Source organism: Sinomonas atrocyanea (assembly GCF_030811715.1).
GTDB classification, from domain to species: Bacteria; Actinomycetota; Actinomycetes; order Actinomycetales; family Micrococcaceae; genus Sinomonas; species Sinomonas atrocyanea_A.
Genome location: NZ_JAUSRH010000010.1, coordinates 1 through 115343, shown reverse-complemented (window position 1 = coordinate 115343; position 115343 = coordinate 1). Strand labels below are relative to the sequence as shown.

91 protein-coding genes and 1 tRNA gene (1 of these 92 running past the window's edge) are annotated in these 115343 nt (G+C 71.9%); 28 read left to right on the top strand and 64 right to left on the bottom strand.

The window, feature by feature from the left end; genetic code table 11:
* Together J2W21_RS14935 and rfbB are read right to left on the bottom strand one after the other, a co-directional pair.
* Nucleotides 1-979 carry the 5' portion of a bifunctional dTDP-4-dehydrorhamnose 3,5-epimerase family protein/NAD(P)-dependent oxidoreductase gene (locus J2W21_RS14935; protein WP_307115298.1) on the bottom strand. It extends 470 nt beyond the left edge of the window, so only the first 979 of its 1449 coding nucleotides appear in the window; its start codon is at nt 977-979; the stop codon falls past the left edge of the window.
* Nucleotides 976-1971, bottom strand: a complete 996-nt coding sequence (gene rfbB, locus J2W21_RS14930) for a dTDP-glucose 4,6-dehydratase (RefSeq protein ID WP_307115297.1) — start codon at nt 1969-1971, stop codon at nt 976-978. Before rfbB ends, J2W21_RS14935 begins: the two co-directional genes overlap by 4 nt.
* Before the next feature lie 52 nt (nt 1972-2023).
* Between rfbB and rfbA the strand changes: the two genes are divergently transcribed.
* The 4 genes from rfbA (at nt 2024) to J2W21_RS14910 (ending at nt 7822) form a co-directional block, all read left to right on the top strand.
* Complete coding sequence (rfbA, locus tag J2W21_RS14925) at nt 2024-2887, top strand: glucose-1-phosphate thymidylyltransferase RfbA (protein ID WP_307115296.1); 864 nt, start codon at nt 2024-2026, stop codon at nt 2885-2887.
* 160 nt (nt 2888-3047) lie between these two features.
* On the top strand, nt 3048-5321 hold the full coding sequence (locus J2W21_RS14920) for a GH25 family lysozyme (protein WP_307115295.1): 2274 nt from the start codon (nt 3048-3050) through the stop codon (nt 5319-5321).
* 69 nt (nt 5322-5390) lie between these two features.
* Nucleotides 5391-6401 (top strand): glycosyltransferase family 2 protein, encoded by a 1011-nt coding sequence (locus J2W21_RS14915; protein ID WP_307115294.1) that lies wholly within the window; start codon nt 5391-5393, stop codon nt 6399-6401.
* Nucleotides 6398-7822, top strand: coding sequence for a lipopolysaccharide biosynthesis protein (locus tag J2W21_RS14910; protein ID WP_307115293.1), 1425 nt, complete (start codon nt 6398-6400; stop codon nt 7820-7822). The genes J2W21_RS14915 and J2W21_RS14910 overlap by 4 nt, the downstream gene beginning before the upstream one ends.
* A gap of 177 nt (nt 7823-7999) precedes the next feature.
* Here J2W21_RS14910 and J2W21_RS14905 read toward each other — a convergent pair whose 3' ends face one another.
* From J2W21_RS14905 to J2W21_RS14895, 3 genes are read right to left on the bottom strand one after another with little or no spacing between them, the layout of a single operon-like run.
* Nucleotides 8000-8896 (bottom strand): glycosyltransferase family 2 protein, encoded by an 897-nt coding sequence (locus tag J2W21_RS14905; RefSeq protein ID WP_307115292.1) that lies wholly within the window; start codon nt 8894-8896, stop codon nt 8000-8002.
* On the bottom strand, nt 8886-9317 hold the full coding sequence (locus J2W21_RS14900; RefSeq protein ID WP_307115291.1) for a DUF2304 domain-containing protein: 432 nt from the start codon (nt 9315-9317) through the stop codon (nt 8886-8888). The genes J2W21_RS14905 and J2W21_RS14900 overlap by 11 nt, the downstream gene beginning before the upstream one ends.
* Nucleotides 9314-10093 carry a glycosyltransferase family 2 protein gene (locus J2W21_RS14895; protein WP_307115290.1) on the bottom strand — a complete coding sequence of 260 codons (780 nt, stop codon included), beginning with the start codon at nt 10091-10093 and terminating at the stop codon, nt 9314-9316. Before J2W21_RS14895 ends, J2W21_RS14900 begins: the two co-directional genes overlap by 4 nt.
* Before the next feature lie 102 nt (nt 10094-10195).
* On the opposite strand from J2W21_RS14895, the gene J2W21_RS14890 reads away from it, so the two are divergent.
* Nucleotides 10196-12232 carry a DUF6541 family protein gene (locus J2W21_RS14890; RefSeq protein WP_307115289.1) on the top strand — a complete coding sequence of 679 codons (2037 nt, stop codon included), beginning with the start codon at nt 10196-10198 and terminating at the stop codon, nt 12230-12232.
* Here the strand turns inward: J2W21_RS14890 and J2W21_RS14885 are convergent.
* The 10 genes from J2W21_RS14885 to glf all read right to left on the bottom strand — a co-directional run bounded on the left by J2W21_RS14885 (nt 12219) and on the right by glf (nt 25005).
* The gene (locus J2W21_RS14885) at nt 12219-12674 is read right to left on the bottom strand and encodes a GtrA family protein (protein ID WP_307115288.1); all 456 of its coding nucleotides are present in this window, start codon (nt 12672-12674) and stop codon (nt 12219-12221) included. The two genes, J2W21_RS14890 and J2W21_RS14885, sit on opposite strands and share 14 nt — an antisense overlap.
* Nucleotides 12671-13690 carry a glycosyltransferase family 2 protein gene (locus tag J2W21_RS14880; RefSeq protein WP_307115287.1) on the bottom strand — a complete coding sequence of 340 codons (1020 nt, stop codon included), beginning with the start codon at nt 13688-13690 and terminating at the stop codon, nt 12671-12673. Before J2W21_RS14880 ends, J2W21_RS14885 begins: the two co-directional genes overlap by 4 nt.
* 10 nt (nt 13691-13700) lie before the next feature.
* Entirely contained in the window at nt 13701-15326 is a 1626-nt protein-coding gene (locus J2W21_RS14875) for a glycosyltransferase family 39 protein (RefSeq protein WP_307115286.1), read from the bottom strand.
* Nucleotides 15307-17460 (bottom strand): acyltransferase family protein, encoded by a 2154-nt coding sequence (locus J2W21_RS14870; RefSeq protein ID WP_307115285.1) that lies wholly within the window; start codon nt 17458-17460, stop codon nt 15307-15309. Before J2W21_RS14870 ends, J2W21_RS14875 begins: the two co-directional genes overlap by 20 nt.
* Before the next feature lie 7 nt (nt 17461-17467).
* The gene (locus tag J2W21_RS14865) at nt 17468-18487 is read right to left on the bottom strand and encodes an ABC transporter substrate-binding protein (RefSeq protein WP_307115284.1); all 1020 of its coding nucleotides are present in this window, start codon (nt 18485-18487) and stop codon (nt 17468-17470) included.
* 129 nt (nt 18488-18616) lie between these two features.
* The gene (locus J2W21_RS14860) at nt 18617-20122 is read right to left on the bottom strand and encodes a glycosyltransferase family 39 protein (RefSeq protein ID WP_307115283.1); all 1506 of its coding nucleotides are present in this window, start codon (nt 20120-20122) and stop codon (nt 18617-18619) included.
* Nucleotides 20119-20874 carry an ABC transporter ATP-binding protein gene (locus J2W21_RS14855; RefSeq protein WP_307115340.1) on the bottom strand — a complete coding sequence of 252 codons (756 nt, stop codon included), beginning with the start codon at nt 20872-20874 and terminating at the stop codon, nt 20119-20121. The genes J2W21_RS14860 and J2W21_RS14855 overlap by 4 nt, the downstream gene beginning before the upstream one ends.
* Nucleotides 20875-20895: 21 nt before the next feature.
* A complete protein-coding gene (locus J2W21_RS14850) occupies nt 20896-21792 on the bottom strand; it encodes an ABC transporter permease (protein WP_373423115.1) in 897 nt (298 codons plus the stop codon).
* Entirely contained in the window at nt 21764-23821 is a 2058-nt protein-coding gene (locus J2W21_RS14845; RefSeq protein WP_307115281.1) for a glycosyltransferase, read from the bottom strand. The genes J2W21_RS14850 and J2W21_RS14845 overlap by 29 nt, the downstream gene beginning before the upstream one ends.
* Nucleotides 23818-25005, bottom strand: coding sequence for a UDP-galactopyranose mutase (gene glf / locus J2W21_RS14840; RefSeq protein ID WP_307115280.1), 1188 nt, complete (start codon nt 25003-25005; stop codon nt 23818-23820). The genes J2W21_RS14845 and glf overlap by 4 nt, the downstream gene beginning before the upstream one ends.
* Nucleotides 25006-25204: 199 nt before the next feature.
* Here glf and J2W21_RS14835 point away from each other — a divergent pair, with 199 nt between their 5' ends.
* Entirely contained in the window at nt 25205-29359 is a 4155-nt protein-coding gene (locus J2W21_RS14835; protein ID WP_307115279.1) for an FtsK/SpoIIIE domain-containing protein, read from the top strand.
* 30 nt (nt 29360-29389) lie between these two features.
* On the opposite strand, the gene J2W21_RS14830 is transcribed toward J2W21_RS14835, so the two are convergent.
* Nucleotides 29390-29908, bottom strand: a complete 519-nt coding sequence (locus J2W21_RS14830; protein WP_307115278.1) for a hypothetical protein — start codon at nt 29906-29908, stop codon at nt 29390-29392.
* Nucleotides 29909-30171: 263 nt separating this feature from the next.
* On the opposite strand from J2W21_RS14830, the gene J2W21_RS14825 reads away from it, so the two are divergent.
* Entirely contained in the window at nt 30172-30420 is a 249-nt protein-coding gene (locus J2W21_RS14825; protein WP_066498767.1) for a WhiB family transcriptional regulator, read from the top strand.
* Between the two features lie 166 nt (nt 30421-30586).
* Here the strand turns inward: J2W21_RS14825 and J2W21_RS14820 are convergent, their stop codons facing one another.
* The 4 genes from J2W21_RS14820 to J2W21_RS14805 form a co-directional block, all read right to left on the bottom strand.
* Nucleotides 30587-32059, bottom strand: a complete 1473-nt coding sequence (locus J2W21_RS14820; protein ID WP_307115277.1) for a sensor histidine kinase — start codon at nt 32057-32059, stop codon at nt 30587-30589.
* 121 nt (nt 32060-32180) lie between these two features.
* Complete coding sequence (locus tag J2W21_RS14815; protein ID WP_307115276.1) at nt 32181-37088, bottom strand: NAD-glutamate dehydrogenase; 4908 nt, start codon at nt 37086-37088, stop codon at nt 32181-32183.
* Nucleotides 37089-37142: 54 nt separating this feature from the next.
* Nucleotides 37143-38453 carry an AAA family ATPase gene (locus J2W21_RS14810; RefSeq protein WP_307115275.1) on the bottom strand — a complete coding sequence of 437 codons (1311 nt, stop codon included), beginning with the start codon at nt 38451-38453 and terminating at the stop codon, nt 37143-37145.
* Nucleotides 38450-39091, bottom strand: a complete 642-nt coding sequence (locus J2W21_RS14805) for a hypothetical protein (protein WP_307115274.1) — start codon at nt 39089-39091, stop codon at nt 38450-38452. The genes J2W21_RS14810 and J2W21_RS14805 overlap by 4 nt, the downstream gene beginning before the upstream one ends.
* Before the next feature lie 160 nt (nt 39092-39251).
* Between J2W21_RS14805 and J2W21_RS14800 the strand changes: the two genes are divergently transcribed.
* Entirely contained in the window at nt 39252-39476 is a 225-nt protein-coding gene (locus J2W21_RS14800; protein ID WP_307115273.1) for a helix-turn-helix domain-containing protein, read from the top strand.
* 30 nt (nt 39477-39506) lie between these two features.
* Here J2W21_RS14800 and J2W21_RS14795 read toward each other — a convergent pair whose 3' ends face one another.
* Nucleotides 39507-40058 carry a hypothetical protein gene (locus J2W21_RS14795; protein ID WP_307115272.1) on the bottom strand — a complete coding sequence of 184 codons (552 nt, stop codon included), beginning with the start codon at nt 40056-40058 and terminating at the stop codon, nt 39507-39509.
* A gap of 149 nt (nt 40059-40207) precedes the next feature.
* Here J2W21_RS14795 and J2W21_RS14790 point away from each other — a divergent pair, with 149 nt between their 5' ends.
* Nucleotides 40208-41080, top strand: a complete 873-nt coding sequence (locus J2W21_RS14790) for a LysM peptidoglycan-binding domain-containing protein (protein WP_307115271.1) — start codon at nt 40208-40210, stop codon at nt 41078-41080.
* Between the two features lie 115 nt (nt 41081-41195).
* A complete protein-coding gene (locus J2W21_RS14785; RefSeq protein ID WP_307115270.1) occupies nt 41196-41729 on the top strand; it encodes an Rv3235 family protein in 534 nt (177 codons plus the stop codon).
* Nucleotides 41730-41811: 82 nt separating this feature from the next.
* Here the strand turns inward: J2W21_RS14785 and secA are convergent, their stop codons facing one another.
* From secA to mtrA, 7 genes are all read right to left on the bottom strand, one after another.
* Entirely contained in the window at nt 41812-44511 is a 2700-nt protein-coding gene (gene secA / locus J2W21_RS14780; RefSeq protein ID WP_307115269.1) for a preprotein translocase subunit SecA, read from the bottom strand.
* A 59-nt stretch (nt 44512-44570) separates the two neighbouring features.
* Complete coding sequence (locus J2W21_RS14775; protein ID WP_307115268.1) at nt 44571-45830, bottom strand: winged helix-turn-helix domain-containing protein; 1260 nt, start codon at nt 45828-45830, stop codon at nt 44571-44573.
* 108 nt (nt 45831-45938) lie between these two features.
* Nucleotides 45939-46664: a ribosome hibernation-promoting factor, HPF/YfiA family gene (gene hpf, locus J2W21_RS14770; RefSeq protein ID WP_307115267.1), complete on the bottom strand. Its 726-nt coding sequence runs from the start codon at nt 46662-46664 to the stop codon at nt 45939-45941.
* Between the two features lie 149 nt (nt 46665-46813).
* Nucleotides 46814-47827, bottom strand: a complete 1014-nt coding sequence (locus J2W21_RS14765; RefSeq protein ID WP_307115266.1) for a ComF family protein — start codon at nt 47825-47827, stop codon at nt 46814-46816.
* Nucleotides 47828-47930: 103 nt separating this feature from the next.
* The gene (locus J2W21_RS14760; RefSeq protein ID WP_307115265.1) at nt 47931-49646 is read right to left on the bottom strand and encodes an LpqB family beta-propeller domain-containing protein; all 1716 of its coding nucleotides are present in this window, start codon (nt 49644-49646) and stop codon (nt 47931-47933) included.
* Nucleotides 49646-51736: an MtrAB system histidine kinase MtrB gene (mtrB, locus tag J2W21_RS14755; RefSeq protein WP_307115264.1), complete on the bottom strand. Its 2091-nt coding sequence runs from the start codon at nt 51734-51736 to the stop codon at nt 49646-49648. Before mtrB ends, J2W21_RS14760 begins: the two co-directional genes overlap by 1 nt.
* Nucleotides 51737-51772: 36 nt before the next feature.
* Nucleotides 51773-52447: an MtrAB system response regulator MtrA gene (mtrA, locus tag J2W21_RS14750; RefSeq protein WP_066498799.1), complete on the bottom strand. Its 675-nt coding sequence runs from the start codon at nt 52445-52447 to the stop codon at nt 51773-51775.
* 166 nt (nt 52448-52613) lie between these two features.
* On the opposite strand from mtrA, the gene J2W21_RS14745 reads away from it, so the two are divergent.
* Nucleotides 52614-53501: a cytochrome c oxidase assembly protein gene (locus tag J2W21_RS14745; RefSeq protein WP_307115263.1), complete on the top strand. Its 888-nt coding sequence runs from the start codon at nt 52614-52616 to the stop codon at nt 53499-53501.
* A 31-nt stretch (nt 53502-53532) separates the two neighbouring features.
* Here the strand turns inward: J2W21_RS14745 and J2W21_RS14740 are convergent, their stop codons facing one another.
* The 8 genes from J2W21_RS14740 to mnmA form a co-directional block, all read right to left on the bottom strand.
* Nucleotides 53533-54549, bottom strand: coding sequence for a hypothetical protein (locus J2W21_RS14740; protein ID WP_307115262.1), 1017 nt, complete (start codon nt 54547-54549; stop codon nt 53533-53535).
* Nucleotides 54546-54962 carry a chorismate mutase gene (locus J2W21_RS14735; RefSeq protein ID WP_307115261.1) on the bottom strand — a complete coding sequence of 139 codons (417 nt, stop codon included), beginning with the start codon at nt 54960-54962 and terminating at the stop codon, nt 54546-54548. Before J2W21_RS14735 ends, J2W21_RS14740 begins: the two co-directional genes overlap by 4 nt.
* A gap of 113 nt (nt 54963-55075) precedes the next feature.
* A complete protein-coding gene (locus J2W21_RS14730) occupies nt 55076-56782 on the bottom strand; it encodes a dipeptide ABC transporter ATP-binding protein (protein WP_307115260.1) in 1707 nt (568 codons plus the stop codon).
* Nucleotides 56779-57810, bottom strand: a complete 1032-nt coding sequence (locus J2W21_RS14725; protein ID WP_307115259.1) for an ABC transporter permease — start codon at nt 57808-57810, stop codon at nt 56779-56781. The genes J2W21_RS14730 and J2W21_RS14725 overlap by 4 nt, the downstream gene beginning before the upstream one ends.
* Nucleotides 57810-58898 carry an ABC transporter permease gene (locus tag J2W21_RS14720; RefSeq protein WP_307115258.1) on the bottom strand — a complete coding sequence of 363 codons (1089 nt, stop codon included), beginning with the start codon at nt 58896-58898 and terminating at the stop codon, nt 57810-57812. The genes J2W21_RS14725 and J2W21_RS14720 overlap by 1 nt, the downstream gene beginning before the upstream one ends.
* A gap of 83 nt (nt 58899-58981) precedes the next feature.
* The gene (locus tag J2W21_RS14715; RefSeq protein ID WP_307115257.1) at nt 58982-60613 is read right to left on the bottom strand and encodes an ABC transporter substrate-binding protein; all 1632 of its coding nucleotides are present in this window, start codon (nt 60611-60613) and stop codon (nt 58982-58984) included.
* A gap of 231 nt (nt 60614-60844) precedes the next feature.
* Nucleotides 60845-61972 carry a metallophosphoesterase family protein gene (locus J2W21_RS14710; protein WP_307115256.1) on the bottom strand — a complete coding sequence of 376 codons (1128 nt, stop codon included), beginning with the start codon at nt 61970-61972 and terminating at the stop codon, nt 60845-60847.
* Nucleotides 61973-62123: 151 nt separating this feature from the next.
* On the bottom strand, nt 62124-63284 hold the full coding sequence (mnmA, locus tag J2W21_RS14705) for a tRNA 2-thiouridine(34) synthase MnmA (RefSeq protein ID WP_307115255.1): 1161 nt from the start codon (nt 63282-63284) through the stop codon (nt 62124-62126).
* 61 nt (nt 63285-63345) lie between these two features.
* On the opposite strand from mnmA, the gene J2W21_RS14700 reads away from it, so the two are divergent.
* Nucleotides 63346-64596: an NAD(P)/FAD-dependent oxidoreductase gene (locus J2W21_RS14700; RefSeq protein WP_307115254.1), complete on the top strand. Its 1251-nt coding sequence runs from the start codon at nt 63346-63348 to the stop codon at nt 64594-64596.
* A 253-nt stretch (nt 64597-64849) separates the two neighbouring features.
* Here J2W21_RS14700 and J2W21_RS14695 read toward each other — a convergent pair whose 3' ends face one another.
* Nucleotides 64850-66091, bottom strand: coding sequence for a cysteine desulfurase family protein (locus J2W21_RS14695; protein WP_307115253.1), 1242 nt, complete (start codon nt 66089-66091; stop codon nt 64850-64852).
* A 49-nt stretch (nt 66092-66140) separates the two neighbouring features.
* Entirely contained in the window at nt 66141-66818 is a 678-nt protein-coding gene (locus J2W21_RS14690) for a helix-turn-helix transcriptional regulator (RefSeq protein WP_307115252.1), read from the bottom strand.
* Between the two features lie 93 nt (nt 66819-66911).
* On the opposite strand from J2W21_RS14690, the gene J2W21_RS14685 reads away from it, so the two are divergent.
* Nucleotides 66912-67346, top strand: a complete 435-nt coding sequence (locus J2W21_RS14685) for a hypothetical protein (protein ID WP_307115251.1) — start codon at nt 66912-66914, stop codon at nt 67344-67346.
* Here J2W21_RS14685 and J2W21_RS14680 read toward each other — a convergent pair.
* Entirely contained in the window at nt 67321-68274 is a 954-nt protein-coding gene (locus J2W21_RS14680) for a diacylglycerol/lipid kinase family protein (RefSeq protein WP_307115250.1), read from the bottom strand. The genes J2W21_RS14685 and J2W21_RS14680 overlap by 26 nt on opposite strands.
* Before the next feature lie 72 nt (nt 68275-68346).
* Between J2W21_RS14680 and J2W21_RS14675 the strand changes: the two genes are divergently transcribed.
* Complete coding sequence (locus J2W21_RS14675; RefSeq protein WP_307115249.1) at nt 68347-69300, top strand: J domain-containing protein; 954 nt, start codon at nt 68347-68349, stop codon at nt 69298-69300.
* A 76-nt stretch (nt 69301-69376) separates the two neighbouring features.
* The gene (locus J2W21_RS14670; protein WP_307115248.1) at nt 69377-69844 is read left to right on the top strand and encodes a tRNA (cytidine(34)-2'-O)-methyltransferase; all 468 of its coding nucleotides are present in this window, start codon (nt 69377-69379) and stop codon (nt 69842-69844) included.
* Nucleotides 69845-69847: 3 nt separating this feature from the next.
* Here J2W21_RS14670 and J2W21_RS14665 read toward each other — a convergent pair whose 3' ends face one another.
* From J2W21_RS14665 to J2W21_RS14650, 4 genes are all read right to left on the bottom strand, one after another.
* On the bottom strand, nt 69848-70651 hold the full coding sequence (locus tag J2W21_RS14665; RefSeq protein ID WP_307115247.1) for a PIG-L deacetylase family protein: 804 nt from the start codon (nt 70649-70651) through the stop codon (nt 69848-69850).
* Nucleotides 70651-71628 (bottom strand): electron transfer flavoprotein subunit alpha/FixB family protein, encoded by a 978-nt coding sequence (locus J2W21_RS14660; RefSeq protein ID WP_307115246.1) that lies wholly within the window; start codon nt 71626-71628, stop codon nt 70651-70653. Before J2W21_RS14660 ends, J2W21_RS14665 begins: the two co-directional genes overlap by 1 nt.
* An 11-nt stretch (nt 71629-71639) precedes the next feature.
* Nucleotides 71640-72440, bottom strand: coding sequence for an electron transfer flavoprotein subunit beta/FixA family protein (locus J2W21_RS14655; RefSeq protein ID WP_307115245.1), 801 nt, complete (start codon nt 72438-72440; stop codon nt 71640-71642).
* Between the two features lie 284 nt (nt 72441-72724).
* Entirely contained in the window at nt 72725-74413 is a 1689-nt protein-coding gene (locus tag J2W21_RS14650) for a S1C family serine protease (protein ID WP_307115244.1), read from the bottom strand.
* 253 nt (nt 74414-74666) lie between these two features.
* Between J2W21_RS14650 and J2W21_RS14645 the strand changes: the two genes are divergently transcribed.
* Together J2W21_RS14645 and J2W21_RS14640 are read left to right on the top strand one after the other, a co-directional pair.
* Nucleotides 74667-76691 carry a TPM domain-containing protein gene (locus J2W21_RS14645; protein WP_307115243.1) on the top strand — a complete coding sequence of 675 codons (2025 nt, stop codon included), beginning with the start codon at nt 74667-74669 and terminating at the stop codon, nt 76689-76691.
* 64 nt (nt 76692-76755) lie between these two features.
* Nucleotides 76756-77547 (top strand): PspA/IM30 family protein, encoded by a 792-nt coding sequence (locus J2W21_RS14640; RefSeq protein WP_307115242.1) that lies wholly within the window; start codon nt 76756-76758, stop codon nt 77545-77547.
* Between the two features lie 85 nt (nt 77548-77632).
* Here J2W21_RS14640 and J2W21_RS14635 read toward each other — a convergent pair.
* From J2W21_RS14635 to J2W21_RS14625, 3 genes are all read right to left on the bottom strand, one after another.
* Nucleotides 77633-77706, bottom strand: a tRNA-Met gene (locus tag J2W21_RS14635).
* Between the two features lie 70 nt (nt 77707-77776).
* Nucleotides 77777-80827: a UPF0182 family membrane protein gene (locus J2W21_RS14630; RefSeq protein ID WP_373423116.1), complete on the bottom strand. Its 3051-nt coding sequence runs from the start codon at nt 80825-80827 to the stop codon at nt 77777-77779.
* Nucleotides 80828-80939: 112 nt separating this feature from the next.
* Nucleotides 80940-82079, bottom strand: a complete 1140-nt coding sequence (locus J2W21_RS14625; RefSeq protein ID WP_307115240.1) for a YlbL family protein — start codon at nt 82077-82079, stop codon at nt 80940-80942.
* Nucleotides 82080-82308: 229 nt separating this feature from the next.
* On the opposite strand from J2W21_RS14625, the gene J2W21_RS14620 reads away from it, so the two are divergent.
* Nucleotides 82309-83772 carry a zinc-dependent metalloprotease gene (locus J2W21_RS14620; RefSeq protein WP_307115239.1) on the top strand — a complete coding sequence of 488 codons (1464 nt, stop codon included), beginning with the start codon at nt 82309-82311 and terminating at the stop codon, nt 83770-83772.
* Between the two features lie 89 nt (nt 83773-83861).
* Here the strand turns inward: J2W21_RS14620 and J2W21_RS14615 are convergent, their stop codons facing one another.
* The 4 genes from J2W21_RS14615 to nudC are packed head-to-tail and all read right to left on the bottom strand — an operon-like array spanning nt 83862 to nt 87881.
* Nucleotides 83862-84062, bottom strand: coding sequence for a hypothetical protein (locus J2W21_RS14615; RefSeq protein ID WP_307115238.1), 201 nt, complete (start codon nt 84060-84062; stop codon nt 83862-83864).
* Between the two features lie 9 nt (nt 84063-84071).
* Nucleotides 84072-84635, bottom strand: a complete 564-nt coding sequence (locus J2W21_RS14610) for a M48 metallopeptidase family protein (protein ID WP_307115339.1) — start codon at nt 84633-84635, stop codon at nt 84072-84074.
* A gap of 46 nt (nt 84636-84681) precedes the next feature.
* Nucleotides 84682-86805: an ATP-dependent DNA helicase UvrD2 gene (locus J2W21_RS14605; RefSeq protein ID WP_307115237.1), complete on the bottom strand. Its 2124-nt coding sequence runs from the start codon at nt 86803-86805 to the stop codon at nt 84682-84684.
* Entirely contained in the window at nt 86802-87881 is a 1080-nt protein-coding gene (gene nudC, locus J2W21_RS14600) for an NAD(+) diphosphatase (protein ID WP_307115236.1), read from the bottom strand. The genes J2W21_RS14605 and nudC overlap by 4 nt, the downstream gene beginning before the upstream one ends.
* A 103-nt stretch (nt 87882-87984) precedes the next feature.
* Here nudC and J2W21_RS14595 point away from each other — a divergent pair, with 103 nt between their 5' ends.
* The gene (locus J2W21_RS14595) at nt 87985-89067 is read left to right on the top strand and encodes a phosphotransferase (protein ID WP_307115235.1); all 1083 of its coding nucleotides are present in this window, start codon (nt 87985-87987) and stop codon (nt 89065-89067) included.
* Nucleotides 89068-89115: 48 nt separating this feature from the next.
* Here J2W21_RS14595 and J2W21_RS14590 read toward each other — a convergent pair whose 3' ends face one another.
* The 3 genes from J2W21_RS14590 to J2W21_RS14580 are packed head-to-tail and all read right to left on the bottom strand — an operon-like array spanning nt 89116 to nt 96175.
* A complete protein-coding gene (locus J2W21_RS14590; protein ID WP_307115234.1) occupies nt 89116-92508 on the bottom strand; it encodes an ATP-dependent helicase in 3393 nt (1130 codons plus the stop codon).
* The gene (locus tag J2W21_RS14585; protein ID WP_307115233.1) at nt 92505-95759 is read right to left on the bottom strand and encodes an ATP-dependent helicase; all 3255 of its coding nucleotides are present in this window, start codon (nt 95757-95759) and stop codon (nt 92505-92507) included. Before J2W21_RS14585 ends, J2W21_RS14590 begins: the two co-directional genes overlap by 4 nt.
* Nucleotides 95756-96175, bottom strand: a complete 420-nt coding sequence (locus J2W21_RS14580; RefSeq protein ID WP_307115232.1) for an MGMT family protein — start codon at nt 96173-96175, stop codon at nt 95756-95758. The genes J2W21_RS14585 and J2W21_RS14580 overlap by 4 nt, the downstream gene beginning before the upstream one ends.
* Nucleotides 96176-96279: 104 nt before the next feature.
* Here J2W21_RS14580 and J2W21_RS14575 point away from each other — a divergent pair, with 104 nt between their 5' ends.
* From J2W21_RS14575 to J2W21_RS14560, 4 genes are all read left to right on the top strand, one after another.
* A complete protein-coding gene (locus J2W21_RS14575) occupies nt 96280-96987 on the top strand; it encodes a 3'-5' exonuclease (RefSeq protein WP_307115231.1) in 708 nt (235 codons plus the stop codon).
* Nucleotides 96988-97265: 278 nt separating this feature from the next.
* Complete coding sequence (locus J2W21_RS14570; RefSeq protein ID WP_307115230.1) at nt 97266-98219, top strand: substrate-binding periplasmic protein; 954 nt, start codon at nt 97266-97268, stop codon at nt 98217-98219.
* Between the two features lie 28 nt (nt 98220-98247).
* The gene (locus tag J2W21_RS14565; RefSeq protein WP_307115229.1) at nt 98248-99024 is read left to right on the top strand and encodes an amino acid ABC transporter permease; all 777 of its coding nucleotides are present in this window, start codon (nt 98248-98250) and stop codon (nt 99022-99024) included.
* A complete protein-coding gene (locus J2W21_RS14560; protein WP_307115228.1) occupies nt 99021-99758 on the top strand; it encodes an amino acid ABC transporter ATP-binding protein in 738 nt (245 codons plus the stop codon). Before J2W21_RS14565 ends, J2W21_RS14560 begins: the two co-directional genes overlap by 4 nt.
* Before the next feature lie 99 nt (nt 99759-99857).
* Here the strand turns inward: J2W21_RS14560 and J2W21_RS14555 are convergent, their stop codons facing one another.
* Nucleotides 99858-100313, bottom strand: coding sequence for an Lrp/AsnC family transcriptional regulator (locus J2W21_RS14555; RefSeq protein ID WP_307003995.1), 456 nt, complete (start codon nt 100311-100313; stop codon nt 99858-99860).
* Between the two features lie 81 nt (nt 100314-100394).
* Here J2W21_RS14555 and J2W21_RS14550 point away from each other — a divergent pair, with 81 nt between their 5' ends.
* The gene (locus J2W21_RS14550; protein ID WP_307115227.1) at nt 100395-101075 is read left to right on the top strand and encodes a LysE family translocator; all 681 of its coding nucleotides are present in this window, start codon (nt 100395-100397) and stop codon (nt 101073-101075) included.
* 22 nt (nt 101076-101097) lie between these two features.
* Here J2W21_RS14550 and hemL read toward each other — a convergent pair whose 3' ends face one another.
* The 9 genes from hemL to hemE all read right to left on the bottom strand — a co-directional run bounded on the left by hemL (nt 101098) and on the right by hemE (nt 111131).
* Complete coding sequence (gene hemL / locus J2W21_RS14545; protein ID WP_307115226.1) at nt 101098-102411, bottom strand: glutamate-1-semialdehyde 2,1-aminomutase; 1314 nt, start codon at nt 102409-102411, stop codon at nt 101098-101100.
* Nucleotides 102412-102482: 71 nt separating this feature from the next.
* Nucleotides 102483-103532, bottom strand: a complete 1050-nt coding sequence (locus J2W21_RS14540) for an LLM class flavin-dependent oxidoreductase (protein ID WP_307115225.1) — start codon at nt 103530-103532, stop codon at nt 102483-102485.
* A 39-nt stretch (nt 103533-103571) separates the two neighbouring features.
* Entirely contained in the window at nt 103572-104552 is a 981-nt protein-coding gene (hemB, locus tag J2W21_RS14535) for a porphobilinogen synthase (protein ID WP_307115224.1), read from the bottom strand.
* 18 nt (nt 104553-104570) lie between these two features.
* Nucleotides 104571-105476, bottom strand: coding sequence for a uroporphyrinogen-III synthase (locus J2W21_RS14530; protein ID WP_307115223.1), 906 nt, complete (start codon nt 105474-105476; stop codon nt 104571-104573).
* Entirely contained in the window at nt 105476-106462 is a 987-nt protein-coding gene (gene hemC / locus J2W21_RS14525; RefSeq protein ID WP_307115222.1) for a hydroxymethylbilane synthase, read from the bottom strand. Before hemC ends, J2W21_RS14530 begins: the two co-directional genes overlap by 1 nt.
* A gap of 2 nt (nt 106463-106464) precedes the next feature.
* The gene (locus J2W21_RS14520) at nt 106465-107736 is read right to left on the bottom strand and encodes a ferrochelatase (RefSeq protein WP_307115338.1); all 1272 of its coding nucleotides are present in this window, start codon (nt 107734-107736) and stop codon (nt 106465-106467) included.
* Nucleotides 107737-107765: 29 nt separating this feature from the next.
* Nucleotides 107766-108482 carry a hydrogen peroxide-dependent heme synthase gene (gene hemQ, locus J2W21_RS14515; RefSeq protein ID WP_307115221.1) on the bottom strand — a complete coding sequence of 239 codons (717 nt, stop codon included), beginning with the start codon at nt 108480-108482 and terminating at the stop codon, nt 107766-107768.
* 88 nt (nt 108483-108570) lie between these two features.
* Nucleotides 108571-110070 carry a protoporphyrinogen oxidase gene (hemG, locus tag J2W21_RS14510; RefSeq protein ID WP_307115220.1) on the bottom strand — a complete coding sequence of 500 codons (1500 nt, stop codon included), beginning with the start codon at nt 110068-110070 and terminating at the stop codon, nt 108571-108573.
* On the bottom strand, nt 110070-111131 hold the full coding sequence (gene hemE / locus J2W21_RS14505; protein WP_307115219.1) for a uroporphyrinogen decarboxylase: 1062 nt from the start codon (nt 111129-111131) through the stop codon (nt 110070-110072). Before hemE ends, hemG begins: the two co-directional genes overlap by 1 nt.
* A 108-nt stretch (nt 111132-111239) precedes the next feature.
* Between hemE and J2W21_RS14500 the strand changes: the two genes are divergently transcribed.
* Entirely contained in the window at nt 111240-112586 is a 1347-nt protein-coding gene (locus tag J2W21_RS14500) for a glutamyl-tRNA reductase (RefSeq protein ID WP_307115218.1), read from the top strand.
* Nucleotides 112587-112623: 37 nt separating this feature from the next.
* Here J2W21_RS14500 and moeB read toward each other — a convergent pair whose 3' ends face one another.
* Nucleotides 112624-113808 (bottom strand): molybdopterin-synthase adenylyltransferase MoeB, encoded by a 1185-nt coding sequence (gene moeB / locus J2W21_RS14495; protein WP_307115217.1) that lies wholly within the window; start codon nt 113806-113808, stop codon nt 112624-112626.
* A gap of 196 nt (nt 113809-114004) precedes the next feature.
* Between moeB and J2W21_RS14490 the strand changes: the two genes are divergently transcribed.
* The 3 genes from J2W21_RS14490 (at nt 114005) to J2W21_RS14480 (ending at nt 115206) form a co-directional block, all read left to right on the top strand.
* Nucleotides 114005-114586: a TetR/AcrR family transcriptional regulator gene (locus J2W21_RS14490; RefSeq protein ID WP_307115337.1), complete on the top strand. Its 582-nt coding sequence runs from the start codon at nt 114005-114007 to the stop codon at nt 114584-114586.
* Between the two features lie 76 nt (nt 114587-114662).
* Nucleotides 114663-114887, top strand: coding sequence for a DUF3107 domain-containing protein (locus tag J2W21_RS14485; protein WP_307115216.1), 225 nt, complete (start codon nt 114663-114665; stop codon nt 114885-114887).
* A gap of 4 nt (nt 114888-114891) precedes the next feature.
* A complete protein-coding gene (locus J2W21_RS14480) occupies nt 114892-115206 on the top strand; it encodes a hypothetical protein (RefSeq protein ID WP_307115215.1) in 315 nt (104 codons plus the stop codon).
* The last annotated feature ends 137 nt before the right edge of the window (nt 115207-115343 follow it).

The window sequence follows — 115343 nt, the reverse complement described above, 5'->3', positions numbered from 1 at the left end:
CGTCGCCGGCGGCCTTGGTCTGGCCGTAGACGCCGAGCGGGGAGAACGGCTCCTCCTCGGTGTGGACGGCTTCGGCGCCGTCGAAGACGTAGTCGCTGGAGACGTGGACGAGCGTGAGCCTGTGCTCGACCGCGATCCGGGCGAGCTGCGCGACAGCGGCGACGTTGACGGCCCACGCCGCGCGGCGCCCCTCGGGGGTCTCGGCGGCGTCGACCGCGGTGTAGGCGGCGGCGTTGATGACCGCCGCGTAGCCCTTCCAGTTGCGTGCGTCGAAGGAGGCAGGGTCGGCGAGGTCGAACTCGCGGCGGGAGGCGAACTCGACGTGCGCGGCGCCGTCGTACGCCGCGCGCAGCGCCCGTCCGAGCTGTCCGTCGGCGCCCAGGACGAGGATCTTCCGCGGCCGCATCGGGGTGACGTCGGCCAGGCGCGGATGTCCGCGGTCCTTCTCCGACAGCTCGGCCTGCTCCAGCGGGATCGGCCACGGGACCGCGGCGGTCTCGTCGGCGAGGTTGAGGAAGGTGTACTCCCCCTGCGCCGCGGCGGACCAGTGGTCGTTGACGAGGTAGGTGTACGCCGTGGAGTCCTCGAGCGTCTGGAAGGCGTTGCCGACCCCGCGCGGGATGAAGATCGCCGTGGACGGGTCGAGCTCGGCGGTGAAGACGGTCCCGAAGGAGGGCCCCTCGCGCAGGTCCACCCACGCGCCGAAGACCCGCCCGGCGGCCACCGAGACGAACTTGTCCCACGGCTCGGCGTGGATCCCGCGGGTGGTGCCGGCCTTGGCGTTGAAGGAGATGTTGTTCTGGACCGGGCCGAAGTCGGGAAGCCCGAGCGCCGCCATCTTCTCGCGCTGCCAGTTCTCCTTGAACCATCCGCGGTTGTCTCCGTGGACGGGGAGGTCGATGAGCAGGACCCCGGGGATGGGCGTCTCCCGGGCGGCGAGCGGACGGGAGAACTGGATACTGTGCTGGGCGTCGCTCACTGTCCCTGCTCCTGGTACCCGGCCTCGGTGGCCGCCTTCTGCGGCCGCCACCAGGCCTCGTGGTCGCGGTACCACTGGATCGTGGCCGCCAGGCCCGTCTCGAAGTCGCCGAAACGGGGCCTCCAGCCCAGCTCGGTGCGCAGCTTCGTCGAGTCGATGGCATAGCGCAGGTCGTGCCCGGGACGGTCGAGGACCTGGTCGTAGGCGTCCGGGGAGTGCCCCATCTCCTTCAGGATCAGCTCCACCACGCTCCTGTTGTCCTTCTCCCCGTCTGCCCCGATGAGGTAGGTCTGGCCGATCCGGCCCTTCTCGAGGATGGCCAGGACCGCGGAGGAGTGGTCGTCGGCGTGGATCCAGTCCCGCACGTTCCGGCCCTCGCCGTAGAGCTTGGGCCGCACGCCGTCGAGGACGTTGGTGATCTGGCGCGGGATGAACTTCTCGACATGCTGGTACGGGCCGTAGTTGTTCGAGCAGTTGCTGATCGTCGCCTGCAGCCCGAAGGAGCGCACCCACGCGCGCACGAGCAGGTCCGAGCTGGCCTTCGTGGAGGAGTACGGGCTCGAGGGGTTGTAGGGCGTCTGCTCGGTGAACCGCTCCGGATCGTCCAGCTCGAGGTCGCCGTACACCTCGTCAGTGGAGATGTGGTGGAACCGCGTGCCATGCCGCCGCGCCGCCTCGATCAGCGTATAGGTGCCGACGATGTTCGTCTCCAGGAACGGCCTGGGGTCGTGGAGCGAATTGTCATTGTGGCTCTCCGCCGCGTAATGGACGACGGCGTCGGCCGACTCGACGAGCCCGTCCACCAGGCGCGCATCCGCGATGTCGCCCTTGACGAAGCGGAACCGTGCACTCGGCAGGCCCCTGATGGAATCCAGGTTCCCCGCATACGTGAGCTTGTCCAACACCATCACGTCATGATCTGTGTGCTGCAGAACGTAGTGGACGAAGTTCGAGCCGATAAAACCGGCCCCCCCAGTGACGAGCAATCGCATGAAATGAATCTAACGGCTGGGAAACTTTCGCGGGAACCGACATGATGGCCAAATGAAGGGAATCATCCTGGCCGGGGGAACAGGGTCCAGACTCCACCCCATCACGCTCGGCGTCAGCAAGCAGCTTGTCCCCGTCTACGACAAGCCCATGGTCTACTACCCGCTCTCCACCCTCCTGCTGGCGGGGATCCGGGACATCCTCGTCATCACCACCCCGGACGACGCCGCGCACTTCCGCCGCCTCCTCGGCGACGGGGCCGACTTCGGGATCTCGATCAGCTACGTCCAGCAGCCCTCCCCCGACGGCCTCGCCCAGGCCTTCCTGCTCGGCGAGGACCACATCGGCAACGACACGGTCGCCCTCGTGCTCGGCGACAACATCTTCTACGGCCCCGGCATGGGCACCCAGCTGCGCCGCCACCAGGACATCGACGGCGCCGCGGTCTTCGGCTACTGGGTGAAGGACCCGGGCGCCTACGGCGTCGTGGAGTTCGACGAGGCCGGGCGCGCCGTCTCCCTCGAGGAGAAGCCGGCCAACCCCAAGAGCAACTATGCCGTGCCGGGACTGTACTTCTATGACAACGACGTCGTCGCCATCGCCAAGTCCCTCAAGCCCTCCGCCCGCGGCGAGCTCGAGATCACCGATGTGAACCGCACCTACCTCGAAGCCGGAACCCTGCAGGTCGAGGTCCTGCCCCGCGGTACCGCGTGGCTGGACACCGGGACGTTCGCCGACCTCAACGACGCCTCCAACTTCATCCGCACCATCGAGAACCGGCAGGGCCTCAAGATCGGCGCCCCCGAGGAGATCGCCTGGCGCCAGGGCTTCCTCACCGACGACGAACTCCGCGCCCGCGCCTCCAAGCTCGCGAAGAGCGGCTACGGCGCCTACCTCCTCGGCCTCCTGGACGGCTGACGCCGGACTGGAGCCGAGGCGACCGGGACCGGCCCACGAGCGCAGAATTATCTGCACTATCATTATTCACACTGGTCACGCAATTCACTTCAACCACATGTGTGTTAGGCTCGCCGAGCGCCCCGGAGTCTTGGGCTCCTGAAGCTCTTGGAGATACGTCATGCTGCACACGTTCTGGACCACCCGCCGGAACCGGGTCCTTCCCGCCACGGCCATCAGCGCAGTTCTCGCCGTCGGGTTCCTCCTCGGCCCGCTCCAGGCGGCCGGCGCCGACAACGCGCAGCCGACCTCGCCTGCCGCCCCCGGCCCGACGTCCACTGCGCCGGCCCCGGGTGCCAAGGCCCCGAGCGCGCCGACGCCCGGGCCGGCCGTGAACCCCTCGGCGCCGCCGTCGGTCATCCCCAGCCCGGCGTCGTCGTCCGCGCCGCCCACCAAGCCCGGTACCCGCGATCCCCACGATGCGGGCGAGGATCCCTCAGCCAGGGCCGCCATGCGCAGCCTTATCGGCCCCGGGGCCAAGATGGGCCAGGCGAACCCCCAGTCGAAGAACAAGGGCGGGAACGACGCCCGCGGCATGGCCGTCCCGGGCCTCCTCCCCGGAGCGTGGCAGCCCTCATGGGGCATCTCCGGCGTCGACGTGAGCGCCTACCAGACGAGCCTCGACTGGGGCAGCATGTACAGCCAGGGCGTCCGGTTCGCCTACGTGAAGGCGTCGGAGGGCAACTACTACACCAACAGCCTGTTCTCCTCGCAGTACTTCGGTTCCCAGAGCGCCGGCATGATCCGCGGCGCCTACCACTTCGCCATCCCGAACTGGTCCTCCGGCGCCGACCAGGCCAGGTACTTCGTCAGCAACGGCGGCGGGTGGACCCCGGACGGCATCACGCTGCCGCCGGTGCTCGACATCGAGTACAACCCCTACGCGGGGCAGACCATCAACGGCGTCTACATGGGCAACACGTGCTACAGCATGAGCCCCGCCCAGATGGTCGGATGGATCAACGACTTCTCGAACACCGTGCTCAGCCTCACCGGCCGCCGGCCCATGGTCTACTCCACGAGCGACTGGTGGGGCTCGTGCACGGGCAACTCAGGGGCGTTCTCGAACAACCCGCTCTGGATCGCGGCCTACAACACTTCCGGCCCGGGCGTGCTGCCCGCGAGCTGGGGCAACTTCAGCGTCTGGCAGTACAGCTCGGGCGGCCCGTTCCCGGGAGACTCCAACGTCTGGAACGGCGACTACTCGGGGCTCAAGCGGTTCGCGACCTACGGCGACGCGGATCCGAGCGCGTCGATGGGCGCGGCGGCCAGCGTCTACACGGGCCTGGGCGGCCAGACGTCCGGGATCGCGTGCGGGCTGAAGAACGGCGGCTGCTACCAGTTCTTCCAGAACGGGGCGCTCAACTGGAGCTCCGCCACCGGAGCACGCCCCACGTACTACGGAGCAATCCGCACGGCCTGGGCCAACAGCGGTTACGAGAACGGCGCCCTCGGCTATCCCACCACTGACCAGACCTGCGGGCAGCTCAACGGCGGCTGCTACCAGATGTTCCAGGGCGGAGCCGTCAGCTATAGTCCCGCCACCGGCGCCCAGCTGAGCCTCTATGGCCCGATCCGCGATGCCTGGGGGGCGAACGGGTTCGAGCGGGGCATCCTCGGATACCCCACCACCGGCAAGGTCTGCGGCCAGGTCAACGGCGGCTGCTACCAGATGTTCCAAGGCGGCGGCATCAACTGGACGTCCGCAACCGGGGCGCAGCTGAGTATCTACGGCCCGATCCGCGACGCCTGGGGCGCCAGCGGCTTCGAGAACGGAGCGCTCGGCTATCCCACCAGCGGCAAGATCTGCGGCCAGGTCAACGGCGGCTGCTACCAGATGTTCCAGGGCGGCGGCATCAACTACAGCCCCGCCACCGGAGCCCAGCTGAGCCTCTACGGCCCGATCCGCAATGCCTGGGGAGCCAACGGCTTCGAGAACGGCGTGCTCGGCTACCCCACGACCGGCAAGATCTGCGGCCAGGTCAACGGCGGCTGCTACCAGATGTTCCAGGGCGGCGGCATCAACTACAGCCCCGCCACCGGAGCCCAGCTGAGCACGTGGGGTGCGATCCGGAACGCGTGGGCCGCGAACGGCTTCCAGGACGGCCGCATGGGCTACCCCACCTCGAGCGGCGACACGTGCGGCCTCGTCAGGGGCGGCTGCTACCAGATGTTCCAGGGCGGCGGCATCGTCTGGAGCCCCGCCACCGGCGCCCAGTTGAGCACGTGGGGCGCGATCCGGAACGCGTGGGCGAACCTCGGCTTCGAGAACAGCCGGCTGGGGTACCCCACGACCTCCGAGATCTGCTCGTCGTCGAGCTCGTGCTACCAGAAGTACCAGGGCGGGACGATCACGTGGACGGCGACCGGAGGGACCGTCGTCGCGTACTCCTGAGCGGGTAGGCTGGTCGGTGCGCCGTTCGCGCACCGACCAGCCGATGTCCGTTCCGATCATGGGAGCACCGTGACCAGCCCAGCGCCCACGCCCCGAGTGAGCCTCGTCATCCCGCTGTACAACGGCGCCGCCGTGATCGGCCGGGCCCTCGACAGCGTCCGTGCGCAGACCTTCGGCGGCTGGGAGGCCGTGGTCGTCGACGACTGCTCCACGGACGACGGCGCACAGGCCGCCCGGGACTACATCGAGGCCACCGGCGATGCGCGCATCCGACTGATCTCGCTCGAGGCCAACTCGGGCCCGAGTGCGGCGCGCAACGCCGGTGTCGCGGCATCGTCGGGCGACTTCGTGGGCTTCCTCGACAGCGACGACGAATTGCTCCCGGTCGCCTTGGACCACCTTCTCGCGCTCGCCGCGGACTCCGAGGTCGACGTCGCCGCCGGAGCCCACGTGGCCAAGCTCGCCAGCGGGCGCGAGAGCGTGCGCCCCGACCGCGTGACCGGCACCCTCACCGGCCTCGAGGCGGTCGAGTCGCTCCTCCAGGAGCGCATCTGGAACTACAACCACGGCAAGATCTACCGCCGGCGCCTGTTCGATGCCGTGCAGCACCGCGAGGACATCCGGCGCTACGAGGACATCATCTTCAACGCGGCCGCCTACTCCTACAGCACCAAGGTCAGATTCAGTGCCACCCCGGTGTACGCCTACTACGTCGACGCGGCCTCGACCACGTGGTCGCAGAAGCTCACGGCGGACTTCGTCACTGACACCGAGACGTTCCTGCGCGAGGGCCTGAACCCGGAGGTCGCTCCCCTCGTCTCGCAGCGGTCCTGGCGCACCATGCGGACCACGCTCGCCGTGGTCGTGCTCTCCGGGGCCCTCGCCGGCGGGGCCGATGAGCAGACCGTCGCGGCGCTCTCCTCCGTGCTGCGGGACAAGGTCCGGCTGCGCGACCTGCCGGACGTGTTCGTCTGCGCGCCGGTCATCGCCGTCTCAGCCGTCGCCGCGCGGATCGCGCCGGCCCTCTACGCCTCGGCGTACCGGACCTACATCCGGCGGCAGTACGAGCTCGGGGCATGAGCCGAGAGTCCGGGGAGGCGGTGGCAGTCACGGCCGCGCCGGCCAGCCACCGGTTCCTGTACCTCCTGGCCGCCGTCGCCCAGGGCGCCGGCCCCCTGATCACCCAGCCGTTCGTGCAGCGGACCCTCGACCCGGAACAGTGGGGGCGGGTCTCGTTCTCGATCTCCCTCGTCTCCGTCGCCCTGATCGTCATCCTCGTGGGCCTGCCGCTCATCATCACCCGCGCCTACTTCGACGGACCCGACGGCCCGCGCAAGGCCGCGTCCCTCTCTGCCTTCGGCATCCTGCAGAGCGCTGGGCTCGGGCTCCTCGGAGTCGGCGCGGCCGTCGCGTTGGCCGCAGCCGCGGGGAGGCTCGCCGACGACCTCTCCACGGTGATCGCGCTCGCGGTGGTCGGGCTGCTGGGCGGAATCCAGATGTGCCTCTCCGTCCTGAGGGCCCAGCACCGGGCCCTGGCCTTCGTCGGCATCACCATCGGCGCCCAGACGCTCGGCCACCTCGCGGGCCTCGCCGCCGTCCTGCTCGTCTCGCGCACGGCGGCCGCGTACATGGGGGCCTTCGCGGTCGTCGTCGCCCTGACCTCGGCGGCCAGCCTCGTCGCCTCGAGGCCGGGCCGGCCGTTCGCCTTCCCCGGACTGGTGGGCTCGGCCCTGCGGACCTCGGCGCCGATGCTCCCCCACAGCGTCGCACTCGTGCTCATGCTCCAGGGCGAATCGTTCATCCTCACGGCCCTGCACGGGCCCGCCTTCTACGGCAGGTACGGTGCCATGCTGCCCATGGCCCTGGGCCCCCTCGCCGTGATCATGGCCCTCGCCAATGTGTGGGAGACGGCGATCCTCGCGCACCGCGGCGACGACGCGAAGGGCGCGGTGCGCCGCATCATGGTCGAGGGTGTCGCTGTCGGGGTGGCCCTCGCGGTCGCCGCGAGTGCGTCCGCCGTCCTCGCCGCGAACATCCTGGCCCACGACCCGACCATCGAACAGCTCCAGCTCGCCCGGATCATGCCTGCCATGGCCATGGGGTACATCGTCTTCCTGCTCGGCACCACCCAGCTCGTGGCCATCGGGCGCACGCGCCTCATGGCGCTCGTCACCCCGGTCGTCGCCGTCCTCGATCTGGGGGTCATGCTGATCCCGGCCTCCACGGGCAGCCTGTTCTGGGTGGGTGCCACGAAGGTGCTGGCCTTCGTGCTGCTGGGCGTGGCGTACATGGCGGCGGCACGGCGCCATGGCCGCCATCTGATGGACGCGAAGATCATGGTCGTCGGCCTGGTCGCAAGCGTCGCCGTCTGCGCCCTCATGCTCCTGCTGCCCACCGACTTCTGGTTCGGGGTCGGGACCTTCGCCGCCGCCCTGCTCGCCTTCGCTGCCGCCGCCCTCTGGCTGTGGCGGTCCGGGCGCCTGAAGGCCGTTATCGGCTGACGCGGAGGGTTCGGCTGCACCCGCAGCACAGACGCCGGCGGGGGGGGGGGGGCCGGGGGGGGGGGGGGGTGGGGGTTGGGGGGGGGGGGGGGGGGGGCGGGGCCCCCCCCCCCCCCCCCCGCGGGGGGGGCCCCCCGGGGGGCCCCGCCCCCGCCGGCGTCTGTCGCGCTGCGCGCGCTACGGGCGCAGCGCGTGGGCGGTGAGCTTCTTGAGCCCAGGCCACATGCGCTTCTGGACGACCTTGGGGGTCAGCGAGACGGCATTGAGCCGGGAGGTCAGGTGGACGCGCGCCGCGCGGGCCGCCCTCGTCCACCCCAGGCGGGCGAAGTCGGCGGCGCACTCGTCGAAGAAGGCCCGCTCCTCCGCGAAGCGGCGGCCGTCGAGGGCACGCACGGAGGAGTCCGACTCGCGGTGGCGCCGGTACTGGAAGCACACGGTGTCGGTGACGAGCATCTTCCCGCCATCCATGATGATGTCCATCGCGAGGGCGAGGTCCTGGACCACGTTGTACTGCTCGCGGAAGTCGTGCTTGAGGATCGCCTCGGCGCGCCAGGCCACGGACGGGAAGTAGAGCCAGTCGCCGGTGATGAGGCTCTCCGCGATCGCCTCGCCTTCGATGATGGCCTCCGACGAACCGCCGACGGCCAGACGCCGCAGGAAGCCCTTGACGCGGTCGCCGAGGGGCTCGTAGACGCTGCCGTTCTCGTCGATCACCTCGACGCCGGGCTGGACGATGGCCACATCCGGGTTCTGGAAGGCCTTGCGGACCGTGCCGATGTAGTTCGGCAGCATGATGTCGTCCGCGCCCATGACCACGACGACGTCGTGCTCGACGAGGGACAGGCACTTCTTGTAGTTGCCGTTGGCGCCGAGGTTCTTCTCGTTGCGGAAGTAGCGCACCCGCGGGTCGCCTTCGACGAGGTTGGCGAAGTACTCCGGGAGCGTCTCGTCCGGGAAGCCGTCGTCGACGATAGTCAGACGGAAGTCCTCGTCCTCCTGGCTGAGCACGGAGGCCACGGCGGCCTTCATCATGGCAACGTCCCCGTAGTAGGGGAACATCACGTCAATGGTCACTGTCAACCTCTTCTGATGCGATCGGGCGTGCAGGATGGTGCACTGCGGTCGGGTCTTGGGGGGCCTCGCCCGGCGCCGCGGCGGCCTTGCGGAGCACGTCGACGGACTGGCGCAGGATGGCCACCTCTTCGGCGAGGATCCGGGTCTCCTCTTCGAGGACCGTGAGCTCGCGCGAGACGTGGAGGCCCACGCCGACGAGGAGGACGATCGAGAGGGCGAAGAGGAGGTTGGCCGGCACCTTGATGCCGACGAGGGAGGCCGCCCAGTCCAGCAGGCTCGGGAAGATCCCGAGGATGATGGTCAGGCCGCCGACGACGAGCCACAGGACGGCGTACTTCTCGCGCAGCTTGCCGGAGCGGAGCATGGCCAGCACGGCCAGCACCATGCAGACCGCGATGACGAGGGAGAAGGCGACGCTCACGCGGAGGCCCCCGTCTCCCCTGCGATGTCGCCGGCAGCGGGTGCCGTGATCTCGGTGGGCATCTTGGTGCGGGGGCGTGCGAGCGCGAAGCAGAGCACAAGACCTGATCTGGCCAAGTAGATGGTTGCCTTCCAGGGGCTGTGGCTCGGCGTGCCGGCCTGCCGGGCCTTCATTTCGACGGGGACCTGGATGACCTTGCATCCGGACTTCACGGCCACGACGAGGGAGTCGATCGTGTCTCCCAGGTACTCGGCCGGGAAGTGCTCCATGTACTGGTGCAGCGCCTTGAGGTTCGCGGCCCGGAAGCCGGAGGTCACGTCGGTGAGGCGCGTTCCGGCGACCGCGGAGATCACCTTGGCGAGGACGACCATCGCCCAGCGGCGGGGCCCCTTGGCGTCGTAGGACCCGCGGCCCGCGAAGCGGGCTCCGATCGAGATGTCCGCGGTCTCGAGCCCTGCGAGCACCCGGTCGATGTCGTGGGGGTCGTGCTGACCGTCCGAGTCGACTTGGATGGCGCGGGTGTAGCCGTTCCGGAGGGCGTACTTGAATCCTGCCCGCATGGCCCCGCCGACGCCGAGGTTGAACGGCAGCTTCAGCACCGCGGCTCCGGCCTCGGCCGCAATGCGCGCCGTCGCGTCCTTCGAGCCGTCGTCCACAACCAGGATGTCGTGGTGCGGGACGATGGCCCTCACGTTCTGGATGGTGCCGCCGATGGCTTCCGCCTCGTTCCAGGCGGGCATGATGATGAGCGCGCCTGATCGCCTCGGTGTACCCATGATTGGCAACTATACCAAGAGCCATCGGCCCTTTCCCTGCACGTCGGACCCAGTACGACAGGGCATACTTAGGGGGTTGACCGACGCGAGGAGCCTCACCAGATGACCTGGATCCAGACCATCCCGACCTTCGCGGCAGCATTGGTGGTGATGTTCGGGCCCGGTCTGGCGGTGCTCGCGGCAGCCGGTGTCAGGCGGCTGAACCTCGCCGCGCTGGCCGCTCCGGTCTCCGCTTCCGTCGCCGGCTGCACGGCAGTGGTGGCCCCCTTCGTGCGGCTCCCGTTCAACCCGGTGGTCTACTTCGTGGTCTCGGCCGTCCTGACGCTTGCAGTGCTCGCGGTGCGCGTCCTCTGGCGCCGCCGCTCCCCTCGCGCCGGCGGCCGGGTGCTGGCCTCCAATGGTCCTCTCACGCACCTGGACCTCGGCCGGTGGATCGTCTGGGCCGGAGTGCCGCTCTCGGTGGCGTTCGCTGCCCTCATCATCGGCCGCCGGTACATCCTCGGCTTCGGCGCACCCGAGGACTTCTCGCAGACGTTCGACAACATCTACCACCTCAACGCGATCCGCTACATCGAGGACCACGCGAACGGCTCGTCGCTGACGCTGGGCAACCTCACGGATTCGTCCCACTCGTTCTACCCGGCCGCGATGCACGACTCCATGGCGCTCATCCTCCAACTGGCTGGCGGCCCCGTGCCGGTCGTCGTCAACGTCGCGACGATCGTCATCGGCGCCCTGGTCTGGCCCCTCTCGTGCCTGTTCCTCATCAGCCGCATCGTCGGGTACCGCCCGGTTCCGCTCATGGCCGCCGGCGCCCTCTCTGCGGGCTTCAGCGCCTTCCCCTACCTCATGGTGGCGTTCGGCGTCCTCTACCCCAACCACGCCGCGATCGCGCTCATGCCTGCGGTGCTCGGGCTCGCGATCGAGGCCCTCGGCATGGCGCGCAGCCAGCCGTCGTCGCCCCTTCCTCCGATCCTCGCCCTCGTGGGGACGTTCCCGGGACTCGCCCTGACCCACCCGTCGACGGCGATCGGCCTCCTCGGCTTCGCGCTTCCCGTGGTCTGGGCGCGCTTCTTCGTCACGTGGGGTGCGTGGCGGAAGCGGACGACGTCGCGCCGGGCCCTGCGTCTCTGGCTCGCCTTCGCGCTGGTCTACTCGGTCGGCGTGGCCGGCATCTGGTACCTCCTCCGGCCGAGCCTGAGCGCCGCCCCCTGGGCCCCCTTCCAGTCCAACGCCCGCGCCATCGGCGAGGTCCTCGCCAACGCCCCGATGGGCACGACGGTCGCCTGGATCCTCACCCCCTTGACCTTCATCGGCCTGTACGTGCTGGCCCGGCAGCTCCGGCGCCTCTGGTGGGTCCTGGCGATGTACGCGATCGGCGGGGCCCTCTACGTCGTCGTCTCGAGCTGGAACCCGGGTTCGCTGCGCACCTTCCTCACGGGAGTCTGGTACAACGACAGCTTCAGGCTCGCGGCCATCCTGCCCGTGGTGGCCCTCCCGGTCGCCATCCTCGGAGCAGAGTGGCTCCTCTGGCGCATGCGTGCCGGGCTGGAACTGGCGCGGGAGTGGGCAGCGGGCACTACGCGCCTGAGCAGGCTCGCGGACTCCGCGGCGCCGCGGTGGCAGGGCATCACGGCCATCGTGGTGTCCCTCGTGATCCTGGCGATGGGCGTCGGCTCGCAGGGAGGCACGCTCTCGAGCGTCCAGGACCGCATCCACCAGGTCTTCACCCTCGACAGCAACTCGATGCTCGTCGACTCCGACGAGCGCGCACTGCTCGACCAGGTCCCCGGCATCGTGCCCGCCGGCGACACGATCGTGGCCAACCCGCTCATGGGAGGCTCGCTCGTGTACGCCCTCGAGGACCGGCGCACGGTCGCGCCCCACGTGTTCGGCGATCGGAACCCCACCGAGGCGATGGTCCTCAACCATTGGGACGAGGCAGCCTACAACTCGCGCGTATGCCCGGCAGTGAAGGAACTGCGCGCCTACTGGGCGCTGGACTTCGGCGACAAGACCGTCATCCCGTCCGACGACCCGTTCGTCGGGCTCAACGATCTGGCGACCGACTCCGCACCGGGCGTCAAGCTCGTCGCCGAGGTCGGCCACGCGCGGCTCTTCAGGGTCAGTTGCCCCTAGCGGCTTCCTCGGCGGCTGCCGCACCGCGCCGCTCCCGTGCTGCTGGTGGGAAGACCCAGAGGCGCATGAGGGTGAACGTGCACACCGCCACGACCGCCGTGGCGGCGAGCTGGGCCGGGATCTGCGGCCAGCCGCAGCCCTCGACGAGCCAGTTGAGCAGGCCATAGTTGACCGTGTACCCCACGGCATTGGCGCCGAGGAATCTCAGGATGGTGGGCCAGAGCGGCCCTTCGTGCCCGAAGGTCCAGGCGCGGTTGCCCCAGAAGCTGACCGCCATCCCGACCGCATAGCTCACGGTCATCGCCTCGGTGTGCCCCACCCCGGCGAGGGACTGCACGACGAAGAGACCGTAGCCGACGGCGTTGTTCACGAGGCCGACCACCACGAAGCGGAAGGCCCTGGCGAGCGCCGCGGGGCGCGGGCGCCGGAGGTCCGCCGTCACGCGTCGCCGACGCGCGAGGCGCCGTTCGGGGCAGCCGCGGGCGGGCGCTCCTCCCCGTGCCGGTACACCGAGCGCACGGTGTACAGCGGCCGGGCCTGCACCTCGCGGTAGATGCGGCCGATGTACTGCCCGAGGATCCCGAGCATGCTGATCTGGATCCCGCCTACGAACAGCACGCTCATGACGATGAAGGTCCATCCCTCGACGACGTTCTGCGGCGCGAAGAGCTTCATCGCGAGCGCGTACAACGCACCGAGGACGGCAAGGCCCGAAGCGAGGAAGCCGATCCTGGAGATGACGGTGAGGGGGAACGTGGAGAAGCCGAGGATCCCGTCCGCGGCGAGCTTGAGCATCTTGGCCATCGGGTAGCCCGTCTCGCCGTGCAGCCGCTCGTCGCGGTCGAACGGCACCGCAACCTGCGTGAACCCGACGTGGCTCACCATCCCCCGCAGGTACCGGTCCACCTCGCGGTACTTCTTGAGCTCGTCGACGACCCGGCGGTCGATGAGCCGGAAGTCGCCGGTGTTGGCGGGGATGTCGATGTCGGAGAGCCTGCGCAGGAGGCGGTAGTACGCGGAGGCCGTGGTGCGCTTGAACCAGGAGTCCTTGCGGGTGCGCCGCTGCGCGTACGCGACGTCGGCGCCGCCCTGCCAGGCGGCCACGAGGTCGAACACGACCTCCGGCGGGTCCTGCAGGTCGGTGTCCATGATGACCACGGCGTCGCCCCGGGCCTCGTCGAGCCCCGCCGTCACGGCGATCTGGTGGCCGAAGTTCCGCGAGAAGTCGATCACGACCACGCGGGGATCCCGGCGCGCAAGGCCGCGGAGCACCGCAAGGGACTCATCTCTGCTGCCGTCGTTGACGTAGATGAACTCGGCGTCGTGGCCCAGCTGATCCACGATGGCGGCAAGGCGTCCGTGCAGAGGATGCACGTTGGCCGCCTCGTTGTGGACAGGGAGGACGAAACTCAACAGTCCGGCGGACGGTCGGTCGGCGTCCCCCATGTTCTCAAGCACGCTCATGATTCTACGAGACCGCGGCGGGGCCCGGGCCGCCCGGGCCGGGCGCAGGGCGCGCCTGCCGGCGACGGCGCACGAACGCGGCGCGGCCGTCCGCGACCGCCGCAGAGACGAGGACCGCGACCACCGGGACGTAGAGGTAGATGTAGCGGGCCCTGTTCTCGAAGAGGGCCAGGAAGACCAGCAGTGCCAGGAAGGCGAGCCGCGACGCAGTGCCGGCCCAGGCGTCCCTGCCGCCGCCCCTGACGAGTGCAGAGAGGGCCAGGACCGCGAGCACGGCGAACCACGCAGCCTGCCAGGCGCTGCGCAGGAGAGGCGCCCCGTCGCCGTCGAACGTGTAGAAGCGGCGGATCTGCTCGCTCAGCGGGTCGTGGGCGGGGAAGCTGTGGTTCTCCCGCGTGACCCCCTCGGCCCACGCGTAGAACGATCCGTCGCCGAGCGACCACCCCAGCTTGTCCAGGAGGAAGCCGGGATAGCCCGTGGGCCCCATGGCCTCGACCCGGCCGAGGTAGCCGTTCAGGCCGTTGGCGAACCGGTCTGCCGGCGGCGTGCTCAGGGTGTCCCGGATGTCGTCGGCGTTGAAGCCGCCCCTGCCCGTGGCGCCCATCTTGAGGAAGTGCGTGAACGGCACGGCCTGCGTGTTGGTGTCGAGGTTGAACTGGACCACGTGGGCGGCCTTGACGGCGGCGCTGCTGCCGAGGAACGCCGCGCCCGCGAAGGAGAGGGCCACGGCCGCCGCCACGGCGGTCCTGCCCCACTCCCGGGCTCCCCGCGAGGCGAGCATCGCCGTGAGGCCGACGGCCGCGAACGCGAAGACCACCGTCGGCTTGATCTGCATCCCGACCGCAGTGAGGACCCCGACCGCAGCCCAGAGGCCGAGCGAGCGCCAGCGGGGTGCCGTGCGCGCGATGTCCGCGAGCAGCAGGATGGCGACCGGGAACGGCATCGAGAGCGTGTCCGAGTAGGGCACGCCGCTCCACGGCCCGAGCGCCACGAAGGGGACTGTGACGAGCAGGGTGCCCACGCCGGCCGCGGGCCCCGCCACGCGCCGGGCGAGGCGGACGGCGAGGAGCGAGCTCACGGCCATGAAGACGGCGTGCAGCCAGATCGCCGCGGCCAGGGTATCGGTCACCCCGAACGCGCCGACGACCTTGAAGTAGCAGCCGAGGGCGAACGCGAGGAAGAGGTTGTTCGGGTACCAGGCGAAGTACTGCTCCGCGAAGTCGTAGTGCGTCCCCTGGGCGAAGGCGGTCGCAGTGTCGAGGACCGCGCCGGCGTCCCAGCCCGGCGGTACGCGGACGGCCAGTCCGATGACCGCGGGGACGAGCGTGAGGACCAGGAGTGCGGCGGCCGCGAGCGCCCACCGGCCGGGACGGGGCACCCGCTCGAGGACGCCGGCGGACCAGGCCGCGGCCCGGTGCAGCAGCGGGGCGAGGGCGACGAGCCCGGCGGCGGCGGCCACGACGAGCGCCGTGCTGTACGGCACGAGGGTCGGCGGCGGGTCCGCCACGACGTCGACGAGGACGAGCAGGACCAGCGTGGACAGGACCGCGGCCACGACGACGGCACCGCGGGGCCTGCGCTCGCCTTCCCGGGCGGTCGCCTCCTGCGGCTCAGCCGTGGACGGCAGCATCGAATCGCCGGCTGACGAGGGGCAGGAGGGACTTGGTGTAGGTGCGCGAGACGTGGTCGCGGTCGAAGTAGACGTGCGCGCCGCCGATGACCGCGTAGCACGTCGCCCCCGGGCAGAACTGGTCGGAGAGGTCCAGGACACCGAGCCGGCTGTCGTGGAGCGCCCTGACGCCCTCGGCCAGCGGGTCCGGCGGAAGCGCCGCCGACCGCGGGTTCGAGCACCTCTGCGGATCGTCCGGGTTCTGCGCGACGCAGTCCGGCGTCGAGCGGTCAAGCGTGAGCGGGGTGTCGCGGATCACGAGCACGCGGGACCCTGCGGCCGCCCAGGGAAGGAAGCGGCGACTCACTGCGGCGCGGTACTGGTCCAGCTGCGACCGGCCCGTGCCGTCGTCGATCGTCTCGCCGCTGGCGAAGGTGGACGCGATGACCAGATTGGGCCGTTCGGCGGTGATCCGCGCGGCGAGGTCGCGGCTCCAGGTCAGGCACTTCTGCTGCAGCGCCGGATTGTCCGAGGGGACGCCCATGAACGCCACGCGCTTGGCATCGACGAGGGGGCACCCTCCGACGAGGCTCTCGTAGAGGACCCAGTGCCGCTGCCTGGCGAGTTCGTGGATCGCGGCCTTCCACTGTTCGGCGTGGGAGTCCCCGACGAGCCAGACGGTCTCGGAGGCGGGCTTGCCCTGGGTGAAGTCACAGCGCAGGAGGGCCCTCTGCGGGCCAGCCATGACGGGGTTGGGGGCCGGGCTGCATTCCGGGGCGTTGAACCAGGGCGCCTCGTTCTCCCCCACGTTCGCGACCTCGGCGGGGCCGAAGGGATCGGTGCATCCCTTCGGGTCGGCAAGGCTCGCCGCACCGAAGCACGCCCCGCTCGCGAGCAGCGCAGCCCGATGCTCCTGGGTCGCCTGCTCGGCAGCGGCCGCACCGATGAGGGACAGCCCGGCGACCGCCACGGCACTCATCGCCGCAACGGTCGCGAGGAAGACCTTCCGCGGGGCGGAGCCGCGCAGCAGCCTGGTCCGGCCCGGGTCCTCGACGAAGCGCTTGGTGACGGCCGCGAGCACGAGCGAGAGGACGACGACCCCGATGCGGTCGGCCGTGCCGAGGTCCCTGGCGAGGGCCGACGGGGCGAGGATGATGAGCGGCCAGTGCCAGAGGTAGAGGGAGTAGGAGATGTCCCCCACGTACTGGACCGGCCTGTTCTCGAGGACCCGTACGGGCGACCATCCGGGGCGCTCCGGCCCGGCGGCGATGATGAGCGCCGTCCCTGCCACCGGCACGGCCGCGAGGTAGCCGGGGAAGGGCGTGGTCTCGTTGAACGCGAGCGCCGAGACGACGAGGAGGCCGAGGCCCACTGTCTGGAGGATCCCCCTGACGGGTCTGGGCAGCGACCGGGCGCCCCGTTCGCGGAGGCGGTGCCCTACGACCGCGATGAGGCCGCCGGCCGCGAACTCCCACGCGCGCCCCGGGGTCACGAAGTACGCGGGGCTGCGGTCCGCCACCGTGTACCAGATGCAGAAGGCGAAGGACGCGGCCCCCACGAGGGAGAACGCGAGGGTGACGCTGCGGTGGTGGCGGAAGCGGAACCTCGTGGCCACGGCCCACGCTGCGAGGAGGAGGAGCGGCCACAGGAGGTAGAACTGCTCCTCCACCGACAGCGACCAGTAGTGCTGGACGGTCGAGGCGCCTTCGCTGTGGGCCGAGTAGTCCACCGACTTGGCCGCCAGCACCCAGTTCTCGGCATAGAAGGCCGCCGCGATGGTCTCCTGGGCAATGACCGCCCAGCGGTTGAACGGCAGCCAGACGTATGCAGCTGCCAGGGCCACGAGGCCGACCAGGAGCGCGGCGGGGAGGAGCCTCTTGGCGCGCCGGGCGTAGAAGGACCCCAGCCGGACGGTCCCCGTCCGGCGGACCTCCGACAGGAGGTGGTTGCTGATGAGGTAGCCGGAGATGACGAAGAAGATGTCGACGCCGACGTAGCCCCCGGGGAGGTGCCGCGGCCACACGTGATTCACGACGACGGCGGCCACCGCGAGGGCGCGGAGGGCCTGGATGTCCTTGCGGACCGTCCGTGGCGCGGCGGGGGCCACGGCGTCCGGCTCCGTGGAGCGCATCTCCCCTGGCTCGGTCTGCGTCACGGCGGAGCTACTTGGCGGTGCGCGCGAGGTACGCGCAGCGGGCGAGTCCGGGCATGACCGTCTGGATGGCCCACTTGATGGAGGTGGGCGAGGCGGCGACGAGCGCGAGGAAGTCCTGGTCCGTGTTCAGCAGGAGGGTCGAGCCGCGCCGCTGGGCGGGGATGCCGGACAGCACCTTCCCCTCGGCGATGTCCTTGTGCTCGTCAGGGCGGACGCCGACGACGACGACGTCGGCCACGAGCTCGGCGGCCCGGTTGGCGTCGAGGTAGACGGTTTTGGGCCCGACGGTCTGCCCGTTCGGCTGGCCATCGGCGACGATCTTCGCGAGGGCGGGCGCGGGCTTGAGGCCGAAGTCGGCGAGCACGCGCATGGCATTGGAGTCCTGGGTATGGACCTCGAAGGAGGCCCCCGGCACGGAGCGCGCTTCCAGGCACAGCACGGTGGCCCCGGCGAGGTCCTTGTAGGCGGCCGCCGCATCACGGATGGCGCCCTCGGTGGAGGTCACGAGGGCCTTGCCGGCATCCTTGCGGCCCAGCGCCTGGGCGACCATCGTCGTCGTCGTCCGCCAGTCGGTGTCCTTCTGGCGGCCCGGCCACGCGACGGTGGGCGCGATCTTGGTCAGCTGGGTGTAGACGTCGGTCGTCTCCGCGGCGTCCTTCCCGAAGGCGGCGTTGACCGCGAGGATGAGATCGGGCTTGATGTCCTGCAGGTCGCCCCAGGGCACGCCTGCGTCGTCGTGGTAGTTGCGGGGCAGGAGGGCATCGAGCTGGCTCACGGCCTTCGAGAACCAGGGCGGCGTCCCGTAGCCGCGCAGCGCCTCCACCGGGTAGCCGGCCGGCAGCACGCCGAGTTCGACGCACACGTCCGCGCTCGACCACCCGAGGGTGGCGATGATGCGCGGCTCCTTGTCGATCGTGGTGGACCCGAGGGCGTGCCGGATGGTCGTGGGGAACGAGTTGTCCTCGACGGCGGTCCGGTCGGCGCTCTTTTTATCGAGGCACCCGGTCAGGAGGAAGGGCAGCGACACGCCGCCCGCCAAGAACGCCCGTCGGCTCCAAGAGCTGGTCGACGTCGTCGGGGGCTTCGGCATCCGCTTCCTCATCCTTCATTCCTCGAGCGCCGGAAGAGCCGGCGCACACCCAGTCAATGGTACCGGTCAGTACTTGACGAACTTGACGATCACGTGACCGGGGCCGCTCCAGCGCCCCTGCTCCGCGAAGCCGCGGCTGCGGAGGAACTCCTCCTCCTGGGGCTTCTCCACCGGCCGGATCGCGAAGACGACCTTCTGCCGGTCCACGAGCGCCGATCGGCTCTCGAGCGGGAACCTCTGATCGAAGATCAGGCCCCACTGTGCGGCGCTGATGCCGCGCGTGAGGTCCACGAGCCCCTCGAAGGGCCGGGGGTAGGCGGCGAGGAAGAGGTCCTCGCCGGCCGCGACCGCGAAGGATTCCCCCGGGCGGGCGTGGTCCCGGATCGTGTCCGCAACGAAGCGGAAGTCGTCGGATGGGCTTCGGGCGAACTGGGTCCGCTGCCCGGCGATGGCCAAGACTGCCCCGCCGGCGAGGGTGAGCGCGGCGGCCCCGGCAACCCAGCGGAAAGCCGAGCGCCGCGTCAGGGAGACGGCGCCGTTGGCGGCGAGCAGGCACAGCCCCGGCGCCGTGAACGTCAGGTAGCGCGGAAGATAGTACGAGCTGCCCATCAGGGCCGATCCCACCAGGAGAACGGCGAGCGGGACGACGATGAGCGCGAGGCCGAGCACCGTCGAGAACGAGCGCGGGCGGCGGACCGCGCCCCAGACCGCCAGCGCCAGCACGGCGACCGCGGTCATCACCATGCCGACGACGAGCGGGGCCGAGGCGGCAGGGACGATGCCGGCGTCCGTCCACATCGACGCGTGCGAGAAGTACTGCAGGAGAAGGATCTCGGGGGCCACATGCCAGTCCAGCGGCGGGATCCACGCGACTTGGAACGTCTGGCGTGAGGCGGCGGCGGCGACCCAGGCCGCCACGCCCGCGGCCGGGACGCTCGCGAGCGCCACCTTCCACCACTGCCGACGGAGGCGGCCGTCGGCGAGGACCGCGAGCACTGCGACCGGGGCGAGCAGGATGCAGTAGAACGAGAGCCCGGTGGACACCATGAGCGCGGCGCCGAACCCGAGGACGCCGCGCCACCGCCAGCTCTCCCTCAGGCCTGCCAGGGCGGCGATGCACAGGGAGCTGCCGAGGAGCGTGAGGGCGTAGGACCGCGCGTCCGTTGCCGCGAACTGGAACCGCGGCAGGAGGATGAGCACGACGGCGGCCGCGAGTCCGGCCCGCGGGCCGCCGAGCCGCCGCCCCGCCACCGCGAGGACCGCGGCCGCCGCGGCACCCGCGACGATGCTCGGTGCCCGCAGGCTCAGCTCGCTCACGCCCACCACGTCAGTCAGCGACTTCACGAGCATGTAGTAGAGGCCGTGGACGACGTCGACCTTGCCCAGCATGAAGAACAGCTCGGGCCACGAGCGGCGTACCGCGCTCGCGGTCGCCGCCTCGTCCGTCCACAGGCTCGGCACCCAGCAGGCCGGCACGAGGGTGACGAGCGCGAACGCGGCGGCCGCGAGGGGCAGAACCAGGCGCCCCCGCAGGGAGACAGGCACCTCCTGCACGGCGCCGACGTGGCTCACGCCTCCGTGCCCGCGGATTCCGCGCTGCGCCGGCGGAGCTCCTTCACCACCTCGTGCACCTCACCGTCCATGATCACCTTGCCGTGCTCGAGCAGGACCCCGCGCTCGCAGATGGTCGAGACGAGGTCGAGGTCGTGGCTGACCACGAACAGCGTCTTCCCCGCCGCGGCGAGCTCCTTGATCTTGGAGATGCACTTGCGCTGGAACGGCTCGTCGCCCACAGCCAGGATCTCGTCGATGAGGAAGACCTCGGGATCCGTGTGGACCGCGATGCTGAAGGCGAGGCGCAGGTACATGCCGGAGGAGTAGAACTTGACCTCGGTGTCGATGAATTCGCCGATCTCGGAGAACTCGACGATGGAGTCGAACATCGCGTCGATCTGCTGCTCCGACATGCCCAGGATCGCGCCGTTGAGGTAGACGTTGTCGCGCCCGCTGAGGTCGTGGTGGAACCCGGCGCCCACCTCGATGAGCCCGGCGACGCGGCCGCGGGTGCGCACCGACCCGGCGTCCGGCTGCAGCACCCCGGAGATGAGCTTCAGGAGGGTGGACTTGCCCGATCCGTTCAGGCCCATCAGGGCGACGGTCTCGCCCTCCTCCACGTGGAGGGAGACGTCCTTGAGCGCGTCGAACTTCTTGGAGATGTCCCCGCGGCGCCCGCGGAGGATCCACATGACCGCTTCCTTGAGGGAGCGGGTGTGCCGGAGCACGAACTCCTTGCGGACGCCCTGGACCGTGATGGCGGTCTGCATCGTGATGGTGTGGTCAGCCATTCACAGCTCCTGCGCGAACTTGACCGACAGGCGCGAGAACGTGAACTGCCCCACGAGGAGGATGGCCACGGTCACGACGCCCGCGAGGGGGAACCACAGCTCGAACAGCCCAGGCACGGTGGCCGCCGACGGCGCGGCGAGCTGCGCGTCGTCGAGGGTCGGGCGCCAGAACGCCCAGTGGAACACCTCGACGGCCACGGTCATGGGATTGAGCTGGTAGAGCGGGAAGAACGGCCCGAGCACCCGCTCGACCTGGCTCCACAGGTAGAGGACGGGCGAGGCCCACGTGACCATCATGATCAGCAGGTCCACGAGGTTCTCGGAATCGCGGAAGTAGACGTTGATCGCGCCGAAGAACAGCCCGAGGCCGATCGCGAGCACGGCCAGCATCACGAAGGCCGCGATCAGGGCGAGCACCGACCACAGGGTCGGGAGCCAGCCGAAGAACAGGCACACGACCAGGAGGATGAGGACCTGGGGCAGGAAGTGCGCCGCGGACACCCAGACGCTCGCGACCGGGAATAGCTCGCGGGGCAGGTAGATCTTGCGGATGAGGTCGCGGTTGTTCACGATCGACCGCGTTGCATTGCCCAGGGCCTCGGTGAAGAAGTTCACGAGGACGATGCCGGCGAAGAGGTAGATCGGGTAGTTCGGCGTCGATCCCTGGGCATTGAGGAAGAGCCCCAGGGCGATGTAGAACACCAGGAACTGCATGCCGGGCCGCATGTACGACCACACGATGCCGAGGACCGATCCGCGGTAGCGGACCTTGATCTCCTTGCGCACCAGGAGCTTGAGCAGGAAGCGGTTCCGGTAGACGTCCTTGAGGCCGCCGCTGCGCCCCGGCTGGGTCAGGCCCGCTTCGACGTCAGTGCTTGCCACGGTCCCTTCCTCCATCGCTGCGGGTGTGCTCGGCGAACGTGGCGCGCCAGGCGTCGAGGCTCGTCACGCGCGCCGCTGCCTCACGGTAGCGGGCGGCGAGGGCGTCCCAGTCGCGCCACAGGCCGGCATGCACCGCAGCCGACTTCGCGATCCTGGGCTTGAGCAGCTCGGGTCGCCGGCGGTACCAGGACGACGCCGTGCCCTCCGCGTTGGTGATCACGACGGAGTCGTAGTTCGCCAGACGCCACCACTTGTTGTCCTTGTGGGCCAGGTGAGCCTGCGGGTGCTCCGCTGCCTCGGGTGCCACCGCGCGGGTGAGCTGCCGGGCGAAGGCCTTCGCGGCCCACGGGATCAGCTCCTTCTTGGTGGGCGAACCCGCCGCATCGATGCCCCGGGGCGCCTCCGCGCTGTTCGGCACGGGGAACTCGTCGACGTCGTCGCGGAACTGCGCCTCGCTGTACTGGGAGCGGAGGGCGACGGCGTCCGGCAGCTTCACGGGCAGGTCGTCGTGGAGGACCTCGGGTCCGCGCTGGACGTCCGCGAGGGCGACGGACCTCAGCGCCTCCGCGTAGTACTGCATCGAGAAGAGGTGCTTGACGTCGACCTGGAACGACTCGCGCAGGACGCGGCCCCCGTGGGCAAAGGGGCTGTGCAGCAGCGCGGCGACGAGGCGGTTGCGGGCGTAGAAGTAGGCCTGCCAGCCGATGTCGTCCTGCTTGTCCTCCCATGAGACGTGCCATAGGCCCGCGCCGGGGAGGGAGACCGTGGGGAACCCGGCCTTCTTGGCCCGCAGGCCGTACTCGATGTCGTCCCACTTGATGAACAGCGGCAGCGAGAGGCCGACCTCGCGGATCACGGCGGTCGGGATGAGGCACATCCACCAGCCGTTGTAGTCCGCGTCCGCCCGCCGATGCAGCCACGGCGTCTGGCGGAGGTTCGAGTCGACGAAGTCGTGCCGCAGGCGCATGTCGATCCGGGGGATCTCCGGGGTGATGCGGTACGGGTCCACGACCTCGGCGTAGGCGTGCAGGATGGTGCGTGCGTGCAGGTCGAACATGTGCCCGCCGACCAGCGTGGGCTTCTTGCAGTGGTCGGCGAACGTCACGAGCCGCACGATGCTCTCGGGCTCCACGACCACGTCGTCGTCCAGCAGGAGGACATAGTCGTAGCCGCCCTCGACGGCCTCGAACATCCCGCGGGCGAACCCGCCGGAGCCTCCGAGGTTGGACTGTTCGATCACCCGCAGGCGGCCGCCGAGTGCCGCCTCGACGGCGGCGAACTCGGGGTGGTTGCGTACGTTGTCGGTGCCCTGGTCGACGATGAGGATCTCGCTGATCCGCTCGAGCACCTCGGGGTGCGCGGCGAACTGCTTCGCGTTCTCGATGCAGTAGCCGGGCTTGTTCAGGGTCGTGATCTCGACCATGACCGATCCGCGGCGTGCGGGTGTTCCGGTGTGGGCCTGCCCGGGACGCGCGTCCCAGTGCGCGCGGACGAGCTCGATCCCGTCGCGGCTCGCGTTCAGGTCGAACCAGTACCAGCCGCCGTCGCCGAACGGGGAGAGGTCAAGCTCGAATTCCGCCCGCTGGCGGCCGTCGACGGCGCGGGAGGCCACCCGCTGCAGGTGGCCCCTGGCGTTGGAGCGGTAGACGACGACGGTGCCGCGCCCCTCGGTCTCGACCACAAGCCGCACGCTGCGGACCGCAGTCCACCTGCGCCAGTAGCTCGCCGGGAACGCGTTGAAGTAGGTGCCGAAGGACACGTGCTGGCCGGGCCGCACCGCCATCGACTCCCGCGAGAGGAAGTCCTCGTAGTGCGCCTCGATGGGCTGGGACGAGACGAGGTTGAGCTTCTCGTCCGGCTTCCGCGGCTTCCGGTAGAGGGTGTCGTCCTCCACGAGCCGGACGCCGTGCGACGAGCCGGCGTCCACGTACAGGGGAACCACGTCCTCCTGCCCGGTGGCGGGCAGCACCACCCGCTGGATCTCCTGCCAGTCGGAAGCGGCGTCCGGCGAGCCGGCGGCGACAGCAGTCTCCGCCGTCGTCACTCGTCCACTCCCCCGCTCACGAGGGCCTGGCCGCCCTCGAAGTGCGGCTTGATCCTGTTCTCGTACATCGACAGCGCCGAGCCGATGGCCATGTGCATGTCAAGGTACTTGTAGGTCCCGAGCCGGCCGCCGAAGAGGACGTCCTTCTCGGCCTTGGCCAGGTCGCGGTAGGCGAGCAGCTTCGCGCGGTCGGCCTCGGTGTTGATCGGGTAGTAGGGCTCGTCGCCCTTCTCGGCGAAGCGGGAGAACTCGCGCATGATGACCGTCTTCTCGGTCTGGTAGTTGCGCTCGGGGTGGAAGTGGCGCGGCTCGATGATCCGGGTGTACGGCACGTCGGCGTCGTTGTAGTTCACCACGGACGTCCCCTGGAAGTCGCCGGTGGGGAGGACTTCCTCCTCGAAGTCGATCGTGCGCCAGGAGAGGTCGCCCTCGGCGTAGTCGAAGTAGCGGTCCACGGGGCCCGTGTAGACGACCGGGACCTTGCCGACCACATTGCCCTTGCTGATGGGCTGCGACTCGTCGAAGAAGTCCGTGCTGAGCCGGACGTCGATGTTGGGGTGGTCAGCCATCCGCTCGATCCACGCGGTGTAGCCCTGGGTCGGGAGCCCCTCGTAGGTGTCGTTGAAGTAGCGGTTGTCGTACGTGTAGCGCACGGGCAGGCGGGAGATGATCCCGGCGGGCAGGTCCTTCGGATCGGTCTGCCACTGCTTGCCGGTGTAGTGCTTGATGAAGGCCTCGTACAGCGGGCGGCCGATGAGCTGGATGCCCTTGTCGTTGAGGTTCTGCGGGTCGGTGCCCGCAAGCTCGCCGGCCTGCTCGGCGATGAGCGCGCGTGCCTCGGCCGGGGTGTAGTTGGCCCGGAAGAACTGGTTGATGGTGCCGAGGTTGATCGGCAGCGGGAAGACCTCGCCCTTGTGGACGCCGTACACGCGGTGCACGTAATTGGTGAAGGTCGTGAAGCGGTTGACGTACTCCCAGACCTTCTCGTTGGAGGTGTGGAAGAGGTGGGCGCCGTAGCGGTGCACCTCGATCCCGGTCTGCTCCTCGGTCTCGCTGTAGGCGTTGCCGCCGATGTGGTGGCGCCGGTCGATCACGGTGACCTTGAGGCCCAGCTCGCTGGCTGCCCTCTCGGCCACGGTGAGCCCGAAGAATCCGGATCCGACAACGACGAGGTCTGCAGTCAAGGTGTCTCCCTGTGAGAAAAGCCGAGCGCCGCCGCGCGTGGGGCAGCGACCCGAGATGTCCGGGGTTCAGATTACCCGAGCGGCTCCGGCTTCCCGGAATCGCCGGAGTCCGGGTTATCCACAACGGCCGGTTCGCCCGTGGCGGCGCGGGCACCGTGCTGCCTAGCGTGGTGGACAGCACAGGTGGTGGACAGCACAGGTGGACGGCACAGCCCGCGCCGACGGGGGAACCATGGAACTGCACTGCGCGCTCATCTCGCCGGGCGCCGGCAGCGCGCTGGCGGGCGCCATGCGCCGGGAACTGGTGGTCCACGCCGCCGAGGGCTCACCGGGCGCCGAGGTCGCCGCGGCCCTGCAGCGCGCCTACGGGACCGGGGACTGCACCGTCGATGGCCTTCCCCTCGCCGGCCTCGCGGTGGGCCGACCGCCGCTCGTCAGCGGCGCGGTCCTCCTCGGTCCCGGCGCCGGCCGCGGCGCCGACCGAGCAGTTCCTCCCCCGCTCTCGCTCGTGGTGCACACAGGCCCCGCGGCGGGCACCGTCGTGCCGGTCGGCCGGGGAACCCTCAGGCTCGGCCGCGCCCCGGGCGGTCGAGGCCGAGCCCTGACGCTGCCCGATCCCGAGCTCTCGCGCGAGCACGCCCTCATCGAGGTGACCGACACCGCAATTACCGTCAGCGACCTCGACAGCGCCAACGGCGTCTGGGTCGCCGGGCGGAAGGTCCAGCGCGCCGAGCTCTGCGCCAGCCAGGCCTTCCGGCTGGGGTCGTCCACGTGCACGTTCGTGTTCGAGGCCGAGGAGGTCATGCTCGACGCCTGCGCCGGATCCGGCCCGGGGGCTCCCCTGCGGGTGGTCCGCCACGCCCCGCCGTCCCGCCGGGCGGCGATGATCACGATGGCCGTGCTCCCGCTGGGCGTCGGGGTGGCGCTGGCGCTCGCCACCGGCATGTGGATGTTCCTGGCGTTCACGGCCGTCTCCGCGGTCTCGGTCGTCATCCCGCTCATCGAGGGGAGGTCGGCGCGCCGGGACTTCGGGCGGCGGCTCGCGGCTGCGGCCGACGACGACAGCGCCCGGCGGCGGGCGAGGGCACCCGACGTCGGGCTTCTCGCGAGGGCCTCCGGCGTCGCGCCGCGGCACACGGGCGGCGACGGGCCGCCCGGGGACGGCACTGGCAGGGGCGGCCCCGGCGGGAAGGGCGCTGGCGGGGAGGGCACTGCCGGGGACGCGGCAGTCCACGTGCGTCTGGGGACAGCGGACCAGCCCGCGGACGTCGTGGTGGAACCGGAAGGTTCCGGTGCAGAGCCGCCCCGGCTCGCTGCCGCCCCGCTGACGGTCCCGCTCCGAGGAGTCCTCGGGCTCGACGGCGGGGCCGACCACGTCCAGGGGCTCATGAGGTCGCTCCTCCTCCAGCTCGCCCTCCTGCCCGCCGCGGCCGACGTGGGCATCGCCGTGGTCGGGGGCCCGAGCGGGCTGCGGCTGCCGGCCCGGTTCCTCCCCCGGCTGAAGTTCCTTCCGGCGGGCACGACGAGCGCCTGCCCCGACGCAGTCCTGGCGACCCGCCCGCGCGGGCTCCTCGTGGTCCTCCCGGGCACGGAGTCGTGCGCCGCGGCCGTCCACGCGGCGCTCGCGCGCGGCTGGCCGGTGGTCGCGCCGGTCGGCTGCCTGCCCGTCTCCCCCGACGCGCTGGTCCGGCTCGGCGGCGGACATTCGGCCCTCGTCCGGGAGGGGACGACAACGCGCTTCGCCCCGGACCTCGTGCCGGCGGGTGCGTTCGAGGTCGCTGCGCGGCGGGCAGCGCGCTCGGAGACCGCGGCGGCGGCGCACGTCGGGGTCCCGCGCCGGTGCGGGCTCGACGAGATCGTGCCGCTCGATCCCGCGGGGATCGCAGCAGCATGGGCCAGGACCGGGCAGGAGTCCGGTGTCAGGATCCCCCTCGGACTCTCCGAAGCCGGCCCGGTCGTGCTCGACCTCGTGGCCCATGGGCCGCACCTGCTGGTGGCGGGGACCACGGGGTCGGGCAAATCGGAGTTCCTGCGCACCCTCGTCGCTGCCGCCGCCGCAACCCACTCTCCAGCCCGCCTCACCTTCCTCCTCGTGGACTTCAAGGGCGGCTCGGGCCTCGCGCCGCTCGCCGGGCTCCCCCACTGCGTGGGACTCGTCACCGATCTGACCGAGGGCGGCATCGACCGCACGCTCGCCTCGCTCCATGCCGAGCTCAAACGGCGCGAGCGCCTGCTGGGCGGCGCGCGCGCAGCGGACGTGGCCGACTACGCGCGCGTCGCCGGCGGCCTGCCCAGGCTGGTGCTGGTCGTGGACGAGTTCAGGATGCTCGTCGAGGAGGCGCCGGCCGCCCTGGCCGAGCTCATGCGCATCGCGACCGTGGGCCGTTCCCTCGGCATGCACCTCGTCATGGCCACGCAGCGGCCCCAGGGAGCCCTCTCGGCGGACATCCGGGCGAATGTGTCCACGAGCATCGCCCTGAGGATGCAGCACGACGCCGAGTCCTCGGATGTCCTGGGCTCCCCGCTCGCGGCCCGGATCCCCATCGCCAGCCCGGGCCGGGCCTACCTTGCCATCGGGGGTGAGGAACCCCTGGCCTTCCAGTCGGCCGCTCTCGGTCTTTCCACGGCGCGTCCCACCGCCGTGCGGATCGCTGATGCCAGCGGCTGGCCGGACGACGGACGCGGCGCCGACCGCGAGGCCCCGTCGACTCCGGCCGAGGCTGCGGGGCCCCTCGTGGAGGCGGCGGCCAGTGTCTGGGCCGCGGCCGGCGGCGCGCAGGTCAGGAAGCCGGTCGCGCCGCCTCTGCCTGCGGAGCTCTCCGTGGCCGAGGCCGCCGCCAGCTCCGCGCGCCTCTCGCCGGCCGGCCCGGACGCGGCGGCGCCGACGGACTGTGGGGGCCGTGCATCCCCGAACCTCGTCCACCTCGGCCTCGTCGATGTACCGCATGAGCAACGGGTCCTCCCCCTGACTTGGGAACCGGCACCCGGCGGCCATCTCGCGCTCGTCGGGCCACCGGCGGCGGGGGTCTCTGATGCCCTCCAAGCGGTCGTCGCGCAGCTCGCCGACGAAGGCGACGCCCGCCACCTGTATCTCCTCGACGGGGACGGATCGCTCGGCCGTTGGCGGGACCATCCCCGGGTGGGCGCACACGTGGGCCCCGGCGAGCTGCGGCGGGCAGCGCGCGTCATCGCGAGGCTGGACGAGGAGTGCGCGCAGCGTCTCCCAGCGCGTCCCGGCTCGCCGGCACCGATCCCGCTCGTCGTCGTCGTCTCCGCGTGGGGCGCCTGGGTCTCAGCCCTGCGGCAGAGTCCTCAGGCCTGGGCGGAAGACGGGCTCGGCGACCTCGTCAGGAACGGCCCCGCCGCCGGACTGACCGTCGTCGTGGCCGGTGAGCGTGAGCTCGTGGGGTCGCGGATCTTCGGCGGCCTGGCCGCGAGGCTGTTCTTTCCGAAGGGCGCCACCGACGAGGCGCGCCTGTCATGGCCGCGTCTTCCCCCCATGCCCGCGCTCGTCGGCCGGGCCGCAGCCGCCGGCACCCTCGTGGCCGGGAACGCCCCCTTGGCAGTGCAGTGCTGCACTGCCGGCACTGTACCGCCGGCCGCCGAGGGCGCCGGCAGCCGCGGAGGGAGGGGACCGCGCAGCGGCGGCGAGCCGGCCCCCTTCCGCGTCGATCCGCTGCCGGCATTCGCTCCCGCGGCCTTGGTCGCCGAGCTCGCTCGCACCGCCGCCGGCCCTGGCCCTGGGGCGGACGCCGCGGCGCCTGGGCGGCTGCGGCTCGTCGTGGGATTGGCCGGGGACGAGCCGGCGCCGTTGTCCCTCCGCCTCGCGGCCGGCGAGGTGCTCCTCGTGCTCGGCGCGCCGGAGTCCGGCAAGAGCACGCTCCTCTCGGCCCTGCCGACGATGAATCCCGCGGTGGACTTCGTCGACGCGGACCCGCAGTCCCGGGCCCGCGCCTGGCAGGCCGCCCTCGACCGACATGCGGGGACCGGCCGACGCACGGGAACAGCGCCACGCGTCGCCGACGCGGTATTGCTCGTCGACGACGCCGACCAGCTCGATCCGGCCGAGAACCAGCTGCTCTCGCGCCTGCTCGAGGCCGGGGCGCGGATCGTGGCCACGGCGGGCTACAGCGCGAACCTCTACGTCAGGTGCCCGCTGGCACTCACGGTGCGCTCATCGGGGACAGGCATCCTCATCGCACCGCGGACCTCGGCCGACGGCGACATCCTCGGGGTGCGGGTCGACGTCCCGGGACGTGTCCCGCCCGGACGCGGCGTGGCCCTCCTCAACGGCCGCCAGGCGGACGTGCAGCTCGGGGTGCACGACCGGCACTCGGACACCCGCCCGCCGTAGCCCGCGCGGCCGGATCCCCAGTCGCCCTTCTCAGTCTCTCTTCGTGCCGTCGCCGTCTGTGCCGTCGCCGTCCGTGCCGCCGGCGTCGGGCGTGTCGGCGCCCGGCCCGTCGGCGCCACCGGCCCGGCCCTCCCGGTCCCGGCTGCGGGTGCTCCCCTGCGTGGCGGCGAGGACGCGCTTCTCGAAGAGGAGGAAGAGGGCAACGAGGGCCGGCAGCACGATGGCAAACCCGAGGACGACGACGCCTCCGGTGAGCGTCGGCACACCGATGACGAGAGCGAACAGCTGCGCCACCAAGGCGGCCGACCGGGGCCAGCGGCGCCCCCGCCACAGGAATGCCCCGGCCGAGGCCAGCCAGGCGCCGAAGGCTGCAAGGAGCACCAGGGTGAACGCCGCTCCTCCAGGGGACGTCTCGGCGTTGCCGGCCAGGAGCTCCACGGCGTAGAAGACCGCGAAGCCGACCAGGACCGCCGCCTCGAGCAGCACGATGGCCACGAGGACGGCGAGGGTCCAAGGGCGCGGGGACGGCGGGAGGTCTGGCGTAGGCACATCCGCACGATACCCGACGGCACGCCCCGCGGGCTGAGCCGTATCGGCGGCGTTCCCCGGCGCCGGTCCGTGCCGTTCCTGGGTGTGACGCATCCCTCTCGTCCGGGGCCCGAATCCTGCCCCCGACCCCTTGTTTACACCCAGTTAACGTGACAACCTTAATGAAGTTGATCGCGGGGCCCCACAGGCCCCTTTGCTTTGGACGGCCTCGTGAATGTTTTCACAAGCCGCTCGTCCCCCAAGAACGGAGTTGCTCTACCACCATGGATTGGCGTGATCGCGCTGCCTGCCTCGACAAGGATCCGGAACTCTTCTTTCCTGTCGGGAACACCGGGCCGGCCCTCCTGCAGATCGAAGAAGCCAAGAGCGTCTGCCGCCGCTGCCCCGTCGTGGACACCTGCCTGCAGTGGGCCCTCGAGTCCGGTCAGGATGCCGGGGTCTGGGGCGGCATGAGCGAGGACGAGCGCCGGGCGCTCAAGCGCCGCGCGGCGCGCGCCCGCCGGGCCTCCTGAGAGAGCGCAGCCCCGGAGCTCGCACAGCCGCTTCCGCCGCCCGCCGCCGTCCTTCCCGAGAAGACAGCGGCGGGCGGCTTCTCTATGCCCTCCCGCGATCCGGGCACCGCCTCCGGTCGCCGCGGCCCTGAGCACGTGGGGCCCAAGCGGCTCGGCCCTGGCGGGTTCAGGCCTGGTCGAGTCTGAGGACGATCTTGACGACGGTTCCGCCGCCCTCGCGCTCGTGCCAGGCGATGGTCCCCGCGAGCTCGCTCGTGACGAGGGTCCGCACGATCTGCAGGCCGAGCCCCTCATGCCGGGCGTGGCCGGGCGGAAGCCCCACACCGTCGTCCTCCACCGTGACCTCGAGCTCCTCGGCCCCGGCCTCGTCCCGGCGGCGGTCGGCGGTGAGCCACACGGTGCCAGAACGGTCGGCGAGGCCGTGTTCCACCGCATTGGTCACGAGCTCGTTGATCACGAGGGCCAGCGGCGTCGCGAAGTCGCTCGGGAGATCGCCGAAATCGCCCTTCCGCTCCGTGGCCACGTGCTGTCCTTCGGTGGCGACCTCGGCGGAGAGGCGGAACTGGCGGCCGATCAGCTCATCGAAGTCGACGGTCTGGGTCAGCCCCTGCGACAGGGTCTCATGGACGAGCGCGATGGTCGCGACGCGCCGCATGGCCTGCTCCAGCCCCTGCTTGGCCTCCTCGCTCTTCATCCGGCGGGACTGCATGCGCAGGAGGGCCGCGACGGTCTGCAGATTGTTCTTCACCCGGTGGTGGATCTCGCGGATCGTGGCGTCCTTGGTCACGAGCTCCATCTCGCGGCGGCGCAGCTCCGAGACGTCGCGGCACAGGACGAGCGCCCCGAACCGCTCGTGCTCGTCGCGCAGCGGGATGGCGCGCAGGGACAGGCTCACGCCGCGCGACTCGATCTCGCTGCGCCAGGGCATGCGCCCGGTGACGACCAGCGGGAGCGTCTCGTCGACGAGCCGGCGGTCCTTGAGCAGCCCCGTGGTGACCTCGGCGAGGGAGCGCCCCTCAAGCGACTCGATGCCCCCGAGGCGCCTGAACGCGGAGACTCCGTTGGGGCTCGCGTACTGGACGATCCCGTCGGCGTCGAGGCGGATGAGGCCGTCACCCACCCGCGGGGCGCCGCGCCTCGACCCGGTCGGGGAGGCGAAGTCCGGCCAGAGTCCGAGGGTTCCCATGCGCAGCAGGTCGTAGGCGCACTGGCGGTACGTGAGCTCGAGCCGGCTCGGCATCCGCGAGCTCGAGAGGTCGAGGTGTGAGGTGACGACGGCGAGGGTGCGGCCGTTGCGCACGAACGGCACCGCCTCGACCCGCAGGGCCATCTCGGAGTTGAAGCTCGTCTCGTGGTGGCGCTCGATCGTCTGGCTGTTCCACGCCCGGTCGACCAGCGGCTTGAGGTCGGAGCGGATGCGCTCCCCCACGAAGTCGCTGTGGAAGACCGTGTGCGTGGTCGAGGGCCGCACATGGGCCAGGGCGATGTAGCCGTCCTCGGGATGGGGGAACCACAGGGCGAGGTCGGCGAAGGCGAGGTCGGCCACGAGCTGCCAGTCCCCGACCAGCAGGTGCAGCCACTCGGCGTCCCCCGGACCGAGGTCGGCGTGCTCCCTGATCGGATCCGTGAAGATGGCCACCTGCACTGCCTCGTTTCCCGCTTTCGTCAGCGCCCGGGACGCCCGCCTGCCGGGCTCCCGCTGGCCGCGGGGACGCGAGGGCCGCGAGGGCTGAGCCCTCGCGGCCTCCGGCGTCCGCGCCCTAGGAGCGCACGATCGACCGCAGCAGCCTCAATGCTACCGAGAGCGAGGCGATGTCGTCGCGCTCGAGGGAGTTGACCTCGGCGAACATCGCCGCGGCCCGGTTGAGCTGCTCGCGGTTCTCCCCCTCCCATACCGACAGCCGCTCCTCCGGCCCGAGCGTGTCCGGCGCGGCGTCCATGATCGAACGGGTGAAGTCTGCCACCGTGCTGTAGAGGTCGTCGCGCAGCGCGGCCCGGGCGAGCGCCTCCCAGCGGTCCCGGCGCGGCAGCGCCGTGATGCGCTCGAGCAGCCCGTCGACCTGGAAACGGTCGAAGACCGTGTAGTACACCCCGGCGACCTGCTCGATCGAGGCGCCGCTGGTCTGGGCGATGCGGGCCACATCGAGCAGGGCGTAGCTCTCGAACAGCTCCGCCCACCGGTGGGCGAGCCCTTCGGGCAGCCCCCACGAGCGGGCCCGGTCCAGCCATGCGGCGACGCGCTCGGCGTCCTGCCCACGCAGGTAGTCCAGCAGCCGCGCGCGCAGGGTCGCGAGGGGCGTGCCGTAGTCCTCGACGACCTGCGCGATGGGTGCCCCGGTGGCCCCCTGGTGGATCAGCCAGCGGACCGCGCGGTCCAGGAGCCGGCGGATGTCCAGGTGGATGGCCGTCCAGTGCTCAGTCGGGAACGAGGCCGGGAGCGCGTTGAGCGCCTCGGTCATCTCGTCGAGCCGGTACACCTCGCGCAGGGCGACGAACGCCTTGGCGACTGCCGCCGGCGTCGCGCTCGTCTCCTCGATGGTGCGGAACGCGAACGTGATGCCGCCGAGGTTGATCATGTCGTTCGCGACGACCGTCGCGATGATCTCGCGCCGCAGCGGGTGGCTGTCGAGGTCCGTGTCGAAGCGTTCGGCCAGCTCGACCGGGAAGTACTCGCGCAGCGTGCTGCGGAACCACGGGTCGTCGGCGAGGTCGCTGTCGCGCAGCGCCTCGGTCAGCTCGATCTTCGCGTAGGCCACGAGGACCGACAGCTCGGGGGCGGTGAGCCCCTGTCCCTGCTCGAGCCGCTTGTGCAGCTGCGCGGTGGTCGGCAGCGATTCGAGCGAACGGTTGAGGTCGGCCTCCTCCTCGAGCCAGTCCATGAGGCGCTCGAAGCTCGGGCTCCACTCGACGACGCGCGCGCGGTCGTTGACGAGCAGGATGTTCTGGTCGATGTTGTCGGCGAGGACGAGGCGCGCCACCTCGTCCGTCATCGTGGCGAGGAACGCCGCACGCTCCTCGGCGGCCAGCTTCCCGGCGGCGACCATGCGGTCGACGAAGATCTTGATGTTGACCTCGTGGTCGGACGTGTCGACGCCTGCCGAGTTGTCGATCGCGTCGGTGTTGATGATGACGCCCTGCAGCGCAGCCTCGATCCTGCCCTGCTGCGTGAAGCCCAGGTTGCCGCCCTCGCCGACCACCTTCACCCGGAGGTCGCGTCCGTCCACCCGGATCGCGTCGTTGGCCTTGTCGCCCACCTCGGCGTTCGTCTCGGCGCTGGACTTGACGTAGGTGCCGATCCCGCCGTTGTAGAAGAGGTCCACCGGGGCGAGCAGCACCGCGCGGAGCATCTCGGGGACGCTGAGCTGCGTGGTCCCCTCAGGCAGGCCGAGCGCCCGGCGCACCTCCTCGGAGACCGGGATCCACTTGGCGCTGCGGGGGTAGACCCCGCCGCCGGCGCTGATCAGCTCGCGGTCGTAGTCGTCCCAGGACGAGCGCGGAAGCTCGAAGAGGCGCCGCCGCTCCGCGAAGGAGGCCGCGGCGTCGGGCGTCGGGTCGAGGAAGATGTGCCGGTGGTCGAAGGCTGCCACGAGCCGGATGTGCTCGGAGAGGAGCATGCCGTTGCCGAAGACGTCGCCGGACATGTCGCCGACGCCGACCACGGTGAAGTCCTCCGCCTGGGTGTCGACGTCGATCTCGCTGAAGTGCCGCTTGACCGACTCCCACGCGCCCCTGGCCGTGATGCCCATGGCCTTGTGGTCGTAGCCCACGGAGCCACCGGAGGCGAAGGCGTCGCCGAGCCAGAAGCCGTACTCCTGGGAGAGGCCGTTGGCGATGTCGGAGAAGCTCGCGGTGCCCTTGTCCGCCGCCACGACCAGGTAGGAGTCGTCGTCGTCGTGGCGCACGACGCCGGCCGGCGGCACGACCTTCTCGGTCACCGCCGCTCCGTCCCCGGCCGCGCTCGGGGCCGCCTCGCTGACCCGGTTGTCGGTGATGTCGAGGAGGCCTCGGATGAAGGTCTTGTAGCTCTCCACGCCCTCGGCGAGCCACGCCGCCCTGTCCTGCGCCGGGTCCGGGAGCCGCTTCGCGTAGAAGCCGCCCTTGGCGCCCGTCGGCACGATCACGGCGTTCTTCACGACCTGGGCCTTGACGAGTCCCAGGATCTCCGTGCGGAAGTCCTCGCGCCGGTCCGACCAGCGCAGGCCCCCGCGGGCCACCTTGCCGAAGCGGAGGTGGACGCCCTCGACCCGCGGGGAGTACACCCAGATCTCGTAGGCGGGCTTGGGCGAGGGCAGCCCCTCGATCAGGCCCGGGCTGAACTTGAAGCTCAGGTACGGCCGGTTCAGGTAGTAGTTGGTGCGCAGCGTGGACTCGATGAGGTTGATGAACGCGCGCAGGAGGCGGTCGGCGTCCAGCGTCGGGACCTGCTCGAGGGCGGCCGCGAGCTCCTCCTTCACCTGCGCACTGCGTCGCGCGCGCTCCTCGTCAGCGAGCTCGGGGTCGAAGCGGGCCTCGAAGAGCCCCACGAGGCGCCGGGTGACCTCGGCGTTGCCCAGCAGCGTGTCCGCGATGAAGCCGAACGAGTTCGAGTTGCCGATCTGGCGCATGTACTTCGCGTAGGCGCGCAGCATCTGCGTCTGCCGGGAGCGGAGGCCCTCCCTCAGCACGAGGCGGTCGAGGCTGTCCGACTCGGTCTCGCCCGCGAGTGCCGGGCCGAACGACTCGGCCAGGAGGTCGCCGGTGGAGACCGGGTCGATCCCGGCGGGGTACTTCAGCCCGAGGTCGTAGAGGAAGAACTCCCTGCTGTCGCCGGTCTCGATCTCGAACGGGCGCTCGTCGAGGACCTCGAGGCCGAGGTTGTGGAAGTAGGGCAGGATCTGGCTGAGGCTCCTGGGCTCGAAGAGGTAGAGCTTGACCCGGGCATCCTCCTCGAGGGCCTCGCCGTTGCCCTGCGGAAGGTAGACGTGGACCGCCGGCCGCTCGCCCGTGCCGGCCTCGGCCGCAGCTTCCGCGGCGCCGGCGGCGCGGCCCGCGGCATAGTCCTCGAAGCGGGTGATGTCCTCGAGCGCGTCCTCGATGGTGAAGTCCACCCGGTAGGAGGCCGGGAACGCCTCGCCCCAGACCGCCGCGAGGTGCTCAGCCGCCTCGAGGGGCCGGTTCTCGTGCAGGACCTGGGCGATGCCCTCGCTCCAGGACCGCGTCGCAGTGACGAGGCGCTGCTCGAGCGCGTCCCGGTCGACCGCGCGCAGATCCGCCCCGCTGGCCTCCTTCGGCAGGCGGATGCGGAAGTACAGCCGCGCGAGCGCCGAGTCGCTCATGTGCGAGTCGTAGTCGATCGAGTCGGAGTGGAACTCTCTCCCGAGCTCCTGCTCGATGCGGCGGCGCACCGCCGTGTTGTACCGGTCCTTGGGCAGGTACACGACGGCGTTCATGAACCGTCCGTAGATGTCCGGGCGGAGGAACAGCCGGGTCTTGCGGCGCTCCTGCAGCCGGTGGATCCTCGTGACGGTGTCCAGCAGGGTCTGCGTGTCGATCTGCATGAGCTCGTCGCGCGGGTAGGTCTCGAGGATGGCGAGGAGGTCCTTGCCCGAGTGGGAGTCGGCGGGGAAGCCCGAGCTCCGCATGACCTTCTCGATCTTGTCCTTCACGATCGGGACGGTCCGCGCAGACTGGGTGTACGCGCTCGAGGCGAAGAGCCCGATGAACCGGCGCTCCCCGTCGACCTTGCCGGCCGTATCGAAGCGCTTGATGCCGATGTAGTCCAGGTACGCGCGACGGTGCACAGTGCTGCGGGAGTTGGCCTTGGTGATCACGAGGGCCCTGCGCTCGCGGGCGTGCTCCTGCCCCTCGGCCGTGAGGTGCTGGAGCGCGTGCCCGGCGTCGCCGCGGAGCAGGCCGAGCCCGCTGCCCTCGACCAGCTCGAGCACGTCCTCGCCGTCGACCGTCTTGAGGTCGTATTCGCGGTAGCCGAGGAAGGTGAAGTTCCCGGCGTCGAGCCAGCGCAGGAGCTCCTGGGTGGGGACCAGGTCGGGGATGTCCTCGGCACCGGCGACCGAGCCGAGTCCCTCGGCGATCTCGAGCGCCTTGGAGCGCATGGCCTGCCAGTCCTCGACTGCGGCACGGACGTCGCCGAGGACGCGGCGGACCCCGTCGACGAGCTCGGTCTTGGACGCGGCGGAGGCCCTGTTCGTCTCGATGGCGATCCACGACTCGATGTGGGTCGCGTTGTCGCCGTCGGCCACGAGAGCGCTCAGGAGGGGCATCGTGGCCGTGTCGCCGCTCGTCATGCCCCACTGCGCTGGCACGCGCTGGACGGCGACGAGGCCCCCGTCGCTCTTGCGTCGGGTCACCACGAACATCGGGTGCACGACGAGGTGGATGGGTGCGCCCTGACGCACGAGCTCCGCGCTGACGGAGTCGACCAGGAAGGGCATGTCGTCCGTGACGATGTAGACGACGCTGCGGCCACCCTCGTCGACGACGGCGATGTTCGCGGTGCCCGTCTCACGGCCCTCGGCAACCGCCCAGTGCTCGCGGGCCCGGTCCGCGAGGGCTTCGCCCGGGTAGGCCTGCCGGTCTTCCTCGGCCAGGTGCTCGTAGTATTCCGCGAGGAACTTCGTTTCCTGGTCCGCTGATGGGAACGGGGTCTGCTGGGCAGTACCTGTCGACACTCTGGCTCGCCTCCGGTGCATGTGGCTGCCACCTCGCAGCCCTCTGACCCGAGCCTAGCGCGGCACCGAGGAGTGGGCTTTGGCACGTCGGACAGCGAATTTCCGATTTCGCTGTCGAGGTGCACACACGAGCTCTGCGATACTGTGTCGCATCGCAGACTCGGGCGCGGCCTCCAGCAGCACCTGGCCCGCAAGCAGCGCCGCGTCCGCAGCCTCCGCGTCGTGCGGCACCATGGCCGCGATGGGCAGCCCGGGGCCGAAGCGCTCCCAGGCATCGCGCAGGGCCCGGTCCGGGGAACGCCCCACCGCGGAGGCCCGGAGCCTGTTGAAGACCACCGTGGGCGCCGCGCCCGGGACGGCCTGCTCGAGCTCGGCCAGCGCTCGCACCAGGCGCGGCATGCCGACGGCGTCCGCGGACCCGATGGCGAGGACGCGGTCGGCAAGCTCGAGCGCCCGCAGGGTCGTCCCGTTGCGGCGCGGCGCCATGGTGTCGAAGCTGAGCTCCTCATCGGCCTCGAGGCAGAATCCGGTGTCCACGACGACGAACTCGGCCACCTCCCGGCAGCGCTCGAGCACGGAGCCGAAGGCAGCCGCCCGCAGCTCGGGCCAGCGGTCAGCCCGGGTGAGCCCAGTGAGGACGCGCAGGAGGCCCGCACCGGCGACCACCGGGCTCGCGACACGATCGAGTGAGCCGCGCTCGAGCAGTCCTTGGTCCGCGAGCCTGCAGGCTTGGGCGAGGCCGGCCGAGTCGTCGAGGAGGCCGAGTGTGCCCGCCACCGAGGGTCCGTAGGTGTCTGCGTCGACGAGGATCACGCTGTGGCCCTCCGCGGCGAGCTCGGCCGCGCAGTTGACCGCAATCGTGGTCCGGCCCGGCGAGCCGATCGGTCCCCAGACCGCGATGACGCGGCCCAGCTCCCCCGGCTCGGGTCCCTCCTCCGGGGCGCCCGTCTCCGCCTCGACGGTGGGCCGCGCCCCCGTGAGGGCGAAGGAGGATGCGGGCCGGTCCGCCGACAGCGCCGCAGCTGCCTCGACCGCCTCGCCGATCAGCCGCGCGAGCTCCTGGGCCGGGACGGCCTCGGACGCCGCGAGCACCCCGAGCCCGGCGAGCCGGGCCCGCTCGGCATCGTCGTCGGTCAGGCCCACGAGGGCCACCCCGACCGTGGCCAGCCGGTCGACGAGGGTGGCCGTCACGTCCCGGGTTCCGCCGGCGACCACGGCCGCCCGGGCCAGACCCGTCTGGCAGGCGGCAACGAGCTCGGCCAGCTCGGAGCAGCGGCGCACCACGGTGACCGGCCCGTGCAGGCGCTCGAGGGATCCGACGAGTTCGGCCTGGCCGGTGCCGACGGTGACTACGGGGATGCTCATCGGGCGGCCCCAGCCGGGTTCCACACGAGCGAGACCTTCGCGCTGTTCGCCTGGGCGCCGAGGACCTGGGCGAGTTTCGCGTCCTCGACGAGCACCAGGACGGTCGTCTCGCGGCTTCCGCCGAGGGCCGAGGAGGCGCTCTCGATCTGGGCGATCTCGGCGCCGGTCACGAGGCGCTTGGGTTCAGAGAAGCCGTTCCTGCCGTCCGGCAGGGCGACCCACACGTCCACACGCGATCCGGCTGCGGCTTCCGCCGGCAGCGGCTGGGCCACGCTGATGGAGACGGGCTTGCGGTCGACGGCGTGCGGCTCGCCGAGGCTCGACGTCGGCACGAGATCGCCCTTGGGCACCCGCTGGAGCGCCACTTTGCCCTGCGGCAGGCGCTCGGCCGTGAGGTACCGCCCCTCGGTGTCCCCGAGGCGGACGTCGACGCGGACGAGCCTGCTCGGATCGACCGTCTGGCCGACCGCGATGTCCTCCTTCGCGGCGTAGGCTGCCACCGTGCTCTGGGCGGAATCGACGAGCGCCACCACCCCGGCGATCGAGGCCACGACGAGCAGGAGTCCAACCAGCAGCCGCGGGTCCTTCCATGACGGCTTCGTCAGGCGGGCGCCGGGCGCCCCCTCGGCAGCACGCATTGCTCTCCCCCTCCAGTTCGCAGGCCGCTCGCCGGCCCCCCGGGCGCCATTCTCGCCGGGAGCCGCCCCGGACCCAAGTCATGGTGCATCACATCGCACCAAACTGTGGATAACTGCCTCCATCCCGCGCCGGCGGGCCGTCGGGTGGCAGAATGGACCCATGCCCCGCTTCCTGACGCTCGCAGATGTCTGCGAGCAGCTCCAGATCAGCGCAGCCCAGGCGTATGCGCTCGTGCGCAGCGGTGAGCTCAAGGCCATCCAGGTCGGCGGCCGCGGGCAGTGGCGCGTCGAGGACGTCAAGCTCGAGGAGTACATCCAGGAGAGCTACGCGAAGGCGGAGAGGATGCTCGCCGAGAATCGGCGGGGCGGCAACCCCGGCGCCTGACCGCGGCCGTGTGCGGTGGGCCATCACCCGCTAGGCGCCCGAGCGGACCGCAATGAGCCGCGCGAACGGCACCACCCGCAGCGCGGGGAATCCTCCCCCGTCCGGCGCCCGGAGGGGCGCGACCTCGACGTAGTCGGCACCGACGGTGTCGAGCGTGCCGCCGACCGTGAGCGGCTCACCGGCCCCCGCGTCCACGAAGCAGGCCACAGGCGAGCGGTCCCGGGCAATCGCCCGCAGGCCCGAGGCGAGGGACAGCGCCCGCCGGACCGCGGAGCCCTCGGCGGCAGCGGCGCGGCCGAGCCCCTCGACGGTCACGATTCCATCGTGCGGCACGAGCACTGAGTACGGTCCGGAGTCCAGGGCGAGCCACGTGGAGGCGACCTGCGTCAGGCGCCCGCGGAACCGGAGTCCGCCTCTGAGCAGGAGCGCCAGAGGTGCCGCCCCGTGGCCCCGCAGCCGCTCGGCGAGGCCTAGCCCGGCAGCCTCAGCACGCGCCAGGTCGGCGACCTGCGCTTCCATCTCGAGCTGCCCAGCCGAGGCAAGCTGCGCCTCGAGGTCAGAAAACAGGTTCTCCCAGCGCATGGCGCCCACCCTACCGCCCCCTCCGCGGGCTGCATCCGCCCGGGCACCACTGGACAAATTGAACCAAAGCCGTTCAAACTTGCTGTAGACCTACAAACTGCATCAAACTGCATCAAAATGAATGTCGTCCACACAGACCGGGGGGTCTCATGGAGAACACACGAGGGCAGCAGGCTGCGGCGGACGGCCTCGTGGCCGGAACCGTACTGGCACTGGGCGCGGTGCTGGTCGCTGCGGGCAGCTCGCTCGCCCGGGATCTTGCGCCGGGCGCCTCGGGCGGCTGGCTCCGGATTGCACCCGCCGCCTTCGATGCCGTGCCCACGCTGGACGTCCTCCTCGGCCTCATCGCCAGCCTCACAGGCCTGGCCGTCGTGGCATGGTGGCTTCTGTCCATGGGCCTGGCCATCGTGTCGGCCCTGCTGGCCGCCGCGGGCGCACGGACGGCGTCACGCCGGGCCGGGAGCTTCGCCCCGGCGTTCATGCGGCGGCTGGCGCTGGCAATGCTGGGGCTGAGCCTCGTCGCGGTTCCCGCCGCGCAGGCCGACAGCCTCCCCGACCCGGCGTGGCACCCCGCCGCTCCCGGACCGGTGGCCGCGTCCACGCAGAGCCCAGCGCTGCCCACGCCCTTCGCGTCCGCGCACCCATCCGTCTCCGCGCCCTCGGTGGCCGCACCCCTTGGCGCCGCACCGTCGGCCGCTGCGTCGCCGAACGCCGCGTCGTCGGCCATCGCGCCGTCCGCCGCGCCGGCACCGGTCCCCGAAGCAGGCTGGGTCCCCGTGGCGCCGCCCACCGATCCGGGCCACCTCGTGCAGCAGCCGCTGCGGGAGCCCGTCCGCGCCGGGGAGGTGGAGGTCCGCCCGGGCGACAGCCTGTGGACCATCGTGGCGCGCCATCTGGGGCCCGGGGCGACCGACCTCGATATCGCGGCGGCCTGGCCCTCGTGGTACGAGGCGAACGCCGGAACCATCGGCGCCGATCCCGACCTGATCCGCCCCGGCCAGCTCCTCGTCCCTCCCCGCTGAGAACCGGTACCCCCAGCGGCGGCACAGCCTGCGCCGGACCGCGCCCCTGACGGAACGAGGCCGCCCTCCCTGCCGTGCGCCCAGCGCCGGCCCTGACCAAAGGACTTCACCTGCCATGGCTTCACGCACCCTGCCCCAGCTCGTCGAGACCGGGCCCCGCACCGCGGACGTCCTGCGCCTCCACCGCGCACACCCTGATTCCGAGGCCGCCAGGCCGAGGACCTCGGGCACCTCCGCGCTCGCCACCGAGCCGGTACCGCGCCCCGCCAGACGCCTGCACGCTGTCCCGGGTGCTCACGAGGGCGAGGAGGTGCGGAAGCTTGCCGCCGCCATCACGCGCGCCACCATGGAGGTCCTCGCCGGGACTCGGCCGGTCCAGCAGCTCGCACCCTGGCTGCATCGCGACCTCCTGGCCTCCGTGCAGCTGCGGGCCGATCTCAGCCGCGCGGCCCGGGCGGGGGCTTCGGGGTCCTCGGCGCGTGCGCACCGCGCCACCACGGTCAGGTCCTCGCACGCCCGCCTGGTCCAGCCGGGGCTCTACGAGGCGGCCGTCATCGTCGCCGATGCGGCGCGGTGCCGGGCCGTGGCACTGCGCATCGAGGCCGCCGGCCGCACGGGCTGGCAGGTGACTGCACTGGAGATCGGGTGAGGGAACTGCAGAAGTGAGAGGCCGGCGGCCCGGCCCACCAAGGGACGGGCCGCCGGCCTCTCGTTGACCTGTCGCCGGCGGATCAGCGCTTGGACCGGCGCCCCGGCGCGTTCTTGGACGAGGGCCGCGAGCCGCCCTTCTTCGGGGCGGGCTTCTGGCCAGCCCCGGAGCCGCCGCCATTCTCCGCCGCCCGTGAGCGCGCCTGCTCGACGTGCGTCTCGGTCGTGCCGTCCTCGGCGGGGGCCGTGTACTCGAGCCGGGCGGGCTGGGCGGGCGCCTCGGCCTGTTCGGTCTGCTCGATTTCGAGGTTGAACAGGAAGGCGACGGACTCCTCGCGGATGCCCTCCATCATCGTCTGGAACATGGCGAAGCCCTCGCGCTGGTACTCGACCAGCGGGTCGCGCTGTGCCATGGCCCGCAGCCCGATGCCCTCCTTGAGGTAGTCCATCTCGTAGAGGTGCTCCTGCCACTTCCGTCCGATCACGGACAGGACCACCCGGCGCTCGAGGTCGCGCATCGTGTCCGGGCCCAGCTGCGCCTCGCGCTCGGCATAGATGAGCTTCGCGTCCGAGATGATCTCGTCCTTGAGCATTTCCACCGTGACGCGGGGCTTGCCGCCTGCCTCGTCGATGACATCCTGGGGCGTGATCGAGATGGGGAAGATCGTGCGCAGGTTCGACCACAGGGCGTGGAAGTCCCAGTCGTCGCCGTTGCCCTCGGCAGTGGCCGACTCGATCATCGCCGTGAGCGTGTCCTCGAGGAAGAACTGCACCTTCTCGTGCAGGTCGTCTCCCTCGAGGATCCGGCGCCGGTCGCCGTAGATGGCCTCGCGCTGGCGGTTGAGCACGTCGTCGTACTTGAGCACGTTCTTGCGCTGCTCGGCGTTGCGCCCCTCGACCTGCGCCTGGGCGGACTGGATCGCCCGGGAGACCATCTTGGACTCGAGCGCCGTGTCATCCGGCAGGCTCGAGGCCATGAGCCTCTCGGCGCCGCCCGTGCCGAAGAGGCGCATGAGGTCGTCCGTGAGCGAGAGGTAGAACCGCGACTCGCCGGGGTCGCCCTGACGGCCGGAGCGGCCACGGAGCTGGTTGTCGATCCGGCGGGACTCGTGCCGCTCGGTGCCCAGCACGTAGAGCCCTCCGAGGGCGAGGACCTCCTCGTGCTCGGCCCTGACGGCCTCGTTGGCCGCCTCCAGTGCAGCGGGCCACGCGGCCTCGTACTCGGCGGAGTTCTCCTCGGGGTCGAGCCCCCGGGCGGCCAGATCGGCGACGGCCATGAACTCGGCATTGCCGCCGAGCATGATGTCGGTGCCGCGGCCGGCCATGTTGGTGGCGACCGTGACGGCGCCCTTGCGGCCGGCCTGTGCGACGATTGCAGCCTCTCGGGCGTGGTTCTTCGCGTTGAGGACCTCGTGGCGCACTCCGGCCTTCGCGAGCGACTTCGAGAGGTACTCGCTCTTCTCGACGCTCGTTGTGCCGACGAGGACGGGCTGGCCCTTCGCGTTCCTGCGCGAGATGTCCTTGACGACGGCGTCGAACTTGACGATCTCGTTCTTGTACACGAGGTCCGACTGGTCGATGCGCGCCATGGGCTTGTTCGTCGGGATCGGAACGACGCCGAGCTTGTACGTGCTCATGAACTCTGCGGCCTCGGTCTCGGCCGTGCCGGTCATGCCGGAGAGCTTCTCGTAGAGGCGGAAGTAGTTCTGGAGGGTGATGGTGGCGAGCGTCTGGTTCTCGGCCTTGATCTCCACCCCCTCCTTGGCCTCGATGGCCTGGTGCATGCCCTCGTTGTAGCGGCGCCCGGGCAGGATGCGGCCGGTGTGCTCGTCGACGATGAGGACCTCGCCGTCGAGGACCACATAGTCCTTGTCCCGCTTGAAGAGTTCCTTGGCCTTGATGGCGTTGTTGAGGAAGCCGATGAGCGGGGTGTTTGCCGACTCGTAGAGGTTGTGGATGCCGAGGTAGTCCTCGACCTTCTCGATGCCGGGCTCGAGGACGCCGACCGTGCGCTTCTTCTCGTCGACCTCGTAGTCGTCCTCGCCGAGCCGCAGGGCGAGCTTGGCGAACTCCGAATACCAGCGGTTCGCGTCCCCCTGCGCCGGGCCGGAGATGATGAGCGGGGTGCGGGCCTCGTCGATGAGAATGGAGTCAACCTCGTCCACGATCGCGAAGTGGTGGCCGCGCTGGACGAGTTCGCCCTGGTCCCAGGCCATGTTGTCGCGGAGGTAGTCGAAGCCGAACTCGTTGTTCGTGCCGTAGGTGATGCCGGCGTCGTACTGCTTCTTGCGCTCGGCGGGGTCCATGTTGGCCAGGATGCAGCCGCTCGAGATGCCGAGGAAGCGGTACACGCGCCCCATGAGCTCGGACTGGTATTCGGCGAGGTAGTCGTTCACGGTGACCACGTGGACGCCCTTGCCCGAGAGCGCGTTGAGGTAGGCGGGGGCGGTCGCCACGAGGGTCTTGCCCTCACCGGTCTTCATCTCCGCGATGTTCCCGAGGTGGAGCGCGGCCCCGCCCATGAGCTGGACGTCGAAGTGGCGCATGCCGAGGGTCCGTCCGGCGGCCTCGCGCACGGCGGCGAAGGCCTCCGGCAGCAGGTCGTCGAGCTTCTCGCCGTCGGTGTGGCGCTCGCGCAGCCGGTCCGTCTCCGCGCGCAGCTCGGCGTCGGTGAAGGCCTTGAACTCGTCCTCGAGCGCATTGATGGCGTCCGCGTAGACGCGCAGCTGCTTGAGCGTCCGGCGGTCGCCGGTGCGCAGGAGTTTCTCGAGAAGGTTTGCCACGTGGCGTTCGCTCCCTTGTCAATGGCGTGTGCAGCAGTGATCGTGCGCTGCGGCGGGATTCAGTCTACGGGAGACACGCGCGGAACCCCGTGCAGGTTCCGCGCTCCGCGGACGGGCCCGACGGCCCGGGCGAGGGCCGGGGCGAGACTGCCCCGGTCGGCCACGCGCACGTCGTCGAGACCAAGCCAGTCTGCCAGCAGCCGCAGTTCCTCCGCGAGCTCGGCGGCCGTGTCCGGTGGGGCTCCTGGCTCGGCGTGGGCGGCCTGGACGAGCAGGACCCCCTCGCTCCGGTCCGCCTTCAGGTCGACGCGGCCGGCCATGGCGTCGCGCAGGAGGAAGGGCAGCACGTAGTAGCCGTACTCGCGACGCTCGGCGGGAGTGTAGATCTCCAGACGGTAGCGGAAGCCGAACAGTCGCTCGAGGCGGCGCCGCTCGAACACGAGGGAGTCGAACGGGCTCAGGAGCGCCCTGCCGGTCGCGGCGCGGGGTATGGCGCGCCCCGCGGCGAGGAACATCCTGCCCTCCCATCCCTCGACGCGGACCTCGTCGATGCTCCCCTCTGCGGCCAGGACGCCGAGGGCCGTCTCCGTGGCGCGGACCGGGAGGCGGAAGTAGTCCGCGAAACAGCGCGCGGTGCCGATCCCGTGTGCCTGGACGGCACACCGGACGAGATCGAGGATCGCGGCGTCCCGGTCCAGGCCTTCCTCGCGGACCAGGCCTTTGGGCAGCACGTCCTCCGTCAGGGCGTACCGGCGCTCGAAGGAGCTCGACCGGCCCGCAGAGGCCACCGTGCCGAGTTCGAAGAGGTGGCTCACGACGCGTTGGACAGCGCTCCAGTTCCATCCCCACTGGTCGCGGCGGCGCTCTTCGACGTGACCCAGCCGGTCGGCGAGCTGCGCGGCGGTAAGCGGCCTGCTGGAGCCGAGGACGGCGAGGATGCGGGCAGCGAGGTCTTCGCGGGCCGCCGCGTCCATGTCGTGGGCGCCCACCCAGGCCCGACGCTGCCACAGACGCAGGGCGTCGAAGTGCTCAGGCCGGATGAAGCTCGCCTCGTGCGCCCAGTACTCGACCATGCGGCGCGGGCTTCGGGCGGCGAGGCGGTCCAGCGCGTCCCGGTCGTAGGGTCCCAGGCGCGAGAAGAACGGCAGGTAATGGCTCCGGACCAGGACGTTGACCGAGTCGATCTGCACCAGCTGGAGCGCCTCGAAGGCGCGGACGAGCGCCCGGGTGGACACCGGGCCGGACGGGCGCGGGCGGTGGAGTCCCTGGGCGGAGAGCGCGACCCGGCGGGCCTGCGCGAGGGTGAGCCGCGCCGTCATGCGTCGCGGCCGTGGAGGGGCTCTGCCCGGCACGCCGCAGCGGCGGCCCCGAGAGGGACCGCCGCTGCCGGGAATGCCGCGTCCAGGGCCGCGGCCATGGGCGCCGGATCAGGAGACAACTGCACCGGCGTCGTCAGAGCGGTACGCGAGGATCTTCTCCTCGACCTTGGCCGCCCCGGGCTCGCAGGCCTGGTCGAGGCTGATGACGCCATAGGTCCATCCACGGCGGCGGTAGACCACGGAGGGGGTGTTCGTGTCCGCGTCGATGAACAGGTAGAAGTCGTGGCCGACGAGTTCCATGTTGTCCACCGCGTCGTCGAGGGTGAGCGTCGCGGCGGGGAAGACCTTCCGGCGGATCAGGACGGGCGAATCGCCGGCCGGGATGTCGTTCTCGACCTCGTAGGGTGACGAGGCCTCGGCCTCCGAGGAGGGGACCTCGAGGGCGTGCTCGGCGTAGATCGGCGTACTGCCGCTCACCACCGGGAGGGCGGCGGTGGCGGCGTTCACGCCGACCGGGGTGTGCTTGCCGTGGTGGACCTTGCGGCGGTCCTTGGCCCGCCGGAGGCGTTCAAGGAGTTTTCCGTAGGCGAGGTCGAAGGCCGCGAACTTGTCCGGAGCGGTCGCCTCGGCCCGGATCACCGGTCCACGCCCGGTGACCGTGAGCTCGACCGTGAGCTGGTCTCCTCCGGTCTTCGCGCTGCTCTGCTTGGAGCACTTCGCGTCGACGCGCTGGACCTTGTCAGCCAGCGCACCGATCTTCTCGAGCTTCTCACCTGCGTACTCGCGGAAGCGATCCGACACAGTCAGGTTGCGACCGCTGATGTTGAACTCCATGGTGCCCTCCAGATACTTCTGAGTTCAGCCGCATACCGGCGTCCAGAGGCTCCGTCGTCAGACAGTCGAGCCCCTTTCCTGAGCCGCTATCGACAGGTCCTTCTGGCTAAAGGACCCATCACCGACGTTAGTGGATCGTCACGGTTTATTCATCCCTTGTTGGCATCCTGCCGCTGTGTGTCCGCTGGGAGCGTACCCGCCTCCCCACCCGGGCCGGCCTCGGGCAGCGGCACGTGCGCGAGGGTGACGAGGCCGACGACGACGGCGCCCGCGGCCTCGAGCGCGCGGGCCGCCTCCCGGGCGGTCGCGCCGGTCGTGAGGACATCGTCGACGACGAGGCAGCGGCGCCCGCGGAGGGACCGGACCGTGCGTCCGGCGGCCGGGATCAGGCCGCCCCGCCCGCGCACGCGGACCCGACGGCGGGCAGCGAGCGATCCGGAGACGCGGGCGCGGCGCTGCGAGCGGCCCAGCCCCTTCTGGGACCCTCCGCCGGCGGAGGCCGCAGCCCGCAGCGCCAGCGCAGCCCGCTCCCGGGCGCCGCGCCGACGCGGCGCGAGCGCCTCGACCCACAGGGTTCCGGAGGGGATGCGGCCCTCCCGCCGGACCCGGGCGAGCAGCACCTGCAGGGGGTCGAAGCCCCGGCGGAGGAAGGCTGCACCGCTCGTGGGGACAGGCACGAGGAGCACACCGCCGTCCGCCGCGGTTCCCGGCCCAGTCCCCGCCGCAGCAGCCAGTGCACGGCCGAGTGCGGCGGCCAGCTCGGTGGCGAGGACGGCGCTCCCGTGCCGCTTGAAGGCCAGGACCGCAAGCGAGAGCTCGTTGCGGTAGGGCCCCGCGGACACCGCCGGGAGCAGGACGCGGCCGCTCGCCTCGATGAGTGCCGGGGCATGGTCCTCGACCCGGGCCGGCCTGGCAGTGAGGCGGCGGACCTGCCGCGCACAGGCTGCGCAGAGTTCTCGGTCAGGGGCACCGCACCCGACGCAGTCCACGGGCACGAGGAGCCCGAGCAGGTCTTTCGCAGCCGCCGCCGAGCCCTCGAGCAGCCGCAGCGCGGGGTGCGCCGGGCGGCCCGCGTGCCGTCCCGCGGCGGCCGGTCCGGACCCCTGCCCGGGCGGCACTCCCCCGTCGCAGGGCCGCGGGCGGGCTGGATCGACGGGGCGCATGCTCCCAGCCTCCTGCCGCGGCGTGTCCGGGGCCACTCCCCCGGGCCCCATGTGGACGGCCGCCCCGCCTCTGGCCAGCTGGCCCGCGAGGGGCACGGTCCGGTTACCCGGCGAAGGAGAGGCCTTCTACGCCCTTGCCCAGCTCCGTCCACGTGGTCCGCACGAGCGCGAACACTCCCGCCGGCGTCTGGGCGTAGATCTCCTGGTCGCCGTTGCCGGCCGAGATCGCCTCGATCCCGGGCAGCTGCGGGAGCTGCCGCGGATCTCCGCCCCTGAGCGAGACGAGCTCCGGGGCCACCGGGTCGTTCGCAGAGACTCCCGAGACGAGGATCGTGGTGTCGTCGACCCAGACCGCCCGTTGCGGGCTCTTCTCGGTCGTCGAGAGGGTGATCGGCGCGGAGAGCTCACGCGGCGTGCCGTCCGCGGCCCGCTGCACCCCGGCCACCTGGAGCGCCGTCGAGCCGCCCTGAGTCGACAGGACGAGGGCGCGCGTGCCGTCCCGGGAGATCCGCAGCTCCTCGACCGTCCGGCCTGCGAGCCACGGGGCCGTCAGCGCCGCCTTGGGCACGGCCGCGCCCTCGGCGACGCCGACCGGCTTGTAGGCGACCGCCTCGGTCGCGCCGCTGCCCCCGGGCCCGGCGGTCCACACCCAGTCGAAGGGGTCGATCGAGGGCCGGCTGAAGCGGGTCCGCGAGTCGAGGAGACGGGGCGCCTGGTTCTGCACGACGGAGTAGAGGCCCTTGGCGCCGAGGAAGGCATAGACGTGCTGGGACGCCGAGGCGGCCGGATCGTGGGGCCCGAGCGGGGCCACGCTGCGCAGCCCGTCGATCCTCGTGGCCTGGCGGCTCGCGTACTGGACCAGCTCGCCGCCGGCGATGCCCACCTGCCAGACGGGAACCTTGGGGTCGACGATCGGCTCGGGCACCGACTTGCCCGTCGTCGGATCCTCGAGGGTCACATCTGCCTGGTTCGAGCGCAGCGTCACGTCCACGACGGAGCTGATCCCCAAGAACGTCCGCACGAGCTGGTAGCGCATGCGCTGCCGGTCCGTGAACGAGGCATCCCTGAGCTCCGGAGTCAGATCGACCTGGGCGGTGTTGTCCACGATCGGCACGGATTCGCGTTCGAGCCGGATGCCCTGCGGGAACGCGCTCGAGACGGCCGCGCGCAGGTACGGCGCCGGGCCCGCGATGAGCGCGCTCACGAGCGACTTCGCGACCCCCGAGTTGTCGATGAACCAGCGCACGTCGGGGACGAGGGTGGTGAAGGAGGGGTCGTAGAAGTACAGGGGGAAGGGCCGGTAGAGCGCCTTGAAGGTCTCCTCGGGGATGGCCGTGCCGTCCGGCAGGCTGGACAGGCGCCACTGGCCGTCCACCTGGGAGAGCGTGACGTCGATGTGCTCCTTGGTGCCCGGCGGGAACGGCGTCGTGATGCCCTGGGAGTCCACCGAGTACGCGAGGTCGAATTCGTAGCGGTACTGGTTCTCCTTCCCCGTCGCCACCACGGTCGCGCTGCCCCGGTAGACGAGGGTCCGGTCGCTCGGCTTCCAGGACACCGCCTGCGCCGGGGCGAGGAACTGCCGTGCGACCGTGAAGTCGTTCTGGTAGCCGCTGCCGGCGTTGAAGAAGCCGTCGATCATGGCCTGTGGGCTGGCCCCGTCTCGGGGCCCGGGCGGGATGATCTGGGGCGCGTTGCCCAAGGTCACGGCGCTGTCGCGGCTCTTGCCGACGGTGCCGGTCGTGGGGATCTGGGCACACCCCGCCAGCGTGGCGAGTGCGAGCAGCGCCGCGACGACTGCGGCCGGTACCGAACGGCGCATCACGCCTCCTCCCCTTCCGTGCCCGGTCCACCCGGCGGCGGCGCGGTGCCGGCGGCCGGCGAGGGGCCGGCGTCGTCCGCGGCCGGGCCGCCCGAAGCGTGGAACGAGCCGAGGACGACGCCGCGCGTCGACTGCTCCTCGACCAGCACCACGTCGCCGTCGGCCGGCTGGAGCGCGACGGGGGACTCGAGGATCTCCTGCCCCGCGCGCAGCGGCAGCGTGAGGCGGAAGCACGAGCCCTGTCCGGGCTTGCCCCACGCCTGCAGCCAGCCGTTGTGCAGCTTGACGTCCTCCGTGGCGATGGACAGGCCCAGGCCCGAGCCGCCGGTGGTGCGCGCACGGGCCGGGTCGGCTCGCCAGAAGCGGTCGAACACGCGGGCCGCCTCAGAGGTGGACATGCCGATGCCGTGGTCGCGCACGGATACGCCCACGGCGTCGGCGTTCGCGGCGACGAAGATCTCCACCGGGCGTCCCTCGCCGTGCTCGAGCGCGTTGAGCAGCAGGTTGCGCAGGACGCGCTCGATCCGCCGCCCGTCCATCTCGACGACGATGCTGGGCGAGCGGGTGAAGAGGCGCACCTCGGAGCCGCAGGCCGCGGCGATCGGCGCCGCGGTCTCGATGACGGTGCGGATCACCAGGACGAGGTCCTGCGGCTCGGCGTCGAGCATCGCCGCGCCGGCATCGAAGCGGGAGATCTCGAGCAGGTCGTTCAGGAGGGCCTGGAACCGCTCCACCTGGTTGTAGAGCAGCTCGGCGGAGCGCTTCGTGACGGGGTTGAACGTGTCCCGCGCGTCGTAGAGCACCTCGGCGGCCATCCGCACGGTGGTCAGCGGGGTGCGGAGCTCGTGGCTGACGTCCGAGACGAACCGCTGCTGCATGCGGGAGAGGTTCGCCAGTGCGGTGATCTGCTCCTGCAGGTTCGCGGCCATGTGGTTGAACGATGCGCCGAGGCGCGCCACCTCGTCCTCGCCCTCGACGGCCATGCGCTCCTCGAGCTGGCCGGAGGCGAGCTTCTCCGAGACGGCCGCGGCGTGGCTCACCGGCGACACGACGCCGCGGGTCACGATCCACGTGATCGCGCCGATGAGCAGGAGCAGGAAGATGCCGCCGAACCACAGCACATTCTGCATGTCGTCGAGGGTCTGCTGGGCGGTCTCGATGTCGTAGATGAGGTACAGCTCGTACACGGTCCCGCCGAAGCTGACCTTGTTGCCGACGGCGATGGCCGGGTGGATGCGGTTGTCCACCGTCAGCGGGATGGACTGCCAGTACTGCTCCTGCTGGGAGTGCTGGACGGCGTCCCGCAGGGTCTGCGGGATGTCGTTCTCCGTCCGCAGGTAGGAGGCGCGCGAGTCCACCCAGCGGTTGCGCGGCTGGTCCTGGTTCGGCACGGCCAGGAACACGTACTGCCGCGGCGTGCCGGATTCGCGGTTCTCGAGCTGGTTGAGGGTGTCGTTGACAAGCTTGAGGACGCCCTGCTGGTCGGTGACCTGCGCGCCGTCGAACGTCTCCTGGACCTGCTGGACCGACTGGCGGGTCTGCACCTCCGCCTGCGCGAGGCGCTCCTGGAAGAGGTTGTTCGCGATCTGGTTGGACAGGTAGGCCCCGACCGCCAGGAAGGAGACGAAGGTCAGCAGGAGCGTGACGAGCACCGTGCGGAACTGGAGGGACCGCCGCCACCGGCGCGCGAACCCGCCCCTCGCCGCGAGGATGGCCGGCCCGATGTTCCGCAGCCCGCGCACGCCGGCGCGGAACGCCCGGAAGCCGAGGACGCGGGCGCGCTTGGCCGCGATCCGTGCCCGGTCCCCCACCTTGCGCCGCGTCGCCCACCGGCGGGCGAGCCCCCAGGCCAGGCGCAGCCGCGATCCTGCCCGCGCCGAGCCGCCCTGGCCGGCTTCCGCGCCGGTCGCTCCGTCGCGGGGGGCCTCCTCGGCAACGCCGGCCTCGCCCGGGACACCGGCCCCGTTTGCTGCCGGGTTCTGCCCCGCGGGCGGGTTCTGCCCCGCGGGCGGGTTCTGGGCAGCCCGCTGCTCGGCGCCGGGCGCGGAGGGCGTCCCGGGCGGCGTGCGGTGGTCCTGCTCGATGTCCATGGGTCTCGATCTGGCGCGCGCGGCGCGTGCTGTGTGCTAGCTCCCGGCCTTGTACCCGACGCCGCGCACGGTGAGGATGACCTCGGGGGCTTCGGGATCGCGCTCGATCTTCGAGCGCAGGCGCTGGACGTGGACGTTGACGAGCCTCGTGTCGGCGGCGTGGCGGTAGCCCCACACCTGCTCGAGCAGCAGCTCGCGGGTGAAGACCTGCCAGGGCTTGCGGGCGAGCGCCACGAGGAGGTCGAACTCGAGCGGGGTGAGGGAGATGTACTCGTCGCCGCGCTTGACGGTGTGGCCGGCGACGTCGATCGTGACCTCGCCGATACGGAGCGTCTCGGGCGCCTTGGTCTCGCCGGGACGGAGCCGGGCGCGGACCCGGGCGACGAGCTCGGCCGGCTTGAACGGCTTGGGGACGTAGTCGTCCGCACCCGACTCGAGGCCCCGCACCACGTCCGAGGTGTCCGACTTCGCGGTGAGCATGACGATCGGAACGTCCGACTCCGACCGGATCTGCCGGCACACCTCGATGCCGTCGAGCCCGGGCAGCATGAGGTCGAGGAGGATGAGGTCCGGCTTCTGGGCCCGGAACACGTCGGGGGCCTGGGCGCCGTCGGCGCAGAAGACCGGGTCGAACCCGTCGTTGCGCAGGACGATGCCGATCATCTCGGCCAGGGCCTCGTCGTCGTCGACGACCAGAATGCGTGCCTTCATGCCTTCCACTCTCCCCCAACTGCGCGATGTCGCGTTCCATCCAGGCCCTTCCGGGCCCGGGCCTGCGTTTGGTCCATTCTAGGCGGCGCGCCGCCGCCCACGGTCGCCAGGGCCGGCCCCGGGCGTTTCCAGCGCCGTCCCAGCGAAGCGCACTAGGCTGCGCCCTGTGCCTCCCCTGACCACTGTGCTCGCCTCGTTCGCGCTCGATCCCGCGGCGGCCCTCCTGGCCATCGCGGCCGCGGCGCTGTACGGGGTGGGGATGGCCAGGGCGCGCCGCCGCGGAACGGCCTGGCCGCTGTGGCGGGCGCTGTGCTTCTACGTCCTCGGCCTCGTCCCGTACCTGGTGCTCGCGTGCGGGTTCACCGGCGCCTACGGGTCCTCGCTGCGGTGGGCGTTCACACTGAAGATCGCGCTCATGTTCTTCGTCGTCCCGCTCTTCGCCGGGCTGGGGCGGCCCGTGGGCCTCGCGCAGGCGGCGCTGGGCAACGTGGGCCGGGCGCGGCTCGGGAGGGTCATGCAGAGCCGCGCCGTGCGGATCCTCGGCAACGCCTTCGTGGCCCCGATCATCGGGCTGCTGCTCTTCGGCACCTTCCTCACCCCGCTGCTGGCCCTCTACCGATCGCAGCCCGTGGCGAGCGGGGCGCTGAGCATCCTCGTCCCCCTCGTCGGGCTCATCCTCGCACTGCCCCTGACGGAGGCCGAGTCCTTCGAGCGCTCGAGCGCCTTCCTCGTCCTGGAGTTCGTCTACGTGTTCATCGAGCTGCTCGCTGACGCGATCCCCGGGATCTTCCTCCGCCTCGCGCCCACGGTGCTCGACGGGGTCTCGGCGTGGCCGGCTGGCGCGCCGTCCTGGTTCCCGTCCCCGCTGCGGGACCAGCAGCTCGCCGGAGACCTCCTGTGGTTCATCGCCGAGGCCGTGGACATCCCCGTCATCATCCTCATGTTCGTGCGCTTCTCGCGCAGCGACCGTCGGGAAGCGCGGTCCTTCGACGAGCTGACCGACGAGGAGATGGACGCGCTCGCCGAGGAGCACCTGCGCCGCCGGAACGGCTGACCGGCGCGCGGGAGCTCGGCCGGTGGATGCTCTAGCCGAGGGCGATCTGGTTCACCGCATCTGCGACCTTGACCGTGGCGGTGAGGAGCGCGGTCGCCTCGGCCGGTGAGAGTGCGGCGAGGCCGCCCACCGGGGTGACGCGGACGACGTCGAGCGCGGAGAGCGGAAGGCCGAGCTGCCGCCACGGCCGCAGGACGCGCTCGGCGAGCTCACGGGTGCGCGGCCGGCCCGCGGCGTCGTGCGGGACCGCACCGAACCAGAGCCCGGCGCCCGCCTCGACGGCGCCGGCGAGCTGCTCCCACTGCGGCACCGTCAGGTCCGCGGCCGGCAGGGACACGGCGTCGGCGCCCGCGTCGAGCGCCCGTCCGATCGGCGCCTCCCACGCGGGGAGATTCACGACGACGGTCTCCGCACCTGCCGCGTGCAGCGCCTCGACGGCCCAGCCCCAGGCGAGCCCGGCTTCCTCCCCCGGCACTGACCGCAGTGTGCGGTAGCCGCTCGCGGTCGGCAGGAGCCCGGCCAGCACGCGGGCCGCGTCCGGCTCGTCCAGCTGCACGGTGAGGCGCGCCCCGGGCGCAGCCCGGCCGACGCGGGCCAGGAACGGTGCGAGTCCGGCGGCGAGCGACTGCGCCACGTCGCGCCGGGCGCCGTGGTCGGCGAGGATGCGCTCGCCGGAGGGCAGGTACAGGCCTGCCATGAGGCTGAGCGGGCCCAGCACGCGCACGTGGAGCGTGTCCGCGCTGCTCTCCTCGTCCCCCACCACGTCCGCGAGGACGTTGAGGTCCGTTGACAGGGCGGAGGCCGCGCGGGCCGCATCGAGACCGGGCTGCGGCACGAGGCGCCACCCGTGGGGCTGGACGTCCGCGTGCAGGTCGGCGAGGATCGACGCCGTCCGGCCGACCGGGTCGGAGCCGACGCCCCGGCCCGGCAGCTCGGCCAGGACGGGTAGGTGCGGCGCCCCGAGTTCGCCGCGGATGGCCCTGGCGGCCTCGAGCGGGTCGGTGCCCGGCCAGTCGCCGAGGGCCGTGGCGGTGACCTGGCCCGTCACGCGCCCGTGGGCGCCTGGCCCGGGGCGGCCTGCCCGTGGTCCTCGGCGATGGCCTGATGGTGCCGGATGACCTCGCTGATGATGAAGTTCAGGAACTTCTCTGCGAAGGCCGGATCGAGCTGCGCCTCTTCGGCCAGCCGACGGAGGCGGGCGATCTGGGCGGCCTCGCGGTCCGGGTCCGCGGGCGGAAGATGGTGCTGGGCCTTGAGGAACCCGACCCGCTGGGTGACCTTGAACCGCTCGGCCAGCAGGTAGACGAGGGTCGCGTCGAAGTTGTCGATGCTCGACCGGATCGAGAGGAGCTCGGCCATCACGGCGGGGTCGACGTGGCCCGTGAGCGAGCTGGCGCTCGGATCGTACTCGCGCTGTGTCGCTGTCGTCTCGACGTCGGTGTCAGGTCGCTGCTCGGTCATGCTGCCCAGTCTATGGGGCCGCGCCGACGCCCCGTTTCCGTGACGGGAGCGGCCCCCCACCCGTGTCCGGGTGGGGGGCCGCGTGCGAGGCGGGGGCCAGCCGGCCGCCCGCATCAGCTCCCGAGGAGGGCCCGGTGGGCCCGGCGCCGCTCGGCCTGCTCCACGGGGTCCGGGACCGGGAGCGAGGCGATGAGCCGCTTCGTGTAGTCGTGCTGGGGGGCACCCATGACCTGGCTGCCGATCCCCTGCTCGACCATGCGCCCCTTGTACAGCACGCCGACCCAGTGGCTGAGCTGGTCCACCACGGCGAGGTCGTGGCTGATGAACAGCGCAGCGAAGCCCAGTTCGCCCTGGATCTCGCGGAACAGCTCGAGCACCTTCGCCTGCACCGACACGTCGAGGGCCGAGGTGGGCTCGTCCGCGACCAGCAGCTTCGGCTCGAGCGCGAGCGCTCGGGCGAGGGAGGCCCGCTGGCGCTGGCCGCCGGAGAGCTCGTGCGGGTAGCGGGCCGCGTACGACGCCGGCAGCTGCACCGACTCGAGCAGCTCGCCCACGCGGCGCCTCACCTGCGCGGAATCGAGGTCCAGATGGACGATCAGCGGCTCTGCGATGCACTCGCCGATGGTGAGCTGGGGGTTGAACGACGCCGCGGGGTCCTGGAACACGAAGCCGATGTCCTTGCGGACCGGCTTGAACTGCCGCTCCTTGAACCCGACCATCTCGTGCCCCAGGACCCTCAGGCTGCCGCCGGTGGCCCGGTTGAGCCCGGCGATCGCCCGGCCGATCGTCGTCTTGCCCGAGCCGGACTCCCCGACGAGCCCGAACACCTCGCCGGCGCGCACGGTGAAGGACACATCCTGCACGGCGCGGAAAGGCGGCGTGCCGAGCCGACCCGGGTAGGTGATGTCGAGCCCCGTGGCCTCGACGAGGACCGGCCCGTCCTGCCGGAGGCGCTCGGTGGCGCCCTCGGAGGCCGATTCCCGCCCGAGGTGCGGCACGGCGTCGAGCAGGCGGCGCGTGTAGTCCTCGCGCGGGCTGGCGAAGAGCGTGCGCACCGGCGCCTCCTCGACCACCTCGCCTTGGTACATCACGACAACGCGGTCCGCGAGGTCTGCCACGACACCCATGTTGTGGGTGATGAGCACGATCGAGGTCCCGTACAGGTCCCGCAGGTCGCGCAGGAGCTCGAGGATCTCGGCCTGGACGGTGACGTCGAGCGCCGTCGTCGGCTCGTCGGCCACGATGAGCTCGGGATCGAGCGCGAGCGCGGCGGCGATGACCACGCGCTGCTTCTGGCCGCCCGAGAACTGGTGCGGGTAGTAGTCGACCCTCTTCTCGGGATCGGGGATGCCGACCTTGCGCAGGGCCTCGATGGCCCGCTCCTTGGCCTCCTTCTTCGAGACCTTCTTGCCGTCGCGGCCGTGGTGCGCGCGGATGCCCTCGGCGATCTGCCAGCCCACGGTGAAGACCGGGTTGAGCGCCGTGGAGGGCTCCTGGAACACCATCGCGACGTCCCGGCCCCGCAGCTCCCGGAGCTTCGATGCGCTGACGGTGACCACGTTGTGCCCGTTGATCACCACTGCGCCGGAGCGCGTCGCGGTCTCGGGGAGGAGGCCGAGGATGGTCTTGGCCGTGACGGTCTTGCCCGAACCGGACTCGCCGACGACGGCGACGACCTCGCCTGCGCGGACATCGAGGCTGACGCCGCGCACGGCGTTGACGGGGCCCGCGTCAGTGGCGAACGTCACCTCGAGGTGGTCGATGTCGAGGACCGTGGCCGCGGGTCCGGCCGCGGGCGCCACGTCGAGCTGCTCACTCATGCTGGGCTTCCTTCCGAGCCGGCGGCCATGGCGTTCTTGGCGCCCTTGGCCGCGCGCTTCTTCTTTCCTCGGGTGCGGATCCGCGCGTCAGCGAGGTCGTTCATGCTCTCGCCCACGAGGGTGAGGCCGAGCACCGTCAGGACGATGGCGAGACCCGGGAAGACTCCGGTCCACCAGATCCCCGCCGTCACGTCCGACGTCGCCTTGCTCAGGTCGTAGCCCCACTCGGCGGCGCTCGTGGGCTCGATGCCGAACCCGAGGAAGCCGAGCCCGGCGAGGGTCAGGATGGCCTCGGAGGCGTTGAGCGTGAAGATCAGCGGGATGCTGCGGGTCGCGTTGCGGAACACGTGCCGCGCCATGATCCTCCAGCTCGAGGCGCCGATCACCTTGGCGGACTCCACGAACGGCTCGGCCTTGAGGCGGATTGCCTCAGCCCGCACCACGCGGAAGTACTGCGGGATGAAGACGACGGTGATCGAGATCGCCGCGGCCATGATGCCGCCCCACAGGCTCGACTGCCCGTGGCTGATGACGATCGACATGACGATCGCGACGAGCAGGGAGGGGAACGCGTAGACGGCGTCCGCGACGACGACGAGGATCCTGTCGAGCCACCCGCCGACGTACCCGGACACGAGGCCGAGGGCGACGCCGAGGAAGATCGAGAGGATGACGGCGACGATGATCACCAGGATCGCGGTCTGGGTGCCCCAGACCACGCGCGAGAACACGTCGAAGCCGCCCACGGTGGTTCCCCAGAGGTGCTTGGCGCTCGGCGGATCCTGGGTGGGGAAGTTGCCGTCGGCATCGGCGAGCTGCGAGTAGCCGTAGGGGGCGATGAGCGGAGCGAACACGGCGGAGAGCAGGAAGATGCCCGTGAGGACGAGTCCCGCGATGAGCATGGTGCGCTGGACGCCCACGCTCATGCGGACCTGCGCGAGGACGGGGATCTTGGTCCAGAGCGGGTCCTTCCGCTCGATCTGCGGAACCGCTGCGGCGGTGGAACCAGCCGGGGTGGGAGCCGTCATCAGTACCTCACTCTCGGGTCGATGAGGGCGGCGATGACATCCACGATGAAGTTCGTCACCGCGACGATCACCGCCAGGAGCACGACGATGCCCTGGACCGCCACGAAGTCGCGGGCGGTCAGGTACTGCGCCAGCTGGAAGCCGAGGCCCTTCCACTCGAAGGTGGTCTCGGTGAGGACCGCGCCGCCGAGCAGGAGCGCGATCTGCAGGCCCATCACGGTGATGATCGGGATGAGCGCGGGCTTGTAGGCGTGCTTGGTGACGAGCCGGAACTCGCTCACCCCGCGGGAGCGGCCGGCCTCGACGTAGTCCTTGCCGAGCGTGCCGATGAGGTTGGTCCGCACGAGCCGCAGGAAGACGCCGGCCGTGAGGAGCCCGAGGGCGAGGCTCGGGAGGATCGCGTGCTGCTCGACGTCCCAGAAGGCGGCCATGTTGCCGCTGCGGAGCGCGTCGAGCCAGTAGATGCCCGTGGGCGCCGAGAGCTGGGTCAGCGCGAGCTCGGTCGTCGTCGTCGCCCGCCCTGCGATCGGCGTCCAGCCGAGCCAGACGCCGAAGACGAGCTTGAGCAGGAGCCCGGAGAAGAAGACCGGCGTGGCGTAGAACAGGATCGCGAGGACCCGGAGCACGGCGTCCGAACCCTTGTCCCGCCGGTGGGCGGCGACCATGCCGAGCGGGATGCCGACGATGAGCGCGACGACGACGGCGTTGACCGCGAGCTCGAGGGTCGCGGAGCCGAACGTCGCGAGCATGTCCGTCACGGCGCGGTTGTCGGAGATGGTCCGGCCGAAGTTGCCGGTGAAGATCTGGCCCAGGTACTCGAAGTACTGGACCATGATCGGCCGGTCGTAGCCGGCCTCGTGGATGCGCTCTTGGAGCTGGTCCGCCGGGAGGCGGCCGCCGAGCGCGGCGGTGATGGGGTCTCCGGTGATCCTCATGAGGAAGAAGACCATGGTCACGAGGATGAGGATGGTCGGGATGATCAGCAGGAAGCGGATCACGAGGTAGGTCAGGAGGCCGCCGCCCTTGGTTTTGGCGACGGGCTCTGGGACACCCGCGGCTTCTGGGGGTGCCTCGGTGAATGCAGTCATGGTGGGGGTTCCTCCGCACCGCAGCGGCGGGATGCCGGTTGTGCATCCCGCCGCCGCGTTGGTCTAGCTGTGGTCCGTGCCGGCTACTTGCTCAGGACGCCGAGGCGGAACTTGAACGACGGGTCGAGCGTCGAGTCGACGCCCTTGACGCTCGTCCCGGACACGGCAACCTGCGAGCCCTGCAGCAGCGGCAGGGTCGAGAGGTCCTTGGCGACGTCCTCCTGGATCTGCCCGAGCTGCTGGGAGCGGGAGCTCTTGTCCGGGTTGGTGGCCTCCTTGGAGATGAGGTCCTGGACGGCCGTGTTGCTGTAGTGGTTCTTCAGGAAGTTGTTCTCGGTGAAGAACGGCGTGAGGTAGTTGTCCGGATCGGAGAAGTCCGGGAACCACCCGAGCTGGTACATCGGGTACACGTCCTTGGTGCGGTCCTTGGAGTAGGTGACCCACTCGGTGGACTGGAGGTTGACCTTGAACAGGCCGCCGGCCTCGAGCTGCTGCTTGACGAGGGCGTACTCGTCGCCGGAGGACTTGCCGTAGTGGTCCGGGTTGTACTGCAGGTTCAGCGTCACCGGGCTCGTGATGCCGGCGTCGGTGAGGGCCTTCTTGGCCTTGTCCGCGCTGGGCTTGCCGTTGCCGTCGCCGTACATCGACTTCAGCGGGGTCGTGGCCCCGAGGAAGCCGTCCGGGACGTAGGAGTACAGCGGGCTGTAGGTGCCCTTGTAGACCTGGGACGCGATCGCGTCGCGGTCCACGAGGTCCGCCATGGCCTGGCGGACGGCCAGGGACTTGGCGGGGTCGGCCTGGGGAGTCTTGGCGCCGAAGGGCATCGTGTCGAAGTTGAACACGATGTAGCGCATCTCGCCGCCGGGGCCCTTGTGGATGGTGACCTTGTTGTCCTTCGCGAGGCTGTCGACGTCCGTGGCGGCGAGGGAGCGCCAGGCGACGTCGATGTTGCCCTGCTGGACGTCGAGCTTGAGGTTGTTCGAGTCCGAGTAGTACTTGAGGTTGACCGTGTCCGTGGCGGGCTTGCCGAGCAGACCCTTGTAGTCCGGGTTCGCCTTGAAGGACACGAGCTGGTTCTTCTGGTACGAGGAGATCGTGTACGGGCCGGCGAAGGCCTTCTTCGAGATGATGTCCTCGTCGTTCATGACCTTGTCCGCCGGGAAGACGTTGTGGTCGACGATCGGCCCGACCGGGCCCGTGAGCACCTGCGGGAAGGTCTGGTCGTTGCCCTTCTTGAGGTGGAACACGACCGTCGTGGCGTCCTTGGCGTCGACGCTCGCGAGGTTGTCGAGGAGCGAGGCGGGGCCGTTCGGGTCGTTGATCTTGACCTGCCGGTCGAAGGAGAACTTCACATCGGCGGAATCAAGCGTGTCGCCATTGGCCCACTTGAGCCCGCTCTTGAGCTTGACGGTGTACTCGGTCGGCGTGGTGAACGAGGCCGACTCCGCGATGTCCGGCTGCGGCTCGGCGCTGCCGGGCTTGGAGTTGAGCAGGAAGGGGTAGATCTGGTTCATGACCATGAACGACCCGTTGTCGTAGGAGCCCGCGGGGTCGAGGAAGGTGACCTTGTCGGTGGTGCCGACCGTGATGGGCCCGCTCGAGGCTGAGCTGTTCGAGGAGGATCCTCCGGAAGGCCCGGTGCACGCGGTCAGCGTGAGCAGGGTGACGCCGGCGAGCGCGATGGCGCTCCGCACAGCCAGTCTGGTCTGAGACATCAATGACCTTTTCTTGTCGAAAGTGGCGGTGCCCTCCCCCACCGGGCACGCGCGGGCGTGACCCAGGGCACAGTCCTGATGCCATCGATTCAATCACTGATTCAGTGAAATGAAGGACTTGTTTGAATCAATCGAGACCTAACGGTGACCTTTGCCCCGCTCGAGCCTCCCCCGGCGGCACCGCGGACGACGGCGGGACCCGCCGCGCGCCGTCGTCCGCGCGGTGCCGGGCTACTGCGTGAACGGAACGCGCCTGAAGCTGAGCACGGGCTCGCCCTTGCCGCCGGCGCCGTCCGCGGCGACGTCCACCTTGAGGTAGTCGGTCGCGTTCGAGGAGCCATCGACCGTGACGCGCGTCAGGTTGTCGGTCGCGCCCCTGACGCCGTAGCGCGCGAGCCACGTCGAGCCGGCCGCGAGCGGGCGGTCGGAGTTGTAGACGTGGCTGTCGCCGTTGAAGAGGTACACCTCGCCGTCGAAGGCCGAGGCCTCGTCCACGAGGGCCTGCACGAGCGGGGTGAAGGCGCTGATGTCCTCTGGAGTCGGCGTGTAGGTCGGGTCGAACATGTCCGCCTGCTGGGAGATCACCACGGTGCGGTCGTGGCGCTGCCTGGCCTGCGCGAAGGTCTGCCGGACCTCGGCGAGGTCGGCCGCCGTGCGGGAGCGCACCTCGGCGGCCTGCTCGGGGGTCTCGGCGGTCTTGCCGAGGCCGGCCCACGGCTGGGAGGCGTTGTTGCTGCCCGGGACATTGATCGCTGCGAATGCCACGCGGTTCCTGGTGAAGGACACGTTCTCGGGCACGCCGAGGCCAGCCTGGCTCGTCACCGGCATGGTCGCGCCGAGGGTCTTGCCGGGGGTGTTGAAGAAGACCTCACGGATCTTCGCGAGGCGCTCGAGCGGGTTGTAGGCCCCATTGTTGGCGCGGTGGCAGTCCGTCCACTCGTTGTCGCCGGGCGTGTACACGAGCGGATGGGTGAACGCGTCGAAGTCCGCCCGGATCTGGGCGAAGTACGCATCGGAGCACACCGTGGAGCCGTTCTTGATGTCGCCGACGTGGATCACGAAGTCGAGGGACGCGTCCGCATTGAGCTGGGCCACGTGGGAGGGGAAGTCTGCGGCCGCGGCCGCGCCGTAGGGGGTGTCGCCGATGACCGCGAAGCTGAAGGCAGGCTTGGTGCCGGAGGCGGGTGCGGTATCGGCGGCGGCCGTGGACTCGGCGGCCGGCGCTGCGAGGGCAGCCGAGGGCAGGCCGGCCGCGGCGCCGGAGGCCAGGGCGACGGCGGCGGCTGCCGCGGCGAGGCGGCCGCGCGGATGGCGGGCGCGCGGACGGTCGGCGCGCGAACGGTCAGTCTGGGCGGGCATGGAGCTTCTTCCTCTGCGGGGCTGGCTGGACAGCGGCAGGCTAGCCAGCCCAGGTGCTGCAGGGGCGTCGCGCAGGTGTACGGCGGGAGAACTCCGGCCGCCGGGCGTCAGCACCGGGGGCGTCAGCGCAGGGGGCGTCAGCGCAGGGGCGTCAGCCGACGCGGTCCAGCGCCCTCGCGGCGTCGATCGTGGCCTGGCCGAGGACGCGTGTGCCCTGGTACAGGACCACCGTCTGCCCGGGGGCAACCCCGCGGAGCGCCGTGCCGAGGGTGATGTGCAGGACCGGGCCCGGCACGCCGTCGGCCGACTCCCCCGCCCCGTCGCCGGGGCCGACGCCGGGCTCGAGCCGGGCGCGGGCCGGGACCGGGTCGCCGTGCGCCCGGACCTGGGCCTCGCACACGAACTCCTCGCCCGCCTCGGCGCCCGCCGGCGGCAGGCCTGCCCAGGAGAGGCGGATGCCGCGGATCCGGTCGACCGCGAGCAGCTTCTCGGGCCCCACCACGACCGTGGCGTCCTTGGGCCGGACCTCGAGGACGAACCGCGGCTTCCCGTCGGGCGCGGGACGGCCCAGGCGCAGGCCCCGGCGCTGCCCCACGGTGAAGGCGTTCGCCCCGGCGTGCTCGCCGACCTTGGCGCCGGTCTCGTCGACGATGTCGCCCGGCTCCATCTCGATCTGCTCCGCGAGCCAGCCGCGCGTGTCGCCGTCGGAGATGAAGCAGATGTCGTGGCTGTCCGGCTTCTTGGCGACGGAGAGGCCGCGCCGCTCCGCCTCCGCCCTGACCTCTGCCTTGCTCGGGGTGTCCGCGAGCGGGAAGAGGCAGTGCTCGAGCTGCTCGGCGGTGAGGACCCCGAGCACGTAGGACTGGTCCTTGGCCCAGTCCGCGGCGCGGTGCAGCTCCGGGCTGCCGTCCTCGGCCCGGATCACCTTGGCGTAGTGGCCCGTGCAGACGGCGTCGAACCCGAGGGCGAGGGCCTTCTCGAGGAGCGCGGCGAACTTGATGCGCTCGTTGCAGCGCATGCAGGGGTTCGGGGTGCGGCCCGCCGCATACTCGGCCACGAAGTCGTCCACGACGTCCGCCTTGAACCGCTCCGAGAAGTCCCACACGTAGAACGGGATGCCGAGCCTGTCGCAGGCCCGCCAGGCGTCGTTGGAGTCCTCGATCGTGCAGCATCCGCGGGAACCCGTGCGCAGGGTTCCGGGCATGCGGTTGAGGGCCAGATGGACCCCGACGACGTCGTGCCCCGCCTCGACGGCGCGGGCGGCGGCGACGGCGGAATCCACTCCCCCGCTCATGGCTGCCAGAACTCGCACCGGTCTATTCTAGCGTCGAGGGCGGCCGGGCCGCCCCGATCCTCGGCGGCAAGGAGGGCACATGGAGCATCCGATCGTCATCGCCGGCGGGGGCCTCGCGGCGGGGAGCGCGGCGAAGACGCTGCGCGACGAGGGCTACCGCGGGCCCGTGCGGATTGTGGCCGAGGAGCGGCGCGCCCCCTACCTGCGGCCACCGCTGTCCAAGGAGTTCCTCAAGGGCTCCGGCGCCGAGGCGGACCTCGACGTCAATCCGCGCCACTGGTACGACGCGAACGGCGTGGAGCTGCTGCTGGGCGAGCGGGCCGCCCAGATCATCCCTGACGCCCACATGCTCCGACTCGAGAGCGACGCCCTCCTGCCCTACTCGAAGCTGCTCATCGCCACCGGCGCCCAGCCGCGCCGGCTCGACGTCCCGGGGGCGGACCTCGAGGGGGTGCACAGCCTGCGCAGGTTCGAGGACTCGCTCGCGCTGCGCGGTGCGCTCTCGGGCGGGGGGCGGCACGTGGCGGTGGTGGGCACAGGGTGGATCGGCCTCGAGGTGGCCGCGGCGGCACGGGAGTATGGGAACGAGGTCACCGTGCTGGGGCGCCACACCACCGTGCTCCGGCAGCTCGAGCCCGCACTCGGCGACGTGTTCCGCCGGGCCCTGGAGGGCGACGGGGTGGCGTTCCGGCTCGGCTGCCATCCGGTCGAGTTCGTCCGCTCGCCCCACGGCGACGGCGTGGCCGCGGCGGTGCTGAACACCGGCGAGCGGATCGCCGCCGATCTCGTGGTCGTGGCCGTCGGGGTCGAGCCGTCTACGCATCTCGCCGAGGAGGCCAAGATCCCCGTGCGCAACGGCATCGTGACGGACGCGTCGCTGCGCACCCGGACCCCGGACGTCTACGCTGCCGGCGACGTGGCGAGCTCCCGCCAGCCCTTCACGGGCGAGCATGTCCGCAGCGAGCACTGGTCCAACGCGCTCAACGGCGGGAAGGTCGCGGCGCGGTCCATGCTGGGCCAGGACGCCCGCCTGGACCTCGCCCCGTACTTCTACACGGACCAGGCCGGGCTCAGCATGGAGTACTCCGGCTACTGGCAGCTCGTGCACGGCGCCCAGCTCGTGCTGCGGGGGTCGATCTCCACCGTCGAGGCCGCCAAGGAGGGCTTCGTGGCCCTGTGGCTGCGCGACGGCGCCCTCGTGGGCGGGATGAACGTCAACGTCCCGCGGCAGCAGAAGGCCATCAAGGCGCTCATCGCCTCACGCGCCCGCCTCGACCCGCACCGGCTCGCGGACCCGTCCGTCCCGCTCGCCGAGCTCGCCGGGGTCTAGCCGTGGCCTCCCGATCTGGGAGGCACCTTCTGAAGGTCACCTCCTGAAGGTCATCTCCTGAGAGTCAGCTCCTGCGGACAGACGAGTCCGACCGACTTTCTCTCACTCGATACGGCGTGTCGGCTCTCTGGACGGCGCGTCGGCCCGCACCGAGCCCGAAAGCAGGTCGGTTTCGCTCCGGCGCCGGCTCCGGCGGCCACCCGCCGGGACGGTGAGGAACGCGGCGACCCGCAGGAGGTGACTCCCAGCCGGGTCAGCGGCGTCCGCGGGTGCTCGCCGTCTCGATGCGGCTCTCGTGCCCGGCCATGCCCGCGGCCCGGGCATGCTCCACGGCCGGGCCGATGGCCCTCAGGAGGGCGTCGACGTCGGCGTCCGTGGAGTTCCAGCCGAGGCTGAACCGCTGCGATCCGCGGGCCTCCTCCTCCGAGCGGCCCATGGCGAGCAGCACGTGGGAGGGCCGGGGCACGCCGGCCGTGCACGCGGAGCCGGTGGACGTGGCGATCCCGGCCATGTCGAGCAGGAACAGCAGCGAGTCGCCCTCGCACCCGGGGAACGTCACGTGCGCGATCCCGGGGAGCCTCGTGGGGATGCCGTCGCTGTCCGCGACCCGGCCGTCAGGGGGGCCGCTCACGACGGCGCCGGGCACCTCGCGCTGGATCCCCGCCAGCAGCCTGTCGCGAAGCCCCGCGAGGCGCCGGGCCTCCTCGGGGAGGCGGTCGACGGCGTCGTGCGCTGCGACAGCGAAGGCGGCGGCGCCGGCCGCGTCGAGGGTGCCGGAGCGCAGGCCGCGCTGCTGGCCCCCGCCGTGCAGGAGGGGCGTGAGCGTGGCGTCGCGGCGGACTACAAGCGCACCGACCCCCACGGGGGCGCCGAGCTTGTGCCCGCTCACCGCGAGCGTTGCCAGCCCGGAGCCTGCGAAGTCCACGGGGAGGTGCCCGAACGCCTGGACCGCGTCGGAGTGGACGGGCACGCTGTGGTCCGCACAGAGGCGGACGGCCTCGTGGACGGGCTGGACTGTGCCGACCTCGTTGTTGGCCCACATGAGCGCGACCAGCGCGACGGAGCCCGGGTCCTTCTCGAGCTCGGCGCGGAGGGCGTCCATGCTCGTGACGCCTGCCCGGTCGCACGGCAGCCACACGGCCTCCGCGCCCTCATGCGCCTCGAGCCACTCGACGGTGTCCGCGACCGCGTGGTGCTCCACGCTCGAGCAGAGGATGCGCCTGCGCCGCGGGTCCTCGCCGCGCCGGGCCCAGTACAGGCCCTTGAGGGCGAGGTTGTCCGCCTCGGTTCCCCCCGAGGTGAAAACGATCTCGGTCGGGTGGGCCCGTAGGGACGCGGCGAGGGACTCGCGGGCGTCCTCGAGCACGCGGCGAGCGGCCTGCCCCGCGGCGTGGAGGGAGGACGGGTTGCCGCCGCGGGCGATCTGGCCCGTGTAGGCCGCGAGCGCGGCGGGGGTCACGGGCGTGGTGGCCGCGTGGTCGAGGTAGACAGGCACACCTCCACTGTAGGCGCCGCCTGGGCTGTGGCCGTCTTGAACCGGAGCCTCACGGTGAGCGCGGGACGATCCGGGCGCAGCACGCGTGGCCGCCCGTTCCCGGCTCCACCGGCTCGACTGAATGCTCGGCGTCCTGGCAGCCGGTGAGCGCCCCGGCGAGCAGCGCTCCGTTGAGGCTGCAGACCACGTCGCGGTGCCCGCGGGAGAGCCGGTGGAAGGGGCAGTTGCCCAGCTCGATGGAGCCCGCGGCGCCCGGGACGGGGGCGTAGCCCGTCGCCTCCAGGACGGCGCCGATGCTCCCGTGTTCGGCCCCGAGGGCCTCCCCCGCCTCCCGCCCCACGGCGGCGAGGGCCTCGACCATGGGCGTGTCGGCGGCCATCGACCTCTCGGCCGCCGCGGCGAGGAGGTCGCCGGCCAGCTCATAGGAGCGCTCGGGCACCGCCGCGACGATCTCGGTGAGGGCGGCCTCGTAGAACTTGGAGGGGCGCCCGGACCCGGGACCGCGCCGTTCGGATGGCTTGGCGAACGTGGCGGACAGCACGCCGTCGTCCACGAGCCGGTCGAGGTGCGCGGCCGCGGCGGCGCGGGAGACGCCCAGCGCGTCGGCGGCCTCGTCGCGGCCCACGGGGCGCCCGGCAGCGCGGACGTAGAGGTAGAGCGCACGACGCCGGTCCTCGCCGAGCGCGGCCAGCGCGCCGAGGCGCTGGCGCCAGGTGGGTCCAGCCATGCGCCCATGGTACATCCAAAACTCGAATCCATTGTTTTAGACGCCGCATGGATCTAAAATTTGAATCACCATTTATATCGAAGGGAGAAGGCCATGTCAGCCACCTCAGCCCCCCATCACGGACGGCTCCGCGGAGTCGGCCGCGCCGGCAGCCGTGCGCGCTCGCTCGCCCCCGCCGACCAGGCGTACCTCATGCTCCGCACCCTCTACATCGTGGCCCCGATCCTGTTCGGGCTCGACAAGTTCTTCAACGTCCTCACGTACTGGCCGGGCTACCTCGCCCCGGTCGCCACCGCGATCGTCCCCATCGGCGCCCAGACCTTCATGCACGTCGTGGGCGTGGTCGAGATCGTCGCGGGCCTCCTCGTGGCGTGGACCCCGCGGTGGGGCTCGCTCGTCGTGGCAGCGTGGCTGGCCGGCATCATCGTCAACCTGCTCGTGCTCGGGCACGGCTTCGATGTCGCGCTGCGGGACTTCGGCCTGCTCGTCGGAGCGCTGGCCCTCAGCCGGCTCGCCCGCCGGGCCTGACGGCCAGGTCCGCCGCCGGGGCCGCGAGGACAGCCAGCGCCCGGGGAACCACGCTGATGTCCACGGCCCCGGAGGCCACCCGCTCCCCGTCCGCGTAGACCACCAGTCCCGGCGCGCACAGCCGCACGGACCGCACCGTGCTGAGCTCGACCGCGGGGTGCCCCACCTGCGTTCCCCGGAACACCCTCGGGAAGACGGCGAGGAAGGCGGGGACGGACAGGGGACCGACCACGAGGAGGTCCAGCACGCCGTCGTCCGCCCGGGCCGCAGGCGCCACCCGCATCCCTCCGCCGAGGGAGGGCCCGTTCGCCACCGAGACGAGCATCGCCCGCCGGCTGCGGGCCGCGCCATCCACGGCGAGCTCGAACGGGATGGGCTTGAACGCGGCGAGCTCGCGCAGCACGGCGAGGACGTACTTGGCCCGGCCGCGCGGCCAGCGCCAGGCGTTGGCGCGCTCGTTGACCCGTGCGTCGAAGCCCGCGGAGGCGACCGCCACGTAGTGCCGCTGGCCGCCCGCCCACTCGATGCGCCCGAGGTCGAGGCGGCGCGGGCCTGCCTCGAGGGCGGCGAGGAGCACCTCGACGGCGCCCGGCACCGAGCCCAGCGGGACGCCCAGCAGGCGAGCGATGTCGTTCCCGGTCCCCGCCGGGACCACGCCGAGGGGCACGTCCGTGCCCGCGAGGACGTTGGCAACGAGGTTGACGACGCCGTCGCCGCCTACCGCGACCACCGCGTCGGAGTCCTGCAGCGCCCCCGCGACGGCGGCCGCGAGCTCCGGGGCGCTCCCCCGCCTCAGCTCGGTCACGGCCGCGCCGCGCGAGCGCAGGACCGCCGCCGCCTCGCTGCCGCGCCGGTCTCCGAGGCCGGCATGCGCGGCGGGGTTCACGGCGAGGGTGATCCTCGCGGGGGCGTCCTCGGGAAGGGGCATGTGCTGGATTATGGCAGCACTCCCCGAGCGGGCCGGGACGGCGTGCCCGTCCTGCGCCCCTACGATGGACCCATGCCCGCGCACGTCCCGTCCCACTACGAGGTGCTCGGCGTGCCGGTCACCGCGAGCGAGGCCGAGATCCGGCGCGCCTACCGCCGTGCGGCCCGGGCGCACCACCCCGACCACGGCGGCGACGTCATCGAGTTCCGCCGGGTGACCCTCGCCTTCGAGGTCCTCTCCGACCCGCGGGCCCGCGCGGCCTACGACCGCAGCTATTTCACCTCCTCCCCCCAGCGCGAGGCGGGCCGCGCCCCGGCCGGTTCCGACACGGCGTCGGCCGCCCCCGGCGCCCCTCGCGCGGGCGGCTTCACCGCCCGGGCCGCCCCGAGGACGCCGGGCCAGCGCAACCCGGCCGGCGAGCCCGCCGTCTACGTCCCGCCGTTCGAACCGGGCGCCGTGCCGCTCCTGCCGGCAGCGGTGGCCGCCCGGCCCGAGCACGGGGCGCCGCGCCGGCGCGGCCTGTTCGGGGCCGAGGCGAGGATCCAGCGCGAGGAGCGCACGGCCGCGCTCATCCGGCGCCGCATCCTGGGCACCATCCCCTCGGCACGGCTGCTCAACGGACTGCGCTCCCCCAGGGACGCCTCCCATGTGGCGCACGCAGTCCTCGCCGGCTACCGGCTCGCCCTCGTGGAGTCGATGCTCGTGCCCCGGGGAAACTACGCCTGGGACGGCGCACACCTGGTCCACGGCGCCCGGGCCGTCGCGCCGCCGCGGCTCGCCGAGCAGGTCCGCGACTTCCAGGACGTGTTCCCCGAGCTGAATGTGCAGGGCTATGTCCTCGTCCAGACGCCGGACGAGAACCCGCACGAACCCGTCATCGACATCCGCCGCGGCGCGGGCGGCCTCGTCGAGCCGCTCAACGCCTCCAAGTTCGTCCGCGAGCTCACGTTCTTCCTCTCCTCCGGGCCGCAGCCCAACGTGGTCCTCGTCCCGGCGCTCGCCCGGCTGCTCACCGGCCTGCACTGACCTACCGGCCTGCACTGACCGGGCGCGCGCCGCGCGCGGGCCGGGCTGTGCCCCGGGCGCGCCTAGGATGGAGTGCGTGTTCCGCATCCTCTTCTACACGCCCGAGATCCCGGGCAACACCGGCAACGCCATCCGGCTCTCCGCCGTGACCGGCTCGCACCTGCACCTCGTCGAGCCGCTCGGGTTCAACTTCGAGGACGCGAACCTGCGCCGTGCCGGCCTCGACTACCACGACCTCGCCCACGTCACCGTCCACAGGACGCTCGAGGACGCCTTCGCGGCGCTGCTGCCCGCGCGGGTCTTCGCGTTCACCTCGCACGGGGACACCCCGTTCGCGGACGTGGCCTACGCCCCGGGCGACGTGCTCTTCTTCGGCCCCGAATCCGTGGGGCTGCCGCAGGAGGTCCTCGACGACCCACGGGTCACGGCGCGCGTGCGCCTGCCGATGCTCCCCTCACGGCGCTCGCTCAACCTCGCGAACTCCGCCTCGATCGCCGTGTACGAGGCGTGGCGGCAGAACGGGTTCGCGGGCGCCCAGCTCTGAGCCTCAGAAGCCCGCGATCGTCTCCGGGTTGTTGACCGAGACCACGTGGAACTCCTCGGCGGACGCGCCCGGGGCGAGCCCAGCCTCGAGCGCCGACGCGCCCATGCGCGAGCGCACCGACTCCTCCATCGCCGCAACATCGGGATGCTGGCTGATGTGGATCTGGAGCGCGGCGATCTTCGTGTCGACGAAGCCGCTCACGTCCGTGTAGTGGTTGGTGCGCTCCTTGGGCCCCGCGTACAGCCACAGCCACGGGAGCCGGTAGGCGTCCAGTCCGGCCTCGGCGAGCTCGGGGTACGCATACGGGTTCTCGAGCGCCGGGTACACCGCCCGGGTGACCGCCTCGCCGCACGCGAGGTGGTCGGGGTGGGACTTCTGGATGCGGTCCCAGTTCCGTTCGGGGTGCATCGCGAGCACGACGTCGGGGCGCACCCGCCGCACGAGCTCGACCACGTCGCGCATCACCTCGTGGTTCGGCTCCAGGTAGCCGTCCCGGTAGCCGAGGAAGTGCACGTCGGCGACGCCGACGAGGGCGGCCGCGCCGCGCTGCTCCTCGTGGCGCATCGCCACGATGCCCGCGCGGTGCTCGGGCTCGAAGCCGCCGGCGTCGCCGTCGGTCATGATGCAGTAGTGCACCTCGACCCCGGCCGCGGCCCAGGCCGCGACGGTGCCCGAGACGCCGAAGTCGAGGTCGTCCGGGTGGGCGCCGAAGGCGACGACGCGGCGCACCCGGTGGCGCTCCGGGTCGAACGGGCCTGCTGCCCCCGAGGCGCCCCGCGAGGCGCCGGTGTGCTCGGCAGGGGCCATCAGCCGCGGCGCCTCTTGATCTCTGCGGTCGCCTGCGGCAGCACCTCGAACAGGTCGCCCACGACGCCGAAGTCGGCGATCTCGAAGACGGGCGACTCGGGGTCGGAGTTGACGGCGACGATGACCTTGGCGGTCTGCATGCCCGCCTTCTGCTGCACGGCCCCGGAGATGCCGGCGGAGATGTAGAGCTGCGGCGACACGGTCTTGCCGGTCTGGCCGACCTGGAGGTCGTGGCTGACCCAGCCGGCGTCGGCGGCGGCACGGGAGGCGCCGACCGCGCCGCCGAGTGCATCGGCAAGCTCCTCGACCGGGCCGAAGTCGCCGTCGGTCCCTCGGCCGCCGGCCACGACGACGCGTGCCTCGGTGAGGTCCGGGCGCCCGGAGCTGGCCTTCGTGGCCCGGCCCGTGATGCGCCCGGCGCGTGCGAGCGCGTCCGCGGGGACGGCCACCGGGATGACCGTGGCAGCGCCCGGTGCCGGCGTGCCGGGGGCCCCGAGGTCGAGGTTCGCCTTGAGCGTCAGGATGGAGACGGGGCTCGTGGCCCGTGCGCGGTCCTCGTAGGAGCCCGCGAGGACCGACTTGTGGGCCGTGCCGTCGGGCTCGAGCCCCACCACGTCGGTGATCACGCCGGCACCGAGCCGCACGCCCAGCCGGGCCGCGGTCTCCCTGCCGGCCGGCGAATTGTCGAGCAGCACCGTGCGCACCGGGCGCCCCTGCGCCTCCGAGGCGGAGACGACCTCGGCGAGCCACGCCGCGGTGGGCCCCACGAGGTACTCGGACAGGTCGGCGCCGTCGGGGACGTACGCGGCGGCCGCGCCGTTCTCGCGCAGCTGTGCGGCGAGGGCCTCCCCGACGGGCGCGGTCGCGGCCACGGACACCGTGCCGAGGAGGCGCCCCGCGGCGAGGAGTTCGAGCTGGGACTTCTTCAGGGACTCCCCGATGCCGTCGAGGACCACCAGGACATTCGCTTCAGTCATTGCCTTCTCCCTCAGATGAGCTTCTGCGCGGCCAGGAAGTCGACGAGCTTGACGCCCGCGTCGCCCTCGTCGGTGATGATCGTGCCGGCGGCGCGGGGCGGCCGGGGCTGCGCCGACTCGACGGCGGTGAGGGAGCCAGCGGTGCCGACCTGGCCGGCGTCGAGCCCGACCTCGGCGAGCGAGAGCGTGGCGATCTTCTTCTTCTTGGCCGCGAGGATGCCCTTGAAGTTGGGGTAGCGCGGCTCGTTGGCCTGATCGGTCACGGACACGAGGGCGGGGAGCCCGGCCTCGACGGTCTCGGTCACGCCGTCGCCGTCGCGCTGGATCGTCACAGTGCTGCCCGAAACCTCGAGCGAGGACGCGAAAGTCAGCTGGGGCAGGCCGAGGTGCTCGGCGAGCTGGGCGGGCACGAGGGAGGTCTCGCCGTCGGTCGAGGCCATCCCGGTGATGACGAGGTCCACGTCGCCGAGCGTGCGGATCGCGGCGGCGAGGGCGAGCGAGGTGGCCCACGCGTCCGATCCGGCGAGCGCCTCGTCGCTGAGGTGCACGCCCGAGCTCGCGCCGATCTGCAGGGCCTTCTTGAGCGCGTTGGCGGCGTCGGGGCCGCCCATGGTCAGCGCGATGACCTCGTTGCCGCCCTTGTCGCCGCCGCGTGCGTCCGTGAGCTGCAGCGCGGCCTCGAGGGCGTACTCGTCCAGCTCGGAGAGGATGCTCTCGGAGCGGTCGAGGGTGCGCTCAGGGCCGATGTGACGGTCGAATTGCGCATCAGGGACGTGCTTGACCAGCACGACGATCTTGAGGGTGTCTCCCACGGTCCAAGGCCTTCCATGCTCGCGTACGTGCCACGGGCGGGGACCGTCCGCGGCAGGTGCGCCCGGATCGCCCGCGGGCGCGACTGCGCCGCGCGCGGCGTGCATGCCGGGCACGCCCTAGCTAACCACACGCGCCGACGAATGCGCTGCCCCCGCCCGGGTCTGTGTCCCTCTGCGGCTCCCGCGGGGCGGAGGACGCCCTCGACGGACGACGGCGCGCCCCGGCTCAGTGCCGGGGCGCGCCATCGTGCGGGGTTCGGGAAGGAACGCTGGGGACGAGGGGGCTACTTGGCGGCGCCCACCGTGACGTCGAGGTCCTGGGACTGGCCGTTGCGCAGGACCGTCACCTTGGCCGTCGAGCCCGGCGCCTGCTCGTGCACCGCCGCCGTGAGCTCCGAGGCGTCACCGATGGGGCGGCCGGCGAACTTCGTGATCACATCGCCCTGGTGGATGCCCGCCTTGTCCGCCGCGGAGCCCGAGGTCACCGACACCACCTGGGCACCCGTGGAGAAGGCCGAGCTGGTGCCGCTGGCGGACTGGGACTGGACCGAGACGCCGAGCTGGCCGTGCGTGGCCTTGCCGTTGGCGATCAGCTCGTTGGCGATGCGGTGCGCGTAGTTCGCGGGGATGCTGAAGCCGACGCCGATGTTGCCCGACTCCGACCCCGTGCCGGAGCCCGATCCCGTCGAGGCGATCGCCACGTTGATGCCGATCAGCTGGCCCTGGCTGTTGACGAGCGCGCCGCCGGAGTTGCCCGGGTTGATGGCCGCGTCGGTCTGGATGACGTTCAGGCTCACGGTGCTCTGGGGCGACTGCCGCTGCGTCTGGCCGCCGCCGGGAGGCGCGAACTGGAAGCCCTGGCCGCCGTTGTCCTGCGAGTTGTCGCCGCCGTTGGGCGCCGCCGAGGACTGGACGGAGATCGTCCGGTTGAGGTTCGAGACGATGCCGTCGGTGACCGTGCTGTCCAGGCCGAGGGGGGCGCCGATGGCCACGGCGATGTCCCCGACGTTGAGCTTGCCCGAGTCGCCGAAGGTCACCGGGGTGAGGTTCGCGCCGTCGACCTTCACGACCGCGAGGTCGCTGAGCGGATCCGTCCCGACCACCGAGGCCTTGTAGACCGAGCCGTTGTTCGCGCGGACTTCGATCGTGGGGTTGGAGACCTGGCCGTCGAGGGTCACGACGTGCGTGTTCGTAAGGATGTGGCCCTGGTTGTCCAGCACGACCCCCGATCCGGTCCCCGAGGAGTTGCCCGAGGAGACGCCGATGGTCACGACGCTCGGGGATGCCTTCGCGGCGGCCGCGGTCACGGCGTTAACGCTGTCCTGGTTGTTCACGATCACCGGGCTCGAGTCCTGCGACTGGGACGCGGAGCTGGTGAGGTGCGGGGCCCAGAGGCCCGCAGTCCCTGCCGCGACGCCCCCGCCGACCAGGCCGGCCACGAGCATGCCGCCCACGAGCACTCCGGTTCCCCAGCGGGCCTTCTGCCCCTGACGCTGGTTCGCGGGACGGAAGAACGAGTTGCCGGAATTCCCCGGGTGGCCCTGCTGGCCGTACTGCGGCTGGCCGTAGGGGGCCGGTCCCTGCGGAGGCCCGTACAGCGGCGCGCGCTGGCCGTACTGGGGGGCCTGCTGGCCGTACTGCGGGCCCTGCTGCGGGCCCTGCTGGCCGTACTGCGGCGCACGCTGGCCGTACTGTGGACCCTGTTGGCCGTACTGCGGACCCTGCTGGCCCTGGCCGTGGCCCGGCTGGCCGTACGGGGGAATCGGCTGGGTCGGCTGGTCCCGGCCGGCCTGCGGCCGCTGCTGCGGCTGCGTCGGCTGCTGGGGGGCGGGGCCCTGCGCGTGCTGGGCGCCCTGCCCCGTCCCGGGGGCGCCGGCAGGGGGAACGGCCGGCTGCCCCGGGGCGTCGGCATGGTCGCGGGGGTCGGGGGCTCCCGAGCCGGACTGCGCCGGACGGGGATCGCTCTCGTTCATCACTGATGTCCTTTCCCTGAACTCCTTACCACTATGGTCCCCCAAGCTGTGCCGGACGCTTCTGTTCTCTGGAAGCTTGCTGGGAGTCTGCCGAAAGCGCTCCTGTTTCACTCCGGGCGCAGAGCCCCGCCGTGCGGGCTCCTCCGGCCGCCCCTAGAATCGAGGTACGTGAGACAGCCGCCGACGGCCTGATGCGCTGTGGGGGCTGCGCGGACCGGGGCCCATGCCCCCGAACGAGGCGAAGGATTAGCGCATGTGCTCGACGGCGAAGACCCTCCTTGCTGGCCTCGCGGCGGCGATCCTCCTGCTCGTGCCGGCCGTGGCGCCCGCATGGTCCGCCGACCCGGTGACGATTCCGTCCGGGACGAACATCGTGGATCCGCAGGGCGCGCTCGGCTCGCGGAAGGACGAGGTGCAGAAGGCTATCTCCGATCTCCTCTCCCAGCACCGTGTGAACCTCTACGTGGTCATCGTGGACTCCTTCACGAACCCAAGCGACCGGACGGCCTGGGCCCAGGCTGTGGCGAAGAACACCGGCATGGGCGGCTCCGACGTGCTCCTCGCCATCGCAACGTCCGGCCAGTACCAGCTGGTGGCGAACACCCAGAACGCCGCCATATACCCCAAAATCTCGACCATCGCCCAGAACGCCGTCACCCCGAATCTGGCCGGCGGCAAGAAGGACTACGCCCAGGCAGCCATCGATACCGCGAAGGCCACGGGCGACGCTGCCGCCGGAGGCAGTGGGAACGTCTCCTCGGGTTCGGGGGCGACGCCATGGCTCGTGGGCGGCGGGGTGGTACTCGTCGGGGCCGGTGCGGCGTACTTCATCTCCCGCAGGCGCAAGGGCGCGTGGAGCCAGCCACAGGGCCAGGCGGGGCCTGCCCAGGGCGAGCCGGACCCCCTCGCGTCGCTGAGCGTGGACGAGCTCGGCACGCGGGCGGCCGGCCTCCTGGTCCGCGCCGACGATGCAGTCCGCTCGAGCGAGCAGGAGCTCGGCTTCGCCGAGGCCTCCTACGGCTCGGACGCCGTGGGCAACTTCACCAGGGCCCTCGCCGAGGCCAAGGCCCACCTGGCGGAGTCCTTCAAGCTCCAGCAGCAGCTCGACGACCATGTCCCCGACACCGAGGCACAGCAGCGGCAGTGGCTCGGCGACATCATCCACCGCTCCGAGGCCGCCATCGCCTCGCTCGCAGAGCAGAAGGCGGACTTCGACGCCCTCCGCGAGCTTGAGCGGAACGCCCCGGCAGCCCTCGCCGAGGTGGCCAGGGGCGCCGCCGAGGCCGAGTCCCGCCTCGCCGAGCAGAAGGAGACCCTCGCGCGCCTGCAGGCCGCCTACGCGGAGTCCGCGGTCAAGCATGTGTCCGACAACGTCACGCAGGCCCAGGAGCGCCTCGCATTCGTCGAGAACGCGTCCGCGACGGCGCGGGAGAAGCTCGGCCAGTCGCAGACGAGCCCGGCGGCCATTGCCGTCCGGGCGGCGGAGGAGGCCCTCCATCAGGCCCGGGTCCTGCTCGAGGCGATCGGCAAGGCGGCCTCGGCGCTCGATGACGCCCGTTCCAAGGTCGACGCCGCGCTCGCGGACACCCGGAGCGACCTGGCCCAGGCCCGAGCCTTGACGGGAGAGGGACAGCACCCCGAACTCGCGGGCCCGATCGCGGCCGTCGAGGCAGCACTCGGTACCGCCGAGCGCGAGCGCGCTGCGGAGAAGCCCGACCCGATCGCCCTCCTGCAGCGCGTAGAGTCCGCCCACACGCAGCTGGACGCAGCGCTCACGGGGGTCCGCGACCGCCAGCAGCAGGCGCAGCGGGCCGCCGCTGCGCTCCAACAGGCGATCCAGTCCGCGCAGGCGCAGATCAGTGCCGCGGGCGACTACATCGCGGCGCGGCGCGGCGGAGTCGGCACGCAGGCCAGGACTCGGCTCGCCGAGGCACAGCGCAATCTCGACTACGCCCTCTCGATCGCTGCCGGTGACCCCGCGAGCGCCCTCGCGTATGCCCAGCAGGCCAACCTGCTGGCGGCGCAGGCGGCACAGATCGCCGAGCAGGACGTCGACCAGTTCGCCGGCTGGGGCGGCGGCCCCGGCCGCGGCGGAATGTTCGGTGGCGGCGGCCTCGGCGGCGCGGTGCTCGGCGGCATCATCATCGACTCGATCCTGCGCGGAGGCCACCATGACGGCGGCGGCTGGGGCGGCGGTGGCTTCGGCGGCGGCTGGGGCGGCGGGGGCGGAGGATTCGGCGGCGGAGGCGACTTCGGCGGCGACGGCGGCAGCTTCTAGGCCGCACCGGGGGAAACGCAGATGCTTTCCACCAGTGACCTTCAACGGAACGAAAGGGAGCACCATGGCAAAGCAGTCCATCTTCGGGCGCATCGCACAGCTGGCCAAGGCGAATATCAACGCGCTGCTGGACCAGGCGGAGGACCCGCAGAAGATGCTGGACCAGATGGTCCGGGACTACACGAACAACATCGCCGAGGCTGAGGCGGCGATCGCCCAGACCATCGGCAACCTCCGGATGCTCGAGGACGACCACGCCGAGGACGTCAAGGCGGCTCAGGACTGGGGCAACAAGGCCCTCGCGGCCTCCCGCAAGGCGGACGAATTCCGCGCCGCCGGGAACGCTGCCGACGCGCAGAAGTTCGACAACCTCGCGAAGGTGGCCATCCAGCGCCAGATGTCCTCGGAGAACGAGGCGAAGGCGGCCGAGCCGACGATCGCCACCCAGAACGAGGTGGTCGAGCGCCTCAAGACCGGGCTCGACCAGATGAAGGGCAAGCTCAACGAGCTCACGGCCAAGCGCAACGAGCTCGTGGCCAGGGCCAAGACCGCGCAGGCCCAGACCCAGGTGAGCGATGCGCTCAAGAGCATCGACATCATGGACCCGACGAGCGAGGTCGCACGCTTCGAGGAGAAGGTCCGGCGGGAGGAGGCGAGGGTACGCGGCCAGCAGGAGCTCGCCGCCTCGAGCCTCGACGCCCAGTTCAACCAGCTCGAGGACCTGGGCGAGCAGACGGAGATCGAAGCACGCCTCGCCGCCCTCAAGCAGGGCGCCTCCCCCACAGCACTGGGCACTGGGGCGGGCCAGGCCGCCGCTGCGCCCGCGGTCGAGGAATCCGACCTCGACAAGCTCTGATGCGTTCGGCGCGGTGCCGGGCTGCCGGCACCGCGGACATGAAGTGAGGCCCCGGACCTGATGGTCCGGGGCCTCACTTCGTCAGTTGCGGGGGCAGGATTTGAACCTACGACCTCTGGGTTATGAGCCCAGCGAGCTACCGAACTGCTCCACCCCGCGGCGTGCCTCCAACTCTAGCAGCGGGGTGGACGGACGGCCAAATCCGCCCCCGAGGGCCCGGCCCCGGGGGCTACTTGCTCGGCGTCGGAGTCGGTGCAGGGCTGGCCGTCGACGAGCCGGACGGGCTGCCGCCCGACCCTGCGATCTTGGCCTCGGCATCCATCGCCCGCTGGACGGCCGCGCTCAGCTTCTGCTGCGCGTCGCCGTAGGCCGCGAAGTTGCCCGCCGCGAGAGCGGCCTGCCCGTCCTTGATGGCCTGGCTCGCGTCCTGCAGGGCTGCCTGGAGGTCAGTCTGCGCGGTCTTGGACGTCCCGGTACCCGCGGAGGGCTGGGGGCTCGGGCTCGCGCCGGCCTGGCCGTTGTTGCCCGAATCGCCCGCCTTGGCCCCGGAGTTGCCGCCGAAGAGATCGTCGAGCGCCTTGTCCAGGGTCGGAGCGAAGCCGATCTTGTCCCCGAAGGCCACGAGCACCCGCTGGAGGGTCGGGTACGAGGTAGAGCCCGTGGACTTGACGTAGACGGGCTGGACGTAGAGCAGGCCGCCGCCCACCGGCAGGGTCAGGAGGTTGCCATTGAGCACCTCGGAGGCGCCCTGGCGCAGGAGGTTGAGCGCCTGCGAGACGTTCGTGTCCGAGTTGAAGGTGTTCTGCACCTGGCCGGGTCCGGGCACCGACGTGTCGGTCGGGAGCTTCAGCAGCGTCAGCTTCCCGTAGTCATTCCCCTTCACCCCGGACTTGCTCCCGGCATTCGAGTCCGCGGCGAGATAGCCGTACATGACTTCGCGCGAGGAGCCGCCTTCCACCGTCTGGGGGATGAAGCTCGAGGTCAGCTGGAAGGACGGCGTCTGCTGGCCCGGCATCTGCAGCGTCATGTAGTACGGGGGCTGCTTCACCCCGCCGGACTTCACGGTCGGATCGTTGGGCACGCTCCAGACGTCGTTGTTCTTGTAGAAGTCGCCGGGGTCCGTCACGTGGTACCGGGTGAGCAGCTCACGCTGGACCTTGAAGAGGTCCTCCGGGTAGCGCACGTGGCTGATGAGCCCCGCGGACATGTCGGAGATCGGCTTGACGGTGCTCGGGAACACCTTCTGCCAGGCCTTGAGCATCGGGTCCTGGTCGTCCCACGCGTACAGCGTCACCGAGCCGTCGTAGGCGTCCACGGTCGCCTTGACGGAGTTGCGGATGTAGTTCACCGTCGCCTGCGGCAGCTGGCTGGCGCGCCCGGCGGCCGTCTGGGAGTCGGCGGTGATCTGCTGGAGCTGCTGCTGCTGCGAGTACGGGTAGTACTGGCTCGTCGTGTAGCCGTCCACGATCCACTTCACGCGCCCGTCGATCACGGCCGGGTAGGCATTGCCGTCGATGGTCAGGTACGGGGCGACCTTCTGCACCCGGTCGCGCGGGTTCCTGTCGTACAGGATCTGGGAGTCCTGGTTCACGCCGTCCGAGAAGAGGAGGTCGGTGCTCTGGAACTTCATGGCGTACATGAGCTTGTTGAAGATGTTGCCGACGTTCGGGCCTCCGTTGCCCGAGAACGTGTACTGCGTGTCCCCCGCGCTGCCCTGGGGCTTGTCCTGCTCGCGGGGCTGGGTCCCGGCCGGGCCGCCGACGATCGAGTAGTCGGGCGAGTACTCGCCGAAGTAGATCCGCGGCTGGTACGTCGAGTCGTTCCCCAGCACCCCCGTCGAGGGGATGCTCGACTCCATGAACACCGGCTTGCCGTCCACCGTGGCCGTGTTGCCGTAGGCGGCCACGACGCCGTAGCCGTGCGTGTAGACAATGTGGTTGTTGTACCAGGACTGCTGGCTGGGCGAGAGGCCCTGCGAGTTGAGCTCGCGCACCGCGATCACGGTGTCCTGGGTCTTGCCGTTCACCGAGTAGCGGTCCACGTTGAGCGAGGGGGCGAACTGGTAGTACGGCCGGTACTGCTCGAGCTGCTGGAAGGTCGGGGACACGAGGGTCGGGTCGAGGAGCCGGATGCTGGCGGTGGTCTGGGCGTCCTGGCGCAGTGCGCCCTGGGTCGCGTCGGTCGTGGCCTTGTAGTCCTGCACCTGCACCTTGTCGAGGCCATAGGCGGAACGCGTCGAGTTGATGTTCCGCTCGAGGTAGGGAGCCTCGGCGCTCTGCTCCGACGGACGGACCTGGACCTGCTGGATGACCCAGGGGTACACGCCGCCGGCGAGGATGCCGGTGATCACGAGCATGGCGGTGCCGATGAGCGGCAGGCGCCAGCGCCCGATGACCGCGGCGACGATGAACAGGACCGCGACGATGGCCGCGGCCACCGCGAGGATGGCCTTGGTCGGGATGACGGCGTTGACATCGGTGAAGAGCGCACCGGAGACCCGGCCTGAGGAGTCGAACACCGCGCTGTAGCGGTCGAGCCAGAAGTTGACCGCGATGAGCAGCAGCAGCGCCGCCCCGGAGATGGCGAGGTGCAGCTGCGCAGCGCGGGCCATGTAGACCCCGCTCTCGCTGATGCGGATCGACCCGTAGAGGTAGTGCGTGAGCACGCCCGCGATCCCGGCGATCACGACGACGCCGAGGAGGAAGCCCACCACGGTGCCGAGGAAGGGCAGGGTCATCGTGTAGAAGCTGATGTCGAGGTGGAACTGGGGGTCCTGCACACCGAAGGCCACCTGGTTGAAGAAGAGCGCGGCCTTCTGCCACTGGCTTCCCGCCGCCGCCCCGGCGAAGAGGCCGAACACGATCGGCACTGCCGCCATGACGATGCGCCGGACCGGCTCGAGCTGCTCCTGGTAGCGGGCCATCGTGTCGTGGCTGGACGGATCCGGGGCGTACACGGGTCGCGCCCTGTACGCGGCGCGCATCACGCCGTAGACCGCTCCGGCCATCACGAGCCCGGCCACCAGGAAGACGGCGGCCCGGATGGCATTCTGCCGCAGGAAGACCTGCAGGTAGCCCAGCTGCTGGAACCACAGGACGTCGGTGTACACGCCGGAGAAGATCACGAACCCGACCGCGAGGACGACCACGATGACGATCGTCGGGATCAGGGCCCCCCGACGGCGGCGGAGTGCGGTCGGTCTGCCTTCGGGGCGGGATGTCACGGCGTACCTCGTTGCTCTGGGCTCGATTCGTCGGCGCTCGGCTCCGCGGACACGCATGCGGAGCACAGCGCTGCTCTTAGTCAAGCACGCGCGGCGCCGGACCACAGTTCCCCGTGCCGCGCGGATCAGCGATAACGATTCGGCCTCGGCCCGGCCGCCCCGGACTCCGTCAGCCGGCCGTGCACTGGGGCAGCGACGCGGGGTCCTTGCCCTGTGCGTAGGCCTCCACCGCCGAGCGGGCCTCGGCGAGGGTGGAGACCTTGACGACCGCCAGGCCGTCCGGGACGTGCCCGACCACCTCGCCGCAGTTGGCGGCGGGGGCGAGGAAGAGCGTGGCGCCTGCGGCGCGCGCGCCGAACAGCTTCTGGTCGATCCCGCCGATCGCCCCGACCGATCCGTCGGGGTCGATGGTTCCGGTGCCGGCGATGTTCCTGCCGCCGGTCAGGTCTCCGGGGGTCAGCTTGTCGATGATCCCGAGTGCGAACATCATGCCCGCGCTGGGGCCGCCGACCCTGTCCAGCTCGATCTGGACGTCGAAGGGGAAGCTGTAGGTGTAGCGGATGCCCACGCCCAGGATCCACTTGCCCTGGTTCTGGGCTGGCGTCACCGTGGCTGTCGCGGGCGAGCCGCCGCGGTTGACCGTGACCTCGACGGGCGCGCCCTTGCCCGCAGCGAGGGTCTGCTGCACGACAGCAAGGGAGGTGGCCTTCTGGCCGCCGACGCTGACGAGCCTGTCGCCCACCTTCAGCTTCCCGGAGGACGGTGAGCCGTCGGCGATCGAGGCGATGTTGAGCTGCTGCTCGTAGTGGATGCCCAGGGCGCCCAGCGCGGCGGCGACCGAGGTCTGCTCAGAGTCCTGCATGAGGGAGGCGTTCTCATCCGAGACCTGCTGGCGCGTGGTTCCGGGCGGGTACACGACACGCTGCGGCAGGATGCCCTGGGAGTGGTCGAACCACGAGCGCGCAAGGTCGATGAGACCCACGTCGCTGTTGGGCCCGCCGTTGACGTAGACGGTGGTGAGGTCGAGCGAACCGCCGGCCGGGTACGAGGGGTGCCCGCTGATCGAGATGACGTCCTTGCCCCCGGTCTGGCCCAGCGTGTTGTACGCAGGCCCGGGCGACTCCACGACGTAGGGAACCGGGACGGAGACCACCGTGGCCCCCAGCACGAGCGCCGCGAGCCCGGAGGTCACCGCGGCGAAGGTGCGGCCGCTGCCCGGCGCCTTCGGGGAGCGGGGCGCCCGGGGTGCGCCCGCGCCGTCGTCCGGCTGCCCGCCGTCCTCCTCGGGAACTGCGGGTGGATTGACCACGTCTCGCGCCGCCTTCCGGGTGCTCGCACCGCCTCGCGTCGCCGGGACCGGAGGACGCGGCCGCCGCGGTCCTCCGCGGCGGCACGCCCCAGCCTACGACGCCGCCGCTCGCGGGCGGTGCAGCGGCGGGTGTGCCGACAGCGAAAGGGAGCCACCGGCCGAAGACACGTCCGCGAGCGCCGCGGTACCGTGAGGATGTCCCCAACCACCAGCACTGATCGGCGGCACGATGACCACACCAGAGAAGCCCTCGGGCCACGACGACGAGCCCCAGGACCCGCTGGCCGAGCTCTTCGGAAGGCTCATGGGCGGTGCGGGCGCCGAGGGGTTCGACCCCACGGAGATCGCCAAGGCGGCCGGCCTCCCGAGCGATCCCAACCTCCTGCGCCAGATGTTCGAGCAGGTCCAGGCCATGATGTCGGCCTCCGCCGGCGAGGGCCCGGTCAACTGGCAGCTGGCCCACGACCACGCCCGCCGCACCGCCGCCTCGGCCTCCGACCCCTCGGTCTCCGCGGCCCAGAACCGCGACGTGGACGAGGCCCTGCGCCTGGCCGAGCTCTGGCTGGACAAGGCGACGGACCTTCCGGGCACGGGCCTCATCGGCCGCGGCTGGTCGAGGGCCGAGTGGATCGAGGCCACCATGGGCACGTGGCGACGGCTGACCGAGCCCGTGGCCAACAGCATCGCCACGGCCCTCTCGACCGCCCTGAACGAGCAGATGCCCGAGGAGATGAAGGGCATGCTCGGCGGCGCGTCCTCCATGCTCACCAACATGGGCGGGGCGATCTTCGGCATGCAGCTCGGCGCGGCCATCGGCGCGCTCTCGGGCGAGGTCGTGAGCTCTTCCGACATCGGCGTCCCGCTGGTCGACCTCGAGATGGCGCTCCTGCCGGCCAACGTGGCGAAGTTCGGCGAGGGGCTCGGCCTCCCCGAGGGCGACGTCCGGCTCTACCTCGCCGTCCGCGAGGCGGCCCACGCGCGCCTGTTCATGCACGTGCCGTGGCTGCGGGCCCATCTCCTCGGCGCCATCGAGGACTACGCCCGCGGGATCCACATCGACGTCTCCAAGATCGAGGAGCTCGCCCACGGGATCGATCCGAGCAACCCGGAGTCGATCCAGGAGGCCCTCCAGGGCGGCGTGTTCATGCCGCAGCGCACGCCGCAGCAGGATGCCGCCCTGGCCAAGCTCGAGACGGCGCTGGCCCTCGTCGAGGGGTGGGTCGACGAGCTCACGGCCACGGCGACCGAGGGCGTGCTGCCCTCCGCCGCGGCGCTCCGCGAGGCCGTGCGGCGTCGCCGCGCCACGGGCGGGCCGGCCGAGCACGCCTTCGCCTCGCTCGTTGGCCTCGAGCTGCGGCCCCGCCGGCTGCGCGACGCCGCCACGCTGTGGAAGTCGCTCGGCGACGAGCGCGGGATCGCCGGACGGGACGCGATCTGGAAGCACCCGGACCTGCTCCCCACCACCGAGGACCTCGACGACCCGCAGGGGTTCTCCGCTCGGCGCTCCCAGGCCGAGGCCCAGGGCTCGGAGGTCGACGAGGCCCTCGAGAAGCTCCTCGCCGGGGGCTTCGACGAGCCGGCGGAGCCCTCGGACGCCAGTGAGCAGGAAGACGAGGGCGGCGGTCACGAGGACGGCGGTCACGAGGACGGGACGGACGACGGCGGCACTCCCCCGGGTGCGCCCCGCGCCTAGCGCGCGGCGTCAGACGCGCGCCAGCCGCCTGTTCGGGGCAGGGACGCGCTGAGGGAGCCGGCCGCACCGCGGCCGGCTCCCTCTGCGTGTCAGTCGATGCCTTCGGTGATCTGGCCGAAGGGGACGGACTCGTCGAGGTGGGCCTGGAGCTCGTGCGGCTCGTTGAGGACCACATGGACTCCGCACACGGGGTCGGCGGCCGACTGGAGCAGCACCGGACGCACCGTGTCGATGAACTCGGCGCTGCGGCCCTCGAGATACTTGGCGTAGCTGGCTGGTAGCTGGCTCATGGCGAGATTCTAGGCGTCTTCTTCGTCGTCGATAAGGTCCCAGCCCCTGCCCTCGCCGTCCGAGGCGTCGCCGCGCACGGACCCGGCGAACGCCACCCCGGCGAGGAAGGCCTTGGCCTCGGCGAGCCTGGGGTACGCCTCGACGAGCTGCCAGAACTGGGGGCCGTGGCCCGAGACGAGCAGATGGGCGAGCTCGTGGACGATCACGTAGTCGACCACCCACTCCGGCATGCCCTGCAGTTCGTGGGAGAGGCGGACGGTCCGCTGGCTCGGCGTGCATGAGCCCCAGCGGCGGCGCTGGTTCGTGACCCAGCGGATGGATGCGGGCTCGGTCCGGCCGCCGAAGTACCTCTGCGACAGTACGGCGGCGCGCTCCGCGAGGGCCTCGTCCGAGTGCGCGCCGCGGCGTCGCGCGGTGTCCTGCTGGAGCCGGGCGACCATGCGCTCGACCCAGTGCGCCTCCTGGGCGCGGGTGAAGGCGGCGGGGATGGCCACGACGGCCGTGCTGCCCTCCCAGAACGCGGAGACGGTCTTCCTGCGACGGCCCGACCGGCGCACCTCGACCCGCGGCATGCCCTCGGCCGGCGGGAGAGGCTCCTGGCCCGCGGCGCGCCGGCCCTCACGCGCCACGGATCAGCTCCAGGATCGCCTCGCCGTAGCGCTCGAGCTTGGCCCGGCCGACTCCGGCCACCTGGGACAGCTCGTTCAGGCTCGCGGGCTTCGCCTCCGCGATGGCGGTCAGGGTCGCGTCGGTGAACACGACGAAGGCCGGGACGTCCGCCTCGCGGGCCTGCTCGAGGCGCCACGCCCGCAGCGCCTCGAACGTCGCCTCCTCGTAGGTGGGCGGGCAGTCGGAGCAGCGGCCGACCTTCCGTTCGGCCCCCGTCGAGAGGATCGTCCCGCACACGCGGCACGTGGTGGGCCCCTTGAGCTCGCGGCGCTTGCGGGGGCTGCGTTCGGCGTGCGAGGACGTCGAGCCCGCGGGCCGCAGGCCGTCGAGGAACCGCGACGGACGGCGGTGGGCGCGCCCACCGGGGGTCCGGGACAGGGACCAGGACAGGTGGAGGAACTCCCGGGCCCGGGTGATCCCGACGTAGAGCAGGCGGCGCTCCTCGTCCACGGTCACGGGCGTGTCGGCGAAGGAGATCGGCACGAGGCCCTCGCTCAGCCCCACGAGGAACACGGCGTCCCACTCGAGGCCCTTCGCGGCGTGCAGCGACGCGAGCGTCACGCCCTGGACGGCAGGAGCGTGCTGGGCCGTGGCCCGCTCCTGCAGCTCGGCCACGAACTCGGGCAGCCCGAACCCTTCCCCCCGTGCGGCCGAGAGCTCATCGGCGAGGGCCACGAGGGCGGCGAGCGACTCCCAGCGCTCGCGCGTGGCGCCGCCGCCCGTGGGCGCCTGCTCGGAGTAGCCCAGCGAGGACAGCACATCGCGCACCCGCTGCGCCATCGGCACGCCGTCGTCCGCCTGCGCGCGGGCGGCACCGCGGAGCTGCAGGAGCCCGTCGCGGACCTCGCGGCGGTTGAAGAACCGCTCGCCGCCGCGCAGCTGGTAGCCGATCCCGGCCGCCGCGAGGGCCTGCTCGAACGCCTCGGACTGGCCGTTGGTGCGGAACAGCACGGCGATGTCCTTGGGCTCGGTCCCCGCCTCGACGAGGGCGGCGATCCGGCGGGCGACGGCACTCGCCTCCGCTTCGTCGTCGGAGCACTCGGCGAATTCGGGCTCAGGCCCGCTGGGCCGCTGCGCGATGAGGTTCAGCGGCTTCGCCCACCGCGCGTCTGCCGCAGGGCCTGCTGGGCGGCGGGCCGCGAGCAGGTCGTTGGCCAGGCGGACGACCTGGGGCGTGGAGCGGTAGTCCCGCACGAGGCGGATCATGGCGGCGTCCGGGTGGCGCTTGCCGAACTCGAGGAGGTGCGTGCTGGTGGCTCCGGTGAAGGAGTAGATGGTCTGGCTCGCGTCGCCGACCACGCACAGTTCCTCGCGGCCGCCGAGCCACAGCTCGAGGAGGCGCTGCTGCAGCGGGGAGACGTCCTGGTACTCGTCGACGACGAAGTGGCGGTACTGCTCGCGCACGGTCGCGGCGACCTTCGGGTCCTCCTGCAGGATGCCGACCGTGATGAGCAGGACGTCCTCGAAGTCGATGAGGTTCCGGTCCACCTTGACGTCCTCGTAGGCCTCGAAGAGCCGCGCCACGGTGGCCGGCTGGAGGCCGCCGGGCTCGCCCCGGCCCGCGGCGCCCTCGAGATAGGTCGTGGGCGTGAGCATCGAGACCTTGGCCCACTCGATCTCCGAGGCGAGGTCGCGGATCGCGGCGCGGTCCACGGTGAGGCGCAGCCGGCGCGCTCCCTCGGCGATGGCCTGCGCCTTGTGCTCGAGGAGGCTCGGGAGCGATCCCCCCACGGCCTGCGGCCAGAAGTACTGCAGCTGCCGCAGGGCGGCGGCGTGGAACGTGCGGGCCTGCACGGCGCCCACCCCGAGGTCGCGCAGGCGGCTGCGCATCTCGGCGGCGGCCCGGGCGGTGAACGTGACGGCGAGGAGTCGCTGGGGCGAGTACACGCCCGAGTGGACGCCGTAGGCGATGCGGTGGGTGATCGCCCGCGTCTTGCCGGTGCCTGCGCCTGCGAGGACGCAGACCGGCCCGTGCAGGGTGGTCGCGACCTCGCGCTGCTCCTCGTCCAGGCCGCCGAGGAGCCGCTCCTCGAGCGTTCCGCCCACGGCCTGGGCGGTCTCGGGACCGCTCACTGGGCCGCCGCCTCCAGTTCGTTGATGTGGCCGCCGAACCACCTCTCGATGAGGGCCCGAGAGATCGACAGCCGGCTCGGCAGGTCGATCTCCCCGGACCCGGCCGCTGCAGCCAGCTCCTCGCGGGTGAACCAGCGGGCCCGGAGCACCTCGACGCCGTCCGGTTCGGCGACCTCGTCAGGCGTGCGGGCCGTGAAGCCGAGCATGAGGGACGCGGGGAAGGGCCAGGGCTGCGACCCGAGGTACTGGCACTCGGTCACGCGGACCCCGACCTCCTCGAGGACCTCCCGGGCCACGGCCTGCTCGAGGGACTCGCCTGGCTCGACGAACCCCGCGAGGGTCGAGAACATCGTGGAGCGCATGCGCGCCCCGGTGGCGAGGAGCACGCGGTCTCCCGGGCCGACCACGGTGACGATGATCGCAGGGTCCGTGCGGGGGAAGTGCTCCGAGCCGTCCTCGGGGCACTGCCGCACCCAGCCGCTCTGGATGACCTGCGTGCGCGCGCCGCAGCGGGGGCACCGGGGGTGGGAGGCATGCCAGTTCGCGATGGCCGTCGCCTCGAGCAGGATGCCCGCCTCCACGAGGTCCAGCCCCGGCCCCGATTCGCGGAACCCGGCCCAGTTCGTCTCCTCGGGCAGCAGCCCGGCGCCCTCCTGCGCGGGCTCGGACATGACGGCGGAGACCGGCTCGACCGGCTCGTCGAGGACCACGAGGACGATGTCGGAGCCCGGCGCAGCGTGAGCGGTGGTCCGCTCCTGCGGCAGCCGTCCGAGGTACACGACCAGGCCCTCGAGCCACTCAGCGGGCAGGGACCGTGCCGGCAGGAAGGCGAGGTGCCCGCCGTCGTGCGCCGCGCGGCGCTGCGAGTAGAGCACCGCGAGCGTGCCCGGCTGGCGGACGAGCTGGCCGAGGAAGCCAGGGTCGGCCCGTTCCGCGGACCGGCGGTCGAGCGCCTCCGCGGCCGCGGGGAGGAGCCGGTCGGCGAGCAGCCCGGCTTCTGGCCCCGCGCCGTCGAACGCCGCGAGCGCGGCGCCGGTAGCAGGGGGCTGGGGAGACGGGAACGAGCCGGAAGTCATAGCCACTACGGTACTGAGCCGCTCCGACACTCGCACAACCGGCGGGGCACCGGTTCGGCGTGGGTCCGTGCCCGCAGCGGCGCAGCGGGCTAGCGTGGAGAGGGTGAAACGCACTCCGCTCGAGCTGGCCGCCATCGCCACCGCCGCCGTCCCCGGACTGCAGCCGACCGCCGTGGCGGCGTCCCCCGATGACGCCACCGACTTCGACGCGGCGCTCCTGGAGACCGCGGACGGGCGCGCCTGGCGCATCCGCTGCCCGCGCGGCACGGAGGCCAGCGCACGGCTCGAGACCGAGATGACGGTGCTGCGGGCCTTCGACCCCGCCGTGCGCGCGGAGCTGCCGTTCCAGATGCCTGCGGTCGCCGGGACGGTGCGCATGGACGGGCTGACCACGTGCGTCTACACCAACCTCACCGGGACGGTCCGCGACCTCGACACGCTCGCCTCGGGCAGCGACCGGCTCGCGCGGGAGATCGGGACGACGCTCGCCGCCATCCACGGCCTGCCGCAGGAGCTCGTCGACAGCGCCGACCTGCCCTCCTACACGGCCAACGGCTTCCGGCAGCGGCGCCTCAACGAGCTCGACCAGGCGGCCACGACTGGCAAGATCCCCGCCGTGCTCCTGCGCCGGTGGGAGCAGGCTATGGAGGACGTGACCCTCTGGCGGTTCAATCCGACGGTGGTTCACGGCGACCTCCACGAGGACAACCTGCTCATCGACGATGACCGTGTCACGGCCGTGACGGGCTGGACGGACCTGCGGATCGGCGACCCGGCCGACGACATCGCCTGGCTCGTCGGATCGAACGAGCCGAAGTTCATCGATGCGGTGCTCGCGGCCTACCACGAGGCACGCAAGGAGCCGGTGGACCCGCAGCTCGCGCGGCGTGCGGCCCTGGCCGCCGAGTTCGCCCTCGCCCAGTACCTCGTGAAGGCACTCGCCCTCGGCGACCAGGAGGTCGCGCGGGACGCGGAGGCGATGCTCGCCGAGCTCGCCGCCGACATCGAGGCGAGCGAGGCGGCGGAGGCCGAGGCTGCAGTCACGTCCCGGGACGGTGTAGCCGGCGCGGGCACCGAGGCTCCGGCCTCGGAGGGCGGGCAGCCGGCGGCCGAGCGCCCGCGCACGGCAGACCCGGCCCCGGCGACCGACGCGATCCCCCTCATCACGGACGGCCGCAACGGCTGAGGCCACGCCTGTCTGATTCGGGCCCTCGGCACCCGCCGGGGCCAGGGGTCACTCCAGCGCGGAGGCGACGATCGCTTCCAGCTCCGCCTCGGTGGCGAGCGCTTCCGGTCGGACCACCGTGCCGTCAGCGAGGTAGCAGAACGCGGCCCTGATCTCCTCTACGGGCGTGTCCGTGAGGCGCGACCAGGCGAGGCGGTACACGGCCAGCTGCACGGACCGGGCCTTCGCCTCGGCACCCCTCGGAGCCTTCCCGGTCTTCCAGTCCACGAGGTCCCACCGGCCGTCGGCGTCGCGGAAGACGGCGTCGATGCGTCCGCGCACGACGACGGGCCCCACCTTGGTCTCGATCGGCACCTCGACGTGTGCTGGACTCCGGTTCGCCCATTCCGTGCGCTTGAACGCCTCGACGAGCGCCCCCAGCTCATAGGCCTCGTCGACATACTCGTCCGAGCTGTCGAAGCCCTCGAGGTCCAGCATGGCGCTCGTGCCGAAGTGCTCCTCGACCCAGGCGTGGAAGGCCGTCCCCCGGCGTGCGGCCATCCCGGGCCGGCGCGGGACGGGCCGGCGCAGCTGGCGGACGACGGCGTCGCGGTCCTCGCCGAGCGCCACGAGCGTGGACGCAGAGACGTGCTCGGGCAACCGCACGCCCGAGCCCTCGTGGGCGCGGGCCCGCTCGGCCAGGAGCAGCTCGGCCTCCCGCGCCCACTCCCCCTGTCGGCCTGTCGCCGGGTGCGGGAGGTGGGGACCGGCCCCGCCGTCATGGATCTCCATCAGGACGCGGCGCGCCCCCGCCTCGACCGCGTCGCGGCGGCCGGGCGAGAGGCTGCGGCGGGCCCCGGTGGCAGCGTCGACTGGCCCCTCGAGCGGGTCGTACGGCCACAGCGACCGCTGGGCCTGGGCCTGGAGCGGGTTCTCGTCGGGCAGGTCGGGGTCCTCCACCCAGGCGAGCACCTCGAAGCCGTGGGCATCCGCGCCGGCGCGCAGCTCCTCGAGGAACGGCGATGCCGGCAAGGGCTTGGAGCGGGTGCTGCTCCAGGCGAACCCCGTGGCCACGAGCAGTGATCGCGCGCGGGTGAAGGCGACGTAGGCCAGCCTCCGGTCCTCGCGCTCGGCGTGCTCCGAGGCGTCCTCGGCGAGCTGCTTCTCGGCGTCGACCCAGCCCTTCTGGTCGGCCTGGTCCGTGTCCCACGCGGGCAGGTCGGCCCGGTCGCCGCGCAGGGGCCACGGCAGGGCGGACTGCCCGGCCGTCCACCTGTCGTTGCCACCGGAGGGGAACATTCCGCGGTTGAGTCCTGTCACGGCCACCGCGTCCCACTCGAGCCCCTTGGAGGCGTGGACCGTGAGAAGCTGGATCGCGCCGGGCGAGGGCTCGCCGGGAGCCATGTCGAGCCCGGACTCCTCCTGCGCTGCGACTTCGAGCCACGCGAGGAACGCGAGCAGGCCGGGCTCGGAGGACTGCGCGAGGAATGACGCCGCCGCCTCGGCGAAGGCGTCGAGGTTGCGGCGGGCCCGGTGCACCGAGGAACCCGGCCTGGCGGCAAGCTCGATGTCCAGCAGGAGCGCGCGCTCGACGTGCGAGATGACGGTGCCGAGGTCGTCCCCGGAGACGGTGCGCAGCATCCGCAGCTCGTCGCGCAGCCGGGTCAGGCGGGAGAGCGCCTCGGGGCTGAGCTGCCTGCCTGCCCCCGACGTCCAGCCCGGCCGGGGCAGCCGGTCGATGGCCTCCACGAGGCTCGAGGCCTCGGCCAGGTCCCCCTCGACGAGGACCTCCTCCGCCGTGCCGGGCGCATCGAGGTCCTGTTCCTCCGGGCGGGCGGCGGCAGTGCGGAGGGCTGCGAGGTGGTGGGACCAGTCGGCGAGTGCCATGAGGTCGGCCGGCCCGATCCGCCAGCGCGCCCCGGCCAGGAGGCGCATCAGTGCATCGGATCGGCCAGGGTCCGCGATGACCCGCAGCGTCGAGACGATGTCGATGACCTCCGGGGTGTCGAGCAGGCCGCCGAGGCCGACCACCTCGAACGCCATGCCGCGGCGCTCGAACTCCCCACGGAGCGCCGCGAACTGCGAGCGCTTCCGGCACAGGACCGCCATCGTCGGGCCGGTACCCGGCGCCTGCTCGGTCGGGGCCCAGACCCGTGCGAAGGCCTGCAGCTCGTCGGCGACGGCCCGCGCCTCGCCGAGCTCGTCCACGAAGCGGCCGAGCCGGACGCGGCCGGGGCCGGCGCCAGGCCGGGGCTCGAGCGGCTGCACCTCGATGCCGGGTGCGCCGGCAAGGTAGGCCGGAGGCGAGGCGAGCGGGGCGGCTACCGTGTTGGCGGTCGCGAGCACCGTGGTCGAGTTGCGCCAGGCCGTGGTCAGGTGGCTGGTCCAGGCAGGGGCGAGGCCGGTTCCCTCCCGCCGGGGGAACACCCTCGGGAAGCTCTCGAGCTGGCCGGCCGAGGCGCCGCGGAAGCCGTAGATCGACTGGTTGGGGTCCCCGACGGCGGTGACCGAGTGGCCGTCCCCGAAGAGGGAGGAGAACAGCACGAGCTGGGCGTGGGAGGTGTCCTGGAATTCATCGAGGAGGACGGTGCGGTACTGGCTGCGCAGGAGCCTGCCGGCCTCTGGCACCGTGGCCGCGATGCGGGCGGCGAGCGCCACGAGGTCGCCGTAGTCGAGGACGCCCCGCTCGCGCTTCGCTGCGGCATAGCGCTCGGCGAGGCCCGCGACCATGGCGCGGGTGCGCAGGGTGGTCAGGAGTGCGGCGGCCCCGGCCGGCTGTCTGCCTCCGCGCCCGCCCGGGGGGAGCCCCTCCAGCCGCGCGGACTCCTCCTCGAGCCACGCCGCGACGTCTCCGGGCTCGCGCAGATGCTCGGCACAGTCGCCGGCCAAATGCAGCACCGCGGCGATCAGGCTGCTCTTGGCGGGGAAGCCGCCCCAGGTGCCGCCGTCGTACGCCTCGACCACGCGGGCGGCGAGCTGGAAGGACTGTGCAGGCCCGAGCAGCACCGCGTCGCGCTCGACCCCAAGCCGGAGGCCGTGATCCTGCACGACGGTGTTGGCGAACGAGTGATAGGTCGACACGGTCGGGTCGAGGGCCTCCTGCTCCCCCGCCTCCGGCACGACGCCGTCGGCGCCGCGCCGGGCCAGCCGCGCGAGGCGGGCGAGCTGGGCGCGGATCCGCGCCGAGAGCTCCCCGGCCGCCTTCCGGGTGAAGGTCACGCCGAGGACCTCGTCGGGGCGCACCCACCCGTTCGCGACGAGCCAGACCACGCGGTCGGCCATCGTCGCCGTCTTGCCGGACCCGGCCCCGGCCACGACGAGGCGCGGTGCGAGGGGCGAGGAGATGATCGCCGACTGCTGGGCCGTGGGGCGGTGCTGGCCCAGCAGGTCGGCGAGCTCCTCCGGGGTGAACCGCGGTTCCGGCAGCTCGGCGGCGGTCTGAGGGCGAGCCGCTTCGCTCACTCGGTCACCTGCCGTCCTCGCGCGCACAGCGGGCAGATATCCGGGAGCCGGCAGCCCCCGGTGAACCCGCCGCCGGGCTCATGCCGGGCCTCGAAGTGGTCTCCCGCCATCACCTGTGCGGCGTGCTCGACAAGCTGGACGGCCCACGCGGCGTCTTCGAGCGCCGCCTGCTGCTGGACGGTGAGCTTGACGGTCCCGTCCCCCAGCTGGACGAGTTCGGCCCCGCCGGGGACGGGCTCCCGCGGGAGGGCGCCTTCTGCGCCGAACGCGCCGGCGGCGACGGCGACCTGGTACGCGGCCAGCTGGGCATGCTGCTCGAGGTCCGCAGCCTTCGGCTTGCGGCGCCCCGTCTTGAGGTCGACGACGACCAGCCGGCCGGACTCGTCGAGCTCGAGCCGGTCCACCTGGCCGCGCAGCACGGTGCGGGCGGCGATCTCGGCCGTGCCCACGGTCCCGAGGGGCGCCTCGAAGTCGATCTCGACGCCGAGGAGCTCGCGCCCGTTCACGCGGACGTACTCGGCGAGCTTGCGGACCATCGCCTGTGCGCGCTCGAAGTCGAGCTCGCCCTCCCAGGTGTCGGCGAGGCCGAGGCTCGACCAGCGCCGCTTCAGCTCTGCGAGGTAGTCGGCCGAGGTCCCTTCCGGGAGGTCTTGGGCGATCGCATGCACGAGCGTGCCGAGGCTCCGGGCGAAGTCGGTGGCGGCTTCGCCCCCGGCCGCGGAGACGAACCAGTCCAGGGGGTTCTTGGTCGCGGTCTCGACCTTGGACGGGGAGACGTAGACGGTGCCGTCCACGGGCACCACGGGGCCGGTGCTGCTCAGGGGGGCGAGCCCGTACCACTGGCCGGGGTGGGCGCCCGGGGCGTCGGCGGCGGCCAGCGCGGCGAGCAGGGTGGCGGCGTAGGGCGCGTCGGGGTCGTCGGCCTCGACGGACTGCCGGAGCTCCGCGACCAATGGCCTGAGCCCCAGGGTGCGGGGCACCTCGGTGTAGGGGCGCATGGTGACGCCCTCGGGCAGCGGGTCGACGTAGTCCAGGAACGGGGACGGGATCTCGTCCTCCGTGGAGGCCGCCGTGCACACGAGCCGCTCGGACGCGCGCGAGATCGCGGCGGAGAAGGAGCGCAGCTCGTCGTAGCGGATGTCCTGGAGCCTGGAGCGGGTCGTCACGAGCAGGGCTGAGACCACCCCGAGGTCCAGGCAGTCCGCGAAGAGCGTGCTGCCGAGGAGCTCGCCCCGCAGGCGCGTGTTGGGCCAGACGCCGTCCTGGAGCCCTGCGACGAAGACGAGCCGCCACTCGCGGCCGGCAGCGCTCGCGGGGGTGAGGAGCTCGACGGCGTCCTCGGCCTGGGCGCGCGGCGCGAGGGTGTCCATGGGCAGCTCCTGCTCCGTCAGGTAGTCCAAGAACTGCCCGGGGGATGCTCCGGGGAGCCTGTCGACGTAGCGCTCGGCGGTGTGGAACAGGGCCATGAGGGCGTCGAGGTCCCTGTCCGCGCGCAGCCCGAGCGGGCCGCCCGAGACGGCCAGCGCGTACCACCGCTTCGAGAGGGCGGCCGAGTCCCAGAGTGCCCACAGGACCGTCTCGGCCGTCGCACCGGGTTCCTCGGCGGCCGCCCGGCCCCTCGCGATCATGCGGGCGATCCGGCGCGCCGCGCTGGCCTCGACACCGAGTGCGTCGAGGGTGCCCGGGACCTCGAGCGCCTCGACGAGGAGTGCGTCGCTGGCGCGCCCTCCGCCGGCGGCGAGCTCGATCTGGCGGAGGGACTGGCGCAGGCGCCGCAGCTCGAGCGCTGTCGCACCGCCGATGCGGGAGGTCAGCAGCTCGACCGCAGTCTCGGCGGTGAGCTCGTCGGGGCGCAGCGCGACGCGGAAGGCCGTGAGGAGCGGCCGCACCGCCGCCTCGTCGCGCACCGCGGTCTCGGCCACGGGGACCTTGACGGGAATCCCCTGGCCGGAGAGGAAGCGCTGGATCTGCTCGAGCCGGCCGCCCGACCTGACGATCACGGCCATCTGCCCGTACTCGACGCCGCCGAGCAGGCGGGCGTCCTGGATGCGGTGGGCGAGGTAGCGCAGCTCATGGAGCGCGGAGTGCAGGACGTGCGCCTCGGCGGCGGGCGGCGTCTGGTCCCCCGGCTGGCCGGTGGTCGGCGTCGGGACGAGCCTCCGGGCTGCCTGGCCCCCCGGCACCGCGGAGATCCGCTGCGCGACCCCGTGCCACGCGGCGGCGATCCCCGCCGGCAGCCGGTGGGAGGTGCTCAGGGACAGCTCGGTGACCGTGCCGAGGAGGGCGCGCAGGCTCGGCACGAGACCGGGCCGCGCTCCGCGGAAGCCCTGCACCACCACGTCGGGGGCGGCCGTCGCGATGAGGTCCCGGCCCTGGGAGAGGACGGCGAGGAGTTCGAGGACCGACGGGCTGGACTCCTGGACGTCGTCGACGCAGATCAGGCCGAGCCGGGCCCTTTCCTGTGCGAGCAGCTCGGGGTCCTCGAGCAGGATCATGCGGGCGGCCGTGATGATGCCCGCGGGGTCGAAGGCCTCGGGCATGCGCAGTTCGAGGACGTCGCGGTACTCGGTGTACAGCTGCGCGGCCGCGACCCACTCGGGGCGGCCGGCGCGCACGCCGAGCTCCGCCAGCTCGTCCGCCGTCGTGCCGTATTCGGTCACGCGGTCGAACAGCTCTCGCACCTCGTGGCGGAATCCCCGGGTGGGCAGGGCCGCCTCGAACCCCTTGGGCCAGGCCGGTCCGCGGCCTGAGGCTCGGTGCCCCTCGAGGAGCTCCTTGACGATGAGGTCCTGTTCCGCCCCGGACAGCAGGCGCGGAGGCCGGGTGAGCCAGTCGAGCCGGCCCTCAGCGCGCGCCCGTCGGATGAGGTCGAAGGCGTAGGACTGCCAGGTGCGCGCCGGCGGGGCGCTCAGGCTGCGGTCCAGGCGCGCGGTGAACGCGTCGCGCAGTCGGGCGGAGGCCGCCCGGGCGGGGGCGAGGAGAAGGACGCCCGCGGGGTCCAGGCCGTCGCGCTCCACGCGGGTCGCGGCGGCCTCCACGAGGACCCGGCTCTTGCCGGCGCCCGGAGCGCCCCACACGAGCACTGGCCCGCTTCCGCGGCGCAGGGCGAGCACGGCGTCCTGGTCCGGCGAGGGCGTGAAGGACTCTGCCGCCGCGCGGCCCTTCGGCGCGAGGAGTGTCAGCTGCGGGGCCGATCCAGCGGGGGCAGGCCGGGCAGCTGGGGCGGCGGCCGGGGTGGCGATCGCTGTCATGGTTCCATTCCACCGTCGGAGTCCGACAGTTCTGCCGCGCCGCCCCGGGACCGGTGCAGACTCCGCTCGAGCGCCTCGGCGATCGCCTCGACCGCGTCGAGCTCGTCGTCGGTGGGCACCCAGCGTGCCCGGGCGATGTCCACCCGCCACGGCCCCCGGTGCGGCTCGCCCCTCAGCGGCGTCCCTTCTTCGAGGTAGTGCCGCAGAGCGCGCTCCTCGTGGGCTTCGGGGGCTGCGCCGCTGGCCTTGAGGACGCGCCACCAGCCGACGTCGCCGCTGTAGCGCGCCATGACGGACCCGACCTGCCGCGGGCCGCCGGCGCCGAGAAGTTCGGCGACATCGCCATAGGCCAGCACCGATCCCGGGGGCACGAGCTCGACGACGGCCAGCACCGCCTCGACGAACTCCTCCCGCATGCTCCCACCCTAGCGGCCGCCGGGGCCTGCTTCCCGCTCCCCCGCTGGAGGCGCCCGGCGTGCCTGCGCGAGAAGTGTCGGACCTGCCGCCTAGCGTGGTGCGCATGACGTGGAGCACGCAGACCAGGGCAGCGTTCGATCTCGAGACGACCGGGCGCAACTCCCGGGCTGCCCGCATCGTCACCGCCAGCATCGTGGTGCTCGGGCCGGACGGGAGCATCGAGTCCGAGCACGAGTGGCTCGCGGACCCCGGCGTCGAGATCCCCGAGGAGGCCGCCGAGGTGCATGGGGTCACGACGGAGAGGGCCCGCGCGGAGGGTCGCCCCGCCCGGGAGGTCGTGGCCGAGGTAGCTGCGACGCTGCAGGCGCTCTTCGACCGTGGCGTTCCCGTCGTCGCCTTCAATGCCGCCTACGACTTCACCGTCATGGCCGCCGAGTGCGCGCGCCACGGCCTCCCGCAGCTCACCCGGTTCCCGGTCCTGGACCCCTACGTCATCAACAAGCAGGTGGAGAGGTACCGCAAGGGCAAGCGGACCCTCGGGGCGCTGTGCGAGCAGTACGGGGTCATCCTCACCGACGCGCACAGCTCGGCCGCGGACGCCCTCGCCGCGGCCCAGCTGCTCGATGCCATGGCGGGCCGCTTCCCGGAGCTCGACCGCCCCGCGACGCACCTCCACCGCAGCCAGGTGGACTGGTCCGCAGCGCAGGCTGCCGACTTCCAGGCGTACCTGCGCCGGACGAAGCCCACCGCTGTGGTCGAGGGCGACTGGCCCGTGCTCGCCCCCCACGATGCCGGGCAGGCCGGCTTCTAGCTTTCCCTGAGAGGGAAGTCACAGGTGCGCTGTTGATGCGGAGGGCCCGGCCCCGCCGTCCGTAATTCACACCAAGGCCTGCCGCGTGGCACTCGCAGGCTCCGCTACCACGCCACGCCGAACATTCTTCGATCGGCGGGCGAATATTTCGGAATGTGTTCTGGAGCGGAGGCCCCGGAGCCCTTAGTTCATAATGGAATGCAGCCCAGACGCCCTCGACGTGCCGACCGCACGTGGATGCTGCGCGTCCTGCGTTCACATCAGAAAGCGAAGGCTCCATGAAGCTCAAGGCACCCAAGTGGCTTGCCGCCGCCCCCGTCGCGGCCGTCCTCGCCCTCTCGCTCGCCGCGTGCGGCGGCGGCGGAAGCTCCGCCTCCGGTACGCCGACGGACGCCCTCAAGGGCAGCGACCAGCAGTCCACGGACAAGTACACGACGGCCTCGGTGACGCCGCTGGACAAGATCGACAAGACCAAGCTCGGGCTCATCACGCCTGGGACGATCAAGGTGGGCACGCTCTCCGATGCCCCGCCGAACATCTACATCGACAACAGCGGCAACTTCACCGGCTACGACAACGAGCTCCTCAAGGCGATGGCGGCGAAGCTGGGCCTGAAGGTCGAGTTCGTCTCCACGAAGTTCCAGAGCCTCCTGGCGCAGGTCAAGACGAAGCAGTTCGACATGGGCTCGTCCTCGATCTCGACCACCGACTCCCGCCGCGGGACCGTCGGCTTCACGAACGGGTACGACTTCGGCTACATGGCGATCGTGACGAAGAACGGCGCGAAGGTGAAGTCCTTCGACGACCTCAAGCAGGGCGTGCGCATCGGCGTCGTCCAGGGCACGGTCCAGGACGACTTCGTCACCAACACGCTCAAGCTCGATCCGGTCCGCTTCCCGGACTACAACACGGTCTACGCGAGCGTGAAGAGCGGGCAGGTCGACACGTGGGTCGCCCCGTCGCAGCAGGCGGAGGGCCAGGTCAAGCCCGGAGACGGCACCACGATCGCCCAGAAGAAGGTCAACACCCAGAACTTCACCGCGTACGCCGTGGCGAAGGACAACAAGCCTCTCACGGACGCGCTCAACTCGGCCCTCGACGCCGTGGTCGCGGACGGCACGTGGTCCAAGCTCACCGCCCAGTGGTACCCGGACCGCAAGACCCTCAAGGACCAGACGCCCGAAGGCTGGAAGCCGGGCAGCAAGGCCGTCCAGGTCGGCGCGGCCAAGTAACGCGAGCTAGCGCGCAGACAGGAGCCACATGGATTACCTGGCCAATCTCGGCGACACCTTCTTCAACTGGAAGGTCATCGGCGAGGTCCTGCCCGCCCTCTTCACGGTGGGCCTCCCGAACACGCTCGTGCTCGCCCTCTCCTCGGGGATCATCGGCACCGTTCTCGGGATGCTGCTTGCCCTGATGGGCATCGCCCGCAATCCTGTGGCGCGGTGGATCGCCCGGGTGTACACGGACGTGTTCCGTGGACTCCCGGCGATCCTCACCATCCTCGCGATCGGCCTCGGGTTCGGTCCTATCGTCCGGGAACTCACCGGCATCACGAGCCCGTACCCCATGGGCGTCGCGGCGCTGTCGCTCATCTCGGCGGCCTACATCGGCGAGATCTTCCGCTCCGGCATCCAGAGCGTCGAGAAGGGCCAGCTCGAGGCGGCCCGGGCGCTGGGCTTCGCCTACGGGCCGTCGATGCGCCTCATCGTCGTCCCGCAGGGCGTGCGCCGCGTCCTGCCGGCCCTCGTGAACCAGTTCATCGCGCTCATCAAGGACTCCTCGCTCGTGTTCACGCTCGGGCTGCTCTCCTCCGAGCGCGAGCTGTTCCAGATCGGCCAGGACGAGGCTGCCCGGACGGGCAACCTCTCGGGGTACGTCGCCGCCGGGATCTTCTACCTGGCCATGACCATCCCGCTCACGCACCTCGTGAACTGGATCGACGCGCGCCTGCGCACTGGCCGGGCAAAGAGCCGCGCCGAGCGCGCCGAACCGGACGAGGCCGCCGCCGTCGTCGGGAAGGGAGCCCAGGCATGAGCCAGTTCTCCTCAGGATCGCTCGAGGCGAAGGGCATCCACCTCGCCTTCGGCAGCAACAAGGTGCTCCGGGGCATCGACCTCGAGGTTCCGGCAGGCACGACCGCATCCGTGATCGGCCCCTCGGGGTCGGGCAAGTCGACGCTCCTGCGGGTCATGAACCGGCTCATCGAGCCGGACGCCGGGGACATCCTGCTGGACGGCAGGTCCGTCCTGAAGGACAACCCGGACGAGCTGCGCCGCCGCATCGGCATGGTCTTCCAGCAGTTCAACCTCTTCCCCCACAAGAGCGTCGGCGAGAACGTCGCCTTCGCCCTGCGGAAGCTGCGCGGGCTGCCCAAGGACCAGGCGCGCGAGGAGGCCCTGACGCAGCTCGACCTCGTCGGCCTCAAGCACAAGGCCGACGTCCGGCCCGCCACCCTCTCGGGCGGCCAGCAGCAGCGCGTCGCGATCGCCCGCGCGCTCGCGATGAAGCCGGAGGTCATGTTCTTCGACGAGGCGACCTCGGCGCTCGATCCCGAGCTCGTCAAGGGCATCCTCGCCCTCATGGCCGACCTCGCGAAGGGCGGCATGACCATGGTCGTCGTGACCCACGAGATGGGCTTCTCGCGCAACGTCTCGGACACGGTGATGTTCATGGACGGCGGCGTGGCCGTCGAAGCCGGCGCACCGGAGCGGATCTTCGACGATCCCCAGACCGACCGGCTCAAGCGCTTCCTCAGCGACGTGCTCTGACGGCAGGCCTCTCCAGCACCACGCACGACGGCGGGGTCCCCACTCGGGTGGGGACCCCGCCGTCGTCCGTGGCGGCAGCAGGAGCCAGTGGCGGCAGCCCTAGAGCGGCAGTCCCCCGGCGCCCTTGAGGTCGCGCATCACGATGGTGGAGGTGAGCTTCGCGACCCCGGGCAGGGCGGCGAGGTGCTCGTCGTAGAGGCGCTGGTAGGCGGGGAGGTCCTCGGCGACGCAGCGGAGCAGGAAGTCGGGATCGCCGAAGAGGCGGTAGCCCTCGATGATCTGCGGCTCGGCGACGACGGCGTCCTCGAAGGCCCGGATCGCCTCCCTCGAGGTCTCGCGCAGCGTCACGAACACCATGGCGCCGAATCCGAGCCCGACCTTGGCCGGGTCCACCTCCGCGCGGTAGCCGCGGATGACGCCCGACTGCTCGAGGTCCTTCAGCCGCCGGTGGCACGGGGCGACGGTCAGGCCGACCTCGGCGGCGAGCGCGGTGGCCGTCATGCGACCATCGCGCTGGAGGGTGCGCAAAATACTTCTGTCGAGTGCGTCGATCACCATCAGAATCTATCCCGGACCGCGCCTCCGAGGCGACAAAGCGGTGAGCACTTCGCGCGGCGATCTCCGTAGTCTTGCGGCATGGACATGAGCCCGCTCCTCGGCTTCGCCGGCATCTCCCTCACGTTGGCCCTCACGCCCGGCGCCGACTGGGCCTACACGATCGCGGCCGGCCTGCGGGCACGGTCGGCGGTGCCCTCGGTGGCAGGGCTCTGCGCGGGCTACGTCGTGCACACGGCCCTCGTCGCGACCGGCCTCGGCGTGCTGCTCGCCGCGCGGCCCGACCTCGTGGCGTGGCTTTCCGCGGCGGGCGCCGTGTACCTGCTCTGGCTCGGGGCGGCGACTGCGCGCGGGTGGCGCCGCGCCGGCTTCACCGCGGCGGCCGGGACCGTCCTGCCATCCGGGGAGCGGCTCGAGGAGGCCGTGCAGCCGGGGCGGCCCGCGCTCGACTTCCTCAAGGGACTGGGGACCAGCGGGATCAACCCCAAGGCGCTGCTGCTGTTCGCGGCGATCATGCCGCAGTTCGTCCGGACGGATTCGGCCCTGCCGGTGGTCGCGCAGACCACGGCGATGGGGCTGACCCACCTCGCGTTCACCGTGGTGGTCTACAGCCTCGTCGCCGTGGCGGCACGGCGGCTCCTCGCCGCCAAGCCGCGCCGCGCCCAGGCAGTGACGCTCGTCAGCGGGGTGCTCATGCTGGGCATCGGCGGCATCCTGCTGGCGGAGCAGGCCGCGGCGCTCCTGGGCCCCGCGCTCGCCTAGCGGCCGGGCGGCCGCTGACCCCCTACGCGCCGGGGAGCGCGGACGCCGCCGCTCTGGCCGCGGCCGGGAGGGCATCGTAGATGCGGTTCATCGCGGCGTCGTCGTGGGCGGCGGAGAGGAACCACGCCTCGAAGACGCTCGGCGGCAGGTACACCCCGGAGTCCAGCATGGAGTGGAAGAACGGCCCGTAGCGGAAGGCCTCCTGCGTCTGCGCGTCGGTGTAGTTGTGCACGCCCCGCTCGGACGTCCCGAACGCGACCGAGAACAGGCTGCCGGCCCGCTGGATCGAGTGGTCCACGCCCTCGGCGGACAGCGCCGAGGAGACGGCCGCGGACAGCTCGGCCGAGCAGGCGTCGACGTGGGCGTAGACGGCGTCGGTGGCCAGGGAGAGGGTGGCGACGCCCGCGGCCATCGCCACGGGGTTCCCGGACAGGGTACCGGCCTGGTAGACCGGCCCGAGCGGGGCGAGGTACTCCATGATCTCCGCGCGGCCGCCGAGGGCTGCGACGGGCATGCCGCCGCCGATCACCTTCCCGAAGGTGAAGAGGTCCGGCGCCCAGCCCTCGCGCTGCCCGGTGAGGCCCCAGTAGCCTGCAGGCCCGACGCGGAAGCCCGTGAGCACCTCGTCCACGATGAGCAGGGCGCCGTGCTCGGCGGTGATGCGGCGCAGGCCCTCGTTGAAGCCCTCCCCCGGCGTCACGACGCCCATGTTGGCGGGCGCCGACTCGGTGATGACGGCGGCGATCCGGGGCCCGTGCTCGGCGAACGCGGCCTCGACGGCGGCGAGGTCGTTGTACGGCAGGACGAGCGTCTCGGCCGCGGTCGCGGCGGTGACGCCGGCGGAGCCGGGCAGGGCGAGCGTCGCCAGTCCCGAACCTGCCGCAGCCAGCAGGGAGTCGACGTGGCCGTGGTAGCAGCCGGCGAACTTCACGATGAGGTCGCGGTGGGTGAAGCCCCGGGCGAGGCGGATCGCCGTCATCGTCGCCTCGGTGCCGGTGGAGACCATGCGCAGGCGCTCGACCGCCGGGACGCGCCCGATCACGAGCTCGGCCAGCGCGGCCTCGTCCGGCGTCGAGGCGCCGAAGGACAGCCCGCGGTCGACGGCGGCGTGCACCGCCTCGAGGACCTCGGGCACGGCGTGGCCGAGGAGAGCAGGGCCCCACGAGCACACGAGGTCCACATAGTCGCGGCCCTCGGCGTCGTGCACGTACGCACCCTTGGCGGAGACGAGGAACCGGGGCGTGCCGCCCACGGAGCCGAACGCGCGCACGGGCGAGTTCACCCCTCCCGGCATGAGCGAGCGGGCACGGGCGAAGAGGTCCTCGGAGGTGGTCATGCCCCTATTCTTCCATCCGCGGCTCCCCGGCCCGCCCGACGCCGGCCGCTCGCCGCGGTGGTGTGCGGCACCTAGGCCAGCATGTCGGCCACGAGCGGGGCGACCTTCGTGCCGTAGAGCTCAATGCTCTTCATCATGGCGCCGTGCGGCAGGGTGCCGTTGGAGTACTTGAGGTCGAACCGCTCGGTGCCGAGGGCGCGGTGGGTGTCGGCGATCTTGCGTGCCACGGTCTCGGGCGAGCCGACGTAGAGGGCGCCGGGCCGGGAGGCCTGGGCGTTGAACTCGGTGCGGCTGCCGGGGCCCCAGCCGCGCTCCTCGCCGAGCCGGTTGCGCATCGCGAGCCAGTGCGGGAAGAGCTCCTCGCGGGCCTGCTCGTCGGTGTCCGCGATGTGGCCCGGCGAGTGCGTGGCGAGCATGGTGTACGGCTTGCCGAACTTCTCGAGGGAGCGCTTGTAGAGCTCCACGTAGGGCGCGAACCGGGCCGGCTCGCCGCCGATGATCGCAAAGCTCACGGGGTAGCCGTAGTGAGCGGCGCGCACCACGGACTGCGGGGTCCCGCCCACGCCGACCCACACGGGCAGGAGGCCCTGCTCGAGGTGCGGGTACGCCGTGAGCCCACTGATGGGGCCGCGGTGCCGGCCCTCCCAGTGGACGGGCTTCTGCGAGCGGACGCGGTCGAAGAGCTCGAGCTTCTCTTCGAACAGCGTCTCGTAGTCCTCGAGGTCGAACCCGAAGAGGGGGAAGGACTCGATGAAGGAGCCGCGCCCGAGGATGACCTCGGCGCGGCCGGAGGAGACGGCGTCGAGCGTCGCGAAACGCTGGAAGACGCGGACCGGGTCGTCGGAGGAGAGCACGGTGACCGCGGAGCCGAGGCGCACCCGCTCGGTCTTCGCCGCGATCGCGGAGAGGACCACCTCGGGCGCGGAGACGGCGAAGTCCCTGCGGTGGTGCTCGCCGACGTCGAAGGAGTGCAGTCCGACCTGGTCGGCGAGCACGCCCTCCTCGACGACCTCCCGGATCACCTGGGCCTCGGGCTTAGGGGCACCGTCGGGCCCGAGGCCGACGTCGCCGAAGGTGTTCAGGCCGAGGAGGACGGGAGGCTTCTCACTGGTTCCATGCATATGCATTCAAACCGCTGCGGGCCCCTGTCCATTCCCGGCCTAGGACTCCTTGAGCCAGCCGGCGATCTCGGGGGCCCAGTAGGTGAGCACCATGTTCGCCCCGGCGCGGCGGATGCCGAGGACGGACTCGAGGATCGAGGCGCGCCGGTCGATCCAGCCGTTCGCGGCGGCCGCCTCGATCATCGAGTACTCCCCCGAGATCTGGTAGGCGGCGACGGGCACCGGGCTCATGGCGGCGACGTCGGCGAGGATGTCGAGGTAGCTCATCGCCGGCTTGACCATGAGCATGTCCGCGCCCTCCTCGAGGTCCAGCTCGACCTCGACGAGTGCCTCGCGGCGGTTCGCGGCGTCCATCTGGTAGGTGCGGCGGTCGCCCTTGAGCTGGGAGTCCACGGCCTCGCGGAAGGGCCCGTAGAACGGGGAGGCGTACTTGGCGGCGTAGGCGAGGATCGCCACGTCCTGCCGGCCCGCGGCGTCGAGCGCCTGGCGGATCACGCCGACCTGGCCGTCCATCATGCCGGAGGGGCCGAGCACGTGCGCGCCGGCCTCTGCCTGGGCCACGGCCATGCGGCCGTAGATCTCGAGCGTCGCGTCGTTGTCCACGCGGCCTTCGGCGTCGAGGACGCCGCAGTGGCCGTGGTCGGTGAACTCGTCGAGGCAGACGTCGCTCATCACCACGAGCGAGTCTCCCACCTCCTCGCGGACGGCGCGGATCCCGGCGTTGAGCACGCCCTCGGGGTCGAGGGACGCGGACCCCTCGGCGTCGCGCTCCTCGGGCACACCGAAGAGCATGATGCCGCCGAGGCCGAGCTCGGCGGCCTCGGCGGCGGCGCGGCGGAGGGAATCCATGGTGTGCTGGACGACGCCGGGCATGGCCTGGATCGGGGACGGCTCGGACAGGCCCTCGCGGACGAACGCCGGGAGGATGAGCTCGGCGGGGTGCAGGCGCGTCTCCGCGACGAGGCGGCGCAGCGCCGGGGTCTGGCGCAGTCGGCGCGGGCGGTGGGTCGGGAAGCCCATGGTGTCTCCTTCGTGGGGTCAGCGGTACAGCGAGCGCGCCACGGCCTCCGTGATCCCCTCCGGGGTCGGCGTCGCGGCGGTCGCGCCGACGGCGAGGCCGAGGGCGCGGAGTTCTGCGGCGGTCGGCTCGCCGATCGCGATGAGCTGGACCGCATCGAGCGGGCGCAGCGTCTCGTGGATCCTCCTGGCGGCGCTCGGCGAGGCGGCGACGACGGCGTCGATCCGGCCCGCGGCGAGCTCGCCGTTGGCTTCGTGGGGGGTGAGGACGACGCCGGGCGCCTCCTGGGCGTCCTGGCCGCCCTCGACCGCCGCGGCCGCCAGCGCCGCGGTGAGGCGCCGGTCGGGGTCGGCAGGGTAGTCCACGGTCCGGTAGGCGGTGACGGTCTCCACCGCCCAGCCCTTGGCCACGAGGCCCTCGGCGAGCGTGGGCGCGGCGAGGTTGCTCTGCGGGATGAGGACCCGGGCGATGCCCGCGCCATCGGCCCCGGCCGCGCCGTCGTCGAGCCAGGACCACAGCTCCACGAGCCCCTCGGCGGACTGCCTGCCGGTGGGCGCGAGGTCCACCCGGAGCCCCTCGGCCTCGAGGACCCGGCGCGAGCTGGGCCCGATCGTCGCGACCTGCACGCCCTCGGGGACGAGCTCGGCGAGCGTGGTGCCACGTGCGGCTGCGGCCTCCTTGAGCGCCCGCACCGTGGTGATGCTCGAGACAACGAGCCAGGCGTAGTCTCCGGCCGCGAGCCGGTCGAGGGCCGAGGCGAGGGCTGCAGGGTCCTCGGCGCGCTCGAAGTCGATGACGGGGAGCAGGAGCGGCTCGGCGCCGGCCCGGGCGAGCGCCCGCGCCATCGCCCCGGCCCGGTCGGGGCTGCGGGTCAGCAGCACCCGACGCCCCGCGAGCGCCGGCGCGCCCGCTCCCCCTGGCACCATCAGGCGCCCAGGTCCGCAAACTCCGCCGCGCCCTGCTCGAGCAGCTGTTCCGCGAGCTCCACGCCGAGCAGCGTCGCGCCGACCTCGGTGAGGCCGTCCGTGGCTCGGGCGAGCCGCAGGGACTTCGTGCCGTCCACCGCGCAGACGATCGCGTCGAGGTGCAGCATGCTGCCCTTGCGCCGCGCGAACGCGCCGACGGGTGCGGCGCATCCGGCCTCGAGGCGGGCCAGGAGCGCACGCTCGGCGGTCACCGCGAGGCGGGTGTCGGCGTCGTCGATCGCGGCGAGGGCGTGGGCGAGCACTCCCTCCGCGGTGGCGGCGCCGCCGTGTGCGGGACGCTCGGGCGCGTCCTCGAGCCGGCACTCCACCGCGAGGGCGCCCTGTCCGGGCGCGGGCAGCATCGTCTCGGGCTCGAAGTACTCCGCCACCACCTCGGTGCGGCCGAGGCGGGCGAGGCCGGCCGCGGCGAGGACGACGGCGTCGAGGTCACCCGGCGCTTCGGGAGCGTTCCCGGCCAGGCCCGGGACGCGGCCGAGCCGGGTGTCGACGTTGCCGCGGATGTCGAGGACCTCGAGGTCCGGGCGCAGCGCGCGCAGCTGGGCGGCACGCCGCGGGGACCCGGTGCCCACCTTGGCCCCGGCGGGAAGCCTGTCGAGGGTGAGGCCGTCGCGCGCGCACAGGACGTCGCGCGCATCGGCGCGGACGGGGATCGCCGCCACGGAGAGCCCGGGCTCGCCCGTGGTCGGGAGGTCCTTGAGCGAGTGGATCGCGACGTCGCAGCGGTCGGCCAGGAGCGCCTCGCGCAGGGCCGCCACGAACACGCCGGTGCCGCCGAGGGAGGCGAGCGAGCCGGTCTTGACGTCCCCCTCGGTGCGGATGCGCACGAGCTCGGTCTCGAAGCCGCCCACCGCGGCGAGCAGGTCCGCGGTCTGCTGCGACTGGGTCAGGGCCAGCGCGCTCCCGCGGGTTCCGATGCGGACTGACATGCTCAGCCCTCGCCGCCGTCCGGCTGGACAGCTGCCGATTCCGGCCGCGGGTCGTGGGCCGTGCCCAGCTGCACGCCCTCCTCGGCGATGACCGGCTTGTCCGCGCGGAAGTTCGCGCAGCAGCCGGGCCGGCACACGTCGTACCAGGGGCCGAGGTCGCTCACGTGCGGGCGGTCTGCCACGGTGCCCCGGGCCATCCGCTCGCGGAGGAGCTCCACGAGCCCCGCCACGAAGTCGCGGTGCACGCCCGGCGTCGGAACGCGGACGGCCTCGATGCCGAGCTCGGTGCAGGTCTCGAGGGCCTCGGTGTCGAGGTCCCACGCGACCTCCATGTGGTCGCTCACGAACCCGAGCGGGACGATCACGATGCCCCTGACGCCGGCGCCGCCGCCCTCGCCGCCGGCGATGGCGTTGATGTGGTCGTTGATGTCCGGCTCGAGCCACGGGATGTGCGGCGCGCCGGAGCGGGACTGGTACACGAGGTCCCACTTCACCTCGGGCGCGCCGACTGCGGCCATGACCGCGCGGGCATTGGCGAGGTGCTGTGCCACGTACGCCGAGCCGCCCTCGAACGTGCGCGGCTCGCCTTCGGACCGGCCGGCGGCCTCCGCGTCGCGGGTCGGGATGGAGTGCGTGGAGAACAGGACGCGGATCTCGGCATCGCGCGAGCCGTCGGCGGCTCCGAGGGCCTCGCGCACCTGCTTGAGCCCCGCCGCGGCGCCCTCGACGAACGGGGCCACGAAACCGGGGTGGTCGAAGTACTGGCGGATCTTGTCCACCCGGAGGCGGCCCGCGAGTCCGGTCTCCGTCAGCGCCACGCCGATGTCCTCGCGGTACTGCCGGCAGCTCGAGTAGCACGAGTAGACGCTCGTGGTGAGCATGAGGACCTTGCGGTGCCCGGCGTCGTAGATCGCCTGGAGCGTCTGCGGGATGTAGGGGTCCCAGTTGCGGTTGCCCCAGTACACCGGCACGTCGATGCCCTGGGCGGCGAGCTCGGCCTCGAGCGCCGCCTTGAGCTCGCGGTTCTGGGCGTTGATCGGGCTGATGCCGCCGAACGCGCGGTAATGGTGGCTGACCTCCTCGAGGCGCTCGTCGGGGATGCCCCGGCCGCGGGTGACGTTCCGCAGGAACGGGATGACGTCGTCCTGGCCCTCGGGGCCGCCGAACGAGGCCAGCAGGATGGCGTCGTACTCGGTCGGCGCGGCACGCCCGGCCTCCGTGACCGGGTTGACCGCGGTGCTGGCAGCGAGAGGCGCGGCGGCGCCGTCGACCATGATCTGCACCGTTCCGGTGGGATCCGTGCTCACGCGAGCACCTCGGCGATCTCGGCCGCGGAGATGCGGCGGCCCGTGTAGAACGGGACCTCCTCGCGGACGTGGTTGCGGGCGTCGGTGTAGCGCAGGTGGCGCATCATGTCGACGAGGTCCACCAGCTCGGGGGCCTCGAGCGCGAGGAGCCACTCCCAGTCTCCGAGCGCGAAGGCGGAGACGGTGTTGGACAGGACCTGCGGGAAGTCACGGCCGAGCATGCCGTGGTCGCGCAGCATGCGGGCGCGCTCCTCCGCGGGAAGCAGGTACCACTCATAGGAGCGGACGAACGGGTACACGGTCAGCCATGTGCTCGGCTCGACGCCGCGGGAGAACGCGGGGGTGTGGCCCTTGGCGAACTCGGCCTCGCGGTGCACGCCCATCGCGGACCATGCGATCTCGGTGCCGTCGAAGAGCTCGCTGCGGCGGATGTCCCGGACCCCCTGCTGGAGAGCCTCGGGCTGCGGCCCGTGGAGCCACACCATGATGTCGGCGTCGGCGCGCATCGCGGAGACGTCGTAGGTGCCGCGGACGGTCACGCCGGCGGACGCGAGGCGCGCCACGAGCGACTCGAACTCGGTCACGGCGCTTCCGGCGGGGGCGGCAGCGCCCGGGACGCGGCGGAACACGGTCCAGAGGGTGAAGAACTGCTGCTCTGCAGCGTCACCCTCGCCCGCGGCTTTGGTGACAGATTCGACGGATGTGTGGCTCATGGTGACCAGTGTGCTCCTTCGGGCGGGCCAAATCGAATTCAAATGTTCTACAGGGTGTAGAAGTGGTGAAAGTCACACTCGGGGTGCCTCACGCCGGTTCGGCGCCCCCGAGGGCGGCGGCCAGCGCCACGGCCTGGGCGCGTGCGTCGGGGACCACGGCGGCGAGGCCGTTGCCGGAGGCCCATCCGCCCACGACGGCGAGGCCGGGCTGCGCTGCGACGAGGCCGCGGATGGCGGCCACCCGGTCCCGGTGGCCCACCGTGGCGAACGGGAGCGCGCCCTCCCAGCGCACCACGTCCCAGCCGAGGACGTCGTCCGGGGAGATCCCCACTCCGAGCAGCGCCGACGCGTCCTGGACGGCCGCGGCGAACAGTTCGTCGTCGGTCTCGGGCTCGGCCCCCGCCCCGGCGATCCCGGCCGGCGGGTCCCCTGCGCGGCCGTAGGAGAGCCGGACCACGTGCGTCCCCTCCCCGGCCCGGGCCGCGAGCCAGTCCCACTTGGCCGTCGCGTGCGTCAGGGCCTTGGCACCGATGCCCGGCACCTGGGGCGCCACGAGCACGCCGGTGCCGCGCGGGCGCGCGTCGAGCGCCGGGCAGTCGAGGACGAGCGTGACGAGCTTGACCTCCGGCCCGGGCACCGGCTCCTGGCCTGCGAGCGCCGGGACGGCGTCGGAGAGGAGTTCGACGGCGGCCGGGCCACCGAGCGCCACCACGACGGCCTCGGCCTCGTAGAGCTCCTCGGGGCGTGCCGGCACGTCCTCTGGGCCGTCGCCGGCCGGGGCCACCGCGCCCACGCGCCACAGCGGCGCCCCGTCGTCGCCCGCAGAGCGGTCCAGCCGGTCCACGCGCTGGCCCAGCACGAGGCGGACGCCGTCTGCCTCGAGCCTGTGCACGAGCGCCTGAACGATCCGGTGGAGGCCGCCGCTGATGCCTGCCACGGCGGAGCCGGCCTTCTGCCCGCGGGACGCGCCGCGCTGGACGGCGACCGCGGCGGCCAGGGAACCCTTCTCGGCCATGAGGCGGCGAAGGCCCGGGGCGACCATGTCGGCGTCGAGCATCGCCGGATCCGCGGAGTGGACGCCCCCGACAACGGGCGCGACGAGGCGCTCGAGGACGCGCCGGCCCATCCGGGCGCGCACGAGGTCGGCCACGCTCGCCTGCCGGCTCAGCTCGCGCACGGGCAGCCACCGGTCCAGCGAGGCGCGCACGGAGCCGCGCACGCCCAGGGCCCTGCGGACCTCGGGGTCCCAGGGGTTGGCAGGGATGCCAAGGACGCCGGTCTTGGGCAGTTCGCGGGGCCCGTCGGGCAGCAGGACCCAGGCCCCGGCCGGGTGCGGCGCAACGATGTCCTCGCCGAGCCCCAGCTCCCGGACGAGGGTGCGGACCGCGTCGGTGCGAGTCGCGAAGGACTCGGCCCCGCTGTCCAGCGTCAGGCCCGCGACCTCATGCTCCCCGATGCAGCCGCCCCAGCGGCCGCTCGCCTCGAGCACGGTCACCTCGAGGCCCGCGCGCCGGAGCTCGAGGGCCGCGACGAGCCCGGAGATGCCGCCGCCGGCCACGAGGACGCGGGGCGCCACGCTGCCGGGCATCAGTAGGTGATCGAGTGGACGAGCTCGACCACGCGCGTCAGGACCTCCGGGTCCGTCTCCGGGGGCACGCCGTGGCCGAGGTTGACCACGTGGCCGGGGGCGGACGCGCCGCCCTTCACGACCTCGCGCACATGCGCCTCGAGGGTGTTCCACGGCGCCGCCAGCAGGGCGGGGTCGATGTTGCCCTGCAGCACCACGCGGCCGCCGAGGCGGCGGTTGGCCTCGTGCAGCGGCAGGCGGTAGTCGACGCCGACGACGTCGACGCCCACCTCGTACATCGCGCCCAGCAGCTCGGATGTCCCGGTGCCGAAGTGCACGAGCGGCGCGCCGAGGTCGCGCACGTGGTCGAGGGCCTGGGACGAGTAGGGAGCGACGAAGCGGCGGTAGTCCTCGAGCCCGAGCGAGCCGGCCCAGGAGTCGAACAGCTGCCCCGCCGAGGCGCCCGCCTCGATCTGGGCGCGGAGGAAACGACCGGAGGCGTCTGCGGTCCACGCCATGAGCGCGGCCCACGTGCCCGGATCGCCGTGCATCATGGTGCGGGGGCCGAGGTGGTCGCGCGACGGGCGCCCCTCGACCATGTACGCCGCAACGGTGAAGGGGGCGCCGGCGAAGCCGATCAGCGGCGTGGTGCCGAGCTCGTCCACTGTGAGGCGGACGGCCTCGCGGATCGGCTCGAGCGCCGCGTCGGTGAGGCGCGGGAGCGCAGCGACGTCCGCTTCGGTGCGGACGGGGTTCGCGAGGACGGGCCCCACCCCGGGCACGATGTCCACGTCGACGCCCGCGAGCTTGAGGGGGATGACGATGTCCGAGAAGAAGATCCCTGCGTCGACGTCGTGCCGGCGCACCGGCTGGAGGGTGATCTCTGCGGCGAGCTCGGGCCGCAGGCAGGCCTCGAGCATGCCCACGCCCTCGCGGGCCTTGCGGTACTCGGGCAGTGAGCGGCCGGCCTGGCGCATGAACCAGACGGGCTTCCGGCTCGGCCGGCCCCCGCGGTATGCCGTGATGAGCGGCGACTGCGCCGTCCGTCCGTCCTTGAGCGGGTGGTCTGGGCTGAGTGTCATGCGCCGATTGTCTCAAACGCCTCCAAGCCCCTTGGCGACACGGTGTCACAGGAGTGTGCTGCAGGCTACGTTTTCTACACCCGAGCGAAAAGCTATGATGGCAGGGCTGTGGTTGTTTTCTCCCTCACGGCGACTCACGCCGACACCGACCTTGAGACCGTTGCCCAATTGAGCACCGGCGCTACGTCCGTGGCCGCAGGCGCGACCTCCTCCCCCGCCCTTGAGGGCGCCGTGGTGCTCGCAACCTGCAACCGCTACGAGATCTACGCCGAGGCGGCGAGCCACGAGAACGTCGAGGCCGCGCGCTCGGCGATCATCTCGGAGATCAGCGCCCGCAGCGGCATCGCCGAGGACCGCGTGTCCCGGGCGTTCGCCCTGGCCCAGGGCCGTGATGTGACCCGCCACCTCTTCTCCGTCAGCTCTGGGCTCGATTCCGCGGTAGTCGGCGAGCGCGAGATTGCCGGACAGGTCCGCCGCGCCCTCATCTCCGCCCAGGAGCAGGGGACGGCAAGCCCCGCACTCGTGCGCCTGTTCCAGAACGCGTCCAAGACGGCCAAGGAGGTCGGAACGCAGACGGCGCTCGGCAGCCGCGGCCTGTCCATCGTCTCCGTCGCGCTCGATCTGGCCGAGGACCTGGCCGAGGAGCGCGCCTGGGACGGCAAGAAGGCAGTGCTCTTCGGCACCGGCGCCTATGCCGGGGCCACGATGGCCCTGCTGAAGGAACGCGGCGTCGCCCAGGTCTCCGTCTACTCCTCGTCGGGCCGCGCCCGCGAGTTCGCGGCCGCCCGCGGCGGCGTCGCCGTGAGCGTGAGCGGGCTGCCGCAGGCCATCGCGGAGGCGGATGTGCTCATCGGCTGCAGCGGCTCGGACAACCCCATGGAGGCCGTCGAGCTCGCAGCGATCCGCGACGACTCGCCGCAGCAGCTCATCGTGATCGACCTCGCCCTCACCCACGACTTCGACCCGGGCGTGGGCACGCTCGAGGGTGTGGAGCTGATCACGCTCGAATCCGTGCGACTCGCGGCGCCCGAAGAGCAGGCCGAGTCCCTGGCCCAGGCCAGCGCCATCGTCTCCGCCGCGGCCTCCGACTTCGAGGCCGAACGCCAGGCCCGCCAGGCCGACGCCGCGATCGTGGCCCTCCGGCGCCACACGATGGCGGTGCTCGATGCCGAGATCGAGAAGGTCCGCGCCCGCCACGGCTGCACGGCCGCCGCCGAGGAAGTGGAGTTCGCCATGCGCCGCATGGTCAAGCAGCTCCTCCACACCCCGACCGTCCGGGCCAAGCAGCTCGCGGCGGAGGGCCGCGAGAGCGAGTACCTCGCGGCGCTCGAGGCGCTCTACGGCATCAGCGTGGCGATCCCCGGCATGGTCGCCCCTGCCAACGGCGCCGGCCGGACCGAGGCCGGCGCGACCGCCGACGCAGACTGCCCGGTGGACCACTCCCGCGCCGTCTGAGCCCGGCCTGGCGGTCCCCCTCGACCGGCGCCCACCCTCAGTAGACCGGCTTCTCGGGCTCGATCTCCCGGACCCAGGCGAGCACTCCCCCATCGAGGTGTCGGACCTTGGAGAAGCCCGCGTCCACGGCGGCCGCGAGCACGCTCGCAGACCGCACCCCGCCCTTGCAGTGGAAGACGACCTCGCGGTCCCGCGGAAGCTCGCCCCAGGCCTCGCCGGAGAGAAGGCGCCCCTGCGGGATGAGCCTGGCGCCGGGGATGGAGACGATGGACGCCTCGCCCGGCTCGCGGACGTCGATGAGCTCGAAGTCCCTCAGCCCGGCCTCGCGCGCGGCCAGCATGGTGGCGAGCTGCCCGGCGGTCACGGTGCGCTCGGTTCCGGGATCGGCGGCGGGCGCGACCCCGCAGAACGCCTCGTAGTCCACCAGCTCGGTGACCGGGGCGGCGTCGGGGTCCTTCGCGACGCGGATCTCCCGCCACGTCGCCGTGAGCGCGTCGTAGAGCTGGACACGGCCGAGGAGCGTCGTGCCGACGCCGGTGATGAGCTTGACCGCTTCGGTGACCATCGAGGCGCCGATCGCGGCGCACAGCATGCCGAACACGCCGCCCTCGCCGCAGGAGGGCACGGAGCCGGCCGGCGGCGGCTCGGGGAAGACATCGCGGTAGGTGGGCCCGTGCTCGGCCCAGAACACGCTCACCTGCCCGTCGAAGCGGAAGATCGAGCCCCACACGTAGGGCTTGCCGAGGATCGCGGCGGCATCGTTCACGAGGTAGCGTGTTGCGAAGTTGTCGGTGCCGTCGAGGATGAGGTCGTAGTCGGCGAACACCTCGAGGGCGTTGGACGAGTCGAGGTGGACCTCGTGGAGGCGCACGTCCACGTGCGGGTTGAGCTCGAGGATCGCGTCCCGCGCCGATTCGGCCTTCGGGCGGCCCACGCCGGAAACGCCGTGGATGACCTGGCGCTGCAGGTTGGACAGCTCGACGGTGTCGTCGTCGACAATCCCGAGGGTCCCGACCCCCGCGGCCGCGAGGTAGAGGAGGGCGGGCGAGCCCAGTCCCCCGGCCCCCATCACGAGGACCTTGGCATTCTTGAGCCTGCGCTGCCCGACGTCGCCGATTTCCGGGATGATGACGTGGCGCGAGTAGCGCTGCACTTCCTCGGGGGTGAGCTCCGCGGCCGGCTCGACGAGCGGCGGAAGTATCGGTGACTGCGAGGTGGCCATGCCTCCAATCTAGGCCCGACCGTGGGCGTGCACCCAGCGGTGCCCGAGCGGTGGAACGCTCGCCGATTCGGCGTGGGGTCATGACCGCCGGGTAGAGTGGGACTACCGTTTGGGCCACGCTCCACAGGCCCGGACCCCCGGAAAGGCAGCTTCAGTGAGTACCGAACCGCGAGCCACGACCCCGCGCTCGCCCCGAATGCCACGCGACGAGCGGCGTGCCCAGCTCTTGGCAGCCGCCCTCGAGGTCTTCGCGGCCAACGGCTACCACGGCGCCGCCATGGACGAGATCGCAGAGACCGCCCAGGTCAGCAAGCCCGTCCTGTACCAGCACTTCCCGTCGAAGCGCGACCTGTACATTGCGCTCCTGGACAGCCACCTCGGCACGCTCACCGAGCTCATGCGGGGCGCGCTGGATTCCACCACGGACAACCGCGAGCGCGTCAACGCAGTGATCCGGGCCTACTTCGACTTCATCGCCGCGGACGACCAGGCGCACCGCCTCGTCTTCCAGTCGGACCTCGTCAACGACCCGGACGTTGCAGCGCGCCTGGAGACGTTCAACCGGGGATTCTCGGAGGCGATCGCCGAGGTCATTGCCTCGGACACCAAGCTTCCCCTGCTCGAGGCCCAGCTCCTCGGCCGCGGCCTCGCGGGCCTGGCCCAGGTGAGCGCGAGGTACTGGCTCGAGAAGTCGTCCTCCCTCGACATCGACGTGGCCGCGGACCTCGTGTCGCGGCTCGCGTGGAAGGGGATCTCGCGCTTCCCCAAAGAGGCCTAAGGTACTCATAGGGAACCGTCGCAGCGCCGCGCGCAGGCTCGGTTCCGTTCCAGCCTTCACCGACACAAGGAGTCACGTGGAAATCAAGATCGGCATCCAGAACATCGGCCGCGAGATCATCCTCGAGTCGAATAAGGACGCGGACGAGGTCGCGAAGCTCGTCGCCGAGGCGCTCGCCGACGGCAAGCAGCTGCGCCTCGAGGATGAGAAGGGCCGCCAGGTGATCGTGCCGTCCGCCGTGATCGGCTATGTGGAACTGGGCGCGCAGGAGCCGCGCCGCGTGGGCTTCGGCGCCCTCTGACACCGTGGAGACGGTCTGGTCGCTCGTCATCGTGATCCTCGTGGTGGCTGCCGCGGGCTTCATCGCCTGGGCCGCCGACCACCACCATGACGCCTACGGGATCATGTTCCCGGTGGGTGCCGCCGTGGCGTCGGCGTGCCTGGTGTGGATCGTCCTCGTCTTCGCGGGCACGGGCTACATCGCGGGCCTGACCTGGATGCCGTGGGTGCTTCCGATGGCGGTGGGGATCGCCGCCGCGGTCTGCGTGCCGCTCCTCGTGGGCCGGCGCCGCACGAGGCGCGACGTCGTGGCACTCACGGAGATCCTCCGGCGCGGCTGAGCCGGCCCTGGGGAGGGGGGGGCGGCGGGGGGGGGGGGGGGGCCCCCCCCCGCCCCCCCCCGCCCCCCCCCCCGGGGGGGGGGGCCCAGGCGCGCGCGCCGCCCCCCCGGGGGGGGCGGGGTGTGGGGGGGATAGTA

Coding starts and splice junctions, on each gene's coding strand:
- rfbB (WP_307115297.1), bottom strand. CDS start 1,971: ATGCGATTGCTCGTCACTGGGGGGGCCGGTTTTATCGGCTCGAACTTC.
- rfbA (WP_307115296.1), top strand. CDS start 2,024: ATGAAGGGAATCATCCTGGCCGGGGGAACAGGGTCCAGACTCCACCCC.
- J2W21_RS14920 (WP_307115295.1), top strand. CDS start 3,048: ATGCTGCACACGTTCTGGACCACCCGCCGGAACCGGGTCCTTCCCGCC.
- J2W21_RS14910 (WP_307115293.1), top strand. CDS start 6,398: ATGAGCCGAGAGTCCGGGGAGGCGGTGGCAGTCACGGCCGCGCCGGCC.
- J2W21_RS14895 (WP_307115290.1), bottom strand. CDS start 10,093: ATGGGTACACCGAGGCGATCAGGCGCGCTCATCATCATGCCCGCCTGG.
- J2W21_RS14890 (WP_307115289.1), top strand. CDS start 10,196: ATGACCTGGATCCAGACCATCCCGACCTTCGCGGCAGCATTGGTGGTG.
- J2W21_RS14875 (WP_307115286.1), bottom strand. CDS start 15,326: ATGCTGCCGTCCACGGCTGAGCCGCAGGAGGCGACCGCCCGGGAAGGC.
- J2W21_RS14855 (WP_307115340.1), bottom strand. CDS start 20,874: ATGCAGACCGCCATCACGGTCCAGGGCGTCCGCAAGGAGTTCGTGCTC.
- J2W21_RS14850 (WP_373423115.1), bottom strand. CDS start 21,792: ATGGAGGAAGGGACCGTGGCAAGCACTGACGTCGAAGCGGGCCTGACC.
- J2W21_RS14825 (WP_066498767.1), top strand. CDS start 30,172: ATGGATTGGCGTGATCGCGCTGCCTGCCTCGACAAGGATCCGGAACTC.
- J2W21_RS14810 (WP_307115275.1), bottom strand. CDS start 38,453: ATGAGCATCCCCGTAGTCACCGTCGGCACCGGCCAGGCCGAACTCGTC.
- J2W21_RS14805 (WP_307115274.1), bottom strand. CDS start 39,091: ATGCGTGCTGCCGAGGGGGCGCCCGGCGCCCGCCTGACGAAGCCGTCA.
- J2W21_RS14800 (WP_307115273.1), top strand. CDS start 39,252: ATGCCCCGCTTCCTGACGCTCGCAGATGTCTGCGAGCAGCTCCAGATC.
- J2W21_RS14795 (WP_307115272.1), bottom strand. CDS start 40,058: ATGCGCTGGGAGAACCTGTTTTCTGACCTCGAGGCGCAGCTTGCCTCG.
- J2W21_RS14790 (WP_307115271.1), top strand. CDS start 40,208: ATGGAGAACACACGAGGGCAGCAGGCTGCGGCGGACGGCCTCGTGGCC.
- J2W21_RS14785 (WP_307115270.1), top strand. CDS start 41,196: ATGGCTTCACGCACCCTGCCCCAGCTCGTCGAGACCGGGCCCCGCACC.
- J2W21_RS14775 (WP_307115268.1), bottom strand. CDS start 45,830: ATGACGGCGCGGCTCACCCTCGCGCAGGCCCGCCGGGTCGCGCTCTCC.
- hpf (WP_307115267.1), bottom strand. CDS start 46,664: ATGGAGTTCAACATCAGCGGTCGCAACCTGACTGTGTCGGATCGCTTC.
- J2W21_RS14765 (WP_307115266.1), bottom strand. CDS start 47,827: ATGCGCCCCGTCGATCCAGCCCGCCCGCGGCCCTGCGACGGGGGAGTG.
- J2W21_RS14760 (WP_307115265.1), bottom strand. CDS start 49,646: ATGCGCCGTTCGGTACCGGCCGCAGTCGTCGCGGCGCTGCTCGCACTC.
- mtrB (WP_307115264.1), bottom strand. CDS start 51,736: ATGGACATCGAGCAGGACCACCGCACGCCGCCCGGGACGCCCTCCGCG.
- mtrA (WP_066498799.1), bottom strand. CDS start 52,447: ATGAAGGCACGCATTCTGGTCGTCGACGACGACGAGGCCCTGGCCGAG.
- J2W21_RS14735 (WP_307115261.1), bottom strand. CDS start 54,962: ATGACCGAGCAGCGACCTGACACCGACGTCGAGACGACAGCGACACAG.
- J2W21_RS14730 (WP_307115260.1), bottom strand. CDS start 56,782: ATGAGTGAGCAGCTCGACGTGGCGCCCGCGGCCGGACCCGCGGCCACG.
- J2W21_RS14725 (WP_307115259.1), bottom strand. CDS start 57,810: ATGACGGCTCCCACCCCGGCTGGTTCCACCGCCGCAGCGGTTCCGCAG.
- J2W21_RS14720 (WP_307115258.1), bottom strand. CDS start 58,898: ATGACTGCATTCACCGAGGCACCCCCAGAAGCCGCGGGTGTCCCAGAG.
- J2W21_RS14715 (WP_307115257.1), bottom strand. CDS start 60,613: ATGTCTCAGACCAGACTGGCTGTGCGGAGCGCCATCGCGCTCGCCGGC.
- J2W21_RS14710 (WP_307115256.1), bottom strand. CDS start 61,972: ATGCCCGCCCAGACTGACCGTTCGCGCGCCGACCGTCCGCGCGCCCGC.
- J2W21_RS14700 (WP_307115254.1), top strand. CDS start 63,346: ATGGAGCATCCGATCGTCATCGCCGGCGGGGGCCTCGCGGCGGGGAGC.
- J2W21_RS14690 (WP_307115252.1), bottom strand. CDS start 66,818: ATGGCTGGACCCACCTGGCGCCAGCGCCTCGGCGCGCTGGCCGCGCTC.
- J2W21_RS14685 (WP_307115251.1), top strand. CDS start 66,912: ATGTCAGCCACCTCAGCCCCCCATCACGGACGGCTCCGCGGAGTCGGC.
- J2W21_RS14680 (WP_307115250.1), bottom strand. CDS start 68,274: ATGCCCCTTCCCGAGGACGCCCCCGCGAGGATCACCCTCGCCGTGAAC.
- J2W21_RS14675 (WP_307115249.1), top strand. CDS start 68,347: ATGCCCGCGCACGTCCCGTCCCACTACGAGGTGCTCGGCGTGCCGGTC.
- J2W21_RS14665 (WP_307115247.1), bottom strand. CDS start 70,651: ATGGCCCCTGCCGAGCACACCGGCGCCTCGCGGGGCGCCTCGGGGGCA.
- J2W21_RS14660 (WP_307115246.1), bottom strand. CDS start 71,628: ATGACTGAAGCGAATGTCCTGGTGGTCCTCGACGGCATCGGGGAGTCC.
- J2W21_RS14650 (WP_307115244.1), bottom strand. CDS start 74,413: ATGAACGAGAGCGATCCCCGTCCGGCGCAGTCCGGCTCGGGAGCCCCC.
- J2W21_RS14645 (WP_307115243.1), top strand. CDS start 74,667: ATGTGCTCGACGGCGAAGACCCTCCTTGCTGGCCTCGCGGCGGCGATC.
- J2W21_RS14640 (WP_307115242.1), top strand. CDS start 76,756: ATGGCAAAGCAGTCCATCTTCGGGCGCATCGCACAGCTGGCCAAGGCG.
- J2W21_RS14630 (WP_373423116.1), bottom strand. CDS start 80,827: ATGCGTGTCCGCGGAGCCGAGCGCCGACGAATCGAGCCCAGAGCAACG.
- J2W21_RS14620 (WP_307115239.1), top strand. CDS start 82,309: ATGACCACACCAGAGAAGCCCTCGGGCCACGACGACGAGCCCCAGGAC.
- J2W21_RS14615 (WP_307115238.1), bottom strand. CDS start 84,062: ATGAGCCAGCTACCAGCCAGCTACGCCAAGTATCTCGAGGGCCGCAGC.
- J2W21_RS14610 (WP_307115339.1), bottom strand. CDS start 84,635: ATGCCGCGGGTCGAGGTGCGCCGGTCGGGCCGTCGCAGGAAGACCGTC.
- nudC (WP_307115236.1), bottom strand. CDS start 87,881: ATGACTTCCGGCTCGTTCCCGTCTCCCCAGCCCCCTGCTACCGGCGCC.
- J2W21_RS14585 (WP_307115233.1), bottom strand. CDS start 95,759: ATGACAGCGATCGCCACCCCGGCCGCCGCCCCAGCTGCCCGGCCTGCC.
- J2W21_RS14580 (WP_307115232.1), bottom strand. CDS start 96,175: ATGCGGGAGGAGTTCGTCGAGGCGGTGCTGGCCGTCGTCGAGCTCGTG.
- J2W21_RS14575 (WP_307115231.1), top strand. CDS start 96,280: ATGACGTGGAGCACGCAGACCAGGGCAGCGTTCGATCTCGAGACGACC.
- J2W21_RS14570 (WP_307115230.1), top strand. CDS start 97,266: ATGAAGCTCAAGGCACCCAAGTGGCTTGCCGCCGCCCCCGTCGCGGCC.
- J2W21_RS14565 (WP_307115229.1), top strand. CDS start 98,248: ATGGATTACCTGGCCAATCTCGGCGACACCTTCTTCAACTGGAAGGTC.
- J2W21_RS14560 (WP_307115228.1), top strand. CDS start 99,021: ATGAGCCAGTTCTCCTCAGGATCGCTCGAGGCGAAGGGCATCCACCTC.
- J2W21_RS14550 (WP_307115227.1), top strand. CDS start 100,395: ATGGACATGAGCCCGCTCCTCGGCTTCGCCGGCATCTCCCTCACGTTG.
- hemL (WP_307115226.1), bottom strand. CDS start 102,411: ATGACCACCTCCGAGGACCTCTTCGCCCGTGCCCGCTCGCTCATGCCG.
- J2W21_RS14540 (WP_307115225.1), bottom strand. CDS start 103,532: ATGCATGGAACCAGTGAGAAGCCTCCCGTCCTCCTCGGCCTGAACACC.
- hemB (WP_307115224.1), bottom strand. CDS start 104,552: ATGGGCTTCCCGACCCACCGCCCGCGCCGACTGCGCCAGACCCCGGCG.
- J2W21_RS14530 (WP_307115223.1), bottom strand. CDS start 105,476: ATGGTGCCAGGGGGAGCGGGCGCGCCGGCGCTCGCGGGGCGTCGGGTG.
- hemC (WP_307115222.1), bottom strand. CDS start 106,462: ATGTCAGTCCGCATCGGAACCCGCGGGAGCGCGCTGGCCCTGACCCAG.
- J2W21_RS14520 (WP_307115338.1), bottom strand. CDS start 107,736: ATGGTCGACGGCGCCGCCGCGCCTCTCGCTGCCAGCACCGCGGTCAAC.
- hemQ (WP_307115221.1), bottom strand. CDS start 108,482: ATGAGCCACACATCCGTCGAATCTGTCACCAAAGCCGCGGGCGAGGGT.
- hemG (WP_307115220.1), bottom strand. CDS start 110,070: ATGCCCGGCAGCGTGGCGCCCCGCGTCCTCGTGGCCGGCGGCGGCATC.
- hemE (WP_307115219.1), bottom strand. CDS start 111,131: ATGACACTCAGCCCAGACCACCCGCTCAAGGACGGACGGACGGCGCAG.
- moeB (WP_307115217.1), bottom strand. CDS start 113,808: ATGGCCACCTCGCAGTCACCGATACTTCCGCCGCTCGTCGAGCCGGCC.
- J2W21_RS14490 (WP_307115337.1), top strand. CDS start 114,005: ATGCCACGCGACGAGCGGCGTGCCCAGCTCTTGGCAGCCGCCCTCGAG.